We start from the raw sequence: 91,746 nt of genomic DNA on the forward strand, positions 1-91,746 counted from the left end.
GAGCGAAGCGAGCCACGAAGGCCTGGTGAGAATCTCGCCAGGCCTTCGTGGCTCGTCGCTATCGCTCCTCGCACCTCAGGCAATAGTGGGGATGCGTTGCGTCAGAACCCCGCCGACGACCCCAGCTCCGGGGCGGGGCCGGCGAAGTAGTGCTCTCCGTCGAACCGGGCCGGGAGACCGGCCGCGAGATACGTGCCGATGCCGGGCTGGTCCAGCTCGGTGAACAGCGGATTCTTCTGCAACACACCGGACTCGACGACCTCGTCGAACGTGCGATACCGCTCCGACAGCACCGCACTCTTCGCCAGGGCCTCCTCGACCTCGGCGGTGGTGTGGCGTTCGAACCACGCGGCGAACAGCGGCGTGAGGATCCCGCGGTGGGTGTAGCGGTCGGCTTCGGTGGTGAAGTCGGCGCCGAGTGCCTTCTCGATCGCGGCCACCGCGTCGCCGGTCTCGGTCATGGCGACCAGATCGCGGAAGTGACGCGGGGTGAGGGCGACGAGCATGAAGCGACCGCCGTCGGCGGCGACGAAATCTGTTCCATACGTGCCGTACACGTCGTTACCGGTCGCCGGCCGGCTGCCGCCGCCGAACTGCGGTTCGGTGAGGTAGCCGAGCGTCCCGGCGATCGCGAGGGCGGTGTCCTCGAGGGGCAACGTGATCTGGGCACCGGCGCCGGTCTGGTCGCGGCGTCGGACTGCAGCGGTGATCGCCAGAGCGGCATACAGGCCACAGGCCACATCCCACGCGGGGAGGGCGTGGTTGACGACGCCCGCGTAGTCGGTGGGGCCGGTGATCGACGGGAAGCCCAGTGCCGCGTTGACCGTGTAGTCGACGCCGGGAGTGCCGTCGGTGCGTCCGAGCAGTTCGAGGGTGATGACGTCGGGGCGCTTGGCGGCCAACGTGTCGTGACTCATCCATGCGCGACCGCCGGCGTTGGTGACGAGGATGCCGCCGCCCGGACCGCTCTCGGTGACGAGATCCTGGATCAGCTTCTGCCCCTCGGGCTCCCGGAAGTTCGCGGTCACCGACTTCTTTCCCCGGTTGAGACCGGTCCAGTAGATGGAGTTGCCGTCGGCGGTGACCGGCCAGCGGTTGGTGTCGGCGGCACCGCCGATGGGGTCGACGCGGATCACCTCGGCGCCGAGCTGGGACAGCGTCAGACCGCACAGCGGTGACGCGACGAAGCTCGACACCTCCACGATGCGAAGGCCCTCGAGGGGGCGGGGATTGGTGCTCATGAGCGAAAGATCCTCCGGGGGGCGGGTGTTCGGGTCAGGCCATCAGGACGTGGTAGCGCCAGTCGAGGACGTCGCGGTCCCCCTGGCCGTCGGCGTCGCCGTGGGCGACGACCTTCGACCGAAGCCGCAGGAGCCCGCCGCCACCGTCGAGCGGGGTGGCTTCCTCGACGTGGATCTCTGAGCTGAGGGTGTCGCCCTCATGCACGGGGCCGGTGTGGTCGCACGCGTCCCAGGCCACCACGGTCACCAGGTTCGGCAGGGCACGGTTGGCCTGCGACAGAGCGAGTCCGATGGTGTGTCCGCCGTAGACGAGTCGACCGCCCGCGGCCTTGCCCGCCACCCGCTCGTCATGGTGGGTGGCCGCGATGTTCAGCGACAGGCGCGCGAGTTCCGGTGCGCTGGAGACCACGTCGGCGCTCGAGCGGAAGACGCGTCCGGCCAGATCCGGGGAGAAGTGCTGTCCGCCGAACGACGACCGGAAGGCGGCCAGATCCCAATCGGGCAACGCGGGGTCGGCTTCGTCGCCGGGCCCGATGGTGCTCAGATCGTCGGCGTGCACGGTGCGATCCGGGTCGGCGTTCGGCGACAGCGGCAGCATCGCGCAGCGGTAGAAGTCGAGGACCGTCGCGCCGTTCTGATCGGTGGTGACCATGTGCAGCGCGGCCAGGCCGGTCGGGGCGCGGCCGGGCTTGGACTTGTTCTCCCGCAGCCCGACGACCTCGGTCACGGTGGTGAGCGTATCGCCGATCTTCGGGTAGCTCAGGAAACGCAGCCCGCGGTAGAACAGGTTGGCCTTGACGTGATGAGTGGCGAGTGTCGACTGTCCGATCGCGACGTCGGTGACGAGCCCGGGATGAGCGAGCGTGCCCTCGCCCAGGACGCGACCCGCCAGATGTGCGTCGAGTGAAAGCCTCAGGCGGTCACCGAGAATCGACTGATGGCCGGCGGCGAGACCGGAGGTGAGTGTCAGCGACGGGGCGTCGTCGAAGACCTGTCCGTGGGTCAGTTCGTCGAAGTATGGTCCGCCGACCGCGATCGCCTCAGTCATCGACTGCCGCCTTCGCGAGCACCCGGCGAGCGGAGACGGCGAGTGCCTCGTCGAGCATCCGGCCATCGAGCTCTGCGGCACCTGCGCCCGCGGCAGCCGCCTTCTCCAGCGCCTCGAGTACTCGTCGCGCGTCCTCGACGGCGTCGGAGTCCGGGGTGAAGATCTCGATGGCACTTGCCAATTGCGCAGGATGGATCACCCAGGTTCCGTCGAAGCCGAGGTCGCGGACCCAGCGCTTGGCGTCCCGAAAGGTGTCGTCGTCGGCAATGGTCAGGTGGGGGCCGTCGACCACGTCGACACCCGCGGCTCGGGCGGCGAGTAACACCGAGTCCTGCACGACATGCCACGTGTGCATGGGCAGACCCGACGCGCGGCCCAGCGACGCACCGAGATCGGCGTACCCGATCAGAACGGCGTCGAGACGGTCGGTGGCCGCGCAGATCGCTGCGGCATCGCGGATGCCGCGCGGGGTTTCCAGCAGCGCCTGGAGCCGGACCGGGGAGTCGCCGAGCTGTTTGTCGGCCTCCAGGAGGTCGCCGGGGGTGTCGGCCTTGGGGAGCACCACCGAGGTCAGGTTCGGCATCTGCGCGCACGCCGCGAGATCGTCCGACGCCCACGGGGTGTCGATGGCGTTGATGCGCAGCGAGACCGCGCGATCGGCGCCGAACTCGTTGACGAGTTCGGCAGCGGCGGCGCGTGCGGTGTCCTTGTTGGCCGGGGTGACCGCGTCCTCGAGGTCGAGGACCACCTCGTCGGCGATCGAGGCCAGCGCCTTGCGTGCCTTGCGGTCGTCGGAGGCCGGCGCCACCAGAACGCCTCGTCTTCTCTGCACCATTGCTCCCAATTGATCGTGACAACCCGGGTGTCGGGTCCAAATGTGCGGCCAAAGTGTGCCGTCACGGTTCTATCAGACCTGGACGTCTGATGGGAAGGTTGACATAGGTACGGCCGATGGACAAAATGGCCGTACAAATCAGCCCGACCACGAAGAGCACAGGTGAGCCCCTCCATGAGCACGCTGTCAGCCGAAGAATCGTTCCTCGTCGAGACCGTTCGGCGGTTCGTCGACCGCGAGGTCAAGCCGACCGTGCAGGAGGTCGAGCACGCCAACGAATACCCCGAGAAGTGGATCGAGCAGATGAAGCAGATCGGGATCTACGGACTGGCCGTGCCCGAGGAGTACGGCGGCTCGCCGGTGTCGATGCCCTGCTACGCGCAGGTCACCCAGGAGCTCGCCCGGGGCTGGATGAGCCTCGCGGGTGCGATGGGCGGACACACCGTGGTCGCCAAGCTGATCACGCTGTTCGGCACCGAGGAGCAGAAGCAGAACTATCTGCCGCGGATGGCCACGGGCGAGATGCGGGCGACGATGGCCCTGACCGAGCCCGGCGGTGGTTCCGACCTGCAGGCGATGTCGACCGTTGCCAAGGAGGACGGCGACGAGCTGGTCATCAGCGGCGCCAAGACCTGGATCAGCAATGCCCGACGCTCGGGACTGATCGCGCTGCTCTGCAAGACCGATCCGGCGGCGCAGCCGCGACACCGGGGCATCTCGATCGTCCTCGTCGAACACGGTCCCGGACTGACGGTCTCGCGCGACCTGCCCAAGCTGGGTTACAAGGGCGTAGAGAGCTGCGAGCTCTCGTTCGATGGCTACCGCGCACCCAAGTCGGCGATCCTCGGCACGGTGCCCGGCAAGGGTTTCGGACAGATGATGAAAGGTCTGGAGACCGGGCGTATCCAGGTCGCCTGTCGCGCACTGGGTGTCGCAACGGCCGCTCTCGAGGACTCGCTGGCCTACGCGCAGCAGCGCGAGTCCTTCGGCCAGCCGATCTGGAAACACCAGTCGATCGGCAACTACCTGGCCGACATGGCGACCAAGCTCACCGCGGCCCGGCAACTCACCTGGCACGCGGCCGAGCAGTACGACAAGGGCGAGCGCTGCGACATGGAGGCCGGCATGGCCAAGCTTTATGCCTCCGAGGTCGCCATGGAGATCGCCCTCAACGCGGTTCGCATCCACGGCGGATACGGTTACTCCACCGAATTCGACGTCGAGCGGTACTTCCGCGACGCACCGCTGATGATCGTCGGTGAGGGCACCAACGAGATCCAGCGCAATGTGATCGCCGCGCAGCTCGTGGCGCGGGGCGGTATCTGACGGCGACGGTTCGTCGGCAGCGGTGGTACTCGAACAGGGGAGTGGGATGGGCGAGGTCGGGCAGTCCGAGCCGGCGTACAAGGTGCTGGCCGCCGAACTGCGTTCGCACATCGCGCAGGGTCGCTACAAGGGAGGTGTCCGGCTGCCCACCGAGTCCGAGCTCTCGCAGGAGTACGGGCTGAGCAGGCAGACGGTGCGCCGCGCCTTCCTCGAGTTGGTCACCGAGGGTTCGGTGTACCGGGTGCCCGGGCGAGGTACCTTCGCGACCGAGAACGCCGGTCAGTATCTACGGCAGCTCGGCTCGATCGACGACCTGATGAACCTGTCCACCGACACCGAGATGCAGGTCCTCGAATCCCCCTCGCGTCGAGTCGATCTCGAGGCTGCCGGGCGCCTGCGTCTCGACACCGACGTCGTCTACCGGATCGTGTTCCAGCGTTTCCACGACGGCGTGCCGTTTGTGGTCACGACCGTGTCGTGGCCCGAGTCGGTGGCGCGGCTCGTGATCGATGCGCCCGAGGTGAAGTCCGGGGCGACAAGTGATTCCACGATGATCGGTCTGCTCGAACCCCATCTGCAGTATCCGATCGAGGAATGCGCGCAATCCATCACGGCCACCACCGCCGACGCCGAGACCGCACGGCGTCTCGGCTGTCCGGAGGGACATGCGGTGCTGCGGGTAGACCGGCTCTACACCGACTCTCGTGGGCGGGCGGTCGAACTCGCGGTCAGTTACTTCCTGCCCGAGCATTACACCTACCGCGTGACGCTGCGTCGTAGCGGTTTGTGACGCACAACGAAAGTGGCCCGGCAGTCGACGATGACTGCCGGGCCACTCTCGCGTTCGGGAGGGTCAGTGACCGGCGCGGGCCGGCTGCTCTTCGACGATGCTCGATGCCCTCGCCTTGGTGGGGATCAGCAGGGTGATCGCCACGCCGACGAAGGCTGCGGCGGCCGCGATCAGGAAGCACCAGGTGAACGTCGATTCGTCGGGGACCTCGGTGCCGCCCAGCGAGATGGTCGCGCTGGCCAGGACCAGGGCCATGACGGCGGAGGCGACGGTGGTGCCCAGTGAACGCATCAGACCGTTCAGGCCGACGGCCGCGCCGGCCTCGGTGGGCGGTACCGACCCCATGATCAGGGTCGGCATGGCCGCATAGCCGATGCCCACGCCGATGGCGCAGATGATCGAGGCCAGCATCAGCTTCCACGCCGAGTCCATGAGGAAGAAGGCGAAGATGTAGCCGGCGCCGAGGATGCTCGCACCGATCGCGAGGGTGAACTTGGCGCCGATCCGGTTGATCAGCAGACCTGAGAGCGGTGCGAAGAACATCATCATCAGGCCGCCCGGGGCCATCCACAGGCCCGCGGCCAGAATCGACTGTCCCAGGCCGTATCCGGTCGCCTCGGGGAGTCGCAGCAGCATCGGCAGGATGATCGCCTGTGCCATCATGCCGAAACCGATGGCCGCAGCCGCGATGTTGGTCAGCAGCACGGCCGGACGAGCCGACGTCCGCAGGTCGACCAGCGGCTCCCGCTGGCGGAGTTCGAAGAATCCCCACAGAACCAGCACGGCGATGCCGCCGAGGCCCAGACCCAGCGTGCTGGCCGAGGTCCAGCCCCAGTCGTTGGCCTTCGAGACGGCGATGAGGAAGGCAGAGAGGCCGATGGCCAGGCCAACGGCACCGGGGATGTCGAGGCGTCCGCCCGCGGCGGTGTTCACGCGGGGGAGGAAGACGAGGACGGCGACCACGATGAGCACGCCGAGGCCGGTGGCGACCCAGAAGAGAGCGTGCCAATCCCAGGTCTGGACGATCCAGGCCGACAGGGGCAGGCCGATGGCGCCACCGACGCCGAGGGTCGCCGACATCGCGGCCACGGCCATGGACGTGATGCGCGGCGGGGTGATCTCGCGGATGAGGCTCATGCCGACCGGGATGAAGCCCATCGCCAGGCCTTGGACTCCGCGTCCGATGATCAGCGGGATCAGGGTGTCGCCGAGTGCGCAGAGCAGCGAACCGAGGGTGAGCAGCGCGGCGCTCGCGAGCAGGACGCGCTGCTTGCCGAACATGTCGCCGAGGCGGCCGGCAATCGGCATCGCGACGGCTGCTGCAAGCAGCGTGGCGGTGATGATCCATGAGGCATTGCCGATCGAGGTCCCGAGGAGACGCGGCAGATCCGGCTGGATCGGGATGATCAGGGTCTGCATCAGCGAGGCGACGAGGCCGCCGAAGCAGAGCACCACGACGCTGATGACAGCGCCGGCGGGTGCCTTGTCGGCCGCGGCTGCGGCCTGGTCGTCGGCAGGCGCCTGACCTTGTACGTGGCTCATATCTGAGACCTCCTTCGAGGTATGCAGCATACATATGTAACGTACATAGGCAAACCGGACAGTAGATTGTCCTGGTCGAATGTGATGGAGGAGACATGTCCGAGGACCACGCGCCGTGGCGATCGCCGGTGCACCGAGACCTGGCGGCCGAATTGCTGCGCATGTCCCGGCGGCGGAGTCTCGTGCATCCATCGGTGGGACTGGAGAAGTCGGCTTTCGCCATCCTGTGGGTTCTGTCCGACGGGCGGCCGCGGACCCTTCGTGAACTGACCGAGGAACTGGAGCTCGAACAGTCGACGGTGAACCGACAGGTGAACGCCGCGATCAAGCACGGCTACCTCGAGCGTTTCGAGGTGGAGGACTCGCTGTCCAAGCTGATCCGCCCCACCGAACTGGGTCGGGAGGCCTTCAAACGCGACGGACTGTTGCGCGCCCAACGGTTGGAGCAGGTCTTCGCCGACCTTGCGCCGGGCAGTCCCGAGGCGCTGCTCCATGAATTACGGGCGTTCAACGACGCCTATGAACGGACGCAGGACCGGCACGGGACCGGTGAGCGGAACGAGAAGAGCGATGAGGGATTGAAGAGAGGGCTGGCATGAGCACTGGGGGCGGTACGTACGTGGTGACCGGATCGGCGTCGGGGATGGGGGCGGCTGTCGCCAAATCCCTGTGCGGGGAGGGCCATACGGTGATCGGCGTCGATCTGCGGGACGCCGATGTCGTCGCCGACCTGTCGACCCCGCACGGTCGGCAGAAGGCTGCGGAGGAAGTCCTGGCCAAGACCGGCGGGAAGCTCGACGGTGCGGTCCTCGCCGCCGGAATGGGGCCGACCAAGGGGCGTGAGCGGATGATCACCGAGGTCAACGTCCTCGGCGTCACCGACCTGCTGACCGCCTGGCGTCCGGCGCTGGCCGCTGCGGACAAGGCGAAAGTGGTTGTCTTCGGCTCCAATTCGACGACGGTGACACCGCTGGTGCCGCGCGGCGCGATCCGCCGGCTCATCAACGGCGACACGGTCGGTGCCACCCGGCAGATCCTCCGACGCCGCGGCGTCACCGCGCCGGTCGCCTACGCGGCGTCGAAGATCGCGGTCACCCAGTGGGTCCGCTGGCAGGGCACCAAGCCGGAGTGGGCGGGTGCGGGCATCCGGATCAACGTGATCGCACCCGGCCCGGTGATGACGCCGCTGCTGCAGGCACAGCTCGACAGCCCGCAGGCCAAGGCCGTCACGTCGTTCCCGGTTCCGGTGCGCGAGTTCGGAACCCCCGAACAACTCGCCGCATGGGTGATGACCATGCTGTCGCCCGCCGCCGACTTCATGGCCGGCACCATCATCACCGTCGACGGTGGAACCGAGGCCCTCATGCGTACCCGGGACTGGCCCCGGCCGCTGCCGGTGCGCGGGATTCCGAAGCTGCTGTGGAAGATGTACCGCGCGCCGAAGGACGGGCAGGTCGCCCAGTACTGACAGCAGTATCCAATACTGCCTGCGACCTGCCCGGCTCGGGTTTCAGTCGGCCTGTTCCGCAGCGTCGAGTTCGCGAAGTACCCGCTCCGCGTTGCGGAAGGCCTCCAGGGCAGCTGGTACACCGACGTATACGGCGGTCTGCAAGAGTGCTTCCTGGATCTCTTCGTCGGTGACCCCGTTGGCCCGTGCGCCGCGCACGTGCGTCGAGAACTCGGTCTGCCTGTTGAGGGCGGTCAGCATCACGAGGTTCAGCAGGCTCCGCGTTCGGCGGTCGAGGCCCTCGCGGGTCCAGATGCCGCCCCAGCAGTACTCGGTGACGAGATCCTGCATGGGCTGACCGAACTCGGTCACCGCCGATAGTGCCTTGTCCACGTAGGCGTCGCCGAGGACGGTTTTGCGCATCGCCAGACCGGCGTCGTAGAGCTCCGAATGCGGTGTCGTGGTCGACGTCGTTGTCATGAGTTGTCTCCTTGATCGAAAAATGGGGGAATTGCTGAGGGTGGTGTCACAGCGCGGGACCCAGTTGGGTGCCGGGCGGCGTGCGGGCGAGCACCCGTTCGATGTCGTGCGCGGTGTGGCGGAGTAGTCCGGCGATCTCCGGAACCCGTTCGGGCGTCAGTCGGTAGGTGGGTCCTCCCACCCAGATCGCGTACGGCACTGCGCCATTGACCCGAACCGGGCAGGCGACCGAGGCTGCGCCCGGCTCGAGTTCATCTCGTGAAGACGCATACCCGCGTTCCGCGCTCTCGGCGAGCTCCTCGAGGAACCCGTCGAGGTCTCTCCCGCGCGGTGAATCCCGGAACAGGGCATCGGCTTCGAGCTCCTGACGCACTGCCTCGGGATCACCGAGCGAGAGGAACACCTTGCCGGTCGAGGTCGACCACGCCGGTTGCATCCGGGGTACCGCACGGCGTCCGAGCCCGATGTTGTGCGGCGAGGCCGTCTGGGCGAGCACCATCACGGTGTTGGTGCCCTTGATCGGCTGATCGAGTCCGCAGGTCTCCATCGCCTGGGTGGCGAGGGCTTCCAGGAGTCGGTTCACATACGACAGTGCGGTGTCCCGGTCCGATGTCGGGCTGAGCATGAGCAGCACCGACAGGGACATGTGAAAGCGCTTCGTGTCCTCGTTGAGGACCACCCAGTCCTCGGCGGCCAGTGCCAGCAGGATCCGGTGGCAGGTCGCCTTGGGGATCTCGGTGAGCCGGGCGACCCCGGACAGACCGATACCGTTCGGACTCGCGGCGACGGTCTGCAGGACGCGGAGGGTCTTCTGTACCAGCCCGGCATCGGCCACGGGTTCTCCTCAGATCGGGGTGATTACAGGGGAAGCGGGTGTCGTAGGTGTCATTTGTATAGGGCGAACCGCCGATCGCGCAGGAAAGGACGACCGAAAGCGCGCTTGGCCGGGAGCTGGCCCAGGTCGATGTCACCGACCACCAGTTCGTCGCAGCCGTTGTCCTCGGCCGTGGCCACCGTCTCGCCGTCGGGTCCGTAAATGGAGCTGCCGCCGAAGTACTCTTTGGGCCCCTCGATGCCGATGCGGTTGCTGGCCAGCACGTACATGCAGTTGAAGACCGCATGTGCCTTCAGCTCCAGATCGAATGTCTCACGCGAGTACCCGTTGCCGGAGGCGATCGGGATGCCCAGCACGGTGGCGCCCTGAACCGCTGCGGTGCGGGCGAGTTCGGGGAAGTGCCGTTCGTAGCAGATGATCGTCGACACCGGGATGCCGTCGGCGTCGACGACCTCCGGTGACTTGTCGCCGGGGCGGAAGTACGACTTCTCCGGGAAATTGAACGACAGCGGCAGGTGCGACTTGCGGTAGTCCAGGCGGCGTTCACCGCTGACGAAGATGGTCGCGGTGTTGTAGAAGACCCCGGCAGCCGCGGTCTTCTCGAAGATCGACGACACGATGGTCATCCCGTGCTCGCGCGACTTCTCCGCCACCATCGTGTTACTGGGGCCGTCGAGCGGCTCGCCGTAGACCAGGTAATCGGGATCGACGGGCATGGGCGCCACGAAGGGAACCGAGAAGAGTTCCGGCAGCTGCAAGACCTTGACGCCGCGGGCCGCGGCCTGATCGATCAGATCGGCGACGACGGCGAGGTTGGCCTCTCGATCGGCGGTCGGCCGGAGCTGTAGGACGCCGGCGGTGACGATGCCGGGCGTGGTCTCCTCGGTGCTGGTCTTTTCAGGGGTTGTCATGCGGAAACCTTTGCGAGAGAACGGATGGTGTCAACAGGGTTGGCGCCGAGCGGGAACACCACGGGCACACGGACGCCGGCCGCGCGGTATTCGTCGATCATGTCGGCTGTCTGTGCGGTGGTGCCGTAGGCGGTGACGCGACGGACGAGGTCGTCGGGGACGAGTGGCATGGCCTTGCGGATGTCCTCCGGGCGTGCCGGCCAACCCGCGATCTCCTTCAGGCGGTCGACGAGACCGGGCTCGACGCCGCAGTGGGAACCGATGTGCGGCTGCTGCATCAGGTACATGGTGAGGAACGCCTTGACTGAGTCCTTGGCATCTTCGGGGTTGGTGTCGTCGATCGAGCAGCAGATGATCTGCGTGATGTCGAGATCCTTGGTGAGCGTGCTGCGTTCGCGACCGCGCTGCAACGCGTTCACAGCCTCACGGGTGTAGCTCGTCGGCATCAGGAAGTCGAGGTAGACCCCGTCGGCGAGCTCTCCGGACAGTTCGAGCATCTTCGGACCGACCGGACCGGTGTAGATGGGAATGTCGACCGGCTTGTTCTCGGCGTACATCCGGTCGAACCGGATCTTGTCCATCGAGAAGTGCTCGCCCTGGAGCGCCACCTCCTCGTTGGCGAAGAGTGACCGGCAGATCGAGATGAACTCGCGCATCGTGCCCAGCGGCTTGCGGATGGGGGCACCGACCTTCGATGCGATCGGCTCCCACCACGCACCGACGCCGAGAATGATTCGCCCAGGGGCGATCTCGTCGAGGGTCTTGAAGGTGACGGCAGTGAGGGCCGGATTGCGGGTCTTGTTGTTGATGACACCCGAGCCGATGCGGACCTGATGGGTACGGTCGGCGAGAAGTGCCATGACGCTGATCGCGTCTCGGGTCAAGCGGCCTTCGGCCACCCACAGGCTGTCGAAGCCTGCTTCGTCGGCGACATCGGCAATGGCCTTCGTCTCGTCCAGAGTGAAACGTTCACCGAGGTGAACTCCAAGTGGAATGGTCACATCACACCTCACAGTCGATGGGTAGGGATGAATCGGATCGATCGGCGGGGAGCGGGGTCGGTGTTCGATCCCGCAGCGTCGTCCGAGGTTGGTACCGGCCGTGTCCGTACAGTTCCACCAGCTCACCGTCGCGGACGAGCTGCTGTCCGCGCGAGAAGACGTGGCGCGGTGCTCCGCTGACCGACATACCCTCGTAGAGGGTGTATCCGGCGCGGGAGCGGTGCCGGTCGGCCGAGATGGTGTGGTCGGCTTGCGGATCCCAGATGACGACGTCGGCATCGGAACCAGGGGCGATGGTCCCCTTGCGGGGGTAGAGGCCGAAGGTCTTTGCCGGGTTGGTCGACGTCATGTCGACGAACCGGTTCAGGTCGAAACGTCCTCGTGCAACGCCGTGTTCGTAGAGGACCATCAGGCGCTCCTCGGCCCCAGGGACTCCCGGCGGCACGTTCGGGAAGAAACCGCGCCCCTGCGGTTTCTGTGGTGGTAGGTCCTCGGGCTGGTCCATCGTGTAGGTCGCGTGATCGGTACCCACCGACCCCAGGACACCGGTGGCCAGGGCGTTCCACAGTGGCTCCTGGTGACTGCTCTCCCGGATGGGAGGCGAGCAGATGTACTTGGCCGCTTCGAAATCCGCCTGCGAGTAGTCCTCGTACCCCGTCACGAGGTAGTGCGGACACGTTTCGCCGAACACGGGACGTCCGCGACTCTGTAGGGCCTGGATCTCGCCGACGCCGTCGGCCGAGGACACATGGACGATGAACAACGGTGTGTCCACCCACTCGGCGATCGTCGCCGCGCGCACGATGGCCTCGCGCTCGGCGGCGGCCGGATGGCCGTGCATGTGATGGTGCTCCTCGGTCTTGCCCTCTTCGATGAGTGCGTCGACGGCGGCGTTGACCATATGGCCGTTCTCGGCGTGCACCATGGGGAGCACCCCGAGTGCTTTGGCCTCGGTGAACCCGCGGATGAGCACGTCGTCGGGCACCATCAGCCCGGTGTAGGCCATGAAGAACTTCCAGCTGGTGGCCCCGAATTCCGCTGTCAGCTGCCGCAACTGGTCGAACGAATCGTCGGAGTTCGCGGTCGCCGGCACCATCAGGTGGAAACCGAAATCGATCATCGAACCCTGTTCTGCGGCCGTCCGGCGACGGTGGAAGGCGTCGATCAGGCTCTCGCCGGGGAGTCCGCGGACGAAGTCGACGAAGGTGGTGGTGCCGCCGGCCGCCGATGCGGCGCTGCCGGTGCGGAAATCGTCCGCGGTCCGGGTGGTGCCCTTGAGGTTGTGGTGCTCGAAGTGGGTGTGGGTGTCGATCCCGCCGGGAAGGACATAGTGGCCGTCGGCGTCGATGACGCGGTCCGCGGTCCACCCGTCGTCGACGCCCAGGGCGGCGATCTTGCCGTCGGCGATCAGCACGTCGGCGCGGAAGGTGTCCGTGGCGGTCACCACGTGACCGCCGCGGATGATGAGACTCTCTGTCATCGAACCACTCCCACGGCGTCGTCGGCGTGGACGAGTGCCTCGTCGAGGATCGACAGCGCGAGGTCGATCTCCTCCGCGGTGATGATCAGCGGCGGTGCGAGCCGGATGACACTGTCCTGGCGGCCGATCCACAGACCGCGCTCCTTGGCAGCCTTCACGACGGCGACGCCGGGGGTGGACTGCTCGGGTGTTCCCTTGAACGGGATCAGCGGGGATCCGTCGGCTGCCACGAGATCGATGCCCCACATCAGACCGAGACCCCGAATGCCGCCGACGCTGGGGTGGCGTCGCGCCAACTCCTCGAGGCCACGCTGCAGGCGCGCACCCTGGATCGCCGCATTCTCCACCACACCTTCGGATTTCATGATCTCGATGGACGCGACGGCGCTGCCGCAGGCGAGCGGGTGCCCGGCGTAGGTGAGACCGGCCGGCAGGGCGATGTCGCGGAGGGCGTCGCGGATGTGCGCGCCCACGATCGTGGCACCGAGCGGGACGTAGCCGGAGTTGATGCCCTTGGCTGTGGTGAGGATGTCGGGCACGACGCCGAACTGCTCGATGCCGAACCAGGTGCCGAGTCGGCCGAACCCGACCATCACCTCGTCGCAGATCAAGAGGATTCCGTGCCGATCACACACCTCGCGAATGGATTTGAGGTAACCGGGCGGGGGAACGATGGGCCCGTTGGTGCCGGTGACGGTCTCCATGATCACCGCGGCGACGCTCCCGGGGTTCTCGTACTGGAGGACCTCTTCGAGATGGGCAGCGGAGTAGCGGGGGTCGTCCGGGTTTCCCCCACCCGGTACATAAGGGTCGAGCATGCGCACGACACCCGGCGTGGTCAGGGGTTCCAGCCCCCACCGGCGCGAATCGCCGGTCAGTGTCATCGCCCCGGCGCTGGCGCCGTGGTACGAGCGGTATCGGGCCACGACCTTGTGCCGGCCGGTCACCGCGCGGGCGATGGCGATGGCGGCTTCGTTGGCTGCGGCGCCGCCAGTGGTGAAGAAGCTGGAGGTGAGGTTGCCGGGAGTGAGGGCGTCGAGTTCGAGAGCCAGCCGGCTACGCGCCTCGTTCGCGAACGTCGGACCGATGAAGCACGACTTGCGGGCCTGCTCGGCGATCGCCTCGACCAGCCGCGGATGCTGGTGACCCAGATTGAGATTCACGAGCTGGGACAGGAAGTCGAGGTATCTGTTGCCGTTGCTGTCGACGAACCAACAGCCGGCGGCGTCGACGACGGTGATCGGGTCCGGGCCCGACTGCTTCGACCATGAGGTGAGCACGTGGTCGCGGTGGGCGCGGGCGATCCAATCGGTTCCTTCCTGCGTCGTGGGCGTGAGCGTGCCGCTGCTCGTCATGGGGGCCTCCAAGGGGGGGTCTGGTTCAGCTAGTGAACCGCTGTCTCAGTGGGATGTGAGCAGCTTGGACTGGTTCGGTTTCGACCTTGTTACACAGTGGTTTCCATTCCGTACTGGATGAAAATCACTGCTGTGCAACCACTTCGGTGGACGCCCTGACCTGGGGCGATGGGCTTGAAACCCAGTGTTCACAAATGGGCAACCTCCGCTAAACGACCGGAACGTTGACTCATCCACCGAACCGAGATCGCGCTCAGTGAACCGACACTGGGTGCGATTGCTCGGCTGTTCCCTCTCTCGCCCCAGCGACCCCCGGGGCGATCCCCCTCGACAGAAGGACAACGCGATGAGAAAGCTGCCTTTACGTGCCCTGGTGACCGTTTTCGGAGGCGTCCTGGCACTCAGCGCCTGCGCAACGACCGATGAGGGCAACGGTGATGTGGTGACCGTGGCGACGTCGGCCAACTACGCCCCATTCACAATGGTCGAGACCTCCGGTGACCTGACCGGTTACGCGATCGACATCGCCGAGGAGATGGGCGAGCGCATGGGCGCCACGGTCAAGTTCGAGAAGGTCGACTACAAGTCCCTGCTGCAGGGTGTCACCACCGGTCGCTACGACATGTCCGACGGTTCGGTGGTGTTCACCGCGGAGCGCGCGAAGCAACTCGACTACACCCACCCGGTTGCGTCGAGCGGATCGGTGGCGATGGTCCGGGCCGCCGACAAGGCGAAGATCACCGGTCTCGACTCGTCGCTGGCCGGCCTTCGGATCGGCGCCGTCGACGGCAGCGTGCAGCAACAGTGGGCGCTGGCGAACAAGGCCGACCTCGGGTATTCCGACCTCGTTGCCTATGCAGGACCGTCGCAGGCGATCCTGGACCTGAAGAACGGCCGCATCGACGCGATCGTCTACGACACCATCAACGCGCTGTACTACGCCCAGAAGAACCCGGCCGACGGCGTCGCCCCGGTCGGCGACTCGGTCAATCCCTCGATCGTGGCCGCGACCACCAAGAAGGGCAACACCGAGCTGCTCGACCGCGTCAACAAGGCCCTGACCGAGATGTACTCCGACGGGACCATCGGATCGCTGCAGATGGAGTGGTTCGGTCAGGCACTCCCGACCCCGACCTCGCTGGATGCGGCCAATCCGTTCCCGGTCGCGCCCACCAAGTCGGACCAGTAGTCCGCGGACCGGGTTGGTGACGAGATGACATTCGACGCACAGGTATGGGGCGAGTACCTCGGTGCGCTCCTGGACAGTCTGTGGGCGACCATCTGGCTGTTCCTCGGGAGCATGGCGATCGGTACGGTCGGTGGCGCACTGCTCGCGTTGATGCGCACCACCCCGGTGTGGCCGTTGCGCGCCGTGTCCATCGCCTTCACCTGGGTTTTCCGCGGCCTCCCGCCGTTGGTGATCCTGTTCTTCACGTACTTCGGACTGCCCGCGCTCGGAGTGGCCCTGACGCCGATGGCCGCGGGAATCCTGGGCCTCGGTCTGACCGCCGCGGCCTACACCGCGGAGATCTTCCGAAGTGGGTTGTCCGCGGTCGACCGCGGACAATGGGAGGCCGCGCAGGCCCTGGCGATGACTCCGACGCACTACATGTGGCGGGTCATCGCACCCCAGGCCTTCCGTGTCAGCATTCCGCCCTATTTCAGCAACGCCATCACCGCACTGAAGGCGACGTCACTCGCGAGCACCATCACGGTCGCCGAGATCACCGGAACCGCGAACAGGTTGATCAGCACCACCTTTCAGCCGCTGGAGATCCTGACGATCGTCGCGATCATCTACCTGCTTCTGAACACGGTGCTGGTGTTGTTGCAGTTCCTGTTCGAGCGTGCGTTCGCACTGAAGTCATGAGCACGGTGGTCGCGAGCACCGGAATCATGCGAGCCGAAGGAGTCCTGGCATGACCACACCCATCATCGAGATCTCTGGCCTACGAAAAAGTTATGGAGATCGCGAGATCCTCCACGGCGTCGACCTCACCGTGAACCAGGGCGAGGTGGTCGCCCTGATCGGGCCGTCGGGCGCGGCGAAGACAACTCTGCTTCGTTGCCTTAACCTGCTCGAGACACCGAGCGCGGGGACCATCGACATCCTGGGCAAACGTGTTTCCGGGCCGGATGCGAAGGGGCAGCAGAAGCACCTCCGAGGACGCGATCTCCGCGAGTTGCGTCGCGATGTCGGCATGGTTTTCCAGTCCTTCAACCTCTTTCCACACATGAGTGTGATCGAGAACGTCATGGACTCGCCGGTGAATTCATTGGGGCAGCCGCTGGCGGAGGTACGTGCCCGGGCGATCGAACTGCTGGAGGAGGTCGGCCTCGGGGACCGAATCGACGCCTACCCCGGCCAGCTCTCCGGTGGGCAGAAGCAACGTGTGGCCATGGCGCGGACGCTCGCCATGCAACCGCGCGTGGTCCTCTTCGACGAGGTCACCTCCGCAGTCGACCCGGAGATGAAGGCCGAGATTCTGCTGGTCATGAAAAGGCTTGCCACGAAGGGGCTCACGATGATCAGCGTCACGCACGAAATGGGATTCGCCGAGCAGGTCTCCGATCGGGTCGTCTTCATGGAACAGGGGCAGATCGTTGCCCAGGGCGGCCCGGAGCTCATCGCCAAGCCGCCCACCGCGCGACTGGCCCGTTTCGTCAACGCCGTCGTCGATCCGGTCGGCGTGGCGATCGCCCAGGATCAAGCGAAGGACGAGGAGTCTCCCGAAGGGGGTTAGTCGGCCGACTTCTCCGTAGGTTCGGGCGCCGTCAGGTGGTGCCGGTCGTCGGGACGGATGGTCAACGCTGCCACGAGAACTCCGACGACGACACCCACGAGCGTGTCGCCGACACGGGCGGCCGCGATGCCGGTGCCGGCGGGGTGGCCGATCGAGGTCACCAGTAGTGCCATGGCGGTGACGAAGGTCGAGGCCAGTGCGTAATTGCGGGTCACCGTCAGTTCCGCGGCGGTCTGGCAGGCCACCACGATCACGACGAGTGGCCAGTAACCGAGGTCGGCGAAGATCACTGCGGCGGCGAGTAGGGCGCCTGCGGTGTTTCCGAGTAGACGTTGGATGCCGCGCTGAACGGCGTGGCCGTAGTTCACGCCCTGCAACGTGGCGATCGTGCCGAGTATCGCCCAGAGCGGGTGGTCCAGTCCGACGGCGACCGCCGACATGCCGGCGATCAGCGATGCGACGGCCATGCGAGAGGCGCTGAACCACAACGCCTTGTCCATCGCGGCGCGAAGGTAATCCGGGGACGAGGCCGAGACCGGCAGAGGTGTGTCGGGTGTCCGGGGCGTTCGGATGTCGCTGCGCACCTTGCGGAGTTCGGCCTCCAGTCGCGCGAAGTCGTCCTGCCGGGACAGCCCGGATTCGCGCCCGCAGAGGGCGTTCTCCGCGGCGTCGAGCAGTGCGATCAGTTCGTGGACGTGTTCGTCGACGCGTCGTTGTGGGGTGAGCGCGATGGTCTCCCGGGCCCGGGTGATCAGCGCTCGCGCAGCTGCGACCGCCTGGTCGCCCTGCTGTTCGGTTGCCGACACGGCCGCGAGGGCGCGTGCCACGGCCACCCGGGAAGGACTGTGTGGATGGGACAGAGCGGGGGCCATCGCCACGGCCCAACCGACGAGGCCGCCCAGCGCGGCGGCCCCGGCGGCGGAGGCGGCGTCGGCCCAGGTGTCCGCGAACCCGGCCGCGCCCGCGGCGGCGAAGATCATGACGACGGGGCCGGGGCCGGTGATCCCGAAGACCAAGGTGAGCCAGTATGCGATACCGGCGCCCGCCGAGACCAGCACCACCTGCGTCCAGACAGGCGCGCCCGCGACACCGAGGGCGGCGCCGAACGCTGTATAGGCGACGATCAGTCCGGCCACACCCGCGAGCTTGCGGGCCAGTCGGGGATAGGGCTCGTATCGGAGGAACGCGGCGGCGAGGGAGCCGAGGGCGGCGAACCCGGCGATCTCGGTCCGGCCGAGCAGGCCGCCGGCAACGAGGACGATCGCGCCGGCGAGCCCGACGCGCACGGCGATCGCCACGGTGGGGTCGGCGCGACGGAACTCCAGCGTGCTGCGCCACGCGGCCGGGGACACCGAATGCGCCAATGCCCTGCGCGAATGCTTCAGGCGGCTGCGGTCACGGGTCGAGGTGGGGGAGTCGGGCACCCGTCAACGATAATACTTTCTCGGTAAATTATCTATGAAACATCTGCGAAGGGTTAGGATCGGCGCATGTCAGAGCCCTCTGCGTCGTCGGATTACGTCGACCGTGCCCGCCGGGAGTGGGCGGCGCAGTATCCCGACCTCGACATGCGGCCGGTTGATGTCATCGGGCGCATCGTGCGGATCGGCTCGCTGGCCCTCGCACGTTTCGACCGTGACCTCGCTCCTCGCGGGATCACCCGGACCGAGTTCGATGTCCTCGGTGCACTCGCGCGTAGCGACGTGCCGCTCCGGGCCAGCGAGGTCACGTCGGTTGCCGGCATCTCCGGGGCGTCGACCACCAAGAACGTCGAACGACTGGTCGCCATGGGCTTGGTCGAGCGGAAGCGACTCGAACGTGATGGCCGCGTGGTCCTGCTGTCGTTGACTCCAGCAGGGCGTGCACTCGTCGACGAGGAGTTCCCCCGCCGCATCGAGAGCGAACATCAGATGCTCGACGATCTCGATGACGAGGAGATCGAGACGCTGGTGAACCTGCTCCGGCGGGTCACGCGGAACGTCGAGTGAGCCTGCGGGTCAGAGCCCGACCCGTTCGAGCGCCTCGTCGAACTCCTCTGATGCTTCCTTCTCGGTCTTCCCCTCGGCGAGCGCCTGCCGGTACACCGCGAACAGCTCGGTGCTGCGTTCGGAGTACGCCTGCGTCCAGCGTTCGCTGTCCTGCCGCCAGTAGCCGATGACGTCGTAGGACTCGCGGCCCCAACGTAATTCGCTGCGCAGGTGTTTGCGGACGGCCCGTGACTCCGACGCCTCCCCGGCGAACCAGCAGTACCCGGCGGCGTCCGGGAGATCCAGTGCTGCGACGGTCTCGGCCAGCCGGCTCGGGGTTCGTCCGTTGCCGCCGATCAGCGTGATCGTCTCGACCTTCCGCTCGGGTAGGTAGGCGAGATCGGTCGGCGACGGCACCTCGGCCACCACGGTCACGCAGTCGACGACCGGGAGAGCCTCGATGATCCGCGCTAGCGCGGGGAGTCCGGCGAGGTCGGCGGCCAGGACGAGGCGGCCGGTGCCGGTCGGTGGCGCGAACCAGCTGCGCGCGTGCGTCATGACGACCTCGTGGCCGGGCTCGGTGCGCTGGGCCCACGTCGTCGCCGGCCCGGCGGCATGGATCACGAAGTCGACGACGACGGTGCCGGCTGCCGGGTCGGCCGCGCGGATCGAGTAATTGCGCCCGTCCGGCGCGGGGTCGAGGTCGTAGTAGGCCCAGATTCCGTCGCGGCACTGCATGTCGGGCGTCGAGCGCTGCGATTCGGCAGGGAAGTAGATGCCCACCGCCTCGTCGGCGACGCCGGGCAGTCCCAGGCCGGGTAGGTCCGCGACGTCGAATGTCAGTCGTCGCAGGTTGGGCGTCAGGTCGTCGACCCCGCGGACGCGTGCTCTCGAGTAGCCCATGAGGCCACCCTAACCTCACTACCGGTGGACACCCGGGGTCTGGCCTCTGTTACTAGGATATGCAACCATCTGTGGAGGCCTGTCGGTGTGGAGAGGAGTTTCGATCGTGTCGGAACAATCAGTGCTGGTCCCGTCTGTCCTGACGGAGGAGAACGGGTCGGCGCGGTCGCTGATCCTCAACCGTCCGAAGTCGATCAATGCGATCGACCACGAGATGGCCACCGAGATCGCGGAGCGACTCGACGAATGGGCCGGTGACGACGCGGTTCAGGCCGTCGTTCTCTACGGCGCCGGCGAGCGCGGGCTGTGCGCGGGCGGCGACATCGTCGCGATCCACCGCGACGCCTCGGCGCTCAGCGGCAATCCCGACTCCACCGACATCGAGGCCGAGAACTCGCCGTCGGCGAAGTTCTGGTTCGACGAGTACCGACTCAACGCGGCGATCTCGAGCTACCCCAAGAGCTACGTCGCGATCATGGATGGCATCGTCATGGGCGGCGGTGTCGGCGTCTCCGCACACGGCAACGTGCGCATCGTGACCGACCGCACCCGTCTGGCCATGCCCGAGGTCGGCATCGGCTTCGTCCCCGATGTCGGTGGTACACACCTGCTCTCGCGGGTCCCGGACGGGCTCGGCCTGTACGCGGGCCTCACCGCGGCCCACCTCCGCGGCGCCGACGCCATCGCCATGGGTCTCGCCGACCACTTCGTCCCCTCCGAGTCGCTGCCGGCGTTCATCGAGGCCATCGGAACGACGGGAGTCGACGCCGCGATCGCGGAGTACGCCACCGAGGCTCCCGAGTCCGAGCTCGCCGCCCAGCGGGAGTGGATCTCCGAAGCCTTTGCCGCCGAGACCATCTCGGAGATCATCGAACGGTGCCGCGCGGTCGGCACCGAAGCGGCGACCAAGACCGCCGACACCATCGCGGCCAAGAGCCCCACCGCGCTGGCGGTCACGCTGCGCTCGCTGCGCGAGGCCGCGAACGACGCGACCCTCGAGGACACCCTGGTCCGCGAATACCGCGTCTCCCTCCGGTGCCTCCTGCATCCCGACATGGCCGAGGGTATCCGCGCGCAGGTCATCGACAAGGACCGCAACCCGAATTGGGCAGAATTCTCGGAGGCGGGCGTCGACGCGTTCTTCGCGCCGCTGCCGCACGACCTGACGTTCCCTGCCTGACCGACCACCTCAACCGGAAGAAGGACACTCGTGACCGAATACCAGACCATCCTCGTCGAACGCCGCGGCCGCGTCGGCATCATCACCCTCAACCGTCCGAAGGCGCTCAACGCCCTCAACTCCGAGCTCATGAACGAAGTGGTCGGCGTCGTCAAGGAATTCGACGTCGACGACGCCATCGGTGCCATCGTCATCACCGGTTCGGAGAAGGCGTTCGCCGCCGGTGCGGACATCAAGGAGATGTCGACCAAGACCTACGCCGAGGTCGCCAACCAGCAGTTCTTCGGCGCCTGGGACGAGCTGGCACGCACCCGCACCCCGATCGTCGCCGCGGTCACCGGCTACGCCCTCGGCGGCGGCTGTGAGCTCGCCATGCTCTGCGACTTCATCATCGCCGGCGACAACGCCGTCTTCGGTCAGCCGGAGATCAACCTCGGTGTCATCCCGGGCATCGGTGGCTCGCAGCGCCTCACCCGCGCCGTCGGCAAGGCCAAGGCGATGGACATGATCCTCACCGGCCGCAACATGAAGGTCGAAGAGGCCGAGCGTGCGGGCCTCGTGTCGCGCGTCTTCCCCAAGGAAGAAGCCCTCGCCAAGGCCATCGAGATCGCCGAGGTCATCGCCTCGAAGTCGCTCATCGCGTCGGCCCTCGCCAAGGAGGCCGTCAACCGCGCGTTCGAGTCGGGTCTGACCGAAGGCGTCCGCGCCGAGCGTGGCCTGTTCTACTCGACGTTCGCCACCGACGACCAGACCGAGGGCATGGCCGCCTTCGTCGAGAAGCGGGACCCGATCTTCACGCACCGCTGATAGTTCGCGAAAATCGCTGCGTCGCAATCGATCTTGCTCCCTGAGGTGCGAGGAGCGATAGCGACGAGCCTCGAAGGGCCTGGTGAGTGATTCTCGCCAGGCCCTTCGTGACGCTCGCAAGCTCGCTCCTCAGGGAGCACAAGGGCGGCGTTCAGGAGAGAGTGCGGAGCACCTCCACCGCCCGGTCGACGAGCGGTGTCCGACGCGCCGCCGCATAGGCGGCCGCCAGGTCGACGTGGTCGATGGGTGCGGACAGGGGCCGGTAGACGACGCCGGCCACGCCGAGGGCCGAGGTCGGCTCGGGCACGATGGCCACGCCGAGCCCGGCCGCGACCAGTGTCACCAGCGTCGACGTCTCCTCGACCTCGTGCCGGATGCGCGGCACGAATCCTGCGCGTTCCGACGTGGCGGCCAGGACTCCGGCGATGACCGACCGGCCGCCACCGACATGTGAGATGAAGTCCTCGCCGCGGAGCTGCGCGATGTCCACCGCCTGGTCCTCGGGGGTCGCGGTGAGCGGGTGATCGGCAGGGAACGCGACGATCAGGCGGTCCGTTCGGATCGACTCCACGTGCAGCCCGTGCGTCTCCACCGGCATCCGTAGCAGGGCCAGGTCGATGTCGCCCGACTCCAGGGCGGCCAGCTGTTCGGGGGCCAGCATCTCGCCGCGGACGCTGACGTCGACGTCGGGCAGCTCGTCGCGCAGAGCTCGCACGAAGCGGGGCAGCAGCGAGTAGGTTGCCGACCCGACGCATCCGATGGCCAGGTTCCCCTGCCGACCGTCGGCGATACGCTGCGCCCGGCGTCCCGCGGCGTCGACGGAATCGAGGATGGCCTCGACCTGACGGAGGTAGTCCTCGCCGGCGGCGGTCAGCTCGACGCGGCGCGTGGACCGGACGAGCAGGGCGACGCCGAGTTCCTCCTCGAGTTGCCGGATCTGCTGGGACAGCGGCGGCTGGGCGATGTGCAGGCGTTGGGCCGCGCGGCCGAAGTGCAGTTCCTCGGCGACGGCGCGAAAGTACCGCAGGTGGCGCAGCTCCATGCGGCCATCCTACGCATTGATACTCCTGACATATCAAAGATGTCCAAATGGATACTTCTCCATATAGCTGCAGGTACCTAGGCTGGACGCATGGCTACTTCGACTACCGCGGACACGGACATCGTTCTCTGTTCACCCCTGCGCACCCCCGTCGGGCGCATGGGTGGGGCGCTTTCCTCCGTGCCGGTCACCCGCCTGGCAGCCGACCTGCTGAAGGAGCTGACGACGCGAACCGGCCTCGGCGAGGGCGACATCGACGACGTCATCCTCGGACAGGGGTACGCGAGCGGTGAGTCGCCGGCGCTCGGGCGCATCGCGGCCCTCGACGCCGGTCTCGGCGTGGGTGTCCCCGGCATGCAGGTCGATCGCCGGTGCGGTTCGGGCCTGCAGGCGATCCTGACCGCGGCGTCGTCGGTGGCGACTGGCGGCGCGCGTCTCGTGGTCGCCGGTGGTGCCGAGTCGATGTCCAATGTCGAGCACTACGCTCTCGGCCTTCGGTCGGGGATCAAGCAGGGTGGCGTCGAACTGATGGATCGCCTCGATCGCGGACGCCTCACCGCCGGCGGCGAATCGCATCCGGTGCGCGGCGGCATGATCGAGACCGCCGAGAACCTGCGTGCGAAGTACGGCATCTCCCGCGCCGACCAGGACGAGTACGCCGCGCGGTCGCACCACCGGGCCGTCGCCGCGCATGATGAGGGTCGCTTCGCCGACGAACTCGTGCCGGTCACGATCCCCGGACGCCGCGGCAAGCCCGACACCGTCATCGACCGTGACGAGCACCCGCGCGCCGACGCCACCGCGGAATCGCTCGGCAAGCTGCGCCCCATCCGGCTCAAGCTCGACGCGGAGTCCACGGTCACCGCCGGCAACGCGTCCGGACAGAACGACGGCGCGGCCATGTGCGTGGTGACCACCCGCGCCGAAGCACAGCGTCGTGGACTGGAACCCCTTCTCGCCCTGCGTTCCTGGGCCGTGACCGGATGTGAGCCCGAGACGATGGGTATCGGTCCGGTCAGCGCCACGGCCGCTGCCCTCGACCGCGCTGACCTCACCCTCGACGAGATCGACCTGATCGAACTCAACGAAGCCTTCGCCGCACAGGTCCTCGCCTGCCTCGACGAGTGGAAGATCGACGCCGGCGACGAACGGCTGAACCCCAACGGTTCCGGGATCTCCCTCGGCCACCCGATCGGTGCGACCGGCGGTCGAATACTCGCCACCGCCGCCTACGAGGCACGACGCCGCGAGGCGCGCTACGTCCTCGAGACCATGTGCATCGGCGGCGGCCAGGGTCTCGCCGCGATCTTCGAGGCCACCCGATGAGCGCCCCGGTGCAGGTACATGCAGTCGTGTCGGGTCGTCCCGACGGTCCCACGATCGTCCTGTCGAACTCGCTCGGGTCCACGCATCGCATGTGGGATGCGCAGCTGGCCGCACTTGAAGCGCGGTTCCGCGTCGTCCGCTACGACACCCGCGGCCACGGAGAATCCCCGGTTCCCAAGGGGCCGTACACGATCAACGACCTCGCCGACGACGTGATCGCCCTGCTCGACCGTCTCGACATCGAGCGTGCTCACCTCGTGGGGCTCTCGCTCGGTGGCATGACCATGATGCGGGTCGCCGCCCGGAATCCCGAACGGGTCAACCGGGTCGCGTTGTTCTGCACCGGAGCTCAGCTCCCGCCGCGGGAATCCTGGCTCGACCGGGCGGCCACGGTACGCGAACAGGGCACCGGTGCCGTCGCCGAATCCGTTGTGCAGCGGTGGTTCACGCCCGAATACCTCAGCACCTACGGGGAGTCCCGGAAGTACCACGAGGACATGGTCGCCGCGACCCCGGCCGAGGGGTACGCCTCGTGCTGCGAGGTCATCGCCGAGATGGATCTCCGCGGCGACCTGCCGTCGATCGCGGTACCGACACTGGCCATCGCCGGCTCCGACGACCCGGCGACCCCGCCCGCCAAACTCGAGGAGATCGCCGCCAACGTCCAGAACGGCCGCCTCCTCGTCGTCCCCGACGCGGCGCACCTGGCCAACGCCCAGCAGCCCGACATCATCAACCCCGCACTGATCGAACACCTGGAGCAGCAATGAGTTACGACAAAGTGGCCGCCTCGGCCGCCGACGCCGTCGCCGACATCCCCGACGGGGCGAGCCTCGCGGTGGGCGGCTTCGGTCTCGCCGGCATCCCGGGATTCCTCATCGACGCACTCCTCGCCCAGGGCGCGAAGAACCTCACCATCGTGTCCAACAACTGCGGCGTCGACGGAGCGGGACTCGGTCTGCTGCTCGAGAACCGTCGCATCGACAAGGTGATCGCCTCGTACATCGGCGAGAACAAGGAGTTCGGACGCCAATTCCTCTCCGGTGAGGTCACCGTCGAACTCACCCCGCAGGGCACCCTCGCCGAGCGGATGCGTGCCGGCGGCGCCGGAATCGGCGCCTTCTTCACCCCCACGGGCGTCGGCACCCTCGTCGAAGAAGGTGGCCTGCCGTGGCGCTACAACGCCGACGGTACCGTCGCCGAGGCCTCCCCGCCCAAGGAGGTCCGCACCTTCAACGGCAAGCCGATGGTGCTCGAGGAAGCGATCGTCACCGACTACGCACTGATCCGTGCCGCGGTCGTCGACACCGCCGGCAACTGCCGATTCCATGCTGCCGCACGCAACTTCAACCCGCCGGCCGCGATGGCGGGCCGCACGACGATCGTCGAGGCGGAGAGGGTCGTCGAGGTCGGCGAACTCGGACCCGACGAGATCCATCTGCCGGGCATCTTCGTCCAGCGCATTCTCGAACTGACCCCGGAACAGGCCTCGCGCAAGGGGATCGAGAAGCGCACCATCCGCGAACGCCCCACCGTCGCCACCGTTTAGGAGAGCTGCCATGAGCTGGAACCGGAATGAGATGGCCGCCCGCGCGGCGAAGGAACTCACCCGCGGCGACTACGTCAACCTCGGGATCGGCCTGCCGACCCTGATCCCCGACCACATGCCCGACGACTCCGGCATCTTCCTGCACGCCGAGAACGGCATCCTCGGCGTCGGACCCTTCCCCTACGACGACGAGGTCGATCCCGACCTGATCAACGCCGGCAAGCAGACCGTGTCGGTGCTGCCCGGCGCGTCGTACTTCGACTCCGCCGCCAGCTTCGCGATGATCCGCGGCGGACACGTCGACGTGGCCGTCCTCGGCGGTATGCAGGTGGCCATGAACGGCGACCTCGCCAACTGGATGGTGCCCGGCGCGCTCGTGAAGGGCATCGGTGGCGCGATGGACCTCGTCAACGGTGCCGGCAAGGTGATCGTCCTGATGGAGCACGTCACCAAGAAGGGTGAACCGAAGCTCCTCGACCACTGCGCCCTGCCGCTGACCGGTCGCGGGATGGTCAGCCGGGTGATCACCGACCTCGGTGTGTTCGACGTCGCCGGAACGGGTTTCGAGGTCGTCGAGCTCGCGCCGGGGGTCGACTTCGACACCGTCGCCGAGAAGACCGGAGCGTCGCTGGTCGATCAGCGCCGTGACGCGGCCAGCTCCGCGCGCGACCGCAGCCCGAGCTTCGCGTAGATCCGGGTCAGGTGGTACTGCACCGTCTTCGGTGAGATGAACAGTTCGGCGGCCACCTCGCGGTTCGACAGTCCGCGGGCCACGAGGGTGGTCACCGCCTCCTCCTGCGGGGTGAGCTCGCCGGCGTCCCTCGGTGCGCCGTCGCGGTCGGCCCGCGAGGTGGTCAGTCCGCCGGCCTTCAGTTCCCGGTCGCACCGTTCGACGAAAGCGGTCGCTCCGAGTGACAGATAGAGCTCACGGGCGGTGCCGATGACGGTGTCGGCGGCGCGTCTCTTGCCGGCCCGACGCAGCGTTTGTCCGTAGGCGAAGTTGACCCGGGCCTGGTCGTAGCGGAGTCCGAGGCCGTCGAGCAGTTCGAGCCCCTCCTCGAAGGTCCTACGGGCTCCGTGGATGTCGCCGGTCGCGCCCAGGTGCCGACCCCGCGCGTATTTCAGACGGGCCGCCGCCGACCGGTGGCCACGTTCGGCGGCGCGCGCCTCGTACCGGTGGAGGAGACGATCCGCTTCGTCGAGACGACCCTCGATGACCTGCGCGTTCGCGAGTATGTCCACCCACGGCCAGAGGCCCGGTTCCGACAGTGCGGGAACGGTTTCGGACATCGTGACGAGCGGTGTGAGGGTCCGGATGACCTTCGCGTACTCGGCCGCTGCCTCGGCCCGATGGGCGCGGGCGATCATCTCGGGGATGCGCATGATCTCGTAGTCGCCGATCGACGTGGAGCTGTGCGCGATGTGCCGATCGGCCTCGTCCCAGTTGCCGCGCGACGAGTGGATCTGGCACGCGGTCCAGTCGAGGAGCGGGGTGACGAGTTCGATGCCGCTGCTCCGCGCAAGGGCGAGACCGGCGTCGACCCCGCGCATCGCCTCGTCCCAGTCGCCGGTGAGGAACTGGACCCGGGCCAGCCAGGCCAACGCCCACAACGAGATCCGGGTGGAGCCGCCGAGCTGGGCCATCGACACGGCGGCCTCGAGATTGGTACGGGCGGCGTCGATCTCGTCGAGACTGAGTTGCAACCAGCCGCGTCCCATCGTGGCGCGCTGTGCCTGCGCGCCGTACCGGATGCGCTCGGTGATCGAATCGTATTCGGCGCGGGCCGCTTCCGGTTGACCCGACCAGGCGAGGCCGAGACCGCGGATCACGGCGGCCTCGATCCGGGCGGCAGAGCCCTCCACCGCCATCGCCATCGCGCGGTCGGCCCAGGTGACCAGTTCCGAGCCCTGGCATCGGACGAGGTTGTGCAGCACGTATCGCTGCGCGATCAATGCGGCGGTGTCGGGTTCGCGCTGGGCGTTGACGATGCCCCAGGCGCGGTCGAGCCGGAGTTGTGCCTCCGCCGAGCGGCCGCGAAGGATGGCGAGGTAGGCGAGGGTCGCATTGCGCAGCGGGGTCTCCCGCAGACTCTCGACAGTCGGCACGAGTGCCCCGGCCCCGACACAATCACCCGCCGCGAGAAGGGAATCGACCGCGAGAGTGATCCGGGTGTCGCGTTCGAGTGTGTCCGGGGTGAGACGTCCGGCCTGGCGATAGAGGCGCGCGGCCTCGGCCCAGGCACCCTCGGCGCCGCGCGTGCGGGCGAGTCCGGCCAGGTCGTCGGCCAGGTCCGCGTCCGGGGTCGGTGTGGCGGCGACCCGGTGATGGAGGCGACGGGCCGGATCGGCGACCACCTCCGCGGCCCGGCGATGAGCCTCGCCGACGGCGGTCATGCCCATGATCTCGAGAACGGCCGCCCGGACGAGGGGTGTGGTCAGCCGCGGCTGCGCCTCCGCAGGTGTCAGGGCTCCGTCGGCGGTGATCAGGGTGGTCCTGCGGGCATCGTCGATGGCCCGCAGCGGATCGTCGATGCCGGCGAGTTCGATCGCGGTGGAGAGCGGCTCATTCGCGTCGAGGATCGCGAGGGCCTCGATGAGTGCACGTGCGGGAGTCCCCGGAGCAGAAAGTGCGGCCCGGACCTCGTCGACCACGCGTCGGGGAGCGGGGAGGCGACCGCCGCTGCGCGCCCAGGTCCCGGCGGGCACCTCGTCGAGCAGTGCGACGATGTCGCGCGGGTTCCCGCGCGTGTGGGCGAGCAGCTCGTCGCGCATCACCGGGTGCAACACGATCCCGCGCTGCGCGGCGATCTCGGGTGCTGCGTCCGGGCCGACACCGTCCAGTCGTAACTCGTCGAATGTCCAGCCTGCCAACCGGATGCCCGGCCGCGCGGTCGTGACCACGATCAGGATGCGGCGCGACCGGTGCTCGCGGGTGAGCGTGATGAGAGCCCGGAGCGACTCCTCGTCCGCGGAGTCAGCGTCGTCGACCGCGATGAGCGTCGGCTGTTCGTCGGCGTCCGGGATCACCGCGAGGAGGCTTTCGGCGAGTCCGCCGGGATTCGTCGGCGTGGCGCCGGTGGTGTCCTGCGTCAGCTGCCGGATCAGCGCTCCCGGTGACCGCGACTGCCACGGGGACGCCTGCGCGACAAGCGTGTGCGCGTCGCCGGCTGTTCGGCGGTGGAGGTCGACCATCCGGTTCAGGAGCGTCGACTTGCCGATGCCGGGGTCGCCGGTCACGACCAGGAGATCTGTTCCCGAGGTCCCGCGGAGACGTTCGGTGAGGACGTCGATCTCACGGTCGCGGCCGGCACACACGGTGGAGATGACCATGTGGGTGGTGTCCCGGCCGGCGACCGTCATCGTCCCATCCTAGGACCGGGTGCTACCCGGTATCGCCACCTGCGACGGGCAGCACCGTTCCGGTGATGTAGGACGCCTCGTCCGAGGCGAGGAAACAGATCGCCGCCGCCTGCTCGTCGAGGCTGCCGTATCGGTGCATCAGAGACGACGAGAGCGTCTGGTCGATGTGCGCCTGGAACCACTGGGCCTCCACCTCGTTCCGCGGCTCGGGGGTACCGCGTGAGATACGCCGCGGGGGAGCCTCGGTGCCGCCCGGAGCGGCGGCCACCACCCGGATTCCGTCATCGGCGTACTCCATGGCCAGCGACGCCGTCAGCGCGTTGACCGCACCTTTCGCGGCCGAATACGGGATGCGGTTGATCCCCCGGGTGGCCGCCGAGGAGACGTTGACGATGACCCCGCCACCGCGCGAGACCATCGAGGGCAGCGCCGCGCGGCAGGCGAACAGCGTCGTCATCAGTGAGCGGTCGATCTCCGCGCGGATCTGGGCGTCGGTGAACTCGACGAAGGGTTTGAAGTTGATGGCGCCGCCGACGTTGTTGATCAGCACGTCGACGCGACCGTACGACGAGACCGCGCGCCGGATCACCGACTCCGCTCCGTCGTAGCTCTCCAGGTCGGCGATCGCCGACACCGCACCGGGGCCGGTCGCGTCGAGATCGTGCGCGACCTCGTCGACGAGCTCGGACCGGTCGGCCACGACGACCTTCCCACCCTCGGCGCTGATCCGACGTGCGACCTGTTCGCCGATGCCCTGTGCCGCACCGGTGATGACGACGACCTTTCCGGCGAAGCGGCCGGGGGTGACGAAACGCGGACGACGGGCGGCCATCTCGTCCGACATCGCACGGCGCATGGTCTGCTTGGAGCGATCGGCGTGGGCCGAGATCAGGGCGCGGGCGCCGTCGTGATCGCCGGACTCGAAGGCGGTGACGATGTCGAGGTGGTCCTGGGCGCAGAGGGGATGGCACCAGGTCGCGTTGCGCAGGACCTCGCTCATCCGGCCCTTCACGCCGAGCGCCTTGTACGCCTCGAGCAGATGGTCGTTGCCGGTCAGGGTGAACAGATAGTCATGGAACGCGGCATTCGTCTCGGTGTACTCGGCGGCGTCGACGAAGTGCTCGCCGTCCACATACGGCACCGCCGCATCGGCCAGGAGCCGATAGCCGGCGAGCTGTTGTGTGGTGAGACGTCCGAAGGTCAGCTCCAGTGCGCCGAGTTCGAGGGCGGCGCGCGCCTCGAACAGGGCGTCGGACTCGAAGATCGCCGGATGCTCCTCACCGATCTGGTAGCCCTGTGAACCGACGACGGTGGACGTCGCGGTTCCGGGTTCGGGCTCCTCGGACACCTGGGTCGGGGCTGGTGGCGCCGGTACCGGTTCGTGCAGCGGGGCCACGTCGCCGGGACGGAAGATCTCCTGGCCGGCGATGGCCCGGGCCGTCCCTGCGGGGCGCAATGATCCCGCGTCCGAATCGAGTGCCGCATCACCGATCTCGCTCGGCCACATATGCTGGCCGGCGATCCGGACGAGCGAGTCGTCCGGGGCCCGGGTGCCGGGGCGACCCGGCACGGCTGAGAGGTCGGCCGGCGGCAGGGTGATCTGCCCGGCGATCGCGCGGGCGTCCGGGGAGGCGATGATGCCCTCGTCCGCCGGAACGTCCGGTGCGGCAGACGAGATCGGCGCGACCGTCGGTGCGTTCTCGCCCGGGGCAACGGATGTCGCTGCGAGGGCGAACTTCTCGTAGTAGAACCCTGTCGGTTCGATCCCGGCCTCCGCCACGTGCTTGCGCACCGCCTCGACCATCGGCGGCGGACCGCAGAGGTAGATCGCGACATCCCCGTCGAAGAGATGCCCGGGTTCGATGAGGCTCATGACGTAACCCTTGTTGACCGCCGTGCTCGCGGGGTCGGACACGCAGTGGTCCCAGGTGAATCCGGGCAGCTTCCCGGCGAAGTACTCGATCTCGTCGAGCGCGACCAGGTCGGTGTCGGTGGAGACGCCGTAGATGAGGTGGACCTTGCGTCCGCTGTTGTCGGCGTGCAGCTTTCGCAGCATCGACAGGATCGGGGCCAACCCGGTGCCGCCGGCCAGCAGCAGCACCGGTCGGTTCGCCTCGCGGAGGAAGAACGATCCGTGGGGGCCGGTGAAGGAGATCGGTTCGCCACGTGTCGCGCGATCGGTCAGATACGTCGACATCGCGCCACCGGGGGTCAACTTGATCAGGAAGACCAGGCGATCCTCGTGCGGCCCGTTGGCGAACGAGTAGGACCGGCTGACCGGATCGCCGGATCCGTCGTCGGTGCCGGGGATCTCGATGTTGACGTACTGGCCGGGTAGGAAGGCCATCTCACCCCGGTTCTCGATCCGGATCTCCAGGCGCATCGTCGACTCGGAGAGACGTTCGAGTTCGACGACGGTGCCCGTGAACCGGGAGGCCTGGGTCTTGGCGATGTCTGACGTGGCCGGGACCTGCAGCACCAGACCGGATTTCGGTTTCATACAACAGGGGAGAGCGAATCCCTGGGCCGACTCGTCGTCGGACAGCGCATCCTCGATGTAGATTCCGCCGTCGTAGTCGCCGGACTCGCAGAACGACTTACAGGTTCCGCACGCACCGTCACGGCAGTCCAGCGGGATGTTGATGCGCTGCCGGTACGACGCGTCGGCGACGGTCTGGTCCTCGCGGCAGGTGATGAACCGGGTGACCCCGTCCTCGAAGGACAGGGCGACCTGGTGCGTCGGTGTCCCGTCGTCTGCGTGGTCGGCGGTGGTGCCGACGCCCTGATCGGTGGTGACAGTCATGTCAACGCGTCCTAGAAGTGGTAGATGTCCACCACGTGGTGGATGTAGTCGTTCTTCAGCACGATCGTCTTGCGCCGGATCAACGGTTGATCGCCGGAGAAGTCGATGGTGTAGAAAGACGTGCCGTAGTACGGGTCGATCGTGTGGTACCGGAAATACATGGTGTGCCAATTGAACCGGACGTCGACGAGATCGCCGCGCCGGTCGATGACCTCGACGTTGCTGATGTTGTGACTGGTCCGCGGCTCGGGGAGCGAGGTCGCCGACGACCGTTCGGTCCGGATGCGGAACACGCGGTCCTCGAGCCCGCCCTTGTTGCCGTAATAGATCAGCGAGATCTCCCGCTGCGGATCCTCGGTCAGGCGGTCGTTGTCGTCCCACGACGGCATCCAGTAGACGACGTCGTCGGCGTAGCACTCGAGCCACTTCTCGAATTCACGATCGTCGAGATAGCGCGCCTCGCGGTAGAGGAACTGCTCGATCATGTTCTGGGTGACCAGTTTTCCGCCGGCCTCGGTCCCGGTCGCGGCATTGGTCTCTGCGGTCGTCATCGCGTTCCCCTTCAGTGGCTCTCGGCGGTTGCGGTGGTGGAGTGCTCTTCCGCGGCGGCCGCGGCGCGCATCGTCTCCAGCCAGTAGCCGTGCTGGACGGGGTAGAGACCCTCGTCCTCGTTCTTGACGCCGGCCGAGATGACCCCGGTCATACCCAGCGATTCGGCGACCTCGTCCGGTCCGGTCAGCCAGTGTTCGGCACCGCGGCTCATGTCGTTCCAGGGCGCGGCCTGCGCGCGGAAGGTGAGCTGGCAGGAGCGGAACTCCTCGAGGTCATCCGGCGTCGCCATACCCGAGGCGTTGAAGAAGTCCTCGTACTGGCGGATGCGGTGCGCGCGGGCGGAGTCGCTCTCCCCCTTGGGGGCGATGCAGTAGATGGTCACCTCGGTCTTGTCCGGCGCGATCGGCCGGAAGTGGCGGATCTGCGTCGAGAACTGGTCCATCAGATAGACATTCGGGTACAGGCACAGGTTGCGCGAACCCTTGACCATGAACTCGCCCTTGGCGTCGCCGTGGATCTTCTTGAGCTCGTCCATCTTGTCCCACAGCGGGCGGTCCTGCGGATTGGCGGCCCAGGTCCACAGGCAGAGGTGGCCGTTGGGGTACGACCAGTAGCCGCCGCCGGACTTGCCCCAGCCACCTGCGTCGAGTGCTTTGGTGTCGTTCTTCGACTCGCCGGTGCTGCGTCGCGAGGTGGTGGCCGCGTAGTTCCAGTGGGTCGCGGTGACGTGGTAACCGTCCGCGCCGTTCTCCGCCTGGACCTTCCAGTTGCCGTCGAAGGTGTAGGTCGACGCGCCGCGCAACACCTCGAGCCCTTCGGGCGACTGGTCGACGAGCATGTCGATGACGAGCCGGGTGTCGCCGAGGTGATCCTCGAGCGACTGCACGTCGTCGTTGAGGCTGCCGAACAGGAAGCCCCGGTAACTGTCGAAACGCGCCACCTTGGTCAGGTTGTGCGAACCGTTGACATCGAAGGTGTCGGGGTAGCCGGCCCCCTCGGGGTCCTTGACCTTCAGCAAGGTGCCGTCGTTGCGGAACGTCCAGCCGTGGAACGGGCAGGTTAGCGTCATCCGGTTGTCGGTCTTGCGACGGCAGATCATCGCACCGCGATGGGCGCATGCGTTGATGAGGCAGTGGAGCTCACCGCCCTTGTCGCGGGTGATGACCACGGGCTGCCGGCCGATGTAGGTGGTGAAGTAGTCGCCGGGGTTGGGCACCTGACTCTCGTGGGCCAGGTAGATCCAGTTGCCCTCGAAGATGTGCTTCATCTCGAGTTCGAAGATGTCCTCGTCGGTGAAGATACGGCGGTTGGCGCGGTAGACGCCGGCGGTCCGGTCCTCGACGACGGCGTCGTCGAGGACCGTGTTCACGTGGTTCAGGTGCTCCGAAACGGACGCGGTCATGGTCGATAAACCTCCAGTGATGGGCTGCTCACTGCACTCTGGCACCACGTGGCGGCGATCACACCAGGGCATTCGCCGGTCCTGACCTAGGTGCCCATTGATAAAGAATGGCGATGAATAGGGCCACCACAGGTCTTTGTCATGTATGTATCTCCGATCTACCGTGTGTAGGACGTGGTCCGGGTCACATCGGATCGCCGAGCGGATCCCGACGACAAAAGGCGAGGTCATGGAGCTGAGGCACCTGCGCTACTTCGCAGCGGTCGCCGACACCTGCCATTTCGGTCAGGCTGCGGCAACCCTGCACGTGGCCCAGCCGGCGCTTTCCTATGCCATTCGCCAGCTCGAGGCCGAGCTCGACGTCACGCTCTTCATCCGCACCACCCGGCAGGTCTCGCTCACCCCCGCGGGGGAGTACCTGCGCGCCCAGGCCGAGCGCATCCTGGCCGGGGTCGACGAGGCGGTCGACGGGGTCCGGCGCATCGCCGCCGGACGCAGCGGCCTCGTCCGGCTCGGCCTGACCGGCATCGCCGCGTTCTCGCACCTGCCCCGGATCGCCCGGGTGGTCAAGCGTGAACTCCCCGACGTGGACCTCCACATCCAGTCCGACATGCTGACCCCCGGTCAGTGCGACGCCCTGCGGGCCGGTGCGATCGACCTCGGACTCCTGCGTCCGCCGGCCATCGGTGACGACATCGAGACCCGGGTCATCGACCACGAGCCGCTCGTCCTCGCGGTGTCGGCGGATCACCGCCTCGCCGTCGAACCGGTGGTGTCGGCTGTCGACCTCCGCAACGAACCCTTCGTGATGTACGACAGCCGTGACTCGGCCGTCAACGACGCTGCGATGCGGACTTGTCGCGCAGCGGGTTTCGTTCCTCAACGCGCTCACCAGGCGACCGGGACGACGGTCCTGCTCGCCCTGGTGGCCGCCGGTCTGGGTGTGGCGGTTCTGCCGGCATCGGTGCGGGCCCTGCCGCTCGACGGACTCGTCGTCCGAGATCTCGTCGACGCCGACACCGTCGAGGTCGCCCTCGCCTGGCGTCGCGGCGTCGACAACCCGGTCATCGCCGCAGTCGCCGACACCATCGCCGCAGCCTTCGAGACCACCGCCTTCGAGGCCACCGCCTTCGCACCCGCTGCTCAGCTCGGTGCCCGATTTGGAGATGAACGATGAAGATCACTCGCGTGGAAGCGATTCCATTCGCGATCCCGTACGTGAAACCCCTGAGGTTCGCCTCGGGTGAGGTCCACGAGGCCAACCACGTCTTGGTGCGGGTACACACCGACACCGGCGTGGTCGGCGTCGCCGAGGCCCCGCCGCGCCCCTTCACCTACGGCGAGACCCAGGCCGGGATCATCACCGTCATCGACACGATCTTCGCACCTGCGATCGTCGGGCTGTCCCTTCTCGAACGAGAGGTGGTTGCGTCCCGGATGGCGCGGACCGTCGGAAACCCGGCAGCCAAATCCGCGGTGGACATGGCGATCTGGGACGCGCTCGGCAAGTCCCTCGGCCTCCCCGTGGGCGACCTGCTCGGCGGTTTCACCGACCGGATGCGCGTCAGCCACATGCTCGGTTTCGCCGAGCCGGTCAAGATGGTCGCCGAGGCCGAGAAGATGGTCGACACCTACGGCATCCGCACCTTCAAGGTGAAGGTCGGCCGCCATCCGGTCACCCTCGACACCGCCGTCGTACGCGCACTGCGCGAGCGGTTCGGCGACGAGATCGAACTCTACGTCGACGGCAACCGCGGCTGGACCGCCGCGGAGTCCGCGCGTGCCATGAAAGAGATGTCGGACCTCGACCTCCTGTTCGCCGAAGAGCTTTGCGACGCAGCCGATGTCATGGGTCGCCGATGGCTCGTCGAGCAGCTCGACGTTCCGTTCATCGCCGACGAGTCGGTGCCGACGCCGGCCGACGTGACCCGCGAGATCCTAGGTCGGTCGGCCACCGCGATCAGCATCAAGACCGCGCGCACCGGCTTCACCACCTCGCGTCGGACCCACCACCTCGCCGAGGGGCTCGGCATCCCGGTGGTCATGGGCAACCAGATCGACGGCCAGGTCGGCACCGCGTGCGCGCTCGCGTTCGGCAGTGCCTTCGAACTGACCTCGCGCTATGCGGGCGAGCTGTCGAACTTCCTCGACATGAGCGACGACCTGCTCACCGAACCCCTGCAGATCCGCGACGGCCATCTCCACCGGTCGACCGCGCCGGGCATCGGCTTCGAGATCGATCCGGACAAGCTCGAGCACTTCCGCACCGACAACAACTGAACAACCTGAGAAGTACACCCCCACAGCGTGTTTCCCGGCAGCCCCGGGAACCGTGAACCCACCGAGGAGAAACTGATGACCACAGTCGAGCACCCCCAGGAAGTGGCCACCGCCGCAGCCTCCGGAGCCTCCGCCACCGAGCGCTTCCACGCCGACAAGTCTCCCTTCGAGGCCGTCAAGGACACCCCGCCGGAGCGCGTCGCCACCCTGATCAACGACGTCCTCGCCGGAGTCCACGAGACCATCCGCAAGCACAAGGTCACCTACGACGAGTACAACGCCCTCAAGGCATGGCTCATCAACGTCGGTCAGGACGGCGAATGGCCGCTGTTCCTCGACGTGTGGGTCGAACACGTCGTCGAGGACGTCGCGACCGAGCACCGCGAGGGCAACAAGGGCAGCATCGAGGGTCCGTACTACGTCCCGAACGCCCCCGAGCTGGGTTCGAAGGGCACCCTGCCGATGCGTGAGGGCGAGAAGGGCGATCGTCTGGTCTGGAACGGCCAGGTGCGCACCGTCGACGGCAACGCTCTGCCGGGTGCAAAGGTCGAACTCTGGCACGCCGACGACGACGGCTTCTACTCGCAGTTCGCACCGGGCATCCCCGAGTGGAACCTGCGCGGCACCTTCACCGCCGACGACGAGGGCCGCTTCGAGATCACCACGGTCCGCCCGGCGCCGTACATGATCCCGACCGACGGCTCCTGCGGCAAGATGATCTCCGCCGCCGGCTGGCACCCCTGGCGTCCCGCGCACCTGCACCTGAAGGTTTCGGCGCCCGGCCACGAGCAGCTGACCGCGCAGCTGTACTTCCCGGGCGACGCGCACAACGACGACGACGTCGCGAGCGCGGTCAAGCCGGAACTGATCCTCGATCCGCAGGACGACGGTCAGGGCGGTTACACCGTGGCCTACGACTTCGTCCTCGATCCGGAGAAGTGATGCTGTTCCACGTTCGGATGGACGTCAACATCCCCGACGACCTCGACCCGGACGTCCGGGCCGAGACAGTGGCCCGGGAGAAGGCGTACTCCCAGGACCTGCAGCGTTCCGGCAAGTGGCCGCACATCTGGCGGATCGTCGGCGAGTACTCCAATTACTCGATCTTCGACGTCGAATCCAACGACGAGCTGCACACGCTTCTGTCCGGGCTGCCGCTGTTCCCGTATATGGACATCAAGGTCACGCCGCTCGCGAAGCATCCGTCGGACATCAACGCCTGACCTCGATACGGCCCTCGGGTAGCCCCTCGGGCCTACTCGGCCAGCGGTAGGGAGACCTCCGCTGGCCGAGTGCTTTGTCTGGTCGTTGAGTAGGCGACGAGCGCAGCCGAGGGCCGTCCTGCTCGTTGAGTAGGCGACGAGCGCAGCCGAAGGCCCTCCTGCTCGTTGAGTGGGCGACGAGCGCAGCGAGGAGCCGTATCGAAACGACGCCCCGCTGCCGAGGGGCCCTCCTGCTCGTTGAGTAGGTGACGAGCGCAGCCGAGGGCCCTCCTGCATGCTCGTTGAGTAGGTGACGAGCGCAGCGAGGAGCCGTATCGAAACGACGCCCCGCTGTTACCCCTGCGCCCGCAATGTGAACATGGTGATCTCCGGCGGCGCGAGAACCCGCACCGGGGGACCCCACGCCCCGGCGCCGCGGGTTGTGTACAGCACGGTGTCCCCGATCCGGTCCAGTCCGGCGACCGACGGTTGCTGCAGCGGAACGAGATAGCGGATCGGCCACATCTGCCCACCGTGCGTGTGCCCGGAGAACTGGAGTTCGACGCCGAGTTCGGAGGCCTCGACGGCCTGCTTCGGCTGATGTGCGAGCAGCAGCACGAAGTCCTCGGGTGACGAACCCTCCAGCGCAGCACGGAGATCGGGTTCGAAGGGTTCGGGCGCCGTGGCGTCGTACACGCCGGCGAGCTGGATGGTGGCGCCGTCGACGGTCAGCGGCACCCGCGTGTTCCGCAGTGTGCGCACTCCGTAGTACTCCCAGGTGTCGAGCCAGCGGCCGCCGTCGTCGGAGTAGTACTCGTGATTGCCGCTGACGCCGAACACCCCGAGGGGTGCGCGGAGATCGGTGAGCGGTTCCAGGGTGTCGCGGACGTACGGGATCTTGCCGTCGGTGAGGTCTCCGACGAGGAGCACCAGGTCCGGGTTCTGTGCATTGACGTCGTCGACGATGCGCCGGGTGAACGAGGCGTCGCGCGCGGGTCCGAGGTGGAGGTCGGAGACCACGGCGATACGGAGGCCGTCGAATGGTGCGGGCAGGTTGTCGAACGTCGCGCTGACCTCGGTCACCTGTGGTCGGGAGGCCTCGAACACGCCGTAGCCGGTGACCCCGAGCGCGACGACGACCACGGCAGCGGTCGCGATCCGCATCCGGCGCAGTCTGCGCGGTGCCGCGTCGGCCGTCTCGCCGACCCCGGTGCTGCGGCGTCGGACCCGCCGGATGATGTTCGCCCCGAACGAGATCAGACCGATGATCGCGAGTCCGAGGAACAGATAGAAGACCGCCCCGATCCAGATCAGGCCGACGGTGCCGATCGGCCGGGCCCACGACGGGTCCAGGGTCCGGCCACTCGCGAAGCCCACGACGGCCAAGGCCCACATGACGGTGAGCGCGACGTCGGCGACACCCGACCACGGGCGGGGGAGTTCGGTCGCGCGGACCATCCGGCGGTGAAGCCAGAACGTGATCAGACCGAAGAAGACCGCCGGAACCAGCACGGCCAGGAACAGCGCCACGAAAGGCCCCCTGTGAATCGCGGAGAGTGTCCCGCAGATGCGGACCGCCCCATTCTCGCATCGCGGGCCGTAGGCCTTCGCCGAGGTGTGGGCGGGGCGTCGATAGGCTGGCCGACATGAGCGATGTACTGATCAACCCGCTCGACCTGGCCGAGATGCTGCTCGGGACGCCGCCCGTGGTCCTCGACGTGCGCTGGCAGCTCGGCGACTTCGACGGTCGCGAGGCCTACCGGGAAGGCCACATCCCCGGCGCGGTGTACGTCGACCTCGACTCCGAGCTCGCTGCTCCGCCGTCCGGGGCGGTCGGTGGTCGGCACCCGCTTCCCGCGATCGAAGACCTCCAGGCCGCCGCACGGAGCTGGGGCATCAACGACGGCGTACCGGTCGTGGTCTACGACGACTCGGGCAACCTGGCCGCGGCCCGGGCGTGGTGGCTGCTGCGCTGGGCGGGCATCGCCGACGTACGCCTGCTCGACGGCGGTCTCGCCGCTTGGCGAGCCGAGGGCTTGCGCACGACCACCGGTGACGGTGGGCGGCCGCGTGCCGGAACGGTCACGCTGACCGGCGGGAACCTCCCGGTCGCGACGATCGACGACGTCGCGGCCGGGACTGTGACCTTGCTCGACGCCCGCGCCGGCGAGCGGTACCGCGGGGACGTCGAACCCGTCGACCCCCGCGCCGGGCACATCCCGGGCGCTCGCAGTGCCCCGACCGTGGACAACGTCGACGAGGCCGGCCGGTTCCGCTCGGCGGACGACCTGCGTCGACGCTTCGCCGACGTCGGCGTCGTCCCCGGGGACGGTCGCGAGGTGGTCGTCTACTGCGGGTCCGGGATCAACGCGGCGCACGAGATCGCGGCACTCGCGATCGTCGGCGTCGACGCGACGCTGTTTCCCGGGTCGTTCTCCCAGTGGTCGTCGGACCCGGACCGGCCGGTGGCGCTGGGCGACCGGCCCTGACCGTCACTTCAGGTGCGGGCAGGGCGGGTTCTCGGCGAGACCGCACATGTTCTGGTGCAGGTAACTCGGCACGTCGGTGGGTGCAACGTCGGCGTGCATGTTGACCAGGTTGAAGCCGAGGAAGAACACCGCGAGGATCACGTTCATCACCGCCGAGAACGCGAGGATGCGTACGACCGCGACGTCGCGGGTGATCTGGAGCCGCTCGATGCCGGCGTCGGTGATCAACTGGTCCCCGTTGCGGCGGAAGAGGTAGAAGCTCATCGAGGCCACCATCACGACCGAGCCGAAGAAGACGCCCTCGTAGAGCGGGAACTGGTTGAGCGTGCCGGTGAAGATGGACCAGGTGTCGTTGACCCGCAAGTACGACCACAGGCCCTGACGCTGCAGGAACTGTTCGGAGGCGGTGTCGAGGACGAGGAAGATCAGCAGCAACGCGATGATGATGCCGGCCTTGTTGAGTCGGGGCCATCGCGCCCGCGCGGACTTCACCAGCTTGTCGATGCCGACGACGGCCAGCGGGAGGAACAGCATGTAGTCGGCGAGTTCGTACAGGATCGGCGCCGGGGTCTCGGGACCCTTGGCCACCCACCCCGGTACGAACTCACCCCACGTGCCCATGTTGAGAAATGCCGAGTTGTAGGAGAACACCGGCACCACGGCGTTGACGCCGACGTCCTGCCAGCAGGTGAGCAGCCAGCCCATCATGAAGACGCCCAGGGTGGGGAACTTCCCGTCCTTGCGGGTGCGGTGCACCAGCCAGATGATCGACGCGATCACGCCGACGATGCAGATGACCTCCGACGCCCGGATGATGACCAGCGTGTGGGTGGGCACCGCGTCGGGGCCCGTGGGGATCGGGGAGAACGAGTCGGAGAAGATCCAGCGGATGTAGACGTAGGCCTGGATCGCGACGAAGACCGCGCCCAGGCGAGCGAGCCACACGATCGGTGGCGACTCCTTGGCCGCGGTGACCGTTCCCGTGTCATCGGGTGAGGACTGCCCGATCGAACCCGAATCGGGCTTTTCCCCAAGTGAACTCGACATCAGATATTCAGTCCTCCCGATGACCGTCGGCCGGTCTCATTCGATGCGGATCGCACTCTGCGGACAGTTGGCGACCGCCTCTTCGGCGGCGGATTCCTGGTCGTCCCCGATGCTCTCGGCGAGCGGGAAGCTCACCCCGTCGTCGTCGAGATCGAACAGATCCGGCGCGACGGCGATGCAGCGACCGTGCCCGCCGCACTTCGCGTGGTCGACGACCACTCTCATCGTGCTGCCGCCCATTGGATCGTCTTGTGTTGCAGGTACTCAGACAGTCCATGTGCGCCGAACTCGCGCCCGATGCCGCTGTGCTTGTACCCGCCGAACGGTCCGTCGGGCATCAAACCTCCTCCGCCGCCGTTGACGACGACCATCCCGGTGCGGAGTTTTCGCGCAATGCCATGTGCGCGTACAGGGTCGGCCGACCAGACACCACCGGAGAGTCCGTACGGACTGTCGTTGGCGATCTGGACGGCCTCGGCATCGTCGGTGAAGGGGATGATCACACCGACGGGGCCGAAGATCTCGCTCTGGGCGATCCTCATGCGGTTGTCCACGCCCACGAAGAGGGTGGGTTCGACGAAGAATCCCTTGTCCAAACCCGCGGGTCGTCCACCGCCGTAAGCGATCTGGGCGCCCTCCTGCTGTCCGACGCGGATCAGCTCCTCCACGCGGGCGCGCTGGACCTCGCGGATCAGCGGACCCATCACGACGTTGGAGTCGGCTGGGTCACCCACCGGTACGTAGTCGAGGGCCATCTTGATGCGGCCGACGAGTTCGTCGTGCAGCGACTCGTGCACCAGGATGCGGGTCATCAGCGCGCAGCCCTGACCGGCATGGGTGATGAAACCGCCGAGCACGCTCTGCATCACCTGGTCGAGGTCGGTGTCGTCGGTGAGGATGTTCGCCGACTTGCCGCCGAGTTCGAGAACCACCTTCTTCAGCGACTGTGCGCCCTGCCCATACACTTTCGTGCCCACGGCGTCGCTGCCGGTGAAGCTGATGATGTCGACGCCGGGGTGGGTGGTCAAGGCCTCACCGGCTTCGACGTCGCCCGTGATGATGTTCAGTACCCCCGGCGGCAACCCCGCGGCCTCGGCGATCTCGCCGACCACCAGGGCTTCGAACGGCGTGTACGGCGAGCACTTGAGAATCACGGTGCAGCCTGCGGCCAGCGCCGGCGCGACCTTGCAGAGGTTGAGGAACAGCGGGAAGTTGAACGGAGTGATGAGGGCCGCGACGCCGAACGGTTCGCGGACCACGACGCCCTGACCGATGCCGTTACCGATGACGGGCGGCAGTGCGGTCTCGAACTCGAAGGCGGGCAGCACCCGGTCGACGAGATCGAAGAAGTGGTCGATGGGGGTGCCGACCTGCAAGTATTCGGCGAGGGCGCGCGTCGACCCCGCTTCGGCGATGGACAGGTCCACCAGCTCGGCGCGCCGGTCCTCGAACCCTTCGGCCATCCGCCGCAACACAGCGGCGCGCTCTCGCACCGACATCTGCGGCCACGGTCCCTCGTCGAAGGCCGATCGTGCGGCGCCCACCGCATCTTCGACATCGGCGACGGTCGCCTGCGGTACCGTTCCGATCACCGCTTCGGTGGCGGGATTGATGACGGTGATCGTCTCGTCGCCGCGGCCGTCGACCCACTTGCCGTTGATGAACAGCTGACCGGTACGAGTGCTCTGACCTGATGCGTCCGACATCCCGTCGGCACCTCCCTTGCGTCCCGAGGGGATCACTAGATGAGTTAGATGATTCAACCGTACAATGGGTATGTTCATTTGCATGTCGGTTTGGTCAAAACGGAGGCCCGGCACGGCCGGGTGCTAGGCTGAATCCCGCTCGGCAGTTGCCGGCTTCGAAGAAGGTGTGGGAATTGGCCAACAACTCGTTCGACGAGAACGGATTGCCCCAGCGCATTCAGGTCCCGAAGACCGCTGAACTCATCGCTCAACAGATTCGCGGTCAGATAGTGCGTGGAGTGTTGAAGCCGGGCGACATGTTGCCGCCGGAAACAGTACTGGGACAACGGTTCGACGTCTCCCGACCCACACTGCGTGAGGCCTTCCGCATCCTGGAGAACGAATCCCTCATCGTCGTCCGTCGTGGTTCGCGCGGTGGCGTGCAGGTGGTTTCGCCCGATGTCTCGGTTGCCGCGCGCTACTTCGGCCTGCTGCTGCAGATCCAGAACACGACGCTCTCCGACCTGTACGAGGCCCGGATGGTCCTCGAGCCCGCAGCCGTGCGGATGCTGGCAGCGCGCCGGACCGACGACGACATCAAAGCACTCGTCGAGGTCATCGACGAACTGGCCGACCGCGTCGATGCCGGCGTCGAGTCCGCCGATCTCGACACCTGGTCGACAACGGCGTTCAGATTCCACGACCTCATCCTCGAGCGCGCGGGCAATCAGACCATCGGCCTCCTCGGGCGCGTCCTCGCCGACGTGGTGGCCACGCACATGTCGCGCGTGGTGTCCCGGACGACGGACACCGACGAGGTCGCGACCCAGTTCAAGAAGACGATCCGGGCCTTCCGCAAGCTGGTCACGCTGGTCGAGGCGGGTGACGCCGACGGCGCCGAGGCGCATTGGCGGCGGCACATGACCTCGGTCGCCAAGAAGATGCTGTGGGGTCGTTTCGCCACCGAATCCGTGGTCGACCTCTTCAACTGACATTTGGGTTTCCTGCTTGGAAGTGCGCCCGTTGTTGCTCGAATGGTGTAACTGATTGTACTGAATCATCTACGATGAGCGGTGCGCGGCTCGAAGCTGCGCACTGACGGTGACCTCACGTGGATTGGCGGGAAACATGGGTGTCGGCCTTCTCCTGGACATGGTGGAGTCCGGGCTCGGCGATCGTGTCGCACTGGGTGACCGTGCCTCGGGTCTGACCCACGCCGACGTGGTCGCCACCGCGCGTGGCGGCGCCTCGGTCATCACCGGGTACGAGCCCTCCGAAGTGATCTATCTCGGCCGCAACGGCCCCGGTTATCCCCAGGTCTTCTTCGCCGCAGCCTTCGCCGGGGTGCCCTTCGTCCCGGTGAACTACCGGCTGGGCGACGAGGTGCTCGGCGAACTGATCGACGACTTCGATCACCCGCTGATCGTCGTAGAAGAGCGCTACCGCGACCGGATCGCCACACGTGAACCGGTGATCGGTCTCGACGAGTTCCTTCACACGTCGCGCGAATCGGAAACGTTGCCGCCCATCGATGTTCCCGACGAGGCCCCCGCTGTCCTCCTGCACACGAGCGGCACCACGTCGAAGCCGAAGGTGGTCCCGCTCCGGCACGAGAACCTCCAGGCCTATGTCTTCGCGACCGTCGACTTCGCCGGGGCCGGCGAGGACGAGGCGGCGCTCATCACGGTGCCGCCGTACCACGTGGCGGCGGTGGGGGCGACGCTCACCAACTTCTACGGCGGACGCCGCGTCGTGCACCTGCCCGACTTCGATGCGCGCGAATGGCTCGAACTCGTGGCGCGCGAGTCGATTTCGTCGGCAACCGTGGTCCCGACCATGCTCGCCCGCATCGTCGACGCCCTCGACGGCGACCTCGCCGAGACGCCGGCGCTGCGCCTGATCTCCTACGGCGGTGCGCGACTACCGCTCCCGGTTCTCGAACGTGCGATGCAGGCGTTCCCCGACGCCGGCTTCTGTAACGCGTACGGACTCACGGAGACGAGTTCGACTCTTGCACTTCTCGGTCCGGACGACCACGCACAGGCCGTCGCCTCCGATGACCCGCTGATCCGACGCCGCCTCGAGAGCGTGGGACGTCCGGTGCCGGGGATGGAGATCGAGATCCGCGATGCCGACGGCCGGCCGGTCGGTCCGGGTGACGTCGGGTCACTGTTCGTCCGCGGTGCGCAGGTCTCGGGGTCCTACCTCGGGAAAGGGTCGGTGCTCGACGCGCAGGGCTGGTTCCCGACCAACGACCAGGCCTGGGTCGACGACGAGGGATACCTCTTCATCGCGGGCCGCGCCGACGACACCATCATCCGGGGCGGCGAGAACATCGGGCCGGCCGAGATCGAGGATGTGCTCCTGACCCACCCGGCCGTGCGCGAGACGGCGGTGATCGGTCTGCCCGACGAGGAGTGGGGGCAGCGGCTGGTGGCGGTCATCGTGGCCGATCCGCAGGCGGGGATCTCCGAGGAGGAAGTCCGGTCCCATGTCCGCGCCCGGCTTCGGGGTTCCCGGACACCGGATGAGGTGATCTGGGTCGACGAGTTGCCACAGACCGCCACCGGGAAGGTGTTGCGTCGCCAGCTGGTGGCGCAATTCGAACGAGCACAGGAGAAGTCATGACGCTCAAGCCAGGAGCCCGACTCCGCAGCCAGGTCTGCGACACAGAGATCATCGTCGTGAGTCCGCCCGCGGGCGACGTCGACCTCACCTGCGGCGGCGCCCCTGTGGTCCCGATCGGCGAGGACGTCTCGGTTGGCACCATCGCCACCGGTCTCGACGGCGGTAACCAACTGGGCAAGCGGTACACCTCCGTGGATGCGCCGGGACTGGAGGTGCTCGTCACCAAGGCCGGGGCGGGAACGCTCGCCATCGGGACATCGCCGCTCGTCCTCAAGGACGCCAAGCCGTTGCCGGCGAGCGACTAGGGGAGCGAAGGACGCCGTGCGGCGGGGCGCGGAGCGTCAGCCCAGCACGCCCCGCTCGCGGTGGTCGCTGATCTGCTCGGGGTCGAGTCCGGCCTCCAGCAGGATCTCCTCGGTGTGCTGGCCGAGCTTCGGTGCCGGGCGTCGCGGCGCCGTGGGATGTTCGTCGAAGTGGTACGGCGGCGCGACGACACGGAAGTTCGAGCCGTCCTCGGTGGGCACCTCGGGCAGGAAGCCGTTGTCGAGGACCTGCTTGTCGTCGTGGAGCTCGGCGACGGTCGCGGCCGCGGCCCACACGCCGGAGAACTCGGCGAGGATGTGCCGCCACTCGTCGAGTGTCCTCTCGGCGAAAGCCTTGTCGAGCTCGGCGATACAGTCGTGCCGGTTGGTGTAGCGGCCCATGTCATCGGCGAAGCGTTCGTCGACGATCAGGTCGACACGGTCGATGAGGGCGCACAACTCACCCCAGAAGCGTTGAGCCTGCAGGCAGACCAGGTTGATCCAGCGGTCGTCCTTGGTGCGGTACGCGTTGACGATCGGATTGGGTGCGTCCGTCCGATCCTGGCGCGGGATCTCCCCGATGTAGGGGGCCGCGGTCAGGTCGGGGCTCAGCGGCCACATACCTGTGTTCAGCAGTGAGACGTCGACGACGCCGCCCTTGCCGATGCGCTCGCGACGGAACAGTGCCATGCCCACGGCCCCGGCGATGGCGGAGGACCCCTGGAGGTCGTAGTAGGCGGCCGGTTGCATCGTCGGGCGGTCGGCACCCGGAGGTGTCAGTTTGTGCATGGTGCCGCCGGCGGACCACGCTGCCGCCGCGTCGAATCCGCCGACATTCACCTTGTCGCCCTTGGAGCCCCAGCCGGTTCCCCGGACGTAGACCAGCTTCGGGTTGACGGCGAGGAGGTCGTCGACATCGACCCGGAGCTTGGTCCGCTGGGCGGGGAGGTAGCTGGTGAGGACGACATCGGCCTTCTCGACCAGCTTGAGGAGGAGGTCGTGGCCGTCTGCTGTGGTGAGATCGAGTGTGATGCTGCGCTTTCCGCGGTTGGGCACCTCGAGGAAGGGGTTGGGCGCACCCTCCTTGCGGTTGAGCGCGTTCTGCAGATTCCGTTGGGGGTCGCCGGTCGGGGGTTCGACCTTGATCACGTCGGCGCCGAGATCGGCGAGGATGGCACCTGCTCCGGGAACGAAGGTCCACGCGGCGATCTCGACGACGCGTACTCCGTCGAAAGGTGCTGTGATCGATGAGTTCTCGCTGGTTGTCATGGTCACGCCTCCTCGGTGGGGGTGCTGGTGGCGCGCAGGGCGTTCATCATCTTGATCCAGTGTGAACGCTTCCAGCCGTCCTGGTCCTCACCCCAGCCGATCTCGCCGTCGAACTCCCAGCGCATCAATGCGTTGCTGCCGAGCCCGCCCTCGCACATGTGGCTCACCGAGAACCCCTCGGCGTACATGGTGCGGTCGGTCAGGTCGGTGAGGTCGACCTGCATGTGGGCACTCCACCCGGTCTGCGGGTCGCGGAAGTTGCGCATCCGCGACCGAGTCTTGTCGAGGCGCTCGAATCTCCCGTCGCGGAGCAGCCAGCCGTGGTTGAGCGGCGACCAGCCCTCGGCGTCGCCGTCCTGTGGGCGGACGAAACCGAGAAAACCGGTCTCCGGACCGGAGTGGCCGAAGATGTACTGGATTCGGCCGCGGCCTCGTTCGCGTTCGATCTCCCGCCACCGCGGGCCGCCGGGGTGCAGGACCTTGTACTCGCCGCGGAGATACTCGGGCTTCTTGGATTGCATGTGGTGCCCACCGCGGGGTCCCCAGGTGCGGTCCCGGATGGAGTACGAGTCGATCGGGATCGACTCACCGCGTAGGACGAGTTCCCCCACCTGGTGACCGAGCTGGTCGAGGTGCGGACTGTACATCGCCGGCGGCTCACCCGGGGTGAAGCGCCGGGGCGGGTGAACGGCGGTGTGCTCGAACGAGATCGAGAAGTCGTTCGCCGGGTCGGAGTAGGAGATCTGGTAGCGCGTCAGTGGTTCGATCATCTTCACGGAGAAGCCACCGTGCGGGAAGGTGATGTCCCGCAGATCAGGGTTCTCCGGCATCGGCTTGTCGGTCGCGTTGCGGTAGTAGGCGATGCGACCGACGTCGGCGCCGCTGGGATCCCAGACGAAGACGCGCCAGGTCACCGTGCCGCGGTTGACGTCATACCGGGCATGCAGCCATCCGCCGATGTGCCGGGCGGGGACGTTGAAGGACCACCAGTTCGTCTCCACCCAGTACGGGTCGTCGGTGGGTGGCACGTGGTACGTGTCATCCGCCGGTGTGAACGGAGTGTCCGCGGTGATCTCGCCGGCGTTTTCGTCAACAGTCACACCTCGGACGCTAGCATAGGGTTAACTTATTTAGTGAGGATTCTCATCCCTTAAAACAGGTAACTCATTGATCTGATGCCCTTGTGGACCCCTGATTCGGCGTGCCACGATGGGATCCGTGGCTCAGCGTGTCGTCCCGCGCTGCCAGTAGTCCGATGGGCCCGGAGGAACTCGGGCGAAACGCGAGGAGATGCAATGCCGCTGCAGGACCACATGCAATTGATCTCGACCGACGACCACCTGATCGAACGCCCCGGATTGTGGACCGACCGTCTGCCTCGGAAGTTCCTGGAAGCCGGCCCCAACATCATCGAGAAGGAACTGCGGCCCGGTCGGCCACCGGCGCAGGTCTGGCGCTACGAGGACCGGATCTACCCCTACATCGGACTCAACGCGGTCGCGGGCAAGAAGCCGGAGGAGTACGGTGCCGAGCCCGTTCGCTACGACGACATGCTGCCGGGCTGCTACGACCCCAAGGCGCGGCTCGCGGACATGGACGTCGACGGCGTCCATGCGGCACTGTGCTTCCCGTCGTTCCCCCGTTTTGCGGGCACGGTATTCCTCGAGGGCGAGGACAAGGACCTCGCCCACGCCTGCGTGCAGGCCTGGAACGACTACCTGCTCGACGAGTGGTGCCCGACGGCGCCGGACCGGTACATCCCGATGGTGATCCTGCCCCTGTGGGACACCGAACTCGCGATCGCCGAGATCCATCGCACCGCCCAGAAGGGCTCGCGCGCCATCGCTTTCGTGGAGAACCCGGTCCCGCTGGGACTGCCCTCCTTTCACACCGACCACTGGGACGGTGTCTTCTCGGCCTGCGAGGAGACCGGGCAGGTCCTGTCGATCCATTTCGGGACGTCGGGCAAGCCACCGATCACCGCACCCGAGGCGCCGATGGCGGTGATGATCGCGCTGTTCGGCTGCAATTCGATGTACGCAACCGCCGACCTGCTGTTCTCCCCGGTGTTCCACAAGCATCCCGAGCTCAGGTTCGCACTGAGTGAGGGTGGCATCGGCTGGGTGCCCTACATGCTCGAACGCATCGATCTCACCTGGGAGAAGCACCGCTACTACCAGAACATCAACCAGACGGTCCGGCCGTCGGATCTGTTCCGCGAACACATCTTCGGGTGCTTCATCGAGGACCAGCACGGCATCGACAACCGGCACGCGGTCGGCATCGACAACATCACCTGGGAATGCGACTATCCGCATTCCGACTCCAACTGGCCGAACAGTCGCAAGGTGGTGGCCGAGTCCATGCGCAACGTGCCGGACGAGGAGGTTCACAAGATGGTGGAACTCAACGCCCGCAAGCTGTTCAACTTCCCGCGGACCGAGGGCTGAGGCCATGGGCGACCGGCAGGAACCCGAACTCGTCGAACAGATCCCGGCGGCCGACTGGACCGACCAGGACCTCCTGACCCGTGACGGCGCCGGCCTGCTGCTCGACGACGAGATCGCGGCCGAACGTGCGCGCGTCGAGGAGTCGACGAGCTCCGGTGACGACGCCGCCGTTGCGGAGGGGAAGCGAAGACTCAACCGGCTCATCGAGATCCGACGATCGCTCACCACCGAACGAGGTAACCCATGACGCTGACCGATCCCGGTTTCGGTGTCCTGACGGACGAGAAGATCGAGCGCAGCCGCCTGCGGAACGGTGTGCCCGAACGAATTCCGCACGCGCCGCACAATTACGAGGTGACCTGGGACGGCGTGCGACACTTCGCGCAGGCCTACGGCGACGACAACCCGCTGTTCTGCGACCCCGACTATGGTCCGACGACCCGCTGGGGTGGGATGATCGCGCCGCCGGCCTTTCACTACACGATGGGAGAGGACGCCGCACCGAAGCCCGACGCCGAGACCAAGGCGTTGTTCCGCGGCGATCCCTTCGCCGGGTTGGGGTCGTACCAGGCGGTCATGGAGTTCGAGTGGTGGCGGCCGCTGCATCTCGGAGATCGGCTGCACTGCCTGCGTTCCCAGGTGGGAGTGGTGCCGAAGACGAGTGAGTTCGGCGGCCGTTCGGCGCACGTGACCCGGGCGTTCATCTACGACAACGCGCAGGGCGAACCCTGCGTGATCCGCCGCGGGACGTGGATCAACGCAGAACGCACGGCTTCGAAGAAGCGGAAGAAGGAAGTCCTCGAACCCGAGCCGTACACGCCCGAACAACTCGCCGAGATCGATGCGGCGTACGAGGCCGAGGAGTGTCGGGGTGCGGAACCGAGGTACTGGGAGGACGTCGAGGTCGGCGATTCGCTGCCGATGAAGGTGAAGGGGCCGCTGGTCACGACCGACGTCGTCGTGTGGCACGTCGGTTGGGGTATGCAGCTGACACCAAACGGCGCCTTCGGGCACGCCTACAAGATCCGTAAGAAGGCTCCCGGCCTGTATCCGCCGAACGCGCTCAACATCCCCGACACCGTCCAGCGTCTGCACTGGGAACCCGAACGCGCACGCGAACTGGGCATCCCGACGTCATACGACTACGGCGCCATGCGGGAGACCTGGCTGACGCACCTGCTCACCGACTGGATCGGTGACGACGGTTGGCTGTGGAAGCTGTCGGTCCAGCACCGCGGCTTCAACTACATGGGCGACACGACGTGGCTCAAGGGACAGGTCGTCGACAAGCGGCAGGTCGACGGACGCAACGAGGTCGATATCGAACTCTGGTGCGAGAACCAGCGCGGCGCCATCACCTCGCCGGCCACCGCGGTCGTCCTGCTGCCCACCCGCTCGGCCTCCGTCGAGCTGCCCGACCCGCCGGCCGACAGCCGTGACGGCATCCTGCGATACGAGATGGACCGGATCGCCGACCCCGGTCTCTGAGGCCTTCACGGCAAAACGCGCCCTCCGCTCCTGAGCAGCGTCCGGAGCTTGCGGAGGACGCGTGACGAAGGGTGAGCCGAACTCGCCAGCCCTTCGTGGCTCGTCGCTGCGCTCCTCGCACCTCAGGGAGCGGTGGCGGTCGCGCGTGTGGTCATTGCACTCCAGGGCGTGCGGTTGGGTCGTCGTTTCTCGACCAAGCGCGAAAACTCGTCCCCCTCAGGGGTGCTCGAGGGCATATTGCCCTCCAAGGTCTCTCACGGGGACGAGAATTCTTTTGGCGCGCAGTCCGAGCGGTGCGGCGGTTGGCGAGGAGATGTAACCAGCTCCTCGCACCTCAGGGGGTGAGGGCAGCTCGTCGACTTCGATACGCTCCTTCGTCGCTACTCAGCCCGGCGGCTATCGTTCCTCGCACCTCAGTGGACGAGGTGATCAGCTGGCGTGACCGTTGCGGTCGCCCGTGCGAGAACCGTTGCGCTTCTCGCGGTTTCGGAACAGGGACTCCTGGGCGAGGTTGGCGAGCAGCACCTCGTCCTCGTCGTAGATGCGGCCGGTGTACATGCCGCGGCCCCCGGAGGTGGACTCGGGAGCCAGATCCATCAGCATCCACCGGTTGGCGTCGCACTGCCGGTGCATCCACACGGTGTGGTCGATGCTGGGCAGGATGCCCACCTCTTTGACCATCGGGGCCTTCGACAGTCCGGTGCACATGTCGGAGATGAACACCAGGCCGCAGGTGTGGAGGTTCGGGTCGGGGTCGGTCGGGTCCGGGTCAAGGGGTTCGGTGATGCGAATCCACAGACGCGTCGGCCAGCGGTGGTACTGGTCGGCGTCATCGGGGATGCGGACGTCGAGGTCGAGCATGCGCGGGTCCTGGGGGACCGTGACCAGTTGTGCAGGAGGCACCGTGGCCGGCATGGCGTCGGCCTGATAGTCGGCGCCCGACTGCTCGCGTTGGAAGGACGCAGCGAGATGCAGGATGTCGACGCCGTCCTGGCTGGCGACGACTTGTCGTACGGAGTACCGGCCGCCGTCGCGTTCGCGGGTGACCGTGAACGTGATGGGCTTCGTCGCGTCGCCGGGGACCAGGAAGTAACAGTGCATCGAGTGGGCCAGGCGATGGTCGGGGAGGGTGAGCGAGGCGGCACGCAACCCCTGCGCGGTGAGGCGACCGCCGTAGAGCCCTCGCGGGTCGTCGGCGCTGGCCGGAGCCGCGATGAACACGTCGTTGCCCACATCCGTGAGGTCGAGGGCCTGCGCGACGGTCGAGGCGATCTCGCCGGTGTGCATTCTCGGTGATCGACGGTCTCCCGGATCGATGCCGACGTCGTCGGTCGCGCGCGCGTTGCGTGTGGTCATGATCCCTTGCTCTCTGCTGTCCCTGCCGCGCCTGTCCCCGTCTCGTTTGTCCCTGTCGGGAGGGTCAGAGGGGAACAGCCTTGGCGATCGCGCCCGCGTCGACCTTGAGCTGGGAGCCGGTGACATAGCGGGACTCGTCCGAGGCCAGGTACACCACCGCGTTGCTGACGTCGAGCGGGTCGACCCACGGCACCGGGATGGCGTTCATCACCGGGAAGGACAGAGACGCATCGTCCTTGGTGGGGGACTCCAGGTCAGGACGGAACATCCGGTACATCGCGTCGTTCTGCAGCATGTCGGTGTCGCAGTTGGCCGGATGTACCGCGTTGACGCGGATACCCCGCGGCGCGACGAGGATCGAGAAGTCGTGCACGAGTTGAGCGATGGCTCGTTTAGAGTAGCCGTAACCGGCGCCGCCGGGGCCGGTCGCCGGGTTGTCGACGGAGCCCGGGACGAGTCCGGCGACCGAACCGATGCCGATCAGCGAGGCCCCGTCGCCCAAGTGTGGATAGGCGGCGTTGAAGGTGTTGATCAGACCGACGAGGTTGACGTCGACGACGTCGAGGAAGGTGTTCGGCGGTGTCTGGCCGAGCGGGCACACACCGGCGTTGGCCACGACGATGTCGAGATGACCGAACGCCTCGATACCCGCGGCAACCGCCTCGTCGAGTGCGGCGCGGTCGCGGACATCGGCTGCGCGCGTGACGATCGACTGCCCGGTCTTCTCGACCAGACGTACTGTCTCGTCGAGGTCTTCCTGCGACGCGAGCGGATAGGTCATGTTCTCCACCGGGCGGGGAAGGTCGACGCCGATGATGTCGGCTCCTTCCTCGGCGAGTCGCACTGCGTGGCTTCGACCTTGACCGCGCGCCACACCGGTGACGAAAACTACTTTTCCTGCGAGTCGAGCTGACATGGTGGCTCCTGCCTGCCGATCAAAAGGTTAACTCTTTTGATTCATTAGACACCATGTCAGCCGACCGCAGTGGTGTTTCGGTTGAAGTTCGGTTCAGGCGGCGGATCGTTCCAGCACGTGAATGCCGCAGGCCGAACCGAGGCCGATGACGTGCGCCAAACCGACTCGTGCACCCTCGATCTGGCGATCGCCGGCCTCGCCGCGCAGGTGATGGCAGACCTCCCACACGTTGGCGATGCCGGTGGCCGATATCGGGTGTCCCTTCGATTCCAGGCCGCCGGAGACGTTGACCGGCGTCGTGCCGGTGCGCCACGTCGCACCGCTCTCGAAGAAGTCGACCGCATTGCCGGGCTCGCACAGGCCGAGGTTGTCGTAATGGACGAGTTCGGCGGTGGCGAAACAGTCGTGCAGCTCGACCAGATCCAGATCCGACGGCCCGATGCCCGCCAGCTCGTAGGCTCTCTGAGCAGCGTTACGGGTGAGTGTGTTGACATCGGGCAACACCTGGCAGGCTTCCTGCCAGGGGTCGGAGGTCAGGACCGAGGCCGAGATCTTTACTGCGCGGCGTCGTTGTTCGAGCGACAGCTTCGACAGCTCACTGTCGCTGACCAGCACGGCGGCGGCTGCGCCGTCGCAGTTCGCCGAACACATCGACCGCGTGTTCGGGTAGGCGATCATGACGTCGTTCTTGATCTGCTCGGCCGACATCGACTTGGTGTAGGCCGCAAGCGGATTGAGCGTCGAATGCTCATGGTTCTTCTCCGCGATGCGGGCGAACAGGTCGAGCGGAACGCCGGAGTAGTCGACCTCGTGTAGGTATTCCATGCCGACCTGCGCGAAGACGCCGGGCATCGCTTCGGTGCCGACGCGTCCGTCGAGGCCGGTCACCGCGCCGAACCGGCCCTGGGGTGTCCACTCGTTGCCGGTCGACGGTTTGCCCCGACCGCCCAGGAGCCCCGCGCCGGCGAGTTTCTCGACACCGACCGCAAGCGCGTAGCGGGCCTCACCGGCCTTGATGGCCATCACCGCGGTGCGCAGCGCGGTGGCCCCGGTCGCGCACGCGTTGCTGACGTTGTACACGGGGATGCCGGTCTGGCCGATCTGCTTCTGCAGCGCCTGACCGAAGCCCGGCGGTGCCATGAGGTTGCCGGCCGCCAGCATGTCGATGTCCGACATGGTGATCCCGGCGTCGGCGATCGCGGCAAGCGATGCCTCGGCGCCCAGATCGACCACGTCGCGATCGAGGTGCTTGCCGAACTTGGTCATGTAGATACCGAGAATCCACACGTTCTCCGCCATCAGACCGCCTCCCCGTTTCCGGACGTATCCGGTTCGAATCCGAAACCGATTGCCTCCACGCCGTTGTCGTCGGTACCGACGACATATGTCGCCAGACGCAGCGGCATGCCCAAGGTGATGTTCTCGGGCGTCGGATCGGTGTTGATGACGTTGCCGCGCACGTGCGTTCCGCCGCAGTCGATCACGCCGGCGACGAATGGCACCTGCACACCGGGTGCTGCGAAGGACACGATCGTGTAGGTGCGCAGGGTCCCCGTGGTCGGGACGTCGACATCGGTGAATTCGGTCCCGAAGCACGATGCGCAGGCGTTCCGGTGGTCGAAGTACCGCGCCGAACACTTCGTGCACTCGTGCGCGATGAGGTGGGGATGGTCGCCGAGGACGAGGTAGTCGACGATCGGTACGGCGCCCGGCGAGGCGTCGGAGGACGCCGGCGGTGCCGCGGTGGACGTGTCGGTCATGTGGAGTGGTTCCCTTTCATGGTGCTGCGCGTGTGCCGTCAGACGTGCCGGCCGCTCGCGGTCCAGAACTTCTCGCGGAGAGTGCGTTTGAGGAGCTTGCCGGTCTCGGTGCGGGGCAGGGTGTCCCGGAAGTCGACGCTGCGCGGGCATTTGTAGCGGGCGAGCCGGTCCTTGCACCATTCGATGAGTTCGGCGTCGAGGTCGTCGGTGGTGGTCACCGAATCCGCCGTCACCACCAATGCCTTGACCTGTTCGCCCCATTCGGGGTCGGGGATGCCGATGACCGCGACGTCGGCCACTGCGGGATGTGCCGACAGCACTCCCTCGATCTCGGCGGGGTAGATGTTCACCCCGCCGCTGATGATCATGTCCTTGGCCCGGTCGCAGATGAACAGGTAACCGTCGTCGTCGAGATAGCCGATGTCGCCGATGGTGAACGACCGGCCGCGGAACGCGGACTTCGTGGTCTCCGGGTCGCCGCGGTACTCGAAGGTCGAGGTCGCCGACTCCAGGTAGACGTTGCCGATCTCGCCGGCCGGGAGTTCGTTGCCGTCGTCGTCGAGGATGCGTACGGCCATGCCCGCGACCGCGCGACCGACCGTGCCCGGTTTCTCCAGCCAGCGATGGGGTTTGGCGATCGTCGCCGCGCCCTCCATGCCGCCGTAGGTCTCCCAGATCACCGGGCCCCACCACTCGAACATCTGCTTCTTGATCTCGAGCGGACACGGCGCGGCCGAGTGGGCCACGACCTTGAGGCTCGAGTGGTTGTAGCGGTTGCGCACCTCTTCAGGGAGGCGTAGCAACCGGACGAACTGGGTGGGCACCATGTAGGCCGTGGTCACCCGGTGCTCGTCGATCATCCGCAGTGTGTTCTCGGGGTCGAACTTGCCGCCGATGGCCAATGCCTGGCCGACATTCAGCGCGCCGAGGTAGAAGCCCTGGCAGCCACCGTGATTCATGCCGGTCGACACGAGGTGGACGCCGTCGAACGGCAGGAACCGGAACGCGCGACCGAAGGTGGACATCGCGTTCGCGGCCGCCGACGGTTCGAGCGCGGGGAGTGGACGCAGGACACCCTTGGGCTTCCCGGTGGTGCCCGAAGAATAGGAGATCGCACCGCCGAGGACCCGGTCCTCCGGGAGGGTGTCGGGGTGAGGGGCGACCAGTTCCTCGTACGGCAGGAACCCCGGGATGTCGCCGCCGACGGCGACCGCCAGCTCGAGCGTCCCCGTGTTGCCGACGTCGCTCATCCGATCGGCGAAATCGGGATGGACCGCCACGGCCACCGCTCCGGAGTGTTCGAGGATGTCGGTGAACTCGGCCGCCGACAGCGCGGGATTCAGTGCGAGATAACGTATGCCCATCTCTGCGCAGGCCAGCTGCCAGATCACCGGATCGACGTCGTTGGGCAGTGCATAGGCGACGATGTCACCGGTGCCCAACCCGTTCGCGCGTAGGGCGTGTACCAGTCGATGAGCGCTCCCGGTCAACTCGCCGAACGTCAGCGTGCGCCCGCTCGGGGAGGCGACGATCGCCGGCTGGTCGGGATGATCCTCGGCGATCCACCAGACCCCGAGCCGGCGGTCCCACGGATGTTCCACGTCTACCTCCGTCGGTCTCCGCCGCATGACGGAGTCCGAAATAGTTGTGTCATTTGTCTGTTCAGGTCACCAGGTGGTTTCGATACGGCTCGTCGCAAGCTCCTCGCCTGCTCAACCGGCGGCTGGGGGACGATCGCTCTCCGCCGGCCGAGTAGGCCCGAGGGGCTACCCGAGGTCCGTATCGAGGTCAGCGGCGTCGTCACCGATAGGTGGGTGGATCGTTCCGACGGGGCTGCGTGCGCCGGACCTCGGCGGGCTGGTTGCCGATGTGGGTGTAGGCCATACCGTTCTGCAGTGCGGCGCTGCGGGTCATGTCGAGGGATTCCCAGATGGCCCGCACGGTGCCCTGGACCGCGACCGGATTGCGGGCTGCGATCGACGCGGCGATCTCGTGGGCGCGTGACCGCAGGTTCTCGCGATCCACCACCTCGGTGACCAGGCCCAGGCGCAGGGCGGTCTCGGCCGTGATCCGCTCCTCGGTGCCCATGAGTGCCCACCGCAGGACGTCGCCGAGGGGGACGCCGCGGTTGAGCATGCCGATCGGTTCGAGGGCCGAGACGATGCCGCCGTTGGCGTGCGGGTCGAAGAACTCGGCGTCGGTGGAGGCGATGATGATGTCGGATTCGTTGAGGAAGTACTGGGCCCCGCCGGCGGCCATGCCGTGTACGGCGGCGACCACCGGCTTCCACACGCGGTGGTGGATCTTCGGCGACAGCGTGACGCCGGGATCGAAGGTGTTCCACACGTTGTCCTTGGCGAACCACGAAGTCCCGCCCTTGATGTCGGCACCGGTGGAGAAGGCGCGATCGCCGTTGGCCTGGATCACCACGGCGTGGACGTCGGCGTCGTCGCGGATCGTTTTCCAGGCCCATTCGATCTCCGCCGCCATCGTGTCGTCGAATGAATTCAGGGCCTCCGGCCGGTTGAGCGTAATGGACGCGACGTGGTCGTCGGAGACCTCGTACTCGATGGTCGTGAGGGCCCCCGGGGTCGTGGTGGTATCCGAAGCGCCGAATTCAGTGGTCACAGTGCGTCTCCCGGCCCGCCCAGACCGGCGGGCGAATTCTCGAGTGTGGCATAAATCATGTAACTCAATGTACTATCAATTGGCGTAAGCGCGAAGCTGAATGCTGGGAGCGATGCATGGGGAGTCTGGACGGCCGCGTGGCCATCATCACCGGGGCGGGGCGCGGGATCGGACGGGAGCACGCGCTTCTGTTCGCCCGGGAGGGTGCGGAGGTCGTCGTCAACGATCTCGGCGGCTCGCGTGACGGCAGTGGTGCAGACGCCTCCGCCGCGCAACAGGTGGTCGAGGAGATCCAGGCGCTCGGCGGCAAGGCGGTCGCCAATCATGACGACGTCGCCTCCTGGCAGGGGGCGGAGTCGCTGATCAACACCGCCGTCGAGTCCTTCGGTGACCTGCACGTCCTGGTCAACAACGCCGGCATTCTGCGCGACCGGACCGTCGTCAACATGTCCGAGGATGAATGGGACGCGGTCATCAACGTCCACCTCAAGGGGCATTTCGCTCCTCTGCAGCATGCCGCCGCCTATTGGCGCGGGCGCTCCAAGGTCGAACCGGGCGTCAGGCGCGCGGTCATCAACACCAGTTCCACCTCGGGTCTCTTCGGTCAGCCCGGTCAGGTCAACTACGGCGCGGCCAAGATGGGCATCGCCGCGATGACGATGATCGCCGCCGGGGAGCTCGCCCGCTACGACGTCCGCGTCAACGCCATCGCCCCCGCCGCGCTCACGCGTCTCACGGCCGGTCTGCCCGGCGTACCCGATCCGGAGAAGGGTGAGCAGGCCGGGCCGATGGATTCCGCCAACGTCTCACCGTTCGTGGGATACCTGGGAACCGAGAACTGTCCGATCACCGGACGGGTCTTCTTCGTCATGGGCAACAAGGTCAAGCTGTTCCAGCCGTGGGCGATCATCGACTCCATCGAGAAGCCCGGTGACGAGCGTTGGACGATCGCCGAGCTCGAGACCGAGGCCGCCCGACTGGCAACCGTTCCCTTCGACCTCGGGAACTGGCGGGACTGACCTGGCGGACCGCGAGGTCGGTCTTCCGCCCACAGCAGGCAACGAAAGGTGAACATCCCATGACCAGCGTCGCAACCCCGACCATGTCGGTGACCAACCTGGCCGATCCGGTGATGTACTACAACCCGTACCCGCGGTACGCCTACCTCCGTGAGAACGAGCCCGTCTCCCGACTCAAGGCCCCGATGATGGTGCGCGGCACCGGGTACATGGTGACCCGGCACGCCGATGTGCAGGCGCTGCACACCGACGAACGCTTCTCCACCGATTCGATGCGCTACGGCGGCGCGGCGCGTTTCAATTGGATGCTGCCGCAGACCCTCAAGCTGCTCAGCGAGACGATGGTCTTCAAGGACGACCCGGAGCACAAGCGTCTCCGCACGCTCGTGCACAAGGCGTTCACCCCGAAACTCGTTGCGGGGATGAGTGATCAGGTCACCGACATCGCGAATCAGCTGGCAGACGAGTTGGCCCGGAAGAAGGATGTCGACCTGGTCGACGACTATGCGGTCGAACTTCCGTTGCGGGTGATCTCCTCGATGCTCGGTGTCAACGACGCCGACCGCGCGGAGTTCCATGACCTGGTCAACAAGATGACCGAGGACTCGGGCGGTGGTCCGATCGGCATGATCCGCCGCATGCCCGTCGCCAACAAACTGCTCGAGTTCATCCAGCATCTCGCCGACGAGGCACGTTCCCACCCCGACGACAACGTGATCTCGGCGATCGTCGAGGCCCGCGAGGACGGCGATCGCCTGACCGATCGTGAAGTCCTCGGCATGATCTTCCTGCTCCTGCTGGCCGGCCACGACACGACGTCGAACCTGATCAGCAGCAGCGCACTGGCCCTGGTGCGCAACCCGGATCAGCTCGAGGCGCTCCGCGACGACGAGGCGCTGTGGCCCACCGCCATCGAGGAGTTGCTGCGGTACACGACTCCGGTGGCGTGTGCCGCTCCGCGCATCGCGATCGAGGACCTCGAGTTCGCCGGTACCCACATCCCGCGGGGCAGCCAGGTGGTCGGCATGATCATCTCCGCCAACCGCGACAAAGAGGTGTACGACGATCCGGAATCGCTGGACCTGGCGCGCTTCCCGAACAAGCACATGTCCTTCGCCTTCGGCGCCCACTACTGCCTCGGGCATCACCTGGCCCGCCTCGAAGGCCGTGTCGCCCTGCGCACCCTGATCGAGCGGTTCCCCTCCCTCGAGGTGACCGTCCCCGACACCGATCTGCGGTTCAAGGCGACACTGTCGCTGCGCGGCCTGAAGTCGTTGCCGATGCGCGTGGGTGGGTGACCCGGATGACCCAGACCTCCACGAAAACCGCTGACGCCGACTTCGACCATCCGATCAAGGACGAGGACATCGAGAAGGCGAAACTGCTTCTCGGACTAGAGGCTCCGAAGAGCATCGACGAGTTCTATTCTGTCGCAACGCCGGACGCGCTGCGGAACTTCACCCGCGCCTACGGTGACGACAACCCGCTGTACACCGACGCCGCCTACGGTGCACGGACGCGGTGGGGCAGCCAGATCGCGCCGCCGATGATGCCTATTGCGTTGTCCCGCAGGATGCTCGGCGACCCGATCCCCGAGGACATCCGTGAGGCCACCAAACGGTTGTTCTCCGGTGTCCATCTCTTCGTCTCCGGGCAGACCACCGAGTGGTACCGCCCGATCCTGCCGGGTGATGAGCTCTACGGTTTCGGCGGACTCGAATCGATCGAGGAGAAGACCAGCGAATTCGCCGGTCGCTCGGTGATCCGCGTCCTGCGCACCGTGCGCATCAACCAGCGTGCCGAGGTCGTCTCCATCGACCGCGTCATCCTCATCGCCACCGAGCGCAAGAAGTCGCGTGAGCGAGGCAAGAACATGAGCATCCAACCGGCGTCGTACACCGATGAGCAGATCGCCGAGATCGACGCGATCTACGCGGCCGAAGGCCCTCGGGGCGCGGAGAAGCGCTGGTTCGAGGATGTGGAGGTCGGGGAGAAGCTGCGACCGATGGCCAAGGGGCCGCTGACCCTGACCGACGTCATCTGCTTCCATTCCGGCGGTTACGGTTTCGCGCCGTATGGGATCGCCCACGGCCGGCTCGGCTACGAGAACCGGCAGCGAAAGCCCAAGTTCTACATCAAGAACCAGGCCGGCATCCCCGACGTCGCGCAGCGACTCCACTGGGAGAACGAGTGGTCGCAGTCCATCGGCAACCCGATGGCCTACGACTACGGCGTGACCCGAGAGTGCTGGCTCACCCACTTCGTCACCGACTGGATGGGCGACGACGGGTGGCTGGTCCGCCAGCACGACGAGATGCGCAAGTTCAACTACATCGGTGACACTCAGATCATCACCGGCGAGGTCGCCGGCAAACGGGTCGTCGACGGTGTCGGCCACGTCGACCTCGAGTTCCGCGCCACCAATCAGCGCGGCGAGGTCACCGCACCGGCGACCGCAACCGTCGCGCTGCCCAGCCGTGAGCACGGTCCGGTCCTCCTGCCGAAGCCGTCGGAGTCGTTGGAGCGCAGCGCCATCGAGATGATGGGCCGCCACCGGGAACTCTTCTACAGCAGCGGTTCGGGGGACACCGGTTCGGGACGGGCGGGTCGGTGACCGCATCGGTGAACGGCACCGCCGGGATCGCGGAGCTCGCCGCACGACGCGGTGGGAGGGTGATCGGCACCGGAACCGAGGTCGTCGCGGCGTCGGTCGTCGACCGCGTCGGTCTGGTGATCCTCGACCGCTCGGAGCGGCGCAATGCGCTGCATCCGGGAATGTACGAGGCGGTGCCGCGGCTGCTGGTGGAGTTCGCCGCGGACCCCGAGATCGGGTGCGTCCTGATCACCGGTGCCGGCACCACGTTCTGTGCCGGTGGGGACGTGCGCCGCAAGGTGGAGAAAGCGGGCGGCACCGTCGAGGAGCGGGCGGCCGGGCTCACCCACAACGCCCGGATCTCCACGCTCCTGCACGACATGCCCAAGGTCACCGTCGCGGCGCTTCCCGGTGCCGCCGTGGGGGCCGGCCTGTCTATCGCCCTGTCGACCGACCTCCGGATCGCGGCGTCGTCGGCGAAGCTGGTCGCCGGGTGGGGTGACCTGGCGTTCTCCGGCGACTTCGGCGGAACCTGGTTCCTCACACGGCTGTTGGGTCGGTCCCGGGCGATGGAGTTCCTGGTCTCCGGTGAGCCGATGTTCGCGCCGCAGGCCCGGGACTGGGGCCTGGTCAACCGCGTGGTGTCCGACGCCGAGTTCGCCGAGGCGGCCCTCGACTGGGCGACGAAGATCGCCGCGGGGCCCCGGCAGGCCTGGGCCGCGACGAAGGGCAACGTGCTGCGCGCGGCCGAGATGAGTTTGTCCGAAGCGCTCCCGCTGGAGAGCGAACAAATGGTGAGATCGGGTATGACCGACGAGCACAAGGCTGCGGTGCGTGCCTGGATGGAACGGGCGGCCGCGCGCAGTCGGGAGGGTCGATGACGGCAGTCGAGGTGACCGAGAAGACGTCCTCGGGGAGAAAGACCGCCGATGCGTCGAAGCGGACGCCGAAGGGGCTGCCCGAGGAGTTGCGGTCGTGGATCGTCGACGTGACCGGCGCCCGGGACATCACCACTCGGCAGGTGCCCGGCGGTGCGAGTCGCCAGGCATGGTTCGTCGACGTCCGCGGCGGCACCGGGGACAGCAGTGTCGAACTGTTCCTGCGGTACGACCCCCGGGAACCCAAGCCGGGCAGCGCGTTCCACCCACTGCCGGTGGAAGCCGAGATCATGTCGGCCCTCAACCGTGCCGGCGCCTGCGTCCCGTGCGTCGTCGCCGCCCACCCGACCCTGCAGGCGGTCCTGCTCGAGCGTGTCGGCGGCGAGACCTGGTTCTACCTGATCAAGGGCCCCGACGAGCAGGTGGCCGTCGCCCGCGACTTCATCGGCAAGCTGGCCGCGATCCATCGCATCGACCCGCGCGACCTCGACATCCCGTCGCTCGGCCCGGTGAAGTCGGTGTCGGAACACCTCGACGACGAGCTCGCCGGCATCCGCACGCGAATGGGACGTAAGTCGGCGCCGGCACCGTTGCTCGCGTTCTGCGTCGACTGGCTCGAACGCAACAAGCCCGTCTACGACGGCCCACCCGTTCTGGTGCAGGGCGACACCGGCCCCGGCAACTTCATGTACGCCGACGGCGAGGTCACCGCGGTCGTGGACTGGGAACTGGCACATCTCGGCGACCCGATGGACGACATCGCGTGGCTCTCGCTCCGCAGCGCGCAGGATCCGTTCACGCACTTCCCCGATCGTCTCGCCGAGTACGAGAAGCTGACCGGGAACACCATCGACGTCCAGCGGGTCTGGTATTACCGACTGCTGGCTGAGGCCAAGATGTCGACGTTCCACGACGGTGCCGACGATCGCCGGGGCGCTCTCGTGGTCGGTTCCCCCGATGCCGGGAACAGCATGATCTACGGGATGTTCCACCGGCGACTCCAGATCGAGGCACTCGGACATGCTGCGGGACTGGACATGTCCCGACTCGACTTCGCGCCGGAACCGGGCGACGACGGAAACCAGCACGTCTTCGAGGTGACGCTCGAGGTGCTGCGAGCCGCCGCCAAGCAGGCCGGCGACCCACTCGCCGCACGCTGGACCAAGGGAGCCGCGCGACTGGTGAAGTACCTCAAGGAATGCGACCGGATCGGCGACGATCTCGACACCGACGAACGTGCCGAACTAGCAACACTTCTCGGGCACGAGCCGTCGAGCATCGAGACCGGTCGCGCCGAATTGGCCCGTCGCACCATCGAGGGAACGATCGATGTCGGCGTCTACGTCGCACAGATGTGGCGATCGGTCCAGCGCGACGACTACCTGATGCGGATCGCCTCGGGTGCGCTCTACGAACGCACGTGGCCGCCGCTCACCGACGACAGACAACAAGACCGAGACCGGGAGCCGCAATGAGTATCGCCTTGACCGAAGATCACGTCGAACTGGGTTCGGTGGTCCGCGATTTCACGATCGAGCGCAAGGTGCGCGCCGAGGCCCGCACCCTTCTCGATGCTCCCGAGGAGCAGCGGCCCACGTTCTGGTCGGAGATCGCCGACGTCGGCTGGCTCGGTTTGCATGTCGTCGAGGAGTACGGCGGGTCGGGTTTCGGCATCGCCGAGCTCGTCGTCGTCGTGGAGGAACTCGGCCGGGCTGTGGCGCCGGGCCCCTTCCTGCCCACCGTCATGGCCTCGGCTGTCCTCGGTCACGCCGACGAGCAGCTGCGCGGTCGGTGGCTTCCCAAGCTGGTCGACGGATCGGTCATCGCCGGCGTGGGGCTCGCGTCGTCGCTCGACACCTCTGGCGACAGCGTCTCCGGCACGGTGGGCGCCGTGCTCGGTGCGCCGCTCGCCGACATCCTCCTGCTCATCGACGGCAACGACGTGCTCCTCGTCGAGCCGTCCGCGAATGGGGTGGAGGTCGAGGCGAAGGCCAATCTGGACCCGACCCGTCGTTCGGGCAAGGTGACGCTGGCCGATACCCCGGCCACCCGGATCGCCGGCCTCGGTTCGACTGCACTGGCTCTCGCGCGGACCCTGGCGGCCGCCGAGGCAGTCGGCGGCGCACAGGACGCGCTGGAATCGGCAGTCGCATATGCGAAGGTCCGCGAGCAGTTCGGCCGGATCATCGGATCGTTTCAGGCGGTCAAACACCACTGTGCGAACATGCTCGTCGGCGCGGAGGCCGCGACCGCAGCCGTGTGGGATGCGGCCCGCGCAGCCGACGAGGGGGTGGAGGCGTTCGGCCTGACCGCCGCATCCGCCGCGACGCTGGCACTGCCGGCCTACTCGACCAATGCCGAACTCAACATCCAGGTTCACGGCGGCATCGGCTTCACGTGGGAACACGACGCGCATCTCCACCTGCGTCGGGCAACGGTCCTCAAGGGGTTGTTCGGCGGACAGGAACCGGCCCGCGACGTCTTCACGTTCGCGGCGTCGGGGATCACCCGTGCCAACAGCCTCGACCTGCCGCCCGAGGCGGAGGAACTCCGCGTCCGCGTACGTGCCGACATCGCCGAGATCGCCGCGGCGGAAGGCGAAGCCGCACAACGGGCGAAGCTGATCGAGACCGGGTACGTGATGCCACACTGGCCCAAGCCGTGGGGTCGCGCCGCGGACGCCGTCGAACAGCTCGTCATCGAGGAGGAGCTGGCCGCGGCAGGGGTGAAGCGTCCCGAGTACAGCATCACCGGCTGGGTGATCCTGACCCTCATCCAGCACGGAACCCAGGATCAGATCGACAGGTTCGTGAAGCCCGCACTCCTGGGCGACGAGATCTGGTGCCAGCTCTTCTCCGAACCCGACGCCGGTTCGGATGCGGCCGCGGTCAAGACCCGTGCGACGCGCGTCGACGGTGGCTGGAAGATCAACGGGCAGAAGGTCTGGACCAGTGGTGCGCACCTGTGCAAACGCGGCCTGGCCACGGTGCGTACCGATCCGGAGGCCCCGAAGCACAAGGGCATCACCGCGGTGCTCATCGACATGTCCGCGCCCGGCGTCGAGGTCCGGCCGTTGCGCCAGATCACCGGTGGCGCGGAGTTCAACGAGGTCTTCTTCACCGACGTCTTCGTGCCCGACGCCGACGTCGTCGGCGAACCCAACGACGGCTGGACCGTGGCCCGCGCGACCCTGGGCAACGAACGCGTCAGCATCGGCGGCGGTACCGCGGGCAGCGAGGGCGCGGCGACCTACATGCTCAAGCTCGCCGAGCGCTACGCCCACGGGGTCGAGGGCTCGACGGTCAAGATCGGCGAGTTCCTCGCGGTCGAGGATGCGCTGCGTCTGCTGAACCTGCGTCGGGTGGCCCGCTCGGTCGCCGACGCCGGGCCGGGACCGGAGGGCAACGTGACGAAACTGCTCCTCGCCGAGCACATCGGGGATCGGGCGCGGCTGTCGGCCGAACTCATCGGTCCCGACGTCGCCTTCCTCTCGGGTGCCGGGAAGATGGCCGGTCTGCTCGTGCTGGCGGCACGCGGTATGTCGATCGCCGGAGGCACATCGGAGATCACCCGCAACCAGATCGCGGAGCGGATTCTCGGCCTTCCCCGCGACCCGCTCAACCGGTGACGACGGATGGCCCGACGTCGGGGGATGGTTTGAGATTACGGAGCATCCCGTCGGTCGTCGACAACGATCGCGCGTACTGGACTGCCGGTGCGGGCGGGGTTCTGCGGCTGCCTTTCTGCGAGTCGTGTGGACGGTGGTTCTTCCCGCCGGCCGACACGTGTCCGGCGTGTAGCGGTCCCGTCGGGTTTCGTGACACAGGTGGGACCGGCACCGTCTATACGTTCACGGTCAACGTCCAGCGTTACCGTCCCGATCTCCCGACTCCGTATGTGATCGCCTTGATCGAACTCGACGACCAGGCAGGACTTCGGGTGCCCGGCAACGTGGTCGGTTGCGAGCCCGATGACGTGAAGATCGGTATGCGCGTCGAGGTGTCGTTCGAACCGGCGACGTCGCGCGACGAACCGGATGGTGACCTGTTCGTCCCCGTCTTCACCCCCACCGACAGCGGAACAGGTGCGGAGTCCGGAGAGGGCCGTCGATGAGCCCGTATCCCGAACAGGATGCCATCATCTCGGGGATCGGCATCTCTGACATCGGCCGCAAGACCGGTACGCCGGGAATCGATCTGACGATGCAGAGCGTGCGGGAGGCGATCTCCGACGCGGGGTTGCAACCCTCGGACGTCGACGCGATCCTCACCCTGGGTGACGTTTCCGCCACCGAGACCGCGCAGCAGCTGGGCATCGAACCGCAGACACTCGGCGGTCCGTACGGTGATGCGGGGCTGCTGGCGCCGGTGCAGCAGGCGGCGATCGCGGTCGGGGAGAGGCGCGCCCGCCATGTACTGGTCTATCGGACGGTCCAGATGATGGGCGGCACCGTCGACCGGCCCAGGCGGCCCGGTGACAAGCCCCGGCCTCGTCGAGATCCCCGGCCGGTGATGAGCGACGTACCGTATCTCCTTGCTGCCGATGCGTACTCGGCGGCCAACTGGCTGGCGATGCACTGTCGTCGGCACATGTACGAATTCGGCACCACGCGTGAGCAGCTGGGCGCGATAGCGATCAACGCCCGCGCGAATGCGGCACTCAACCCGGCTGCGGTGTTCCGTGACCCGATGACCATGGACGACTACCTCGGTGCCCGCACCGTCTCGACACCCTTCGGCCTACTGGATTGTGATGTCCCGGTGGCCGGTTCGATCGCGGTCGTGGTCTCCCATCGTGACCACGAGTCGTCGGCGCCGAACCCGGCGATACGTTTCGCCGCGATCGGCGGCGCGAGCGGGGTCGGGGGATGGACGCAGCGGGCCGACTACCCGAAGATGGCGGCGACCGAAGCGGCATCGCAGCTGTGGAGCCGGACCGATCTCACCCCGGCAGATGTGGACATCGCCGAACTCTACGACGGTTTCACGTTCCTCACTCTCGCATGGCTGGAGGCCCTCGGCTTCTGTGGTGACGGTGAAGGGGGTCCATTCGTCGAAGGCGGTTCTCGAATCGGGCGTGGCGGGCAGTTGCCGCTCAACACCTACGGCGGGCAGCTGTCGGCAGGACGGATGCACGGTTACTGGGTGCTGCACGAGGCGTGCCTCCAGCTGCGCCGCCAGGCCGGGGAGCGTCAGGTCGCCAAACCGCTCGACATCGCCGCGGTGTCCGTCGGCGGCGGGCCCATCGCCGGGTGTCTGCTGTTGACCCGCTGAGTTTCCACGAGCGTCGAAGAGAGATGAGGGACATGACCACGCTGCCGGAGGAGATCCGCACGACTGCTCGCGATCGCGGTGCCACCGAGGTCGTGTTCCACAGTGCAGTGCGGCCGGTCGAGACGACGACCCTGGCCGAGCTCTACGAGCAGGCCACCGCCGTCGCCGCGGGATTTCGTGCCCGCGGTGTCGGTGCCGGGGACGTGGTCGCGGTTCAGCTGCCAAACTGGCGCGAGTGCGTCGTCTCGCATTCGGCGGCCTGGCTTCTCGGCGCTACGGTGCTGCCGATCGTGTCGATCTACGGGCCGTCCGAGCTGTCGTTCATCCTGCGGCAGTCGGCGGCGAAGGTCTACATCGGACCGCGGACCTGGCGTGCGCGGGACTGTTCACCCTTGTTCGACGCGGCGTCGGAGATCCCGACGATGCAACACCTGTTCGTGGTGAACACCCCGGGGGAGGCGACGACGGATCGGTGGACCGATTTCGGTCGGCTCCTCGGCCAACCTGCCGCGGGTTTCGAGCCGTACATCCCAGCCTCGTCGTATGAACGCGCACTGCTCGTCTACACATCGGGGACCACCGCGGACCCGAAGGGTGTGCAGCACAGCCACGCCACCCTGATCGCTGAGGTCCGCTCCATGGAGGAGCATCGCGGTACGGGGGAGGAGACCAGCTGCCTGGCGGCGTTCCCGTCGGGCCACGTCGCCGGCGTCCTGGGCATCCTGCGGCTGCTGGGGCGCGGGGCGACCACCGTCCTCATGGACGCCTGGGACCCCGCGGCGGCCGCCGAGCTCGTGGCCACCCACAGCATCGAGTCGTCGGCGGGCGCGCCGATCCACCTCGCGGGAATCCTCGAGGCTGCGGATCGAGCCGGTCTCGACGTGTCCTCCCTGACCGAGTACACGACGGGTGCCGCCAATGTCGCGGCCGACTTGATCCGGCGTGCAGACGGATTCGGGGTCCGCGCCTTCCGCTGTTACGGGTCTACCGAGCATCCGACGATCTCCTCGGGTTCTCCCGACGATCCGCTCGACAAGCGCGCCAACACCGACGGCCGCATCACGCCGGGCACCGAGGTGCTGATCGTCGACGAGAACGACCAGCCCGTCGATCCCGGTGTCGACGGCGAGATCCTCTGCCGTGGGCCCGAACAGTTCCTCGGCTACACCGACGCGACGCTGGACACCACGAGTTTCGCCGACGGTTGGTTCCGCACGGGAGACGTCGGGAACCTCGACGCCGACGGCTATCTCACCATCACCGACCGCAAGAAGGACATCATCGTGCGCGGCGGCGAGAACATCTCGTCGAAGGAGGTCGAGGACACGCTCCTGTCGCACCCGGCCGTCGCCGAGGCCGCCGCCATCGGCATGCCCGACGAACGGTACGGCGAAAAGGTCTGCGTGTTCATCGTTCTGCGGGACGGCGGTGTCCTCGACCTGGATGGAATCCGTGACCATTTCGCCGGTGCCGGGTTGGCTCGGCAGAAGATGCCGGAGCGGCTCGAGATCGTCGACTCCCTGCCCCGCACGGCCAGCGGCAAGGTGCGCAAGCCCGATCTGCGCGCGCAGATCCGGGAGTTGCTCGCTGCTCGCACCGCTCCCTGAGGTGCGGGCGAAGCCGAACCCACTGCCGTTCCCTGAGGTGCGAGCGAAGCGAGCCACGAAGGGCTGGCGACGTCTCCTCACCAGCCCTTCGTGGCTCGTCGCTTTCGCTCCTCGCACCTCAGGGAGCGAGTGAGGGCGTGTGTACCTCGGGAAGCGGGTGAGGTGTCCGTACCTGGGGGAGCAGTGGGGTCTCTCAGCGGACGGCGGGGAGCGCCTCGCGAAGCCTGCGCCGCAACAGTTTTCCTGACGGGGTGCGCGGCACCTCGTCGACGAACGCGATCGAGCGGGGTTGTTTGAAGCCGGCGAGGTGAATCCGACAGTGCGCCACCAGTTCGTCGGTGATCGCGTCGCCCGCATCGACGCCCTCGGCGAGTTCGATGACGGCGTGGACCCGTTCGCCCATCTCGTCGTCGGGGACGCCGATGACGGCGACGTCGGCGACCGCGGGATGGATGACGAGCGCGGACTCGATCTCCTGCGGGTAGATGTTGACGCCGCCGGAGAGGATGAGGTCGCTGCGCCGATCGGACAGGTAGAGGTAACCGTCGGCGTCGAGATGGCCGAGGTCGCCGATGGTCTGCCAGCCGCGTGCGTTGCGGGCGTCCTCGGTCTTGGCGGGGTCGTTGAGATAGCGGAACTCTCGGGTTCCGGAGAAGAACACCGTCCCGATCTCGCCGGTGGGGAGTTCGTCGCCCGCGTCGTCGAGGATGTGGACCGTGCCGTAGACGGCTCGGCCGACCGAGCCGGGATGGTCCAGCCACTCTGATGAGGTGATGGCGGTCATCCCGTTGCCCTCGCTGCCGGAGTAGTACTCGAAGAGCACCGGCCCGAACCACTCGATCATCTGCTGCTTCACCGGGACCGGGCACGGTGCTCCCGCGTGGACCACCAGCCGAAGCGACGACACGTCGAAGGCCGACCGTACCTCCGGATCGAGCTTCAACATCCGCACGAACATCGTCGGGACGAACTGGGCATGTGTGACGCCGTGCGTCTCGATCGCGCTGAGGCATTCGCGCGCGTCGAACGACGGCATGAGCACGACCGTTGCGCCCTGGCGCTGCATCGCGAGCGACCAGCCCAGTGGTGCAGCGTGATACAGCGGAGCCGGGCACAGGTAGACCGTCGACGAGCTGACCCCGTACGCCGGCATCATCGCGTCGAGCGGCAGGCCCGTGCCGAATGGCGGAAAGTCGTGGGTGGGTTCGATGCCCTTGGGTCGACCGGTGGTGCCCGACGAGTAGAAGAAGTAGTAGCCCTCGATCGGCTCGTGCGGCGGGGTCGACGCGGGAGGGTTGTCGACGATTGACTCGTAGTCGACATGCCCCTCGATCGGGCCGCCGACGGCGATGGCGATCTCGACCCGGGAAACCCTGGCGCGGATCTTGGCGGCGAGCTCGCCGGCACCCACTCCGGAGATGAGAATTCGTGCGCCGCAGTCGTCGACGACGTACTCGGCCTCCGCCGCGGTGAGGTGCCAGTTGACCGGTGTGTACATCAGACCGCATCGTTGTGCGGCCCACGCGACCTCGAGGAACTCGGGCCGGTTCTCCATCACGATGGCGATGTGGTCGCCCCGGGACAGCCCCTGCGCTGCGAAGAAGTCGGCGAGCCTCGTCGAACGAAGATCGAGGTCGGCGAAGGAGACGCGTGCCGAACCGTCGGCCAGCACGACTGCATCCTTGTCGGGATGGGCGGCGGCGATCTCACTGAGGTTCAACGCGTCTCCAGGAGTGCGCACAACAGTTTGTGGTGATGGTCGGCGTCACCGTAGAGAGCGGCGTTCGCGCGCGCCCGGCGGATGTAGAGATGCAGGTCGTGCTCCCAGGTGAAGCCGATGCCGCCGTGCACCTGCAGGGCCTCCCCGGCCGTCTTGCAGATCGATTCGGACACAAAAGCCTTCGCAACGCTCACCGCCTTCGCCGTCTCGGGTGACGTGCCTGCCTCGTCGGCGTCGAGCGACATCGCCGCGTGCAGGGTGGCGGCGCGGGAGGCCTGCACCCACATTCGCATGTCGGCGCACTTGTGCTTGACCGCCTGGAAACTGCCGATCGGCACGCCGAACTGCTCGCGGGTCTTCGCGTACTCGACCGAGGTCTCGAGGAGGTACTCGCCGACCCCGACGAGTTCGGCGCAGGCCAGCACGGTCATCAGGCGTAGTGTCCGTTCGATGGCCGCGCGGGCGGTGTCCGGGGAGCCGAGTATCGCCTCCTGATCGATGTGGACATCGTCGAGGGTGATGTCGTCGAGTTCGCGCGTGATGTCGAGGGATTCGATCCGCCGGATCTTCACTCCCGATGCGTCGCGGGGAACCAGGAAGCGTGCGGGGCTGCCGTCGAGTACAGCGTCGACCAGCAGGACATCTGCTGCCGACGCATCAGCGACGGTCACCTTCTCGCCCGTGAGGCGATAGCCGGAGTCGGCAGCCACTGCGGTGGTCTGCAGTGCGTCGACGGTCGGGGACCGGTGCGGTTCGGTGAACGCCCAGGCCGCCGACGACTCGCCGCTGATCAGGGCGCCGACCTGGGCGGCGTGATGGCCGGCCCCGGAGCGCAGGAGCGCGTCGAGCACGGCGACCGTCGGCATGAACGGGGACGCGGTGACGAATCGGCCGTGCTCGACGGCGACGACGGCCAGGTCGACCACACCCTGTCCGAGCCCACCGGCCTCTTCCGGGGCGGCCAGCGCGGACCAGCCGAGTTCGGTTCCCTGACGCCACAATCCGGCGTCGAAACCGGCCGGCGAATCCGCGACGACACGCGCGGTACCGGGATGACTCTGCAACAGTGAGCGAGTCGAATCCCGGATCGCACGTTGCTCGTCGGTCAGCTCGAAATCCATCAATCCTCCGTGCCGTGTGGCAACGTACCGATACAGTTCACTCATTGAGACACGTCACAGTGTAGACAGAACAACATCTTCCCGGGAAGGTTTCACCGTGAGACTCGGTCAGGACCCCGAACTCGACGACCTCCGACGGCGCGTACGTGAACTGTGCGCCGAGCAGGGCCCGAAGCGATCCCAGAAGGCGGGGGTGAGGGCACCCGAGGCGTCAGAGATTCCCGCCCTGCGGAAATGGACGGCCGAGCTGTTTGGTCGGCAGTTCCTGGGGGTGACCTGGCCGGAGGAGTACGGCGGGCTACCCGACCCGCATCCGCGGCACGAGGCGGTGGTCTCCGAGGAACTGGCGAAGGCGGGTGCGCCGATGCCGGTCGGCGGCGGGCTCCTCGCGGCCAGTGCGATCATCGACTTCGGCACCGAGGATCAAAAGGCGTTCTATCTGCCGCGGATCCGATCCGGCGAACACATCTGGTGTCAGCTGTTCAGCGAACCGGGTGCGGGCAGCGACCTCGCCGGTCTGCACACGCGGGCTCGACGCGAAGGCGACCACTACATCGTCGACGGTCAGAAGGTGTGGACGACGAACGGACACCACGCCGACTGGGGGTATCTGCTCGCCCGCACCGATCCCGATGCACCGAAACACAAGGGCATCACGGCTTTTGCCATCGATATGAAGAGTCCTGGCGTACAAGTGCGGCCGTTGCGTGAGATCACCGGGACCGCCGACTTCAACGAGATCTTCCTCGATGGCGTGAAGGTGCCGGTGGAGAACGTCATCGGTGAGGAGAACAAGGGCTGGATGGTCACCACTTCCAGCCTTGCGCGGGAACGGTCGAGTGCCGGCGGCGGCGTGACCCTGTTCCGTGCGCTCGATGATCTGATCGATCTCGTGTCGTCGACGACGTGGGACGACGAGCGGTTGATCGACCGCGGCGAGGTGCGGCGCGAAGTCGGTCGGCTCGCGGCTGCGGTGCATGTCAACGCGCTGCTGTCGGCGTACGGCGAATCACGGTCGGTTGCGGGTACGGGTGACGCCGCGGATGCCGCGCTGTCGAAGATCTTCTTCGGCGAGGTCAATCTGGCTGTTGCCGAGTACGGCATGTCAGTCCAGGCGGGCGATTCGGTTCGCGTCGAGGGTGATCCCGCGGCACTCGCCGGCGGCTGGTGGCAAGACGCGTTCCTGTACGCCCGCGCTTTCACCATCGCCGGCGGAACCAACGAGGTGCTCCGGAATCTGGTGGCCGAACGGGGTCTCGGTCTGCCTCGTTGAGGTGTTCTCCCCTGCCGGCCGGGTGTCGGGACGGGTGGCCAACCCGATTCGCCAATGTGACTTGCCTCTCACGTCAGAGCTGATACCGTGCAATCAGTTAGATGGATTACCCGATTTAGATAGCTGATGATCGGGTGACCACAGGTCATGATCGGAGCTGAGTTGACCGGGGGAGACGACAGCATCGCGACCGGCCGGACCGTCCCGCGACCAGGGCCGGTGACGTTCCCGACGGACGTCCGAACCGACAGCGCGACAGCAGAAATCGCGGAGTGGTCCGCGGGGTACGTGCGCCGCCACCCCGGCCAGTCGTTCATCACCGTCGGCGAGCAGATCAAGCTGGGGATCGAGGCCTTTCGCCATCTGTTCACCGATCTGGTCCGCGGCCGCTTTCCGCTGGAAGCCTTCATCCGCGAGTCGGTGTTCATGGCCAACACCGCTCTGCTGCCCACCTTCTTCGTCGCGATCCCGATCGGCGTCACCCTCGCGATCCAGTTCAGTCTGCTCGCCGGTCAGGTCGGTGCGACCTCACTCGCCGGCGCGGCGAGCGGCCTGGCGGTCATCCGGCAGGGTGCGCCACTCGTCACGGCCCTCATGATGGCCGCCGCGGTCGGGTCGGCGATCTGCGCCGACCTCGGATCGCGCACGATCCGCGAGGAGATCGATGCGATGCGGGTGATGGGCGTGTCGCCCGTCCGCCGGCTCGTCGTCCCGCGCCTGGCCGCCGCGATGCTCGTCGGCACCGCGCTCACCGGCATCGTGACCTTCGTCGGCTTCCTGGCCGGCTACCTGTTCAATGTCTACGTCCAGGACGGCGCACCGGGTAGCTTCGTGGCGACCTTCGCGTCGTTCGCCACCGTCGGCGACATGGTCCTCACCCTCGTCAAGGCGCTGGTCTTCGGCATGATCGTCGCGATCGTCGCCTGTCAGAAGGGCCTGGCGACCAGTGGCGGCCCAGCGGCAGTGGCGAATTCGGTGAACTCCACCGTGGTCGGCTCGATCATGCTGCTGATGCTCGTCAACGTGCTCTTCACGCAGATGTACGTGATGGTGTTTCCCAGGGCGTCCTTCTGATGAGCGCGCTCAAGGCGGCGGCGCCGTACTACCCGCCCGGTGTCCGGCCTGTGGCCTCGATCTACGCGTCGGTGACGCGACCCATCCGTCTGCTCGGGCACATGCTGTCCTTTCTCGGTCGCGCGATCATGGGAATCCCGGCGATGTTCCGGCACTACTCGAAAGAGTTCCTGCGCATCCTGTCCGACGTGACCTGGGGCAACGGCTCGCTGGTCGTCGGCGGCGGCACGGCGGGCGTCATCCTCGTCCTCGGGGCCAGCGCCGGCGCGATCGTCGGGATCGAGGGATACAACGCGCTGCGCATGCTGGGCCTCGGTCAGGCGACGGGCCTGATCTCCGCGTCGGCGTCGACGCGTGAGCTCGCGCCGATCATGGCGGCCCTGGCGTTCGCCTCCCAGGCCGGCTGCCGCTTCACCGCCCAGCTCGGTGCCATGCGGATCACCGAGGAGATCGACGCGATGGAGACCCTCGCCATCCGCTCGATCCCCTACCTGGTGACCACCCGGCTGGTGGCCTCGATCGTCGCGGTCATCCCGCTGTTCGTGATGTGTCTGGTCCTGAGCTATGTGGTCGTGCAGGGCGTGGTCGCACTCGCCGGCGGCGTGTCGATCGGTACCTATCAGCACTACTTCCACCTGGTGATGGCAGGGCCGGATATCATCTACTCGGTCATCAAAGCCGTTGTCTTCGTGTCCATCACGACGACGATCCAGTGTTATTACGGCTATTACGCACGCGGTGGACCGCAGGGTGTCGGGGTGGCCGTCGGACGCGCGATGCGGTTGGGTATAAGCGCCATGATCGTCGTCAATCTGCTCCTGACGCTGGCTTTCTGGGGTGTCAGCTCCGGTTCGAGGCTCGGCGGATGAGCCCGCGGACGATCTCCCTCGAATCCGAGGCCAGGGGGCCGACGGACCGGGCCCTGCTGTTCCGCGGGCTGATCGGCATCGTGGTGATCGCCGCCGTCGTGGCCGCTCTGCTGTACAAGTCGACCGGCGGCCTCGACGACCGCGTGAGCGTCACCGCGCTTCTCACCGACGTCGGCGACGGCATCCCCACCAAGTCCGACGTGAAGTTCCGTGGCAGTCTCGTCGGCATCGTCACCGGCGTCGAACCCGGTGCGAACGGTGAACCGAACCGGGTTGCGCTCTCCCTCGATCCCGCGAGCTCACAGGCGATTCCGAGGACGGTGACCGCGCGCGTGGTGCCCAGCAACGTGTTCGCTGTGTCGTCGGTGCAGCTGCTCGATCACCCCGATCAAGGCGGGCGTCCACTGCAGGACGGTGACACCGTCGAGGCGGACACGAGTCGGGCGACGATCGAACTCCAGACGGTCCTGACCAAGCTGCGTGACGTCGTCGACGCCATGGGACGCGATCGCCGCGACGACACGGTCGGCGTGCTGGCCGCGCTCGCCACCGCCACGCGCAGCCAGGGATCGGAGATCCGCACCGCCGGCGGACAACTCGTGACCATCATGACCGAGGTGAACCGCGCGATCGATGACGGGGAGACCCGTTCGCGGCTCAGCGAACTCGTGACCGCCATGGGTGGCCTGCAGCGGTCTGCGCCGGACCTGCTCGACGCCGTCCACCACGCCATCGTGCCGATGCAGACCGTCGCCGAGAAGCAGGCCGCACTCACCGATCTGCTGAGCGCCGGACAGCACACCATGGCGACCTCGGAAACCGCTCTGGGCAACAACACTGACCGGATGATCACGATCACCAGCTCGCTCGCCCCGGTCCTCGACGTCTTCGCCGACGGCGGGGGTGCGTTGCCGCCGATCACGGTGAAGATCGCGAACCTGTCCGAGAAGTTCATGACCGAGTTCTGGGACCCGAAGAAGCAGCGCGGCACCGGCCACTTCGTCTGGGCGCTCACCCCACACCGGATGTACTCACGTGCGGACTGCCCGCGGTACGGCGATATGACGGGCAACTCGTGTCAGTGGGGGCCGGCCACGGTCGAGCGCCCGACACTGCCGCAGGTCCTGCAGCCGAAGAACTTCCGGCCGCCGACCGCGCTCATGGGCGGCAACGTCGGACCGGTCGGCAGCCGCGCCGAGATCGAGGTGCTCCGAAAGTTGTTGGGGCCGGGCGCGAATGAGGTGACCTCGCTCCTCCTGGGGCCGCTGCTGCGCGGCAGTGACATCAAGGTCGAGAAGCCGGGGCAGCGGATGGAGGGAGGACGATGAGTTATCGCAGGTCGATCATTTGGCTGTCGGTGTTCCTCGTCGTCGCGATCATGTTGACGTGGACGATCATCAACACCCTGCGTCGCGACATCTCCGGTCCGACATCGTCGTACTCGGCGGTCTTCACCGACGTGTCCGGACTGCGGGCCGGCGACGACGTCCGCATGGCCGGTGTGCGGGTCGGTCGCATCGACTCGATCGAACTCGACGGCAACCTGGCACGCGTCCACTTCCGCATCGACTCCCGGCAGGACCTGAGTGGCAACACCAAGGCCGCGGTGACCTACCAGAACATCATCGGCCAGCGTTACCTCGGATTGTCGTTGGGGCAGTTCGACTCTCCCGCGGCGCTGGAACCGGGTGGCGAGATCCCGGTGGACCACACCGAGCCGTCGTTCGACATCTCCGCCCTGCTGAACGGATTCGAACCGCTGTTCAGTGTGCTCGATCCCGACAGGGTGAACGACCTGTCGAGCTCACTCGTCGGGGCGCTGCAGGGTGAGACCGGCGCAATCACCCGACTTCTGGCCCAGACCTCTTCGCTCGCCGAATCCTTCGCCGGCCCGGACGCCCTGCTCGGCGACGTCATCACCGACCTCGGGCAGGTGCTGACCGGGTTGTCCCGGCAGACCGGCGGCATCCAGGAGGTGATCGGCCGCGCGCAGGAGATCTTCGAGGCGTTCGCCGCGCACCGCGAGGATCTTGTCGGTACGGCCGACGTGATGACGGAAGTGGGGGGCCGGCTCTCGGAGATCGCCTCGGACACGGCTCCGTCGGTGGACGCCTTCCTCACCCGTCAGCCGGGCTTCCTGGCCCACTTCGCAGAGCGGAAGTCCGAGTTCGAGTACCTGGGCGCCAACGTCCCGCTGCTGCTGAAGGGTATGGCCCGCGTCAGCCAGGAGGGCAGCTTCCTCAGCGCCTACGTCTGTGACCTGAACCCGGCAGACTTCGTCCCCTTCCTCACCCCGCTGGCCCCCGCGATCGTCGCCGCAGCGACGCCCGGCGGGAAGCCCAAGTACTCGCCGATCTGCCAGCCATGAAGACGTCAGGGAACCGCCGCATGACCGAACGATCGCCACGAAAGCCGATCGCCGAGTGGAATCCGCTGTACCTCGGCATCGGAGGCGTGGGGGTACTCGTGCTCGTCGTCGCACTCGTCGTCGGGATCAGTGCGATCGACGTCGGCCGGAAGAGCGTCGAGGCCGAGTTCGCCCAGGCCGGTGAGATCCGGACCGGCGATCAGGTGACCCTCGCCGGCGTGCCGGTGGGCGAGGTCAAGGGATCTCGACTCGACGGGGACCGTGTCGTCATCTCGATGAACATCGACCGTGGGATCCGCCTGGGCAACGACACCAAGGCGGCGATCAAGCTGACCACGATCCTCGGGTCGCGCTACATCGCGATCACCCCCGAAGGATCGGGATCGCTGGAGGGCAAACGGATTCCGCTTCGCAACACACAGGTTCCCTATGACCTGCAGGACACGATCGAGGATGCGACCACCAACTTCGAGAAGGTCGACGCGGGCGGTCTCGCCGACGCCATGACCACGCTGTCGACACAGCTCGAAGGAGCACCGGACGTGGTCCCGGAGGCGATCTCCACCGCCCACACCCTCTCGGAGATCATCGCGACCCGACGGACCCAGCTCGGTGAACTGATCACCGGCGCCGAACGCGTCACCACGGTCATCCGGAACCAAGAGGCCAACATCGGATCACTGATGGTGCAGGGCCGGAACCTGATGGTCGAGTTGACCCGCCGCCGCGACGCCGTCACCGGGATGTTCAACGCCACCACGGCTCTCGTCGCGCAGCTGCACCGCATCACCGTCGTCAACCGGCCTGCGCTCGACGCACTCATCGAAGACCTGAACGGGATGCTCGGCGCGCTCGCCCGCCACGACGACCTGCTGCGCAACACGCTCGAGGCGCTGCCGCTCCCGGTGCGCAACTTCACCAATGCGACCGGCGCCGGCAACTACGTCGACTTCACCGGGCCGGCCGGCTTCCTCATCGACTCGTGGATGTGTGCGCTGAGCGGTCGAGCCGAGCAGGTCGGGCGTGCGGCGTATTTCGAGGACTGCCGATGAGACGACCACGCATGCGGACCCTGGTGGTGATGACGGCGATCGCCGTGGCGGTCGCGGCCACGGTCGCCGCGATCTGGAACCCGTCCTCGGGTGCCCGCCGGATCGTGGCGCAATTCGACAGTGCCGCAGGCCTGTACGAGGGCAACAAGGTTGCAGTATTGGGGATCACCATCGGGCACATCACCGACATCAGTCCCCGCGGCACCGTCGTCGACGTCACCATGGAAGTCGACGAGGAGGTGACCCTGCCGATCGATGTGAAGGCGGTCGCGGTGTCCTCGTCGATCCTCACCGACCGACACGTCGAACTCACGCCCGCCTACTCCGGTGGGCCGAAGCTGTCGAGCGACGCGTTCCTGCCGCTCGACCGGACCCGCACCCCCATCGAGTTCGACCGCCTGCTCACGATGACGGACAACCTGGCCGGGCAACTCGGTGGGGACGGCAAGGGCGGCGGACCGATCGCCGACATACTGTCGGTGACCTCGGAGTCCCTGGACGGCAACGGGCCCGCGCTCCGCGACGCATTGGGGCAGCTGTCGAAAGCCCTACGTACCGGGGCCGATCCGAGCGCCACCCGCGAGGCGATCGTGAAACTGGTGGACAACCTCGACGTCCTCACCGAGGCCGCCGCGAAAAACGACAAGACGATCCGCGAGTTCGGTGGAAGTCTTCGCGCGATGAGTCAGGTCATCGCGGATCAGCAACTGGGTCAGGGCAACACGGGCGCGAAGCTCAACCAGATCCTGACCAAGACCTCCGAACTGCTGAAAGAGAACAGGCTTCCGCTGCGGAATGCGGCGCGCGACGCGACCACCGTCACCGGGACGCTCGCCGACTACCAGCGTGAACTGTCCGAGTTCCTGAACCTCACACCGACGTTGATGAACAACGCCTACAACGCGATCGACCAACCGAACGGCACCATTCGGGTTCACACCTTCGCCGACCGCATTCTCTTCGACCAGCAGGTACTCAAAGAGGTCTGCAACCTGGCGAACCTGAAGGACCTCGGATGCAACACGGGGAAGCCCCAGGACTTCGGTCCGGACTTCGGGGTGACCGCCATGCTGGCGGCGATGGCGGGGATCGGACAGAAATGAACACCGCAGAAACGAACGTGGCGAGGAGAATTCATCGAAGCGGTGTCGCCGCGGTTGTGCTGCTGCTGACGTGCGTCCTCTCCGGTTGCTCGGTGGGACTCGGACAGCTCCCGCTCCCGGCGCCCGGCGCCAGCGGTGACGGGTTCGCGCTGAAGGCACAGTTCGACAACGCGCTGAACCTCCCGGCCAAGGCGAAGGTCCGGCTGCTCGGTGCCGACGTGGGATTCGTGGAATCGATGGAGGTCCACGACTACCTCGCCGCCGTCGGCATGCGGATCGCCGACGGCACCCGCCTGCCGGACGGCACGCGAGCCGAACTGCGCTCGGCCACACCACTCGGAGACGTGTTCGTCGCTCTCGAACCGCCCGCCGAACCCGAGCCCGGGGTCGCCCTCCTCGGAGACCGTGACGTCATCCCGCTCGACCGCACCTCGGCGGGTGCGACGGTCGAGGAGGTGCTGTCGACGGCCGCGATGCTGGTCAACGGCGGTGCCATCCGCAGCCTCACCGACATCGTCAACGGTCTCGGCGAGTCCCTCGGCGACGACGGGCAGCAGCTCGGGACACTCGTCCGCCAGTCGACTGTCCTGGTGTCCTCGCTGTCGGAACGGACCGACGAGATCGAGGCCGTCCTCAGCTCTGCGAGTCGCCTGGCGTCAACGGTGTCGGCACGGCAGCAGACCATCGACTCCGCGCTCGCAGCGGCCGGCCCCGCACTGTGGACGGTGGCCGACAACACGCAGTCGATCCTGTCGACCGTCCAGCAGGTGGATCGGATCATCCGGCAGCTGGGGGCCTTCCCGTCGGTGAAGGGGACCGCGGCCGGCGGGATGATGGACGATGTCAACCGGATCGCCGCTTCGCTGAACGCCGCCGCCACGGCACCGGGGGCCAGTCTCGATGCGGTCAACCGCATCCTCGGACCCATCGTCAAACTGACCAACGCGACGTCGGGGCACACCGACGTCGCCATCTCCCAGTTCGCGATCGGCGCCTTCGACGATCCGAATCATCGCGGTGACCCGGGTTCGCGGCTCCCCGATGTGCGCGACTGGGAGCAGTTCGTCGGATCGTTGTCGCTCACGCTGATGCGTTTGCGGCAGCACGTCGAACCGGGGGCACCACGATGAGTGCACGACCCGACCTGGTGGAGACCGGCGCGCGCGGCATCGTCTCCGCGGTGCGATGGGGGCGGCGTCGGCGCAACTGGTTGTCGGTACTGGGTCTTCTGACGATCCTCATCGTCGGGGTGGCCTACCTGCTGGTCGACACCCTGCAATGCGATCCGACCGCGTCGAACATCCGCGTCGAGGTCGAACTCGCGCAATCCGGGGGACTGCTGCCGAATCAGGACGTCACTCTGCGCGGCGTGCCGGTCGGCCGGGTCGACGCTGTGCGCATCGACGACAACGGAGTGCGCGTGATCGCCACCATCGACGCAGGGATCAAGATCCCGGCCGACGGGGAGGTCCGGGTGTCGAGCCTGTCGCCGGCCGGTGAGCAGTTCCTCGACTTCCAGCCGTCCAGTGATTCGGCGCCGTTCCTCACCGACGGGACGGTCGTCGAGGAGAAGCGCACCACCACACCGGTGCCGATGGCCACGTTGCTGGAGAGCATGGATCCGGCTCTCGCCCAGATCGACACCGAACAGCTGACGCTCATCATGAACGAGCTGGGCACCGGGGACGAAGGGGCGCAGAAGCTCCGCGACATCGTGCGGGGCGGGACCTTCCTGGTGTCCACTCTGGATTCGGTGCTGCCGCAGACGGTCAACGTGATCCGGACGAGCAAGGTCGTGCTGACCACGCTCGCCGACACCGCCCCCGGTCTGCGGACAACCGCGGGCAACCTCGAATCCTCGCTCGCCGGTGTGGGTTCCATGGATGCCGGTCTACGGCGGATGCTCAACCAGACACCGTCGACCCTGCGCAGCATCGACGGATTGTTCGACGACAACTCGCCGACCATGGTGCAGCTGCTCGGCAACCTGGTGACGGTGTCGCAGATGGCGTACCTACGCACACCGGCACTGCGCGAGTTCTTCTTCCCGACACAGCGATCCGGCTCAGCCCTCGACGCGATCAGCACCGCCTTCCGCGACGGCGGTCTGTGGGGCAGCGTCGACGTGTTCCCACGTGTGCCCTGCGATTACCACCTGCCGCGGGCGGCCCCGTCGCGTCCGGACTTCCCGGAGCCGTTCCTGAACACGCACTGCAAGGACACCGAGCTCCTCGTCCGCGGTGCGGGCGCCGTACCGCGCCCGCCCGGCGACGACACCAACCTGCCCAAGCCGGGGAGCGACCCGCATGCCCGGACCAATCCGACACCGCGTGGACCGCAGACCATTCCGACACCGTTCGGTGGCCCAGACATCCACTACAACTAGCCGCCTGTATCCCGACCGAGAGGTGAGACCGTGAGCACCACGACGAGCAAGACGACCAAGACCAGGAACCTCGCACCCAAGGGCAAGGACGTGGTCAAGAAGTCGCCGGTGCGCGGGGGCAGGTCGCGTCGAGCACGCAGTGAATCGGTGGTGGGCGAGGCCTCCCCAGATACCGTCAGCGTTGGCACCGTCTCCGCTGACACCGCCTCCGTTGACACCGCCCTGGAGACCACCGAGATCGAGGTCGGGGATGCCGGGACTCCCGAGGCGACCGAGGCGCCCGCATCTGCCGACGAAGAGACGCCGGCGAAGAGTGCCGCCGCGACCAAGACCACGGGGCGTCGTCGTCCGGTGATCCGGGCGGGACGACTGGCGGGGCTGCTCCGACCCCGCCGTGTCGTCGCGATCCTGGCGGCTGTCGCGCTGCTCGCCGGTGGTGGGTACGCGGGGTGGAAGTTGTACGAGAACCATGCCGTCGAGCAGGCCGAACTACAGGCCGTCGCCACCGCCAAGGAGTATGCGGTGACGCTGACGAGCATCGACTCCGGCAGCATCGACCAGAACTTCACCGACGTCCTCGGCGGCGCGACCGGCGAGTTCAAGGACATGTACTCACGGTCGAGCAGCCAGCTCAAGCAGATGCTCGTCGACAACAAGGCCACCAGCGAGGGCGTCGTCATCGACGCGGGCGTGAAATCGGCGACCGCCGATCGCGTCGTGGTGATGCTGTTCGTCGACCAGTCGATCACCAACAGCGCCAGCCCCGAACCGCGCGTCGACCGTAGCCGGGTGCTGATGACCATGGACAAGGTCGACGGCCGCTGGCTGGCGAGCAAGGTGGATCTGCCCTGACGGTCGCCGGGCTGGACCCGACCGTGTCAGCGTCGGGACCCCGGCGGGTCCCCGGCCGGGCGTAGCGCCCAGGACGGAACCCAGTGCGTCACCTTCTCCTGCCGGTCTTTGGCGGTGATCGTGTAGGTGACCTTGCCGTACCAGGCACCCCATTCGTCGCGCCCCCACTCGGTGAGAACGCCGAGGTGGACCGACCTGATCTGCAGACCTTCGGGGTTGTACTCGCCGGTGAAGTGGGGTGCGTTGGGGTAGAGCGCACCCAGGTCGATGAGTACCGCCTTGTGCCCGACCCGCACGAACGCCGGCCGCTGTGGTTGGCCGTTGTCCCCGCCAATCCACTTCATGCCCACCCCGGAATTATCGCACGTATGTTCGAGCGATGGCAGTGGGGTGGCCGGTCGTATTGCCGGCGAGGTGACCTCGATACGCGGCGCCCTCGCTGCGCTCGGTCGTCGCTACTCGGCCGGCGGTGGGCACGCCCTCGCTGCGGTCGGTCGTCGCTACTCGGCCGGCGGTGGGGACGTCTTCGCTGCGCTCGGTCGTCGCTACTTGGCCGGCGGTGGGGACGCCCTCGGCCGGCCTCACACTGTGGAGTTGTCAAAGAACGGATGCGGTCCCGATCGGCGTCGGGTGCAGAAGGTGCTGCGCGTGGGTCTGTGGGTCAGGCGGCGTCGTCGAGGCGCATGGTGCGGCGGTTGTAGGCCGGGAGTGCGCGGCGTCGGGGGTCGATGTCGGCCGGCGGGATGAGCCAGGGGTGGCGGTCGAAGCTGATCATGATGTCCCAGCCGTGGTGGTGGACCTGGGTGTGGCAGCGCTGGCAGAGCAGGCAACCGTTGTCGAGGTCGGTCTCACCGTCGTCGGACCAGTGCCGGATGTGGTGAACCTGCGTATGGGACGGTGGCGCACCGCATTTGATGCACGACTCGTCGCGGATGATGATCGCCTTGCGCAAGTGCATCGGGAACAGTCGTCGTTCACGACCCATCTCGAGTGGCACTGTCTCGCCGTCGATGATGGCCTCGATCAGGGTCCCGTCGCACGACAGCTGCTTCGCAACTGCCGGCGTGACGGATCCGGTCCAGGGTAGGGATGCCGGATCAGTACCTTCGGCGGGGATGGTCAGGATCGTCTGGGCTCGTGGTATCCCGATGGTGTCCATCGCCGCACCCACTGCGGCTTGGTCCAACAGCACCTCGAGTGCGTCCGCGCGGATCTCGGTTGCCGAGCGTCGATCGGGGGAGCCGTCGGGTTCGGGACGCGGCATGGAGCGTTCGTCGATCATGGCGATGAACTTCTCGCCCACGGACTGCGTCACGTCGGCTTGGATTTCGACACGGCCTTCGTCGGTGATGTTGTGGGACAGCGTGTTCAGGGTTCGGTTGTCGCATGCGGGGATGCCGCCCTCGTCGTCGGCAATGGTGTTGCCGATGGTGTGGGCATGCTTCTGTATCTCGGCGGGTGTGGCACCCGACAGGGCCTGGGTGAGGAGTTCGGTCTCATGATCGATGCGATCGTCGTCGGAAAGTGTTGTGGGCGAGCGATTCTCGATGGTCACCAGGCCGCGGACGATGGCATCGACGATCTCGCCGGAGAGTCTCCCATCGGCAGCGCAGGCCTCGACCTTGCTCAAAGTGCCGAAGCTGTCGGCGATGCGGGTGGTGCGAGCGGCTACTGCGGGCGGGAGGCCCATCTCGATCAACAGTCGCTTGGTGGTCGACCCTGTTTTTTCCGCAACGCGCAGATCAGCGAGCTTGGCTGCGTGCGTGCCGATTCGGTGATCGGCGAGGTTGCGCAGCAAGATCCACCGGCTGAGCTGCCCGTGTGTCTCGATGCCGGTGGGGTCGTCGGTGGGCGGGGTGATCTCGATGAGCTGGTCGAGGATCTGGTCGAGCGGAGTGGTGTGGGTGGCGATCATGGCGGAAGCCGTCCCTTTCGTGGGGCGTGAACGCGGTTGGGTGGGACCGTCGTCGGCTACTGCTCCGTCATCAATTTCTGTGCTTTCAGTTGTACAGCGGAGGTCTGACAAAACGCTCGTGGCGCCCGAGTTGGTCAAGCGCCCCAGTCGTTTGGGCTGTCTACCTGCACCGATGGCGTTCACCGGCACGGCGCGTCGAGGTGCACACCTCAATCGGGTCTCCGGCCTGCGAACCGGGTCCGCCCGTGTGAATATGGTCAGAACACTGTGGAAAGTGCAGGCGACACCGATGAAGGAACATTTTGTTGGTTGCATCGTGGGGGGTGCGGTCGGCGACGCGCTCGGGGGATCGGTCGAGTTCATGTCTCGCTCGGCCATCATCGAGCGGTTCGGCGCGTCGGGGATCACCTCCTATGCGCCGGCGTACGGCGGCACCGGAACCATCACCGATGACACCCAGATGACCCTCTTCACGGCCGAGGGATTGCTGCGCGCGTGGCTGCGGGACTGCGATGGCGGTATCTCCTGCTTTGCGGCAGCAACTGCGCGCGCGTATCTCCGATGGTTCATCACGCAAGGCGAACATCCCCGGCACGGCGTGCTGCCGATGGGGGAGCGCACCAGCTGGCTGACGGGTCACCGAGAACTGCACAGCCAACGCGCCCCCGGCAACACCTGCCTGAGTGCACTGCGTTCCACGACGCGCCCGGGAACCCCGGCCGACAATGACAGCAAGGGTTGCGGCGGAGTCATGCGGGCCGCGCCGGTCGGGTTGTTCGCCTCACGTGCGGAGTGGTCGGCGGTCGGCACCTTTGACCTCGGGACCGCGATCGCCGCATTGACCCACGGACACCCGTCGGGGTCGCTGACCGGTGGTGTTCTCGCAGTGATGGTCCGCGAACTCGTCGAAGGCGCCACGCTCGACGAGGCGCTCGCGGCGTCGAAAGACATCCTGCGGACCAAGCCGCAGCACGAGGAGACCTTGGCCGCCATCGAACTCGCCGAACGGCTCGCGTCCGACGCCGTCGCGCCCGAGGAAGCGATCTCCCGACTCGGCGAGGGCTGGGTGGCGGAGGAAGCGCTCGCGATCTCGATCTACTGCGCGATCGTCGGAAGCGACTTCGAAGCGGCGGTCGTGCTGGCCGTCAACCACGACGGTGACTCGGACTCGACCGGGGCGATCACCGGCAACCTGCTCGGCGCGCGCGACGGCATCGGAGTCGTCCCGGAGCGGTGGCTCGAGCAGCTCGAACTTCGCGGCGTCATCACCGAGGTGGCCGCCGACCTGTACGACTTCGCCGACTGGGAACTCGATGCTCCGATGTCGGAGAGGTACGCGGGGCTTCAGGTGGCGGGCTGAGGTCGTGAGGGTCGAAAGGGTCCGCTCCCTGAGGAGCGCACGGAACCCCCGACTGCCGAACCTCAACTCGACCGGCAGACGTCGATCGAAGTCTGCCGGTCGGGTTGACGTCGACCGGTAGTTGGGTGGCGACGGTGTCTCACCAGGCCTTCGTGGCTCGTCGACTTCGATACGCTCCCTCGTCGCTACTCAGCCCGGCGGCTTGCGCTCCTCGCACCTCAGGCGGCAGGGGGGCGTGGCTTTCGCTCTTCGCACCTCAGGCACCAGTGACGCCGATCCCGGCGTGCTCGAGGAACCGACCGACGAGCCGGTCGCAGCGGGCTGCGGCCAGCTCGGCAGAGGCGTCGATCTCGGCCGCGAGGGCCCGGGTGTCGACCGAGCCGTCGCCGCTGCCCGACCGTGCGCTCGTGAAACCCTTACGCCACGCGGAGAAGCAGTCCGGGGTGATCTCCGGATGGAACTGCACACGTAGGTGCGGTCCCGAGACATAGGCCTGGACCCCTGCGTCGTTGACCGCGATCACCTCGGCCACGTCGGACACGGTGATCGTGTCGTGGTGGAACTCCATCCACGGGCCGGTCTCGACGAGATCGGGGCGGGTGGTGCTGACGGTGACGAAGCCGTGCTCGGGACGCGTGCTCGGTGCCACCGAACCACCGAGCGCCCGCGCGAGGATCTGGGCGCCGAAGCAGACACCGAAGATCGGTACCTGCTGGGCGATCGTGTCGGAGAGGTACCGGAGTTCGGGTTCCACCCACGGCAGCGAGGCATCGAAGGCCGAATCCGGGGAACCGGTCACGCACACCAGGTCGAATCCACATGCCTCGGGGAGAGACTCGTCTTCGACGTCCCGGATGACGACGTCGAACCCGCGGTCGGCGAAGGCGGGGAGCAACGAACCGAGAACCGTTTCGCGCGACTCCGGCCGCACACCGTGAACGAGTGCGAGAACCCTGCCGCTCACCTGAACTCCTCTCGAACATCCGTGACCGGTCAGGTTAGTCGTTCGCGCGGCTCACAGAATGCTCGGGCCGCCTCCGGATCTGCGGTGACAACCGGCGTGGTTCTGCCGGCGGCGTGGATTCGGGCAGGTCAGAGTGCCGCTGGTCGGTGACCGAGGTGCGCAATACGGGCGCCACGATCAGGTTGCCGATCGGTTACAGCGGTCGGATTGAGTATTCCTGCACGGTGATGCCGACGGTGCGTCCGGCGCCTTCACGGCCACCGGTGGCAAGGAGGCAGGACACATGACAATGAAGGTCGCGGCGGGCCGAGGCGATGCCGGAACCCGTTTGCTCGCAGGGGCATCGGGTGTGGGTTTCATCCTCGCGATCTGCGGCTCGAATGCGATGACGCCGCTCCTCCCCGGTTACATGGACCGTCACGGCTTCGGGCCGGCCGCCGCCGCGGTGCTGTTCGCCACGTACTTCGTCGCACTCATCGTGATCTTGTTGATCTCGGCTCGCGGGCCACTGATCCGGCACACGCGCAAGGTCCTGCCGATTGCGTTCCTCACGGCCATCGTCGGTGACCTCGTGGAGATCATCGGCGCCTGGTACCCGCTACTGCTCTTTCCCGGCCGGTTGATGACGGGCGCGTCGGTGGCGCTGAGCACCGGTGCGGCGGCGGCGATGATGGTCGCCGCCCGCGGTGAGAAGGGGCGTGCGTTCATGGCGACCGGCTCGCTCATCGGTGCCGGTACCGGCCTCATCGCAGCGATCCTCATCGCCGTGTATCTGCCCTGGCAGTTGGTGACGGTCTACGCCGTTCACGCGGTCGCGATGACGATCTGTCTCGGGTTCCTGCTCGCCGGATTGCGGGCGGCGCCAGATCTCCTTGCACCGGACCGTGATCCCGCACCGCTGGTCGTCGAACCGGAGCTCGCGGACGTACCGTCGGCACACACCGGTGATCTCGACGTCGTGGTCGACTCGTCTCGATCCCGCGACCCCGGTGCATACCTCGTCGGGGCGCTCGCCTGGGCGATCGGCGCACTCGCGGTCGGTGCGATGCCGAACGCGATCCTCGCGACGGGCATCAGCGACTCGTTGCTCGTGGCCCAATGTGTCGGCGGCGCATGCCTGATCGTCTCGATGCTGGCCAACTTCGCCGGCGTGGGTCTTCGCGTCATCACCACCCTGCCGGCAGTGGGATCACTGCTGGCGCTGGGCTGGTCGATCGCCATCGCCGGTCTCGCGATGGGCCGGCTCGAGGTCATCCTGCTGGGCACGGTCATCGGCGGCATCGGCCAGGCCGGCGGGTACCGGGTCGCGCTCGCGTACATCACCGTGGGGCTCACACCCATCCAGCAGGGCCGCGTCGCAGCGACGTTCTCGGCCTTCGCCTACAGCGGTGCCGGCGTGATGGTGGTGCTCGACGGCGTTGCCGGGCAGCTGGCCGGAACGATCGGCGGGGCCGTGACCATCGGCGTCGTCTACGCGGTCACCTCGGCGGTCGCGATCGGGCTGGTCCTGCGTCGTACACGGAGGACGACGCAGTCGGCCGTGACCCGGCCGGTGGATCGCGAAACGGCGGACACTGCATCCTGATCGGCGCCGCCGGTCAGTGACACCACAGGTCAACGGTATTTTCTCGGGAAGGCTCAGGGCGTGTGCCTACGGTGGATGTCATGGCACCCCTGGCACGCGTCTCCGGTCCGATCACCTGGCTCGCAGTGATTCTCGCAGTGGCGCAGGTGGTTGCGCCGGTCGTGCCGTTCTCCGGGATCGGTGCCTCACCCAACGAGTCGACGACCGATCTCCTCATCACGCCGGCAGGCTGGACGTTCTCCATCTGGAGCCTGATCTACCTGCTTTCCGTCGTCTTCGCACTCGCGGTGGTGTGGAAGGGCGCGACGGGGACCGCGGATCCGCGTCGTCTGCTCATCGATCTGGAAATCGCCTTCGCCGGCGCGGCCATCTGGATCCTGGTGTCCGCGGCAGAATGGACATGGGTCACCCCGATCGTGCTGACCGTGATGACGGTGGTCCTGCTCGACGCCGCACGCATCGCGGCGCGCCCCGCCGACGACGAGGCGCCTGGCTGGTTGCGGGTGCTCGCCCGAATCCTGGTCGGCATCTACGCGGCCTGGGCCACCGCGGCGGTGTTCCAGAACTGGGCGGCCGCCATCGGCGCCGACCTCGCCGACCCGGAGTCCCTCGGCTGGCAGCTCACAGTTCTCATCCTGTGTGGGCTCTTCGGTCTCGCAGTCACCGCCGCGGTCGGCTCCGTGCTCGTCGCCTACCCGCTCACGCTGATCTGGGCGTTCCTCGGCATCCCGGCCACCGCCCAGGGTGAGACGACCGCCGTCGTGTGGGTCGCCGTCGTCACGATCGTCGCGCTGGTGGTCACCACGGGTGCCACGTTCGTCCTGCGACGCCGTCGCCTCGACCGTGCCCCGGCCGTCGCCTAGACGTTTCGCCACGGCTCGAGCGGTCGTGGCCTTCTAGAATCTCCGTCGTGCGCAACAAACCCGTCACGGGCTACGACGTCGCCCGCCGGGCGGGGGTGTCGCAGTCGACGGTGTCGCGCGCGCTGCGCGACGACCCGCGGGTGATCAAGGAGACCCGAGACCACATCCAGGCGCTGGCCAAGGAAATGGGATACGTCCCGCACGTGACCGCGCGGAGTCTCATCACGCGCCGCTCGTCGACGATCGGGGTGGTGACCGGCGACCTGCGCAACCCGTCGTTTCCGGTACTCGCCAACACACTTCAGGACCGGTTCGCCCGCGAGGACTATCGGGTGTTGTTGCTCAGCGACCGCGAAGGTCCGACGGGCACCGTGGACAAGGACCTCGAGGCCTTGCGCGGGGGACTGGTCGACGGGGTCGTCTACATCTCGGCCCGACTCGATTCGCCGGTCGTCTCGGAGATGATCGACTGGCGGATGCCGCTGGTCATCCTCAGCCGCGACGTCGACGGCGCGCAGGCCGGCCGGGTCGACCGCGTCACGTCGGACAACATCGGTGGCGGGAGGCTCGTCGCACAGCATCTCGTCGACCTGGGGCATCGTCGGATCGGACTGATCTCCGGACCGGCCGACAACCCGAGCATCAAGCTCCGCGAGACCGGGTTCCGGGACGAACTGGCAAGGCTCGGTGCCCATCTCGACGAGACGCTGGTGTACCGCGGGGAGGTCGACGCGAAGACCGGACTCGACGGCGGCCTGCGCCTTCTCGGCCGATCTGACCGGCCAACCGCCTTGTTCTGCGCCACCGACTATGTGGCCTTCGGAACCCTCGACGCGGCGAAACGGCTGGGACTCGCTGTGCCGAATGATGTCTCGGTCGTCGGTTACAACGACCTCGACCTCGCAGGCTGGTCGATCTTCGATCTCGCGACGGTACGCCAGCCCCTCGAGGAGATGGCGCTGGCCGCGGCCGAGCTTCTCCTCGCACGGATCGACGGCGCCGCGGGCACCCCGGTCCACCGCGCCTTCGGTGTCGAATGGGTCGGACGCGGCAGTGCCGGACCATGCCCCGACGGCGTCTGAAACCGAGCATCCGCTCGGCAACATCTCGGTAACCCGAGGAACACCGTCACGCAAAAACCCCTGCTTACATTCGAATGCATCCAGTTCGGGGACACCCGGCCGGTACGGCCGGAGGGCGGCAGCGGGGCCGCCGCTGGATCGCAAACCAACGGCGGAAACCATGCGCGGCGCAGCTATGCCACGCGCAGGTTCTCATGACCACGCAGCGTAGGAGTGACATGGAAATCGGCGTCTTCATCCCCATCGGCAACAACGGCTGGCTCATCTCCAAGAGTGCGCCCCAGTACATGCCGTCATTCGAGTTGAACAAGACCATCGTGCAGAAAGCCGAAGAACACGGCCTGGACTTCGCGCTGTCGATGATCAAACTCCGCGGCTTCGGTGGCGACACCGAGTTCTGGGACCACAACCTCGAATCCTTCACGCTCATGGCAGGTCTCGCGGCGGTGACCGATCGGATCAAACTGTTCGCCTCGACCGCCATCCTCACCCTGCCGCCGGCGATCGTCGCGCGCATGACCAGCACCATCGACTCGATCGCCCCGGGACGGTTCGGTGTGAACATCGTGACCGGTTGGGCGCCGGGCGAATACACCCAGATGGGACTGTGGCCGGGCGAGGAATACTTCGGCTACCGGTACGAACAGGCCGGCGAGTACGTGAAGGTCCTTCGCGAACTGTGGGCCGAAGGCTCCAGCGACTTCAAGGGCAAGCACTACACCATGGACGACTGCGTCCTGTCGCCGCCGCCGGCGGCCAAGACGGCCCCGATCGTCGCTGCGGGACAATCGAACACCGGTATGAAGTTCGCCGCCGAGAACGCCGACTTCAACTTCATCCTCGGCTCGGGGATCAACACCCCGCTGGCCGTGGAGGAATCGACGTCGACACTGGTCGCCGCCGCCAAGGAAAGCGGGCGGGACGTCGGGGCCATGGTCCTGTTCATGATCATCGCCGACGAGACCGACGAAGCGGCACAGGCCAAGTGGCAGGACTACCACGACAACGCCGACCTCGCCGCGCTCGGCTACATGGCCGACGAGTCCGCCGCCGACGCGACTGCCGACGACAGCTCTACCGCCAAGACGATCTCGCTGCCCGAGGGCGCGGTGAACTTCAACATGGGCACCCTGGTCGGTTCGTACGAGACCGTGGCCGAGATGCTCGACCAGGTCGCCGAACTCGAAGGCGTCAAGGGCATCATGCTGACCTTCGACGACTTCGTGAAGGGCGTGGACACGTTCGGCACCCGAATCCAGCCGTTGATGAAGTGCCGTCAGGAGAACGCCGCCGCGGCGTGAGGCGGACATCTGGTGAGCGGGCATCGAGTGTGCTTGCTCGCCAGCTGGTTTCGATACGGCTC

General features: G+C 67.1%; 83 protein-coding genes. 49 read left to right on the forward strand and 34 right to left on the reverse strand.

From position 1 onward, the window contains the following. Nucleotides 1-101: 101 nt before the first annotated feature. The 3 genes from GONAM_RS14495 to GONAM_RS14505 are packed head-to-tail and all read right to left on the reverse strand — an operon-like array spanning nucleotide 102 to nucleotide 3,097. The gene (locus tag GONAM_RS14495; protein ID WP_006867506.1) at nucleotides 102-1,241 is read right to left on the reverse strand and encodes a CoA transferase; all 1,140 of its coding nucleotides are present in this window, start codon (nucleotides 1,239-1,241) and stop codon (nucleotides 102-104) included. A gap of 34 nt (nucleotides 1,242-1,275) precedes the next feature. Then, nucleotides 1,276-2,289, reverse strand: a complete 1,014-nt coding sequence (locus GONAM_RS14500) for a MaoC family dehydratase (RefSeq protein WP_006867507.1) — start codon at nucleotides 2,287-2,289, stop codon at nucleotides 1,276-1,278. Then, nucleotides 2,282-3,097, reverse strand: coding sequence for an HpcH/HpaI aldolase/citrate lyase family protein (locus GONAM_RS14505; RefSeq protein ID WP_006867508.1), 816 nt, complete (start codon nucleotides 3,095-3,097; stop codon nucleotides 2,282-2,284). Before GONAM_RS14505 ends, GONAM_RS14500 begins: the two co-directional genes overlap by 8 nt. 201 nt (nucleotides 3,098-3,298) lie before the next feature. Here GONAM_RS14505 and GONAM_RS14510 point away from each other — a divergent pair, with 201 nt between their 5' ends. Together GONAM_RS14510 and GONAM_RS14515 are read left to right on the forward strand one after the other, a co-directional pair. After that, entirely contained in the window at nucleotides 3,299-4,450 is a 1,152-nt protein-coding gene (locus GONAM_RS14510; RefSeq protein WP_006867509.1) for an acyl-CoA dehydrogenase family protein, read from the forward strand. 46 nt (nucleotides 4,451-4,496) lie between these two features. Continuing rightward, nucleotides 4,497-5,240: a GntR family transcriptional regulator gene (locus tag GONAM_RS14515; protein WP_006867510.1), complete on the forward strand. Its 744-nt coding sequence runs from the start codon at nucleotides 4,497-4,499 to the stop codon at nucleotides 5,238-5,240. 63 nt (nucleotides 5,241-5,303) lie between these two features. Here GONAM_RS14515 and GONAM_RS14520 read toward each other — a convergent pair whose 3' ends face one another. Next, complete coding sequence (locus GONAM_RS14520; protein ID WP_006867511.1) at nucleotides 5,304-6,782, reverse strand: MFS transporter; 1,479 nt, start codon at nucleotides 6,780-6,782, stop codon at nucleotides 5,304-5,306. 95 nt (nucleotides 6,783-6,877) lie between these two features. Between GONAM_RS14520 and GONAM_RS14525 the strand changes: the two genes are divergently transcribed. Then, the gene (locus GONAM_RS14525; protein ID WP_006867512.1) at nucleotides 6,878-7,381 is read left to right on the forward strand and encodes a MarR family transcriptional regulator; all 504 of its coding nucleotides are present in this window, start codon (nucleotides 6,878-6,880) and stop codon (nucleotides 7,379-7,381) included. Then, nucleotides 7,378-8,250, forward strand: a complete 873-nt coding sequence (locus GONAM_RS14530; protein ID WP_006867513.1) for an SDR family oxidoreductase — start codon at nucleotides 7,378-7,380, stop codon at nucleotides 8,248-8,250. Before GONAM_RS14525 ends, GONAM_RS14530 begins: the two co-directional genes overlap by 4 nt. A 42-nt stretch (nucleotides 8,251-8,292) precedes the next feature. Here GONAM_RS14530 and GONAM_RS14535 read toward each other — a convergent pair whose 3' ends face one another. Genes GONAM_RS14535 through GONAM_RS14560 form a run of 6 tightly spaced genes read right to left on the reverse strand, consistent with a single transcriptional unit; the run spans nucleotide 8,293 to nucleotide 14,291 of the window. After that, a complete protein-coding gene (locus GONAM_RS14535) occupies nucleotides 8,293-8,709 on the reverse strand; it encodes a carboxymuconolactone decarboxylase family protein (protein ID WP_006867514.1) in 417 nt (138 codons plus the stop codon). Nucleotides 8,710-8,755: 46 nt separating this feature from the next. Then, the gene (locus GONAM_RS14540) at nucleotides 8,756-9,544 is read right to left on the reverse strand and encodes an IclR family transcriptional regulator (RefSeq protein WP_006867515.1); all 789 of its coding nucleotides are present in this window, start codon (nucleotides 9,542-9,544) and stop codon (nucleotides 8,756-8,758) included. Nucleotides 9,545-9,594: 50 nt separating this feature from the next. Continuing rightward, nucleotides 9,595-10,455 carry a carbon-nitrogen hydrolase family protein gene (locus tag GONAM_RS14545; RefSeq protein WP_006867516.1) on the reverse strand — a complete coding sequence of 287 codons (861 nt, stop codon included), beginning with the start codon at nucleotides 10,453-10,455 and terminating at the stop codon, nucleotides 9,595-9,597. Beyond that, a complete protein-coding gene (locus GONAM_RS14550) occupies nucleotides 10,452-11,456 on the reverse strand; it encodes an LLM class flavin-dependent oxidoreductase (RefSeq protein WP_006867517.1) in 1,005 nt (334 codons plus the stop codon). The genes GONAM_RS14545 and GONAM_RS14550 overlap by 4 nt, the downstream gene beginning before the upstream one ends. A 1-nt stretch (nucleotide 11,457) precedes the next feature. Then, nucleotides 11,458-12,936, reverse strand: coding sequence for a dihydropyrimidinase (gene hydA / locus GONAM_RS14555; protein ID WP_006867518.1), 1,479 nt, complete (start codon nucleotides 12,934-12,936; stop codon nucleotides 11,458-11,460). Further along, the gene (locus tag GONAM_RS14560; protein WP_006867519.1) at nucleotides 12,933-14,291 is read right to left on the reverse strand and encodes an aminotransferase class III-fold pyridoxal phosphate-dependent enzyme; all 1,359 of its coding nucleotides are present in this window, start codon (nucleotides 14,289-14,291) and stop codon (nucleotides 12,933-12,935) included. The genes hydA and GONAM_RS14560 overlap by 4 nt, the downstream gene beginning before the upstream one ends. A gap of 346 nt (nucleotides 14,292-14,637) precedes the next feature. Here GONAM_RS14560 and GONAM_RS14565 point away from each other — a divergent pair, with 346 nt between their 5' ends. From GONAM_RS14565 to GONAM_RS14575, 3 genes are read left to right on the forward strand one after another with little or no spacing between them, the layout of a single operon-like run. Then, nucleotides 14,638-15,480 (forward strand): substrate-binding periplasmic protein, encoded by an 843-nt coding sequence (locus tag GONAM_RS14565; RefSeq protein ID WP_006867520.1) that lies wholly within the window; start codon nucleotides 14,638-14,640, stop codon nucleotides 15,478-15,480. 24 nt (nucleotides 15,481-15,504) lie between these two features. Next, entirely contained in the window at nucleotides 15,505-16,161 is a 657-nt protein-coding gene (locus GONAM_RS14570; RefSeq protein ID WP_006867521.1) for an amino acid ABC transporter permease, read from the forward strand. Nucleotides 16,162-16,210: 49 nt separating this feature from the next. Continuing rightward, nucleotides 16,211-17,035: an amino acid ABC transporter ATP-binding protein gene (locus tag GONAM_RS14575; protein WP_006867522.1), complete on the forward strand. Its 825-nt coding sequence runs from the start codon at nucleotides 16,211-16,213 to the stop codon at nucleotides 17,033-17,035. On the opposite strand, the gene GONAM_RS14580 is transcribed toward GONAM_RS14575, so the two are convergent. After that, a complete protein-coding gene (locus tag GONAM_RS14580; protein WP_006867523.1) occupies nucleotides 17,032-18,459 on the reverse strand; it encodes an FUSC family protein in 1,428 nt (475 codons plus the stop codon). The genes GONAM_RS14575 and GONAM_RS14580 overlap by 4 nt on opposite strands. A gap of 66 nt (nucleotides 18,460-18,525) precedes the next feature. On the opposite strand from GONAM_RS14580, the gene GONAM_RS14585 reads away from it, so the two are divergent. Next, nucleotides 18,526-19,023 (forward strand): MarR family winged helix-turn-helix transcriptional regulator, encoded by a 498-nt coding sequence (locus GONAM_RS14585; protein ID WP_006867524.1) that lies wholly within the window; start codon nucleotides 18,526-18,528, stop codon nucleotides 19,021-19,023. Between the two features lie 9 nt (nucleotides 19,024-19,032). Here GONAM_RS14585 and GONAM_RS14590 read toward each other — a convergent pair whose 3' ends face one another. Continuing rightward, a complete protein-coding gene (locus GONAM_RS14590; protein WP_006867525.1) occupies nucleotides 19,033-19,905 on the reverse strand; it encodes a siderophore-interacting protein in 873 nt (290 codons plus the stop codon). 106 nt (nucleotides 19,906-20,011) lie between these two features. Between GONAM_RS14590 and GONAM_RS14595 the strand changes: the two genes are divergently transcribed. Further along, the gene (locus GONAM_RS14595; RefSeq protein WP_006867526.1) at nucleotides 20,012-21,085 is read left to right on the forward strand and encodes an enoyl-CoA hydratase/isomerase family protein; all 1,074 of its coding nucleotides are present in this window, start codon (nucleotides 20,012-20,014) and stop codon (nucleotides 21,083-21,085) included. A gap of 30 nt (nucleotides 21,086-21,115) precedes the next feature. Beyond that, nucleotides 21,116-21,892 (forward strand): enoyl-CoA hydratase, encoded by a 777-nt coding sequence (locus GONAM_RS14600; protein WP_006867527.1) that lies wholly within the window; start codon nucleotides 21,116-21,118, stop codon nucleotides 21,890-21,892. A gap of 151 nt (nucleotides 21,893-22,043) precedes the next feature. On the opposite strand, the gene GONAM_RS14605 is transcribed toward GONAM_RS14600, so the two are convergent. Then, complete coding sequence (locus tag GONAM_RS14605; protein WP_006867528.1) at nucleotides 22,044-22,934, reverse strand: LysR substrate-binding domain-containing protein; 891 nt, start codon at nucleotides 22,932-22,934, stop codon at nucleotides 22,044-22,046. Nucleotides 22,935-23,024: 90 nt separating this feature from the next. Between GONAM_RS14605 and GONAM_RS14610 the strand changes: the two genes are divergently transcribed. From GONAM_RS14610 to GONAM_RS14625, 4 genes are read left to right on the forward strand one after another with little or no spacing between them, the layout of a single operon-like run. After that, nucleotides 23,025-24,260 (forward strand): acetyl-CoA C-acetyltransferase, encoded by a 1,236-nt coding sequence (locus GONAM_RS14610; protein WP_040536553.1) that lies wholly within the window; start codon nucleotides 23,025-23,027, stop codon nucleotides 24,258-24,260. Further along, nucleotides 24,257-25,030, forward strand: a complete 774-nt coding sequence (gene pcaD, locus GONAM_RS14615; protein WP_006867530.1) for a 3-oxoadipate enol-lactonase — start codon at nucleotides 24,257-24,259, stop codon at nucleotides 25,028-25,030. Before GONAM_RS14610 ends, pcaD begins: the two co-directional genes overlap by 4 nt. After that, complete coding sequence (locus tag GONAM_RS14620; protein WP_006867531.1) at nucleotides 25,027-25,809, forward strand: CoA transferase subunit A; 783 nt, start codon at nucleotides 25,027-25,029, stop codon at nucleotides 25,807-25,809. Before pcaD ends, GONAM_RS14620 begins: the two co-directional genes overlap by 4 nt. Before the next feature lie 10 nt (nucleotides 25,810-25,819). Continuing rightward, on the forward strand, nucleotides 25,820-26,500 hold the full coding sequence (locus tag GONAM_RS14625; RefSeq protein ID WP_006867532.1) for a 3-oxoacid CoA-transferase subunit B: 681 nt from the start codon (nucleotides 25,820-25,822) through the stop codon (nucleotides 26,498-26,500). Here GONAM_RS14625 and GONAM_RS14630 read toward each other — a convergent pair. From GONAM_RS14630 to benA, 4 genes are read right to left on the reverse strand one after another with little or no spacing between them, the layout of a single operon-like run. Continuing rightward, entirely contained in the window at nucleotides 26,446-29,169 is a 2,724-nt protein-coding gene (locus GONAM_RS14630) for a helix-turn-helix transcriptional regulator (RefSeq protein WP_006867533.1), read from the reverse strand. The genes GONAM_RS14625 and GONAM_RS14630 overlap by 55 nt on opposite strands. A 22-nt stretch (nucleotides 29,170-29,191) precedes the next feature. Beyond that, on the reverse strand, nucleotides 29,192-31,972 hold the full coding sequence (gene benC, locus GONAM_RS14635) for a benzoate 1,2-dioxygenase electron transfer component BenC (protein WP_006867534.1): 2,781 nt from the start codon (nucleotides 31,970-31,972) through the stop codon (nucleotides 29,192-29,194). Between the two features lie 11 nt (nucleotides 31,973-31,983). Then, nucleotides 31,984-32,523: a benzoate 1,2-dioxygenase small subunit gene (benB, locus tag GONAM_RS14640; RefSeq protein ID WP_006867535.1), complete on the reverse strand. Its 540-nt coding sequence runs from the start codon at nucleotides 32,521-32,523 to the stop codon at nucleotides 31,984-31,986. Between the two features lie 11 nt (nucleotides 32,524-32,534). Then, nucleotides 32,535-33,926 (reverse strand): benzoate 1,2-dioxygenase large subunit, encoded by a 1,392-nt coding sequence (gene benA / locus GONAM_RS14645; protein WP_006867536.1) that lies wholly within the window; start codon nucleotides 33,924-33,926, stop codon nucleotides 32,535-32,537. Nucleotides 33,927-34,155: 229 nt separating this feature from the next. Between benA and GONAM_RS14650 the strand changes: the two genes are divergently transcribed. The 4 genes from GONAM_RS14650 to catC all read left to right on the forward strand — a co-directional run bounded on the left by GONAM_RS14650 (nucleotide 34,156) and on the right by catC (nucleotide 37,429). After that, nucleotides 34,156-35,103 (forward strand): LysR family transcriptional regulator, encoded by a 948-nt coding sequence (locus GONAM_RS14650; RefSeq protein ID WP_006867537.1) that lies wholly within the window; start codon nucleotides 34,156-34,158, stop codon nucleotides 35,101-35,103. Further along, nucleotides 35,100-36,206: a mandelate racemase/muconate lactonizing enzyme family protein gene (locus GONAM_RS14655; RefSeq protein WP_006867538.1), complete on the forward strand. Its 1,107-nt coding sequence runs from the start codon at nucleotides 35,100-35,102 to the stop codon at nucleotides 36,204-36,206. The genes GONAM_RS14650 and GONAM_RS14655 overlap by 4 nt, the downstream gene beginning before the upstream one ends. Before the next feature lie 75 nt (nucleotides 36,207-36,281). After that, entirely contained in the window at nucleotides 36,282-37,148 is an 867-nt protein-coding gene (gene catA, locus GONAM_RS14660) for a catechol 1,2-dioxygenase (RefSeq protein WP_040536582.1), read from the forward strand. After that, nucleotides 37,148-37,429, forward strand: coding sequence for a muconolactone Delta-isomerase (catC, locus tag GONAM_RS14665; RefSeq protein WP_006867540.1), 282 nt, complete (start codon nucleotides 37,148-37,150; stop codon nucleotides 37,427-37,429). The genes catA and catC overlap by 1 nt, the downstream gene beginning before the upstream one ends. A gap of 333 nt (nucleotides 37,430-37,762) precedes the next feature. Here the strand turns inward: catC and GONAM_RS14670 are convergent, their stop codons facing one another. Next, entirely contained in the window at nucleotides 37,763-38,938 is a 1,176-nt protein-coding gene (locus GONAM_RS14670) for a metallophosphoesterase (RefSeq protein WP_006867541.1), read from the reverse strand. A 116-nt stretch (nucleotides 38,939-39,054) separates the two neighbouring features. On the opposite strand from GONAM_RS14670, the gene GONAM_RS14675 reads away from it, so the two are divergent. Next, nucleotides 39,055-39,897 (forward strand): sulfurtransferase, encoded by an 843-nt coding sequence (locus GONAM_RS14675; protein WP_006867542.1) that lies wholly within the window; start codon nucleotides 39,055-39,057, stop codon nucleotides 39,895-39,897. Between the two features lie 3 nt (nucleotides 39,898-39,900). Here the strand turns inward: GONAM_RS14675 and GONAM_RS14680 are convergent, their stop codons facing one another. From GONAM_RS14680 to GONAM_RS14690, 3 genes are read right to left on the reverse strand one after another with little or no spacing between them, the layout of a single operon-like run. Next, nucleotides 39,901-40,944, reverse strand: coding sequence for a spirocyclase AveC family protein (locus tag GONAM_RS14680; protein WP_006867543.1), 1,044 nt, complete (start codon nucleotides 40,942-40,944; stop codon nucleotides 39,901-39,903). Nucleotides 40,945-40,980: 36 nt separating this feature from the next. Continuing rightward, nucleotides 40,981-41,184 (reverse strand): ferredoxin, encoded by a 204-nt coding sequence (locus tag GONAM_RS14685; protein ID WP_006867544.1) that lies wholly within the window; start codon nucleotides 41,182-41,184, stop codon nucleotides 40,981-40,983. Continuing rightward, a complete protein-coding gene (locus GONAM_RS14690) occupies nucleotides 41,166-42,650 on the reverse strand; it encodes an aldehyde dehydrogenase family protein (protein ID WP_006867545.1) in 1,485 nt (494 codons plus the stop codon). Before GONAM_RS14690 ends, GONAM_RS14685 begins: the two co-directional genes overlap by 19 nt. Before the next feature lie 164 nt (nucleotides 42,651-42,814). On the opposite strand from GONAM_RS14690, the gene GONAM_RS14695 reads away from it, so the two are divergent. The 3 genes from GONAM_RS14695 to GONAM_RS14705 all read left to right on the forward strand — a co-directional run bounded on the left by GONAM_RS14695 (nucleotide 42,815) and on the right by GONAM_RS14705 (nucleotide 45,562). Continuing rightward, the gene (locus GONAM_RS14695; RefSeq protein ID WP_157159165.1) at nucleotides 42,815-43,621 is read left to right on the forward strand and encodes a FadR/GntR family transcriptional regulator; all 807 of its coding nucleotides are present in this window, start codon (nucleotides 42,815-42,817) and stop codon (nucleotides 43,619-43,621) included. Between the two features lie 136 nt (nucleotides 43,622-43,757). Next, a complete protein-coding gene (locus tag GONAM_RS14700; protein ID WP_006867547.1) occupies nucleotides 43,758-45,257 on the forward strand; it encodes a class I adenylate-forming enzyme family protein in 1,500 nt (499 codons plus the stop codon). After that, nucleotides 45,254-45,562, forward strand: coding sequence for a hypothetical protein (locus GONAM_RS14705; protein WP_006867548.1), 309 nt, complete (start codon nucleotides 45,254-45,256; stop codon nucleotides 45,560-45,562). The genes GONAM_RS14700 and GONAM_RS14705 overlap by 4 nt, the downstream gene beginning before the upstream one ends. 36 nt (nucleotides 45,563-45,598) lie before the next feature. On the opposite strand, the gene GONAM_RS14710 is transcribed toward GONAM_RS14705, so the two are convergent. Both GONAM_RS14710 and GONAM_RS14715 read right to left on the reverse strand, forming a co-directional pair. Beyond that, entirely contained in the window at nucleotides 45,599-46,828 is a 1,230-nt protein-coding gene (locus GONAM_RS14710) for a CaiB/BaiF CoA transferase family protein (protein ID WP_006867549.1), read from the reverse strand. Nucleotides 46,829-46,830: 2 nt separating this feature from the next. Then, nucleotides 46,831-47,928 carry a DUF7064 domain-containing protein gene (locus GONAM_RS14715; protein ID WP_006867550.1) on the reverse strand — a complete coding sequence of 366 codons (1,098 nt, stop codon included), beginning with the start codon at nucleotides 47,926-47,928 and terminating at the stop codon, nucleotides 46,831-46,833. A gap of 195 nt (nucleotides 47,929-48,123) precedes the next feature. Between GONAM_RS14715 and GONAM_RS14720 the strand changes: the two genes are divergently transcribed. From GONAM_RS14720 to GONAM_RS14730, 3 genes are read left to right on the forward strand one after another with little or no spacing between them, the layout of a single operon-like run. After that, nucleotides 48,124-49,278 carry an amidohydrolase family protein gene (locus GONAM_RS14720; RefSeq protein ID WP_006867551.1) on the forward strand — a complete coding sequence of 385 codons (1,155 nt, stop codon included), beginning with the start codon at nucleotides 48,124-48,126 and terminating at the stop codon, nucleotides 49,276-49,278. Nucleotides 49,279-49,282: 4 nt separating this feature from the next. Next, nucleotides 49,283-49,525, forward strand: coding sequence for a hypothetical protein (locus GONAM_RS14725; RefSeq protein WP_040536556.1), 243 nt, complete (start codon nucleotides 49,283-49,285; stop codon nucleotides 49,523-49,525). Beyond that, nucleotides 49,522-50,766, forward strand: coding sequence for an FAS1-like dehydratase domain-containing protein (locus tag GONAM_RS14730; protein WP_006867552.1), 1,245 nt, complete (start codon nucleotides 49,522-49,524; stop codon nucleotides 50,764-50,766). The genes GONAM_RS14725 and GONAM_RS14730 overlap by 4 nt, the downstream gene beginning before the upstream one ends. Before the next feature lie 429 nt (nucleotides 50,767-51,195). Here GONAM_RS14730 and GONAM_RS14735 read toward each other — a convergent pair whose 3' ends face one another. From GONAM_RS14735 to GONAM_RS14760, 6 genes are all read right to left on the reverse strand, one after another. Beyond that, the gene (locus GONAM_RS14735; RefSeq protein ID WP_006867553.1) at nucleotides 51,196-52,122 is read right to left on the reverse strand and encodes an acyl-CoA thioesterase; all 927 of its coding nucleotides are present in this window, start codon (nucleotides 52,120-52,122) and stop codon (nucleotides 51,196-51,198) included. 64 nt (nucleotides 52,123-52,186) lie between these two features. Next, complete coding sequence (locus GONAM_RS14740) at nucleotides 52,187-53,038, reverse strand: mycofactocin-coupled SDR family oxidoreductase (RefSeq protein ID WP_040536559.1); 852 nt, start codon at nucleotides 53,036-53,038, stop codon at nucleotides 52,187-52,189. Nucleotides 53,039-53,131: 93 nt separating this feature from the next. After that, nucleotides 53,132-54,337 carry a thiolase family protein gene (locus GONAM_RS14745; RefSeq protein ID WP_040536562.1) on the reverse strand — a complete coding sequence of 402 codons (1,206 nt, stop codon included), beginning with the start codon at nucleotides 54,335-54,337 and terminating at the stop codon, nucleotides 53,132-53,134. Then, nucleotides 54,337-54,798 carry a Zn-ribbon domain-containing OB-fold protein gene (locus GONAM_RS14750; RefSeq protein ID WP_006867556.1) on the reverse strand — a complete coding sequence of 154 codons (462 nt, stop codon included), beginning with the start codon at nucleotides 54,796-54,798 and terminating at the stop codon, nucleotides 54,337-54,339. The genes GONAM_RS14745 and GONAM_RS14750 overlap by 1 nt, the downstream gene beginning before the upstream one ends. Before the next feature lie 38 nt (nucleotides 54,799-54,836). After that, on the reverse strand, nucleotides 54,837-56,399 hold the full coding sequence (locus tag GONAM_RS14755; RefSeq protein WP_006867557.1) for an AMP-binding protein: 1,563 nt from the start codon (nucleotides 56,397-56,399) through the stop codon (nucleotides 54,837-54,839). A 199-nt stretch (nucleotides 56,400-56,598) separates the two neighbouring features. Continuing rightward, nucleotides 56,599-57,426: an enoyl-CoA hydratase/isomerase family protein gene (locus tag GONAM_RS14760; RefSeq protein ID WP_006867558.1), complete on the reverse strand. Its 828-nt coding sequence runs from the start codon at nucleotides 57,424-57,426 to the stop codon at nucleotides 56,599-56,601. 116 nt (nucleotides 57,427-57,542) lie between these two features. Between GONAM_RS14760 and GONAM_RS14765 the strand changes: the two genes are divergently transcribed. From GONAM_RS14765 to GONAM_RS14805, 9 genes are read left to right on the forward strand one after another with little or no spacing between them, the layout of a single operon-like run. Beyond that, nucleotides 57,543-58,445, forward strand: coding sequence for an SDR family oxidoreductase (locus GONAM_RS14765; protein ID WP_006867559.1), 903 nt, complete (start codon nucleotides 57,543-57,545; stop codon nucleotides 58,443-58,445). Between the two features lie 59 nt (nucleotides 58,446-58,504). Continuing rightward, complete coding sequence (locus GONAM_RS14770) at nucleotides 58,505-59,743, forward strand: cytochrome P450 family protein (RefSeq protein WP_006867561.1); 1,239 nt, start codon at nucleotides 58,505-58,507, stop codon at nucleotides 59,741-59,743. 5 nt (nucleotides 59,744-59,748) lie between these two features. Next, nucleotides 59,749-61,059: an FAS1-like dehydratase domain-containing protein gene (locus tag GONAM_RS14775; protein ID WP_006867562.1), complete on the forward strand. Its 1,311-nt coding sequence runs from the start codon at nucleotides 59,749-59,751 to the stop codon at nucleotides 61,057-61,059. After that, nucleotides 61,056-61,919, forward strand: coding sequence for an enoyl-CoA hydratase/isomerase family protein (locus GONAM_RS14780; protein WP_006867563.1), 864 nt, complete (start codon nucleotides 61,056-61,058; stop codon nucleotides 61,917-61,919). The genes GONAM_RS14775 and GONAM_RS14780 overlap by 4 nt, the downstream gene beginning before the upstream one ends. Then, nucleotides 61,916-63,391 (forward strand): phosphotransferase family protein, encoded by a 1,476-nt coding sequence (locus GONAM_RS14785; protein WP_006867564.1) that lies wholly within the window; start codon nucleotides 61,916-61,918, stop codon nucleotides 63,389-63,391. The genes GONAM_RS14780 and GONAM_RS14785 overlap by 4 nt, the downstream gene beginning before the upstream one ends. Further along, complete coding sequence (locus GONAM_RS14790) at nucleotides 63,388-65,544, forward strand: acyl-CoA dehydrogenase family protein (protein WP_040536567.1); 2,157 nt, start codon at nucleotides 63,388-63,390, stop codon at nucleotides 65,542-65,544. Before GONAM_RS14785 ends, GONAM_RS14790 begins: the two co-directional genes overlap by 4 nt. Next, nucleotides 65,541-66,029, forward strand: a complete 489-nt coding sequence (locus GONAM_RS14795) for a Zn-ribbon domain-containing OB-fold protein (protein WP_006867566.1) — start codon at nucleotides 65,541-65,543, stop codon at nucleotides 66,027-66,029. The genes GONAM_RS14790 and GONAM_RS14795 overlap by 4 nt, the downstream gene beginning before the upstream one ends. After that, nucleotides 66,026-67,189, forward strand: a complete 1,164-nt coding sequence (locus GONAM_RS14800; RefSeq protein WP_006867567.1) for a thiolase family protein — start codon at nucleotides 66,026-66,028, stop codon at nucleotides 67,187-67,189. Before GONAM_RS14795 ends, GONAM_RS14800 begins: the two co-directional genes overlap by 4 nt. Before the next feature lie 32 nt (nucleotides 67,190-67,221). Continuing rightward, entirely contained in the window at nucleotides 67,222-68,796 is a 1,575-nt protein-coding gene (locus GONAM_RS14805) for an AMP-binding protein (RefSeq protein ID WP_006867568.1), read from the forward strand. A gap of 193 nt (nucleotides 68,797-68,989) precedes the next feature. Here the strand turns inward: GONAM_RS14805 and GONAM_RS14810 are convergent, their stop codons facing one another. Together GONAM_RS14810 and GONAM_RS14815 are read right to left on the reverse strand one after the other, a co-directional pair. After that, the gene (locus GONAM_RS14810) at nucleotides 68,990-70,516 is read right to left on the reverse strand and encodes an acyl-CoA synthetase (RefSeq protein WP_006867569.1); all 1,527 of its coding nucleotides are present in this window, start codon (nucleotides 70,514-70,516) and stop codon (nucleotides 68,990-68,992) included. Continuing rightward, nucleotides 70,513-71,637, reverse strand: a complete 1,125-nt coding sequence (locus GONAM_RS14815; protein WP_006867570.1) for an acyl-CoA dehydrogenase family protein — start codon at nucleotides 71,635-71,637, stop codon at nucleotides 70,513-70,515. The genes GONAM_RS14810 and GONAM_RS14815 overlap by 4 nt, the downstream gene beginning before the upstream one ends. Before the next feature lie 97 nt (nucleotides 71,638-71,734). Between GONAM_RS14815 and GONAM_RS14820 the strand changes: the two genes are divergently transcribed. The 10 genes from GONAM_RS14820 to GONAM_RS14865 all read left to right on the forward strand — a co-directional run bounded on the left by GONAM_RS14820 (nucleotide 71,735) and on the right by GONAM_RS14865 (nucleotide 82,614). Then, complete coding sequence (locus GONAM_RS14820) at nucleotides 71,735-72,910, forward strand: acyl-CoA dehydrogenase family protein (protein ID WP_006867571.1); 1,176 nt, start codon at nucleotides 71,735-71,737, stop codon at nucleotides 72,908-72,910. Between the two features lie 147 nt (nucleotides 72,911-73,057). Beyond that, the gene (locus GONAM_RS14825; RefSeq protein ID WP_083876428.1) at nucleotides 73,058-73,984 is read left to right on the forward strand and encodes an MlaE family ABC transporter permease; all 927 of its coding nucleotides are present in this window, start codon (nucleotides 73,058-73,060) and stop codon (nucleotides 73,982-73,984) included. Then, nucleotides 73,984-74,853, forward strand: a complete 870-nt coding sequence (locus GONAM_RS14830; RefSeq protein ID WP_006867573.1) for an MlaE family ABC transporter permease — start codon at nucleotides 73,984-73,986, stop codon at nucleotides 74,851-74,853. Before GONAM_RS14825 ends, GONAM_RS14830 begins: the two co-directional genes overlap by 1 nt. Further along, entirely contained in the window at nucleotides 74,850-76,181 is a 1,332-nt protein-coding gene (locus GONAM_RS14835) for an MCE family protein (protein ID WP_006867575.1), read from the forward strand. The genes GONAM_RS14830 and GONAM_RS14835 overlap by 4 nt, the downstream gene beginning before the upstream one ends. Beyond that, nucleotides 76,178-77,221, forward strand: coding sequence for an MlaD family protein (locus GONAM_RS14840; protein WP_006867576.1), 1,044 nt, complete (start codon nucleotides 76,178-76,180; stop codon nucleotides 77,219-77,221). The genes GONAM_RS14835 and GONAM_RS14840 overlap by 4 nt, the downstream gene beginning before the upstream one ends. A 20-nt stretch (nucleotides 77,222-77,241) precedes the next feature. Next, nucleotides 77,242-78,273 carry an MCE family protein gene (locus tag GONAM_RS14845; RefSeq protein WP_006867577.1) on the forward strand — a complete coding sequence of 344 codons (1,032 nt, stop codon included), beginning with the start codon at nucleotides 77,242-77,244 and terminating at the stop codon, nucleotides 78,271-78,273. Then, complete coding sequence (locus GONAM_RS14850) at nucleotides 78,270-79,376, forward strand: MCE family protein (RefSeq protein WP_245548622.1); 1,107 nt, start codon at nucleotides 78,270-78,272, stop codon at nucleotides 79,374-79,376. Before GONAM_RS14845 ends, GONAM_RS14850 begins: the two co-directional genes overlap by 4 nt. Then, nucleotides 79,373-80,506 (forward strand): MlaD family protein, encoded by a 1,134-nt coding sequence (locus tag GONAM_RS14855; RefSeq protein ID WP_006867579.1) that lies wholly within the window; start codon nucleotides 79,373-79,375, stop codon nucleotides 80,504-80,506. Before GONAM_RS14850 ends, GONAM_RS14855 begins: the two co-directional genes overlap by 4 nt. After that, a complete protein-coding gene (locus GONAM_RS14860; RefSeq protein ID WP_006867580.1) occupies nucleotides 80,503-81,762 on the forward strand; it encodes an MlaD family protein in 1,260 nt (419 codons plus the stop codon). The genes GONAM_RS14855 and GONAM_RS14860 overlap by 4 nt, the downstream gene beginning before the upstream one ends. Nucleotides 81,763-81,792: 30 nt before the next feature. After that, nucleotides 81,793-82,614, forward strand: coding sequence for an Rv1363c family protein (locus GONAM_RS14865; RefSeq protein ID WP_006867581.1), 822 nt, complete (start codon nucleotides 81,793-81,795; stop codon nucleotides 82,612-82,614). Between the two features lie 26 nt (nucleotides 82,615-82,640). On the opposite strand, the gene GONAM_RS14870 is transcribed toward GONAM_RS14865, so the two are convergent. Together GONAM_RS14870 and GONAM_RS14875 are read right to left on the reverse strand one after the other, a co-directional pair. Further along, nucleotides 82,641-82,958: a hypothetical protein gene (locus tag GONAM_RS14870; RefSeq protein ID WP_040536573.1), complete on the reverse strand. Its 318-nt coding sequence runs from the start codon at nucleotides 82,956-82,958 to the stop codon at nucleotides 82,641-82,643. A gap of 317 nt (nucleotides 82,959-83,275) precedes the next feature. Then, nucleotides 83,276-84,529: an HNH endonuclease gene (locus GONAM_RS14875; protein WP_006867583.1), complete on the reverse strand. Its 1,254-nt coding sequence runs from the start codon at nucleotides 84,527-84,529 to the stop codon at nucleotides 83,276-83,278. Nucleotides 84,530-84,818: 289 nt separating this feature from the next. Between GONAM_RS14875 and GONAM_RS14880 the strand changes: the two genes are divergently transcribed. Then, complete coding sequence (locus tag GONAM_RS14880) at nucleotides 84,819-85,889, forward strand: ADP-ribosylglycohydrolase family protein (RefSeq protein ID WP_006867584.1); 1,071 nt, start codon at nucleotides 84,819-84,821, stop codon at nucleotides 85,887-85,889. Between the two features lie 256 nt (nucleotides 85,890-86,145). Here the strand turns inward: GONAM_RS14880 and GONAM_RS14885 are convergent, their stop codons facing one another. Continuing rightward, nucleotides 86,146-86,853 (reverse strand): type 1 glutamine amidotransferase, encoded by a 708-nt coding sequence (locus tag GONAM_RS14885; RefSeq protein WP_006867585.1) that lies wholly within the window; start codon nucleotides 86,851-86,853, stop codon nucleotides 86,146-86,148. Nucleotides 86,854-87,136: 283 nt separating this feature from the next. On the opposite strand from GONAM_RS14885, the gene GONAM_RS14890 reads away from it, so the two are divergent. The 4 genes from GONAM_RS14890 (at nucleotide 87,137) to rutA (ending at nucleotide 91,684) form a co-directional block, all read left to right on the forward strand. Beyond that, a complete protein-coding gene (locus tag GONAM_RS14890) occupies nucleotides 87,137-88,438 on the forward strand; it encodes a hypothetical protein (RefSeq protein ID WP_006867586.1) in 1,302 nt (433 codons plus the stop codon). A gap of 80 nt (nucleotides 88,439-88,518) precedes the next feature. After that, a complete protein-coding gene (locus GONAM_RS14895; protein WP_006867587.1) occupies nucleotides 88,519-89,301 on the forward strand; it encodes a TspO-related membrane protein in 783 nt (260 codons plus the stop codon). Between the two features lie 47 nt (nucleotides 89,302-89,348). Beyond that, nucleotides 89,349-90,383: a LacI family DNA-binding transcriptional regulator gene (locus GONAM_RS14900; RefSeq protein WP_006867588.1), complete on the forward strand. Its 1,035-nt coding sequence runs from the start codon at nucleotides 89,349-89,351 to the stop codon at nucleotides 90,381-90,383. 218 nt (nucleotides 90,384-90,601) lie between these two features. Then, nucleotides 90,602-91,684, forward strand: coding sequence for a pyrimidine utilization protein A (gene rutA, locus GONAM_RS14905; RefSeq protein WP_006867589.1), 1,083 nt, complete (start codon nucleotides 90,602-90,604; stop codon nucleotides 91,682-91,684). Nucleotides 91,685-91,746: the final 62 nt, after the last annotated feature.

The sequence above is a fragment of the Gordonia namibiensis NBRC 108229 genome (assembly GCF_000298235.1).
GTDB lineage: Bacteria > Actinomycetota > Actinomycetes > Mycobacteriales > Mycobacteriaceae > Gordonia > Gordonia namibiensis.

Bases quoted from the DNA above. Each gene is read 5' to 3' on its own strand.
- GONAM_RS14610 (WP_040536553.1), top strand. From the start codon at position 23,025: ATGGCTACTTCGACTACCGCGGACACGGACATCGTTCTCTGTTCACCC.
- GONAM_RS14705 (WP_006867548.1), top strand. From the start codon at position 45,254: ATGACGCTCAAGCCAGGAGCCCGACTCCGCAGCCAGGTCTGCGACACA.
- GONAM_RS14675 (WP_006867542.1), top strand. From the start codon at position 39,055: ATGAGCGATGTACTGATCAACCCGCTCGACCTGGCCGAGATGCTGCTC.
- GONAM_RS14575 (WP_006867522.1), top strand. From the start codon at position 16,211: ATGACCACACCCATCATCGAGATCTCTGGCCTACGAAAAAGTTATGGA.
- GONAM_RS14730 (WP_006867552.1), top strand. From the start codon at position 49,522: ATGACGCTGACCGATCCCGGTTTCGGTGTCCTGACGGACGAGAAGATC.
- catC (WP_006867540.1), top strand. From the start codon at position 37,148: ATGCTGTTCCACGTTCGGATGGACGTCAACATCCCCGACGACCTCGAC.
- GONAM_RS14840 (WP_006867576.1), top strand. From the start codon at position 76,178: ATGAGTTATCGCAGGTCGATCATTTGGCTGTCGGTGTTCCTCGTCGTC.
- GONAM_RS14690 (WP_006867545.1), bottom strand. From the start codon at position 42,650: ATGTCGGACGCATCAGGTCAGAGCACTCGTACCGGTCAGCTGTTCATC.
- pcaD (WP_006867530.1), top strand. From the start codon at position 24,257: ATGAGCGCCCCGGTGCAGGTACATGCAGTCGTGTCGGGTCGTCCCGAC.
- GONAM_RS14845 (WP_006867577.1), top strand. From the start codon at position 77,242: ATGACCGAACGATCGCCACGAAAGCCGATCGCCGAGTGGAATCCGCTG.
- GONAM_RS14525 (WP_006867512.1), top strand. From the start codon at position 6,878: ATGTCCGAGGACCACGCGCCGTGGCGATCGCCGGTGCACCGAGACCTG.
- GONAM_RS14740 (WP_040536559.1), bottom strand. From the start codon at position 53,038: ATGTCAGCTCGACTCGCAGGAAAAGTAGTTTTCGTCACCGGTGTGGCG.
- GONAM_RS14585 (WP_006867524.1), top strand. From the start codon at position 18,526: ATGTCAGAGCCCTCTGCGTCGTCGGATTACGTCGACCGTGCCCGCCGG.
- GONAM_RS14870 (WP_040536573.1), bottom strand. From the start codon at position 82,958: ATGAAGTGGATTGGCGGGGACAACGGCCAACCACAGCGGCCGGCGTTC.
- GONAM_RS14565 (WP_006867520.1), top strand. From the start codon at position 14,638: ATGAGAAAGCTGCCTTTACGTGCCCTGGTGACCGTTTTCGGAGGCGTC.
- benB (WP_006867535.1), bottom strand. From the start codon at position 32,523: ATGACGACCGCAGAGACCAATGCCGCGACCGGGACCGAGGCCGGCGGA.
- GONAM_RS14880 (WP_006867584.1), top strand. From the start codon at position 84,819: ATGAAGGAACATTTTGTTGGTTGCATCGTGGGGGGTGCGGTCGGCGAC.
- GONAM_RS14510 (WP_006867509.1), top strand. From the start codon at position 3,299: ATGAGCACGCTGTCAGCCGAAGAATCGTTCCTCGTCGAGACCGTTCGG.
- benA (WP_006867536.1), bottom strand. From the start codon at position 33,926: ATGACCGCGTCCGTTTCGGAGCACCTGAACCACGTGAACACGGTCCTC.
- catA (WP_040536582.1), top strand. From the start codon at position 36,282: ATGACCACAGTCGAGCACCCCCAGGAAGTGGCCACCGCCGCAGCCTCC.
- GONAM_RS14700 (WP_006867547.1), top strand. From the start codon at position 43,758: ATGGGTGTCGGCCTTCTCCTGGACATGGTGGAGTCCGGGCTCGGCGAT.
- GONAM_RS14785 (WP_006867564.1), top strand. From the start codon at position 61,916: ATGACGGCAGTCGAGGTGACCGAGAAGACGTCCTCGGGGAGAAAGACC.
- GONAM_RS14895 (WP_006867587.1), top strand. From the start codon at position 88,519: ATGGCACCCCTGGCACGCGTCTCCGGTCCGATCACCTGGCTCGCAGTG.
- GONAM_RS14745 (WP_040536562.1), bottom strand. From the start codon at position 54,337: ATGGCGGAGAACGTGTGGATTCTCGGTATCTACATGACCAAGTTCGGC.
- GONAM_RS14710 (WP_006867549.1), bottom strand. From the start codon at position 46,828: ATGACAACCAGCGAGAACTCATCGATCACAGCACCTTTCGACGGAGTA.
- GONAM_RS14650 (WP_006867537.1), top strand. From the start codon at position 34,156: ATGGAGCTGAGGCACCTGCGCTACTTCGCAGCGGTCGCCGACACCTGC.
- GONAM_RS14685 (WP_006867544.1), bottom strand. From the start codon at position 41,184: ATGGGCGGCAGCACGATGAGAGTGGTCGTCGACCACGCGAAGTGCGGC.
- GONAM_RS14890 (WP_006867586.1), top strand. From the start codon at position 87,137: ATGACAATGAAGGTCGCGGCGGGCCGAGGCGATGCCGGAACCCGTTTG.
- GONAM_RS14590 (WP_006867525.1), bottom strand. From the start codon at position 19,905: ATGGGCTACTCGAGAGCACGCGTCCGCGGGGTCGACGACCTGACGCCC.
- GONAM_RS14545 (WP_006867516.1), bottom strand. From the start codon at position 10,455: ATGACAACCCCTGAAAAGACCAGCACCGAGGAGACCACGCCCGGCATC.
- GONAM_RS14535 (WP_006867514.1), bottom strand. From the start codon at position 8,709: ATGACAACGACGTCGACCACGACACCGCATTCGGAGCTCTACGACGCC.
- GONAM_RS14515 (WP_006867510.1), top strand. From the start codon at position 4,497: ATGGGCGAGGTCGGGCAGTCCGAGCCGGCGTACAAGGTGCTGGCCGCC.
- GONAM_RS14620 (WP_006867531.1), top strand. From the start codon at position 25,027: ATGAGTTACGACAAAGTGGCCGCCTCGGCCGCCGACGCCGTCGCCGAC.
- GONAM_RS14765 (WP_006867559.1), top strand. From the start codon at position 57,543: ATGGGGAGTCTGGACGGCCGCGTGGCCATCATCACCGGGGCGGGGCGC.
- GONAM_RS14750 (WP_006867556.1), bottom strand. From the start codon at position 54,798: ATGACCGACACGTCCACCGCGGCACCGCCGGCGTCCTCCGACGCCTCG.
- GONAM_RS14735 (WP_006867553.1), bottom strand. From the start codon at position 52,122: ATGACCACACGCAACGCGCGCGCGACCGACGACGTCGGCATCGATCCG.
- GONAM_RS14830 (WP_006867573.1), top strand. From the start codon at position 73,984: ATGAGCGCGCTCAAGGCGGCGGCGCCGTACTACCCGCCCGGTGTCCGG.
- GONAM_RS14875 (WP_006867583.1), bottom strand. From the start codon at position 84,529: ATGATCGCCACCCACACCACTCCGCTCGACCAGATCCTCGACCAGCTC.
- hydA (WP_006867518.1), bottom strand. From the start codon at position 12,936: ATGACAGAGAGTCTCATCATCCGCGGCGGTCACGTGGTGACCGCCACG.
- GONAM_RS14725 (WP_040536556.1), top strand. From the start codon at position 49,283: ATGGGCGACCGGCAGGAACCCGAACTCGTCGAACAGATCCCGGCGGCC.
- GONAM_RS14655 (WP_006867538.1), top strand. From the start codon at position 35,100: ATGAAGATCACTCGCGTGGAAGCGATTCCATTCGCGATCCCGTACGTG.
- GONAM_RS14775 (WP_006867562.1), top strand. From the start codon at position 59,749: ATGACCCAGACCTCCACGAAAACCGCTGACGCCGACTTCGACCATCCG.
- GONAM_RS14860 (WP_006867580.1), top strand. From the start codon at position 80,503: ATGAGTGCACGACCCGACCTGGTGGAGACCGGCGCGCGCGGCATCGTC.
- benC (WP_006867534.1), bottom strand. From the start codon at position 31,972: ATGACTGTCACCACCGATCAGGGCGTCGGCACCACCGCCGACCACGCA.
- GONAM_RS14520 (WP_006867511.1), bottom strand. From the start codon at position 6,782: ATGAGCCACGTACAAGGTCAGGCGCCTGCCGACGACCAGGCCGCAGCC.
- GONAM_RS14770 (WP_006867561.1), top strand. From the start codon at position 58,505: ATGACCAGCGTCGCAACCCCGACCATGTCGGTGACCAACCTGGCCGAT.
- GONAM_RS14560 (WP_006867519.1), bottom strand. From the start codon at position 14,291: ATGACGAGCAGCGGCACGCTCACGCCCACGACGCAGGAAGGAACCGAT.
- GONAM_RS14500 (WP_006867507.1), bottom strand. From the start codon at position 2,289: ATGACTGAGGCGATCGCGGTCGGCGGACCATACTTCGACGAACTGACC.
- GONAM_RS14815 (WP_006867570.1), bottom strand. From the start codon at position 71,637: ATGGATTTCGAGCTGACCGACGAGCAACGTGCGATCCGGGATTCGACT.
- GONAM_RS14570 (WP_006867521.1), top strand. From the start codon at position 15,505: ATGACATTCGACGCACAGGTATGGGGCGAGTACCTCGGTGCGCTCCTG.
- GONAM_RS14625 (WP_006867532.1), top strand. From the start codon at position 25,820: ATGAGCTGGAACCGGAATGAGATGGCCGCCCGCGCGGCGAAGGAACTC.
- GONAM_RS14805 (WP_006867568.1), top strand. From the start codon at position 67,222: ATGACCACGCTGCCGGAGGAGATCCGCACGACTGCTCGCGATCGCGGT.
- rutA (WP_006867589.1), top strand. From the start codon at position 90,602: ATGGAAATCGGCGTCTTCATCCCCATCGGCAACAACGGCTGGCTCATC.
- GONAM_RS14855 (WP_006867579.1), top strand. From the start codon at position 79,373: ATGAACACCGCAGAAACGAACGTGGCGAGGAGAATTCATCGAAGCGGT.
- GONAM_RS14835 (WP_006867575.1), top strand. From the start codon at position 74,850: ATGAGCCCGCGGACGATCTCCCTCGAATCCGAGGCCAGGGGGCCGACG.
- GONAM_RS14790 (WP_040536567.1), top strand. From the start codon at position 63,388: ATGAGTATCGCCTTGACCGAAGATCACGTCGAACTGGGTTCGGTGGTC.
- GONAM_RS14825 (WP_083876428.1), top strand. From the start codon at position 73,058: ATGATCGGAGCTGAGTTGACCGGGGGAGACGACAGCATCGCGACCGGC.
- GONAM_RS14680 (WP_006867543.1), bottom strand. From the start codon at position 40,944: ATGTCGAGTTCACTTGGGGAAAAGCCCGATTCGGGTTCGATCGGGCAG.
- GONAM_RS14850 (WP_245548622.1), top strand. From the start codon at position 78,270: ATGAGACGACCACGCATGCGGACCCTGGTGGTGATGACGGCGATCGCC.
- GONAM_RS14605 (WP_006867528.1), bottom strand. From the start codon at position 22,934: ATGGAGCTGCGCCACCTGCGGTACTTTCGCGCCGTCGCCGAGGAACTG.
- GONAM_RS14720 (WP_006867551.1), top strand. From the start codon at position 48,124: ATGCCGCTGCAGGACCACATGCAATTGATCTCGACCGACGACCACCTG.
- GONAM_RS14800 (WP_006867567.1), top strand. From the start codon at position 66,026: ATGAGCCCGTATCCCGAACAGGATGCCATCATCTCGGGGATCGGCATC.
- GONAM_RS14630 (WP_006867533.1), bottom strand. From the start codon at position 29,169: ATGACGGTCGCCGGCCGGGACACCACCCACATGGTCATCTCCACCGTG.
- GONAM_RS14495 (WP_006867506.1), bottom strand. From the start codon at position 1,241: ATGAGCACCAATCCCCGCCCCCTCGAGGGCCTTCGCATCGTGGAGGTG.
- GONAM_RS14530 (WP_006867513.1), top strand. From the start codon at position 7,378: ATGAGCACTGGGGGCGGTACGTACGTGGTGACCGGATCGGCGTCGGGG.